This is a genomic window from Streptomyces sp. NPDC126503 (assembly GCF_040302405.1).
GTDB classification, from domain to species: domain Bacteria; phylum Actinomycetota; class Actinomycetes; order Streptomycetales; family Streptomycetaceae; genus Streptomyces; species Streptomyces gulbargensis.
The window spans coordinates 172,058-286,936 of sequence record NZ_JBEORS010000007.1 but is presented as its reverse complement, the minus strand read 5'-3'; the positions used below and the strand labels follow the sequence as shown (position 1 = coordinate 286,936).

92 protein-coding genes and 5 pseudogenes (1 of these 97 running past the window's edge) are annotated in these 114,879 nt (G+C 73.1%); 52 read left to right on the top strand and 45 right to left on the bottom strand.

The genetic code is table 11. The features are described from left to right. Positions 1 to 274: pseudogene (locus ABTY40_RS12750) on the bottom strand (hypothetical protein); the annotation flags it as partial. Between the two features lie 716 nt (positions 275 to 990). On the opposite strand from ABTY40_RS12750, the gene ABTY40_RS12745 reads away from it, so the two are divergent. Together ABTY40_RS12745 and ABTY40_RS12740 are read left to right on the top strand one after the other, a co-directional pair. Then, complete coding sequence (locus ABTY40_RS12745; protein ID WP_352059542.1) at positions 991 to 1,803, top strand: SAM-dependent methyltransferase; 813 nt, start codon at positions 991 to 993, stop codon at positions 1,801 to 1,803. After that, complete coding sequence (locus ABTY40_RS12740; RefSeq protein ID WP_352059541.1) at positions 1,800 to 3,965, top strand: putative bifunctional diguanylate cyclase/phosphodiesterase; 2,166 nt, start codon at positions 1,800 to 1,802, stop codon at positions 3,963 to 3,965. The genes ABTY40_RS12745 and ABTY40_RS12740 overlap by 4 nt, the downstream gene beginning before the upstream one ends. Positions 3,966 to 4,001: 36 nt before the next feature. Here ABTY40_RS12740 and ABTY40_RS12735 read toward each other — a convergent pair whose 3' ends face one another. After that, complete coding sequence (locus ABTY40_RS12735; protein WP_345277349.1) at positions 4,002 to 4,880, bottom strand: LysR family transcriptional regulator; 879 nt, start codon at positions 4,878 to 4,880, stop codon at positions 4,002 to 4,004. 290 nt (positions 4,881 to 5,170) lie between these two features. On the opposite strand from ABTY40_RS12735, the gene ABTY40_RS12730 reads away from it, so the two are divergent. Genes ABTY40_RS12730 through ABTY40_RS12720 form a run of 3 tightly spaced genes read left to right on the top strand, consistent with a single transcriptional unit; the run spans position 5,171 to position 8,594 of the window. Then, the gene (locus ABTY40_RS12730) at positions 5,171 to 5,896 is read left to right on the top strand and encodes a succinate dehydrogenase (protein WP_502990557.1); all 726 of its coding nucleotides are present in this window, start codon (positions 5,171 to 5,173) and stop codon (positions 5,894 to 5,896) included. Positions 5,897 to 5,898: 2 nt separating this feature from the next. Then, complete coding sequence (locus ABTY40_RS12725) at positions 5,899 to 7,842, top strand: fumarate reductase/succinate dehydrogenase flavoprotein subunit (RefSeq protein ID WP_352059540.1); 1,944 nt, start codon at positions 5,899 to 5,901, stop codon at positions 7,840 to 7,842. Next, a complete protein-coding gene (locus tag ABTY40_RS12720) occupies positions 7,839 to 8,594 on the top strand; it encodes a succinate dehydrogenase/fumarate reductase iron-sulfur subunit (RefSeq protein WP_352059539.1) in 756 nt (251 codons plus the stop codon). The genes ABTY40_RS12725 and ABTY40_RS12720 overlap by 4 nt, the downstream gene beginning before the upstream one ends. Positions 8,595 to 8,603: 9 nt before the next feature. Here ABTY40_RS12720 and ABTY40_RS12715 read toward each other — a convergent pair whose 3' ends face one another. Both ABTY40_RS12715 and ABTY40_RS12710 read right to left on the bottom strand, forming a co-directional pair. Then, positions 8,604 to 10,976, bottom strand: a complete 2,373-nt coding sequence (locus tag ABTY40_RS12715; protein ID WP_352059538.1) for an ATP-binding cassette domain-containing protein — start codon at positions 10,974 to 10,976, stop codon at positions 8,604 to 8,606. Positions 10,977 to 10,985: 9 nt separating this feature from the next. Next, positions 10,986 to 12,050, bottom strand: coding sequence for an MsnO8 family LLM class oxidoreductase (locus ABTY40_RS12710; protein ID WP_352059537.1), 1,065 nt, complete (start codon positions 12,048 to 12,050; stop codon positions 10,986 to 10,988). A gap of 83 nt (positions 12,051 to 12,133) precedes the next feature. Between ABTY40_RS12710 and ABTY40_RS12705 the strand changes: the two genes are divergently transcribed. Next, entirely contained in the window at positions 12,134 to 12,622 is a 489-nt protein-coding gene (locus tag ABTY40_RS12705) for a phosphatase domain-containing protein (RefSeq protein ID WP_345277360.1), read from the top strand. Between the two features lie 124 nt (positions 12,623 to 12,746). On the opposite strand, the gene ABTY40_RS12700 is transcribed toward ABTY40_RS12705, so the two are convergent. Then, on the bottom strand, positions 12,747 to 12,962 hold the full coding sequence (locus tag ABTY40_RS12700) for a dodecin (protein ID WP_345277362.1): 216 nt from the start codon (positions 12,960 to 12,962) through the stop codon (positions 12,747 to 12,749). 389 nt (positions 12,963 to 13,351) lie between these two features. Here ABTY40_RS12700 and ABTY40_RS12695 point away from each other — a divergent pair, with 389 nt between their 5' ends. The 3 genes from ABTY40_RS12695 (at position 13,352) to ABTY40_RS12685 (ending at position 16,581) form a co-directional block, all read left to right on the top strand. Further along, a complete protein-coding gene (locus ABTY40_RS12695; RefSeq protein WP_352059536.1) occupies positions 13,352 to 14,602 on the top strand; it encodes an extracellular solute-binding protein in 1,251 nt (416 codons plus the stop codon). A 144-nt stretch (positions 14,603 to 14,746) separates the two neighbouring features. Further along, positions 14,747 to 15,682 carry a GNAT family N-acetyltransferase gene (locus tag ABTY40_RS12690; protein ID WP_352059535.1) on the top strand — a complete coding sequence of 312 codons (936 nt, stop codon included), beginning with the start codon at positions 14,747 to 14,749 and terminating at the stop codon, positions 15,680 to 15,682. After that, complete coding sequence (locus ABTY40_RS12685) at positions 15,679 to 16,581, top strand: lysophospholipid acyltransferase family protein (RefSeq protein ID WP_352059534.1); 903 nt, start codon at positions 15,679 to 15,681, stop codon at positions 16,579 to 16,581. Before ABTY40_RS12690 ends, ABTY40_RS12685 begins: the two co-directional genes overlap by 4 nt. On the opposite strand, the gene egtD is transcribed toward ABTY40_RS12685, so the two are convergent. From egtD to egtA, 4 genes are read right to left on the bottom strand one after another with little or no spacing between them, the layout of a single operon-like run. After that, entirely contained in the window at positions 16,476 to 17,441 is a 966-nt protein-coding gene (egtD, locus tag ABTY40_RS12680; protein WP_345277371.1) for an L-histidine N(alpha)-methyltransferase, read from the bottom strand. The genes ABTY40_RS12685 and egtD overlap by 106 nt on opposite strands. Then, the gene (gene egtC / locus ABTY40_RS12675; RefSeq protein ID WP_352059533.1) at positions 17,438 to 18,190 is read right to left on the bottom strand and encodes an ergothioneine biosynthesis protein EgtC; all 753 of its coding nucleotides are present in this window, start codon (positions 18,188 to 18,190) and stop codon (positions 17,438 to 17,440) included. The genes egtD and egtC overlap by 4 nt, the downstream gene beginning before the upstream one ends. After that, positions 18,190 to 19,584, bottom strand: a complete 1,395-nt coding sequence (egtB, locus tag ABTY40_RS12670; protein ID WP_352059532.1) for an ergothioneine biosynthesis protein EgtB — start codon at positions 19,582 to 19,584, stop codon at positions 18,190 to 18,192. The genes egtC and egtB overlap by 1 nt, the downstream gene beginning before the upstream one ends. After that, on the bottom strand, positions 19,581 to 20,840 hold the full coding sequence (egtA, locus tag ABTY40_RS12665; protein ID WP_352059531.1) for an ergothioneine biosynthesis glutamate--cysteine ligase EgtA: 1,260 nt from the start codon (positions 20,838 to 20,840) through the stop codon (positions 19,581 to 19,583). Before egtA ends, egtB begins: the two co-directional genes overlap by 4 nt. 320 nt (positions 20,841 to 21,160) lie before the next feature. Between egtA and ABTY40_RS12660 the strand changes: the two genes are divergently transcribed. From ABTY40_RS12660 to ABTY40_RS12645, 4 genes are all read left to right on the top strand, one after another. Continuing rightward, on the top strand, positions 21,161 to 21,997 hold the full coding sequence (locus tag ABTY40_RS12660; protein WP_352059530.1) for a TIGR02452 family protein: 837 nt from the start codon (positions 21,161 to 21,163) through the stop codon (positions 21,995 to 21,997). Positions 21,998 to 22,116: 119 nt separating this feature from the next. Continuing rightward, complete coding sequence (locus ABTY40_RS12655) at positions 22,117 to 22,287, top strand: hypothetical protein (RefSeq protein WP_309054070.1); 171 nt, start codon at positions 22,117 to 22,119, stop codon at positions 22,285 to 22,287. 429 nt (positions 22,288 to 22,716) lie between these two features. Next, entirely contained in the window at positions 22,717 to 22,986 is a 270-nt protein-coding gene (locus ABTY40_RS12650) for a hypothetical protein (protein WP_352059529.1), read from the top strand. A 281-nt stretch (positions 22,987 to 23,267) separates the two neighbouring features. After that, entirely contained in the window at positions 23,268 to 24,455 is a 1,188-nt protein-coding gene (locus tag ABTY40_RS12645) for a thiolase family protein (RefSeq protein WP_352059528.1), read from the top strand. A gap of 154 nt (positions 24,456 to 24,609) precedes the next feature. On the opposite strand, the gene trxA is transcribed toward ABTY40_RS12645, so the two are convergent. Continuing rightward, the gene (trxA, locus tag ABTY40_RS12640; RefSeq protein WP_309055759.1) at positions 24,610 to 24,978 is read right to left on the bottom strand and encodes a thioredoxin; all 369 of its coding nucleotides are present in this window, start codon (positions 24,976 to 24,978) and stop codon (positions 24,610 to 24,612) included. A gap of 113 nt (positions 24,979 to 25,091) precedes the next feature. Between trxA and ABTY40_RS12635 the strand changes: the two genes are divergently transcribed. Further along, on the top strand, positions 25,092 to 26,558 hold the full coding sequence (locus tag ABTY40_RS12635; protein ID WP_352059527.1) for a dihydrolipoyl dehydrogenase family protein: 1,467 nt from the start codon (positions 25,092 to 25,094) through the stop codon (positions 26,556 to 26,558). Between the two features lie 7 nt (positions 26,559 to 26,565). Here ABTY40_RS12635 and ABTY40_RS12630 read toward each other — a convergent pair whose 3' ends face one another. Then, positions 26,566 to 27,168: a TetR/AcrR family transcriptional regulator gene (locus tag ABTY40_RS12630; protein WP_352059526.1), complete on the bottom strand. Its 603-nt coding sequence runs from the start codon at positions 27,166 to 27,168 to the stop codon at positions 26,566 to 26,568. On the opposite strand from ABTY40_RS12630, the gene ABTY40_RS12625 reads away from it, so the two are divergent. From ABTY40_RS12625 to ABTY40_RS12615, 3 genes are all read left to right on the top strand, one after another. Then, complete coding sequence (locus ABTY40_RS12625; RefSeq protein ID WP_352059525.1) at positions 27,152 to 27,412, top strand: hypothetical protein; 261 nt, start codon at positions 27,152 to 27,154, stop codon at positions 27,410 to 27,412. The two genes, ABTY40_RS12630 and ABTY40_RS12625, sit on opposite strands and share 17 nt — an antisense overlap. 117 nt (positions 27,413 to 27,529) lie before the next feature. Further along, a complete protein-coding gene (locus ABTY40_RS12620) occupies positions 27,530 to 28,942 on the top strand; it encodes a purine-cytosine permease family protein (RefSeq protein ID WP_352059524.1) in 1,413 nt (470 codons plus the stop codon). A 123-nt stretch (positions 28,943 to 29,065) separates the two neighbouring features. Further along, complete coding sequence (locus ABTY40_RS12615) at positions 29,066 to 30,748, top strand: amidohydrolase (protein ID WP_352059523.1); 1,683 nt, start codon at positions 29,066 to 29,068, stop codon at positions 30,746 to 30,748. Between the two features lie 83 nt (positions 30,749 to 30,831). On the opposite strand, the gene ABTY40_RS12610 is transcribed toward ABTY40_RS12615, so the two are convergent. The 3 genes from ABTY40_RS12610 to ABTY40_RS12600 form a co-directional block, all read right to left on the bottom strand. After that, entirely contained in the window at positions 30,832 to 31,536 is a 705-nt protein-coding gene (locus ABTY40_RS12610) for a DUF305 domain-containing protein (RefSeq protein ID WP_352059522.1), read from the bottom strand. A 98-nt stretch (positions 31,537 to 31,634) separates the two neighbouring features. Then, a complete protein-coding gene (locus ABTY40_RS12605; RefSeq protein ID WP_352059521.1) occupies positions 31,635 to 32,096 on the bottom strand; it encodes a DUF6153 family protein in 462 nt (153 codons plus the stop codon). Between the two features lie 50 nt (positions 32,097 to 32,146). Continuing rightward, positions 32,147 to 32,491 (bottom strand): tetratricopeptide repeat protein, encoded by a 345-nt coding sequence (locus ABTY40_RS12600; RefSeq protein ID WP_352059520.1) that lies wholly within the window; start codon positions 32,489 to 32,491, stop codon positions 32,147 to 32,149. A gap of 103 nt (positions 32,492 to 32,594) precedes the next feature. Between ABTY40_RS12600 and ABTY40_RS12595 the strand changes: the two genes are divergently transcribed. Further along, positions 32,595 to 33,560 carry a pirin family protein gene (locus ABTY40_RS12595; protein ID WP_352059519.1) on the top strand — a complete coding sequence of 322 codons (966 nt, stop codon included), beginning with the start codon at positions 32,595 to 32,597 and terminating at the stop codon, positions 33,558 to 33,560. Between the two features lie 221 nt (positions 33,561 to 33,781). Here ABTY40_RS12595 and ABTY40_RS12590 read toward each other — a convergent pair whose 3' ends face one another. Both ABTY40_RS12590 and ABTY40_RS12585 read right to left on the bottom strand, forming a co-directional pair. After that, positions 33,782 to 35,062, bottom strand: coding sequence for a glycoside hydrolase family 6 protein (locus ABTY40_RS12590; protein WP_352059518.1), 1,281 nt, complete (start codon positions 35,060 to 35,062; stop codon positions 33,782 to 33,784). Positions 35,063 to 35,144: 82 nt separating this feature from the next. Then, the gene (locus ABTY40_RS12585) at positions 35,145 to 36,110 is read right to left on the bottom strand and encodes a glycoside hydrolase family 6 protein (RefSeq protein WP_352059517.1); all 966 of its coding nucleotides are present in this window, start codon (positions 36,108 to 36,110) and stop codon (positions 35,145 to 35,147) included. A 354-nt stretch (positions 36,111 to 36,464) separates the two neighbouring features. Here ABTY40_RS12585 and ABTY40_RS12580 point away from each other — a divergent pair, with 354 nt between their 5' ends. The 3 genes and pseudogenes from ABTY40_RS12580 to ABTY40_RS12570 all read left to right on the top strand — a co-directional run. After that, the gene (locus ABTY40_RS12580) at positions 36,465 to 37,478 is read left to right on the top strand and encodes a LacI family DNA-binding transcriptional regulator (RefSeq protein WP_352059516.1); all 1,014 of its coding nucleotides are present in this window, start codon (positions 36,465 to 36,467) and stop codon (positions 37,476 to 37,478) included. Positions 37,479 to 37,562: 84 nt separating this feature from the next. Continuing rightward, a pseudogene (locus tag ABTY40_RS12575) lies at positions 37,563 to 38,402 on the top strand (glycoside hydrolase family 1 protein); the annotation flags it as partial. 19 nt (positions 38,403 to 38,421) lie between these two features. Further along, a pseudogene (locus ABTY40_RS12570) lies at positions 38,422 to 38,661 on the top strand (integrase core domain-containing protein); the annotation flags it as partial. Here the strand turns inward: ABTY40_RS12570 and ABTY40_RS12565 are convergent. The 11 genes and pseudogenes from ABTY40_RS12565 to ABTY40_RS12510 form a co-directional block, all read right to left on the bottom strand. After that, positions 38,655 to 39,926 carry a cytochrome P450 gene (locus ABTY40_RS12565; RefSeq protein ID WP_352059515.1) on the bottom strand — a complete coding sequence of 424 codons (1,272 nt, stop codon included), beginning with the start codon at positions 39,924 to 39,926 and terminating at the stop codon, positions 38,655 to 38,657. The pseudogene ABTY40_RS12570 and the gene ABTY40_RS12565 overlap by 7 nt on opposite strands. A gap of 302 nt (positions 39,927 to 40,228) precedes the next feature. Next, on the bottom strand, positions 40,229 to 41,173 hold the full coding sequence (locus tag ABTY40_RS12560) for an endo alpha-1,4 polygalactosaminidase (protein WP_352059514.1): 945 nt from the start codon (positions 41,171 to 41,173) through the stop codon (positions 40,229 to 40,231). Beyond that, positions 41,170 to 41,832 carry a spherulation-specific family 4 protein gene (locus tag ABTY40_RS12555; RefSeq protein WP_352059513.1) on the bottom strand — a complete coding sequence of 221 codons (663 nt, stop codon included), beginning with the start codon at positions 41,830 to 41,832 and terminating at the stop codon, positions 41,170 to 41,172. The genes ABTY40_RS12560 and ABTY40_RS12555 overlap by 4 nt, the downstream gene beginning before the upstream one ends. Beyond that, positions 41,829 to 42,785, bottom strand: coding sequence for an NAD-dependent epimerase/dehydratase family protein (locus ABTY40_RS12550; RefSeq protein ID WP_352059512.1), 957 nt, complete (start codon positions 42,783 to 42,785; stop codon positions 41,829 to 41,831). Before ABTY40_RS12550 ends, ABTY40_RS12555 begins: the two co-directional genes overlap by 4 nt. Before the next feature lie 6 nt (positions 42,786 to 42,791). Continuing rightward, entirely contained in the window at positions 42,792 to 43,505 is a 714-nt protein-coding gene (locus ABTY40_RS12545; RefSeq protein WP_352059511.1) for a nucleotidyltransferase family protein, read from the bottom strand. Positions 43,506 to 43,566: 61 nt separating this feature from the next. After that, entirely contained in the window at positions 43,567 to 44,568 is a 1,002-nt protein-coding gene (locus ABTY40_RS12540; protein WP_345277494.1) for a GDP-mannose 4,6-dehydratase, read from the bottom strand. 59 nt (positions 44,569 to 44,627) lie between these two features. Further along, on the bottom strand, positions 44,628 to 46,037 hold the full coding sequence (locus tag ABTY40_RS12535) for a hypothetical protein (RefSeq protein ID WP_352059510.1): 1,410 nt from the start codon (positions 46,035 to 46,037) through the stop codon (positions 44,628 to 44,630). After that, positions 46,034 to 47,554 (bottom strand): GT4 family glycosyltransferase PelF, encoded by a 1,521-nt coding sequence (gene pelF / locus ABTY40_RS12530; RefSeq protein WP_352059509.1) that lies wholly within the window; start codon positions 47,552 to 47,554, stop codon positions 46,034 to 46,036. Before pelF ends, ABTY40_RS12535 begins: the two co-directional genes overlap by 4 nt. Before the next feature lie 93 nt (positions 47,555 to 47,647). Then, positions 47,648 to 49,786, bottom strand: coding sequence for a hypothetical protein (locus tag ABTY40_RS12525; protein ID WP_352059508.1), 2,139 nt, complete (start codon positions 49,784 to 49,786; stop codon positions 47,648 to 47,650). A 397-nt stretch (positions 49,787 to 50,183) separates the two neighbouring features. Beyond that, positions 50,184 to 50,711, bottom strand: a complete 528-nt coding sequence (locus ABTY40_RS12520) for a hypothetical protein (protein WP_352059507.1) — start codon at positions 50,709 to 50,711, stop codon at positions 50,184 to 50,186. A 370-nt stretch (positions 50,712 to 51,081) separates the two neighbouring features. After that, positions 51,082 to 53,246, bottom strand: a pseudogene (locus ABTY40_RS12510) (glycoside hydrolase family 9 protein). A gap of 773 nt (positions 53,247 to 54,019) precedes the next feature. On the opposite strand from ABTY40_RS12510, the gene ABTY40_RS12505 reads away from it, so the two are divergent. The 5 genes from ABTY40_RS12505 to ABTY40_RS12485 all read left to right on the top strand — a co-directional run bounded on the left by ABTY40_RS12505 (position 54,020) and on the right by ABTY40_RS12485 (position 59,946). Continuing rightward, positions 54,020 to 55,021: an ABC transporter substrate-binding protein gene (locus tag ABTY40_RS12505; protein WP_352059506.1), complete on the top strand. Its 1,002-nt coding sequence runs from the start codon at positions 54,020 to 54,022 to the stop codon at positions 55,019 to 55,021. A 66-nt stretch (positions 55,022 to 55,087) separates the two neighbouring features. After that, positions 55,088 to 56,656, top strand: coding sequence for a sugar ABC transporter ATP-binding protein (locus ABTY40_RS12500; protein ID WP_352059505.1), 1,569 nt, complete (start codon positions 55,088 to 55,090; stop codon positions 56,654 to 56,656). Further along, a complete protein-coding gene (locus ABTY40_RS12495) occupies positions 56,653 to 57,768 on the top strand; it encodes an ABC transporter permease (RefSeq protein WP_352059504.1) in 1,116 nt (371 codons plus the stop codon). Before ABTY40_RS12500 ends, ABTY40_RS12495 begins: the two co-directional genes overlap by 4 nt. Further along, positions 57,765 to 58,772 carry a galactofuranose ABC transporter, permease protein YjfF gene (gene yjfF, locus ABTY40_RS12490; RefSeq protein ID WP_352059503.1) on the top strand — a complete coding sequence of 336 codons (1,008 nt, stop codon included), beginning with the start codon at positions 57,765 to 57,767 and terminating at the stop codon, positions 58,770 to 58,772. The genes ABTY40_RS12495 and yjfF overlap by 4 nt, the downstream gene beginning before the upstream one ends. Positions 58,773 to 58,953: 181 nt before the next feature. After that, positions 58,954 to 59,946, top strand: coding sequence for an aldose epimerase family protein (locus ABTY40_RS12485; protein ID WP_352059502.1), 993 nt, complete (start codon positions 58,954 to 58,956; stop codon positions 59,944 to 59,946). A gap of 77 nt (positions 59,947 to 60,023) precedes the next feature. Here the strand turns inward: ABTY40_RS12485 and mmsB are convergent, their stop codons facing one another. The 3 genes from mmsB to chvE all read right to left on the bottom strand — a co-directional run bounded on the left by mmsB (position 60,024) and on the right by chvE (position 64,008). Continuing rightward, positions 60,024 to 61,268: a multiple monosaccharide ABC transporter permease gene (mmsB, locus tag ABTY40_RS12480; RefSeq protein ID WP_352059501.1), complete on the bottom strand. Its 1,245-nt coding sequence runs from the start codon at positions 61,266 to 61,268 to the stop codon at positions 60,024 to 60,026. Next, complete coding sequence (gene mmsA / locus ABTY40_RS12475) at positions 61,265 to 62,836, bottom strand: multiple monosaccharide ABC transporter ATP-binding protein (protein ID WP_352059549.1); 1,572 nt, start codon at positions 62,834 to 62,836, stop codon at positions 61,265 to 61,267. The genes mmsB and mmsA overlap by 4 nt, the downstream gene beginning before the upstream one ends. Before the next feature lie 62 nt (positions 62,837 to 62,898). Next, positions 62,899 to 64,008: a multiple monosaccharide ABC transporter substrate-binding protein gene (gene chvE, locus ABTY40_RS12470; protein ID WP_352059500.1), complete on the bottom strand. Its 1,110-nt coding sequence runs from the start codon at positions 64,006 to 64,008 to the stop codon at positions 62,899 to 62,901. A 226-nt stretch (positions 64,009 to 64,234) separates the two neighbouring features. Here chvE and ABTY40_RS12465 point away from each other — a divergent pair, with 226 nt between their 5' ends. The 4 genes from ABTY40_RS12465 to araD all read left to right on the top strand — a co-directional run bounded on the left by ABTY40_RS12465 (position 64,235) and on the right by araD (position 70,078). Next, positions 64,235 to 65,281, top strand: coding sequence for a LacI family DNA-binding transcriptional regulator (locus tag ABTY40_RS12465; protein ID WP_352059499.1), 1,047 nt, complete (start codon positions 64,235 to 64,237; stop codon positions 65,279 to 65,281). A gap of 739 nt (positions 65,282 to 66,020) precedes the next feature. Then, a complete protein-coding gene (gene araB, locus ABTY40_RS12460; protein ID WP_352059498.1) occupies positions 66,021 to 67,727 on the top strand; it encodes a ribulokinase in 1,707 nt (568 codons plus the stop codon). A 69-nt stretch (positions 67,728 to 67,796) separates the two neighbouring features. After that, the gene (gene araA / locus ABTY40_RS12455) at positions 67,797 to 69,305 is read left to right on the top strand and encodes an L-arabinose isomerase (protein ID WP_352059497.1); all 1,509 of its coding nucleotides are present in this window, start codon (positions 67,797 to 67,799) and stop codon (positions 69,303 to 69,305) included. Positions 69,306 to 69,364: 59 nt separating this feature from the next. Beyond that, the gene (gene araD / locus ABTY40_RS12450; RefSeq protein ID WP_352059496.1) at positions 69,365 to 70,078 is read left to right on the top strand and encodes an L-ribulose-5-phosphate 4-epimerase AraD; all 714 of its coding nucleotides are present in this window, start codon (positions 69,365 to 69,367) and stop codon (positions 70,076 to 70,078) included. A gap of 71 nt (positions 70,079 to 70,149) precedes the next feature. Here araD and ABTY40_RS12445 read toward each other — a convergent pair whose 3' ends face one another. The 4 genes from ABTY40_RS12445 to ABTY40_RS12430 all read right to left on the bottom strand — a co-directional run bounded on the left by ABTY40_RS12445 (position 70,150) and on the right by ABTY40_RS12430 (position 76,704). Next, a complete protein-coding gene (locus ABTY40_RS12445; RefSeq protein ID WP_352059495.1) occupies positions 70,150 to 71,532 on the bottom strand; it encodes an endo-1,4-beta-xylanase in 1,383 nt (460 codons plus the stop codon). A gap of 478 nt (positions 71,533 to 72,010) precedes the next feature. Beyond that, positions 72,011 to 73,465 (bottom strand): glycoside hydrolase family 43 protein, encoded by a 1,455-nt coding sequence (locus tag ABTY40_RS12440; RefSeq protein WP_352059494.1) that lies wholly within the window; start codon positions 73,463 to 73,465, stop codon positions 72,011 to 72,013. Beyond that, complete coding sequence (locus ABTY40_RS12435; RefSeq protein ID WP_352059493.1) at positions 73,462 to 75,681, bottom strand: beta-glucosidase; 2,220 nt, start codon at positions 75,679 to 75,681, stop codon at positions 73,462 to 73,464. Before ABTY40_RS12435 ends, ABTY40_RS12440 begins: the two co-directional genes overlap by 4 nt. A gap of 9 nt (positions 75,682 to 75,690) precedes the next feature. After that, positions 75,691 to 76,704: a LacI family DNA-binding transcriptional regulator gene (locus tag ABTY40_RS12430; protein WP_352059492.1), complete on the bottom strand. Its 1,014-nt coding sequence runs from the start codon at positions 76,702 to 76,704 to the stop codon at positions 75,691 to 75,693. A 233-nt stretch (positions 76,705 to 76,937) separates the two neighbouring features. Here ABTY40_RS12430 and ABTY40_RS12425 point away from each other — a divergent pair, with 233 nt between their 5' ends. The 9 genes from ABTY40_RS12425 (at position 76,938) to ABTY40_RS12385 (ending at position 86,738) form a co-directional block, all read left to right on the top strand. Continuing rightward, complete coding sequence (locus ABTY40_RS12425; RefSeq protein ID WP_352059491.1) at positions 76,938 to 78,230, top strand: extracellular solute-binding protein; 1,293 nt, start codon at positions 76,938 to 76,940, stop codon at positions 78,228 to 78,230. After that, complete coding sequence (locus tag ABTY40_RS12420; RefSeq protein ID WP_502990555.1) at positions 78,223 to 79,212, top strand: carbohydrate ABC transporter permease; 990 nt, start codon at positions 78,223 to 78,225, stop codon at positions 79,210 to 79,212. Before ABTY40_RS12425 ends, ABTY40_RS12420 begins: the two co-directional genes overlap by 8 nt. Next, entirely contained in the window at positions 79,209 to 80,039 is an 831-nt protein-coding gene (locus ABTY40_RS12415; RefSeq protein WP_352059490.1) for a carbohydrate ABC transporter permease, read from the top strand. The genes ABTY40_RS12420 and ABTY40_RS12415 overlap by 4 nt, the downstream gene beginning before the upstream one ends. A 90-nt stretch (positions 80,040 to 80,129) precedes the next feature. Continuing rightward, positions 80,130 to 81,518 carry a glycoside hydrolase family 30 protein gene (locus tag ABTY40_RS12410; RefSeq protein WP_352059489.1) on the top strand — a complete coding sequence of 463 codons (1,389 nt, stop codon included), beginning with the start codon at positions 80,130 to 80,132 and terminating at the stop codon, positions 81,516 to 81,518. Between the two features lie 25 nt (positions 81,519 to 81,543). Next, a complete protein-coding gene (locus tag ABTY40_RS12405; protein ID WP_352059488.1) occupies positions 81,544 to 82,641 on the top strand; it encodes an endo-1,4-beta-xylanase in 1,098 nt (365 codons plus the stop codon). Further along, positions 82,638 to 83,684: a Gfo/Idh/MocA family protein gene (locus ABTY40_RS12400; RefSeq protein ID WP_352059487.1), complete on the top strand. Its 1,047-nt coding sequence runs from the start codon at positions 82,638 to 82,640 to the stop codon at positions 83,682 to 83,684. The genes ABTY40_RS12405 and ABTY40_RS12400 overlap by 4 nt, the downstream gene beginning before the upstream one ends. Beyond that, positions 83,681 to 84,541: a DUF6807 domain-containing protein gene (locus tag ABTY40_RS12395; RefSeq protein ID WP_352059486.1), complete on the top strand. Its 861-nt coding sequence runs from the start codon at positions 83,681 to 83,683 to the stop codon at positions 84,539 to 84,541. Before ABTY40_RS12400 ends, ABTY40_RS12395 begins: the two co-directional genes overlap by 4 nt. Continuing rightward, positions 84,538 to 85,269 (top strand): cupin domain-containing protein, encoded by a 732-nt coding sequence (locus tag ABTY40_RS12390; RefSeq protein WP_352059547.1) that lies wholly within the window; start codon positions 84,538 to 84,540, stop codon positions 85,267 to 85,269. Before ABTY40_RS12395 ends, ABTY40_RS12390 begins: the two co-directional genes overlap by 4 nt. After that, positions 85,266 to 86,738: a non-reducing end alpha-L-arabinofuranosidase family hydrolase gene (locus ABTY40_RS12385; RefSeq protein WP_352059485.1), complete on the top strand. Its 1,473-nt coding sequence runs from the start codon at positions 85,266 to 85,268 to the stop codon at positions 86,736 to 86,738. Before ABTY40_RS12390 ends, ABTY40_RS12385 begins: the two co-directional genes overlap by 4 nt. 51 nt (positions 86,739 to 86,789) lie before the next feature. On the opposite strand, the gene ABTY40_RS12380 is transcribed toward ABTY40_RS12385, so the two are convergent. The 4 genes and pseudogenes from ABTY40_RS12380 to ABTY40_RS12365 all read right to left on the bottom strand — a co-directional run bounded on the left by ABTY40_RS12380 (position 86,790) and on the right by ABTY40_RS12365 (position 89,903). Further along, on the bottom strand, positions 86,790 to 87,203 hold the full coding sequence (locus tag ABTY40_RS12380; protein ID WP_352059484.1) for a hypothetical protein: 414 nt from the start codon (positions 87,201 to 87,203) through the stop codon (positions 86,790 to 86,792). Positions 87,204 to 87,418: 215 nt separating this feature from the next. Beyond that, positions 87,419 to 87,673 (bottom strand): alpha/beta fold hydrolase, encoded by a 255-nt coding sequence (locus ABTY40_RS12375; RefSeq protein ID WP_352059553.1) that lies wholly within the window; start codon positions 87,671 to 87,673, stop codon positions 87,419 to 87,421. A gap of 53 nt (positions 87,674 to 87,726) precedes the next feature. Beyond that, positions 87,727 to 88,278 (bottom strand): annotated as a pseudogene (locus ABTY40_RS12370) (alpha/beta fold hydrolase); the annotation flags it as partial. A 116-nt stretch (positions 88,279 to 88,394) separates the two neighbouring features. Beyond that, positions 88,395 to 89,903, bottom strand: a complete 1,509-nt coding sequence (locus tag ABTY40_RS12365; RefSeq protein ID WP_352059483.1) for a DUF4246 domain-containing protein — start codon at positions 89,901 to 89,903, stop codon at positions 88,395 to 88,397. A gap of 214 nt (positions 89,904 to 90,117) precedes the next feature. Between ABTY40_RS12365 and ABTY40_RS12360 the strand changes: the two genes are divergently transcribed. From ABTY40_RS12360 to ABTY40_RS12350, 3 genes are all read left to right on the top strand, one after another. Further along, the gene (locus ABTY40_RS12360; RefSeq protein ID WP_352059482.1) at positions 90,118 to 90,408 is read left to right on the top strand and encodes a hypothetical protein; all 291 of its coding nucleotides are present in this window, start codon (positions 90,118 to 90,120) and stop codon (positions 90,406 to 90,408) included. Between the two features lie 355 nt (positions 90,409 to 90,763). After that, positions 90,764 to 91,099, top strand: a complete 336-nt coding sequence (locus ABTY40_RS12355) for an alpha-amylase inhibitor (RefSeq protein ID WP_352059481.1) — start codon at positions 90,764 to 90,766, stop codon at positions 91,097 to 91,099. Positions 91,100 to 91,356: 257 nt separating this feature from the next. After that, entirely contained in the window at positions 91,357 to 93,465 is a 2,109-nt protein-coding gene (locus tag ABTY40_RS12350) for a SpoIIE family protein phosphatase (RefSeq protein WP_352059480.1), read from the top strand. 79 nt (positions 93,466 to 93,544) lie between these two features. Here ABTY40_RS12350 and ABTY40_RS12345 read toward each other — a convergent pair whose 3' ends face one another. Continuing rightward, positions 93,545 to 93,940: a RidA family protein gene (locus tag ABTY40_RS12345; RefSeq protein ID WP_352059479.1), complete on the bottom strand. Its 396-nt coding sequence runs from the start codon at positions 93,938 to 93,940 to the stop codon at positions 93,545 to 93,547. 132 nt (positions 93,941 to 94,072) lie between these two features. Here ABTY40_RS12345 and ABTY40_RS12340 point away from each other — a divergent pair, with 132 nt between their 5' ends. Together ABTY40_RS12340 and ABTY40_RS12335 are read left to right on the top strand one after the other, a co-directional pair. Next, the gene (locus tag ABTY40_RS12340; protein ID WP_352059478.1) at positions 94,073 to 95,116 is read left to right on the top strand and encodes a helix-turn-helix transcriptional regulator; all 1,044 of its coding nucleotides are present in this window, start codon (positions 94,073 to 94,075) and stop codon (positions 95,114 to 95,116) included. 202 nt (positions 95,117 to 95,318) lie between these two features. Beyond that, on the top strand, positions 95,319 to 96,599 hold the full coding sequence (locus ABTY40_RS12335; protein ID WP_352059477.1) for a serine hydrolase domain-containing protein: 1,281 nt from the start codon (positions 95,319 to 95,321) through the stop codon (positions 96,597 to 96,599). A 164-nt stretch (positions 96,600 to 96,763) separates the two neighbouring features. Here the strand turns inward: ABTY40_RS12335 and ABTY40_RS12330 are convergent, their stop codons facing one another. After that, the gene (locus ABTY40_RS12330; RefSeq protein WP_352059476.1) at positions 96,764 to 97,687 is read right to left on the bottom strand and encodes a serine hydrolase; all 924 of its coding nucleotides are present in this window, start codon (positions 97,685 to 97,687) and stop codon (positions 96,764 to 96,766) included. A gap of 509 nt (positions 97,688 to 98,196) precedes the next feature. On the opposite strand from ABTY40_RS12330, the gene uppS reads away from it, so the two are divergent. Further along, entirely contained in the window at positions 98,197 to 98,922 is a 726-nt protein-coding gene (gene uppS, locus ABTY40_RS12325) for a polyprenyl diphosphate synthase (RefSeq protein WP_352059546.1), read from the top strand. Beyond that, positions 98,919 to 100,397, top strand: a complete 1,479-nt coding sequence (locus tag ABTY40_RS12320) for an oxygenase MpaB family protein (protein ID WP_352059475.1) — start codon at positions 98,919 to 98,921, stop codon at positions 100,395 to 100,397. Before uppS ends, ABTY40_RS12320 begins: the two co-directional genes overlap by 4 nt. A 65-nt stretch (positions 100,398 to 100,462) precedes the next feature. On the opposite strand, the gene ABTY40_RS12315 is transcribed toward ABTY40_RS12320, so the two are convergent. Both ABTY40_RS12315 and ABTY40_RS12310 read right to left on the bottom strand, forming a co-directional pair. After that, positions 100,463 to 102,442 (bottom strand): ATP-binding protein, encoded by a 1,980-nt coding sequence (locus tag ABTY40_RS12315; RefSeq protein ID WP_352059474.1) that lies wholly within the window; start codon positions 102,440 to 102,442, stop codon positions 100,463 to 100,465. An 823-nt stretch (positions 102,443 to 103,265) separates the two neighbouring features. Continuing rightward, positions 103,266 to 105,587, bottom strand: coding sequence for an Orn/Lys/Arg family decarboxylase (locus tag ABTY40_RS12310; RefSeq protein ID WP_352059473.1), 2,322 nt, complete (start codon positions 105,585 to 105,587; stop codon positions 103,266 to 103,268). A gap of 419 nt (positions 105,588 to 106,006) precedes the next feature. Here ABTY40_RS12310 and ABTY40_RS12305 point away from each other — a divergent pair, with 419 nt between their 5' ends. Together ABTY40_RS12305 and ABTY40_RS12300 are read left to right on the top strand one after the other, a co-directional pair. Beyond that, positions 106,007 to 106,207, top strand: a complete 201-nt coding sequence (locus ABTY40_RS12305; RefSeq protein ID WP_352059472.1) for a DUF6479 family protein — start codon at positions 106,007 to 106,009, stop codon at positions 106,205 to 106,207. Continuing rightward, on the top strand, positions 106,204 to 106,473 hold the full coding sequence (locus tag ABTY40_RS12300) for a DUF4235 domain-containing protein (protein WP_352059471.1): 270 nt from the start codon (positions 106,204 to 106,206) through the stop codon (positions 106,471 to 106,473). The genes ABTY40_RS12305 and ABTY40_RS12300 overlap by 4 nt, the downstream gene beginning before the upstream one ends. 337 nt (positions 106,474 to 106,810) lie before the next feature. On the opposite strand, the gene ABTY40_RS12295 is transcribed toward ABTY40_RS12300, so the two are convergent. Continuing rightward, complete coding sequence (locus ABTY40_RS12295) at positions 106,811 to 107,083, bottom strand: GlsB/YeaQ/YmgE family stress response membrane protein (protein ID WP_352059470.1); 273 nt, start codon at positions 107,081 to 107,083, stop codon at positions 106,811 to 106,813. Positions 107,084 to 107,277: 194 nt separating this feature from the next. Between ABTY40_RS12295 and ABTY40_RS12290 the strand changes: the two genes are divergently transcribed. From ABTY40_RS12290 to ABTY40_RS12275, 4 genes are all read left to right on the top strand, one after another. Next, entirely contained in the window at positions 107,278 to 108,339 is a 1,062-nt protein-coding gene (locus ABTY40_RS12290) for a hypothetical protein (RefSeq protein WP_352059469.1), read from the top strand. Positions 108,340 to 108,615: 276 nt separating this feature from the next. Further along, a complete protein-coding gene (locus ABTY40_RS12285) occupies positions 108,616 to 110,088 on the top strand; it encodes an aldehyde dehydrogenase family protein (protein WP_352059468.1) in 1,473 nt (490 codons plus the stop codon). A gap of 26 nt (positions 110,089 to 110,114) precedes the next feature. Further along, on the top strand, positions 110,115 to 111,677 hold the full coding sequence (locus ABTY40_RS12280; RefSeq protein ID WP_352059467.1) for an APC family permease: 1,563 nt from the start codon (positions 110,115 to 110,117) through the stop codon (positions 111,675 to 111,677). Next, positions 111,674 to 113,263, top strand: coding sequence for a GMC family oxidoreductase (locus tag ABTY40_RS12275; protein ID WP_352059466.1), 1,590 nt, complete (start codon positions 111,674 to 111,676; stop codon positions 113,261 to 113,263). The genes ABTY40_RS12280 and ABTY40_RS12275 overlap by 4 nt, the downstream gene beginning before the upstream one ends. Positions 113,264 to 113,306: 43 nt before the next feature. On the opposite strand, the gene ABTY40_RS12270 is transcribed toward ABTY40_RS12275, so the two are convergent. Then, the gene (locus tag ABTY40_RS12270) at positions 113,307 to 114,635 is read right to left on the bottom strand and encodes a UDP-glucose dehydrogenase family protein (protein ID WP_352059465.1); all 1,329 of its coding nucleotides are present in this window, start codon (positions 114,633 to 114,635) and stop codon (positions 113,307 to 113,309) included. A 150-nt stretch (positions 114,636 to 114,785) separates the two neighbouring features. Further along, positions 114,786 to 114,879: the 3' end of an EF-hand domain-containing protein gene (locus ABTY40_RS12265; RefSeq protein ID WP_352059463.1), read on the bottom strand. The gene runs 158 nt beyond the window's last position; 94 of the gene's 252 nt are visible here — the last part of the coding sequence; its start codon lies off the right edge, out of view; its stop codon occupies positions 114,786 to 114,788.

Sequence of the window (114,879 nt, the reverse complement as noted above, 5' to 3'; positions counted from 1 at the left end):
CGCGGACGCCCGTGCGGGCGGTACGGGGACGGTGGGCGGCGCCGGCGGGCCGGGCACCGGCGGGGACACCGGACGCGACGCGGGCGGCGGCACGGGACCGGGGACCGGGGTGGGGACCGGTGCCGGCGCGGGGGTCGTCCGTACGGGCGGGGGCGGCGGCGCCGGCGTGGGCCGCGGTGAAGGCGGCGGTTCCGGAGTCGCGGTGGGGGTGGGGGCCGGTGGCACGGTGGTGGCGGGCGGGGAGGGCGGAGGTGCCGGCGGGGTGGGTGAGCACGGCCCCCGGCCGGCGGTCGCCACCGGCGTGTGCGAACCGCCGGGGCCCGTGATGGCGGAGGCGCAGGAGTCGGCGGCGGCCGGCACCGGTGCGGCGAGCAGCCACACCAGGGCGGCGGCCGCCAACGGCCGCGCGAGAAGTGATCCGTACAGAGACACCCGACGAGCTTGATCACGTCCGCCCCCTCGCGGGGGCGGAAACGGTGTGGATTCGCCGGATGGAGGGCATCCTGAGAGGCGCCGCTTTGACGAATCGACGCCCCGGCGGCGGATTTCCGCTCTCCGGCGTCCGACCGGCCATAATGCGGATGGATTCCTTCCGCTTCATGGCCGGCGGATGGCCGACTCCCGCCCTTCGCACCCCTTTCCGGAGAACTGGCCGGTTGTCACCCCGGCGCACGGACCTTCGCCGCGGCCCCGGGGCGTCGGCCGCCCCGGGGCCCATCCGAACATCCGAGCGGAGGAGGGGCCTTGGGGCCGGTGACCGGCGCGACGCCCTTTCGGTACAGCCGACGCACGGTCAGATGCACGTGAAAATGCACGGGATGAAGGCGCGAACTGTCCGCTTACAGAGCACGTGCCAATGGCGTGTGACCAAGAACGGACCGCGAATTTCCGTTTCTACTCGCTCTCCCGGCGGGCGATCAGTAGCCTCACCTCGAACACCGGCCGCGAACACCTGGCCGCGTCCCCCATGGCGACCTGTTGGAGACATTGATGGAGCGTCCCGCCTGGGCCCCGCCCGGTATCGATATCTCGGTGCCGAGCGTGTCCCGCATGTATGACTTCTATCTGGGCGGCTCGCACAATTTCGAGGTCGACCGGGAAGCGGCCCGCAAGGCCATGGAGTTCATGCCGGGCCTGCCCAAGATCATGCAGGCGAACCGCGCGTTCATGCGCCGGGCCGTCCGGTACGCCGTCGACAACGGCGTCACCCAGTTCCTGGACATCGGCTCCGGTATACCCACCTTCGGCAACGTCCACGAGGTCGCCCAGGCCGCCCACCCCGGCGCGCACGTCGTCTACGTCGACCACGACCCGGTCGCCGTGGCCCACAGCCGCGCCGTCCTCGCGGGCGACGAGCGCGCCGCCGTCGTCGCCGCCGACCTGCGCAAGCCGGCCGACATCCTGCACAGCCCCGAGGTGGAGCGGCTCCTCGACCTGGACCGGCCCGTCGCCCTCCTCCTCGTCGCCGTCCTGCACTTCCTCGAGGACGAGGACCGGCCGCGCGAGGCCGTCGCCGAACTGGTCGACGCCCTCGCCCCCGGCAGCCTGGTCGTCCTCACCCACGCCTCCTACGAGGGCATCCCGCTCACCGAGGAGCAGGCGAGCGGCACCGTCGGTGTGTACCGGAACATCCGCAACCCGCTCGTCATGCGGTCCGGCCCCGAGATCGCCCGCTTCTTCGAGGGCACCGAGCTTCTCGAACCCGGCCTGGTCCCGATGCCCCACTGGCGGCCGGACAGCCCGGCCGAGGAGGAGGACCCGTACGCCTTCTCCGGTTTCGCGGGCGTGGGGCGCAAGGCGTGAAGGTGCCGTCGCAGCCGTCCGGCGCCGTCGCCGAAGCCGACGGCCCGGAGGACAGACTCAGGCGGTTCGCCACCATCTGGAGCCGGGCGATCTTCCCCGTGACCGCCACCTCGCTCACCCGCGCCGAGTTCGAGGGGCACCTGCTGCCCCTCGCCCGCGCCCTGTGCGACGCCCTGCACGCCCGGCCCTTCGACACGGCCCCGGCCCAGCGGACCGGCGCGGCCCTCGTGGCGGCCCACTGCACCGACCCCGACGCCCTCGGCCGCAGCCTCGGCGTCGTCGACAGCTATCTGGTGCTCTACTGCGGCGCGGAGTCGGACCTCCCGGCCGAGGAACTGCGGGCCCGCTGCTCCCGGCTCCAGCACGCCATGGCCGCCGGCTACGCCCAGGCCCTGCGCGAGCGGACCCGTACCGAGCAGGAGGCCATCGCCCAGTCCGCCCTCTCCGCCCGCAGCGCCGCCGAACTCGCCCTGCACGCCACCGAGTCCCGCTTCCGGGCCGTCTTCGACGGAGCCGCCGTCGGCATCGGGATCGCCGACCTCGACGGCAACGTCCTGGAGGTGAACGAGACCCTCACCCGCATGTTCGGCGGCATGGAGGGCCAGGTCCGCAGCCGGAACGTCAGCGAGTGGGTCCACCCCGAGGACGGGCCGCACGTCTGGAAGCTCTACGAGGAGCTCGTCCGCGGCGAGCGGGAGCACTACCGGGTCGAGAAGCCGTACTACCGCGGTGACGGAACGGTTCTGTGGACCAATCTCACCGTCTCGCTCCTCCGGGACGCCGAAGGCAACCCCCAGTACCAGCTGGCGCTCCTGGAGGACACCACCGAACGCCGCCTGCTCCACCTGCGGCTGCGGTACGAGGCCACCCACGACGCCCTCACCGGGCTCCCCAACCGGACCCTCTTCTTCGAACGCCTGGAGAAGGCCCTCGCCCCCGGCGAGAACACCCGCTTCGGCCTCTGCTATCTCGACCTCGACGGCTTCAAGGTCATCAACGACAGCCTCGGCCACTCCGCCGGCGACCGCCTCCTCGTGGAGGTCGCCGACCGGCTCCAGAGCTGCGTCACCGGCCCCCACGAGATGGTGGCCCGCCTCGGCGGGGACGAGTTCGTCGCCCTCACCACCGGCGCCGACGGCCGGCGGGACGTCACCGAACTCGCCGACCGCATGCTCGGCGCGCTCGCCGCGCCCCTGCGGATCGAGGGCCGCGAACTGACCGTCCGCGGCAGCGTCGGCGTCGTCGAGGGCCCGGCGGGCGAGCGGACCCCCGCCGAGGTCCTGCGCAGCGCCGACATCACCATGTACCGGGCCAAGTCCGCGGGCGGCAACCGCTTCGAACTCGCCGACCCCGAGGCCGACGCCCGCGCCATCACCCGCCACGGCCTCACCACGGCCCTGCCCGCCGCCCTCGAGCGCGGCGAGTTCTTCATCGAGTACCAGCCCCTCGTCCACCTCGGCGACGGCAGCGTGCACGGTGCCGAGGCGCTCGTCCGGTGGTGCCATCCCCAGCACGGCGTGCTCGGACCCGACCACTTCATCCCCCTCGCGGAGGACACCGGCCTCATCGTGCCCCTCGGCCGGTGGGTCCTCCAGGAAGCGGTGCGCCAGGCCCGCTTCTGGCGGTCCCGGCACGCCGACGGCGGACCCTTGCGCATCAACGTCAACCTGTCGCCGACCCAGCTGCACCACCCCCGGCTCGTCGCCGACACCGTCGACGTCCTGGAGCGCTCCGGCCTCGAACCGGGCGCCCTCTGCCTGGAGGTCACCGAGTCGGCGCTGATCGGCGCCGACGAGGACCTGCTCAAGCCGCTGCGGCAGCTCGCCGAGATGGGCGTCGACATCGCGCTCGACGACTTCGGCACCGGCTACTCCAACCTCGCCAACCTGCGCCGCCTCCCCGTGAGCGTGCTCAAGCTCGACCGGTCCTTCACCCGGGGCATGCAGCAGCACCCGGTGGATCCCGTCGACCTCAAGATCGTGGAGGGCATCGTCTCCCTCGCCCACAGCCTCGAACTCGCGGTCACGGTCGAGGGCGTGGAGACCGGGGCCCAGGCCCGCCGGCTCCGCGACCTCGGCTGCGACACCGCCCAGGGCTGGTACTACGCCCGCCCCGGCGCCCCCGACCGCATCCACACCCTGCTCCTGGCGGACGCCGTCTGAGCCACGCGCCCCGGCCCTCCCGGGCCGGGGCGCGGTTCACCTCCGGTGCAGCAACAGCTTCTGCAGCTCGCGGGCGGCCCGGGGCGGCGCCACGTCACTGCGGTGGGCCAGCGCGATCGTACGGCGCAGACCCGGCCGGGCCAGCGCCGTCACCCGCAGGTCCCGGCCCGCCCGGGAGGCGACCATCGCGGGCACCACGGCCATGCCGAGCCCCGCCCGCACGAACCCGAGCACCGCGTCCAGCTCCCCGCCCTCCACCGTGAACGACGGCTCGAACCCCTCCGCCCGGCAGGCCGACACCGTCAGCTCCCGCAGGTCGTAACCGTGCCGGAACATCACCAGCGGCTGATCGCGCAGATCGGTGATCCGCACCGGCCGGCGCGGCGCCGGAGCCGAGGCCGAGGAGACCACCACCAGATCCTCCCGGAGCAGCTCCACGGTTGTCAGGGCCGGCGACGGCGAGGGCAGCGGCAGCACCACGAGGGCCAGATCGAGCGCGCCGCGCGCCAGCTCCCGTACGAGATCGTGCGAGCCGCCCTCCTCGATCATGATCTTGATGCCGGGGTGCAGGTCGTGGAAGGCGCGCAGCACGTCCGGGAGCAGACCGGTGCAGAGGCTCGGCGTCGCTCCGAGCCGCACCCGGCCCCGCTTGAGCTGGACCAGCTCCTGCACCTCCGTGCGCGCCGTGTCGGTGTCGGCGAGGATCCGGCGGGCGAGCGGGAGCAGCGCCTCACCCGCCTCGGTGAGCGCGATGTTCCCCCGCGCCCGGCTGAACAGCTCCGCGCCCAGCTCCTGCTCCAGCGCCTTGATCTGCTGTGAGAGCGAGGGCTGCGAGACGTGCACCCGTTCCGCGGCCCGGGTGAAGTGCCGGGTCTCGGCCACGGCGACGAAGTAGAGGAGCTGCTGGAACTGCATCACCCCACCCTAGGGCCTTTCTTCCGGATCTTGCCGGGCTCGCGTCGCCTGGCACGCACGCCCTCCCCCGTAGCCCTTCGGGCACGGGAGGTGCCCCCAGCGTTGTCGTCGGTCGCCGATGCTCCGCATGGACTCCCTCCTCCGCCTTGCGCTCGCACGCACCAGACGCCGCTCCCTGATCCGGCCTGATCCGAAAGAAAGACCCTAGGCCACACCCATAGGCGCGTCCTATCGAGATCAGCCGCACCATGTCTTGGACCACTCGGCACCCGGGGCCCTAGCGTCGAACCATGGCTCTGGCACCCCCGAGGGACCGGACGGCCGCCCGTCCGCCGTCCCCCACCCCGTCACGCGGCTTCTGGTCCTCCACCATCGGCAAGAAGACCGTCATGGCCGTCAGCGGACTGGTCATGCTCGGCTACCTCGTCGCCCACGTCGCCGGCAACCTCAAGGTCTTCTTCGGCCCCGAGGAGTTCAACGCCTACGGCCACTGGCTGCGGGTGATGGGCGCGCCCGTCCTGCACCACGAGTGGGGCCTGTGGCTCGTCCGCGTCGCACTCCTCGCCGCGGTCGCCGCCCACGCCGTCTCCGCGTACCAGCTCAGCCGGCGCGACCTGCGGGCCCGGCCCACCGCGTACGTCCACCGGCGCAAGGGCGCCACCTACGCGACCCGCACCATGCGCTGGGGCGGCGTCATCCTCGCCCTCTTCATCGTCTGGCACATCCTCGACCTCACCACCGGCACCGTCCACGCGGGCGGCTTCGAGGCCGGAAAGCCGTACCAGAACGTGGTCGACACCTTCTCCACCTGGTACGGCAACGTCATCTACCTCGTCGCCATGCTCGCCGTCGGCCTCCACGTCCGCCACGGCTTCTGGAGCGCCGCCCAGACCCTCGGCGTCGGCAGCGCCCGCCGCGAACGCCTCCTGAGGGCCCTCGCCGACCTCCTCGCGCTCACCCTGACCGCGGGCTTCGTCTCCGTACCCGTCGCCGTCATGACCGGACTGGTGAACTGACCATGAACCACCCCGCGTACACGCTCGGCGAGCCGATCGCCGACACCAAGGCCCCGGCGGGACCCATCGCCGACCGCTGGGACACCCGCCGCTTCGAGGCGAAGCTGGTCAACCCCGCCAACCGCCGCAAGCACCGGATCATCGTCGTCGGCACCGGCCTCGCCGGCGGCTCCGCCGGCGCCACCCTCGCCGAACAGGGCTACCAGGTCGTCCAGTTCTGCTACCAGGACTCCCCGCGCCGCGCCCACTCCATCGCCGCCCAGGGCGGCATCAACGCGGCGAAGAACTACCGCAACGACGGCGACTCGGTGCACCGCCTCTTCTACGACACCGTCAAGGGCGGCGACTTCCGCGCCCGCGAGTCCAACGTCCACCGCCTCGCCCAGATCTCCGTCGAGATCATCGACCAGTGCGTCGCCCAGGGCGTCCCCTTCGCCCGCGAGTACGGCGGACTCCTCGACACCCGCTCCTTCGGCGGCGTCCAGGTCTCGCGCACCTTCTACGCCCGCGGCCAGACCGGACAGCAGCTCCTCCTCGGCGCCTACCAGGCCCTCTCCCGGCAGATCGCCGCCGGCACCGTCGACATGCACCCGCGCACCGAGATGCTCGACCTGATCGTCGTCGACGGGCGCGCCCGGGGCATCGTCGCCCGCGACCTGATCACCGGCCGGGTCTCCACCCACTACGCCGACGCCGTGGTCCTCGCCACCGGCGGCTACGGCAACGTCTTCCACCTCTCCACCAACGCGATGAACTCCAACGCCACCGCCGTCTGGCGGGCCCACCGGCGCGGGGCCTACTTCGCGAACCCCTGCTTCACCCAGATCCACCCCACCTGCATCCCGCGCACCGGCGACCACCAGTCCAAGCTCACGCTGATGAGCGAGTCCCTGCGCAACGACGGCCGCATCTGGGTCCCCAAGGCCCCGGGCGACCGGCGGCCCCCGGCCGACATCCCCGAGGACGAGCGCGACTACTACCTGGAGCGGATCTACCCCTCCTTCGGCAACCTCGTCCCCCGCGACATCGCCTCCCGCGCCGCCAAGAACGTCTGCGACGAGGGCAGGGGAGTGGGTCCCGGCGGCCAGGGGGTGTACCTCGACTTCGCCGACGCGATCAGGCGGATGGGCCGCGCCAGGGTCGAGGAGAAGTACGGCAACCTCTTCGAGATGTACGAGCGGATCACCGCGGAGAACCCCTACGAGGTGCCGATGCGGATCTACCCCGCCGTGCACTACACCATGGGCGGACTGTGGGTCGACTACGACCTCCAGACCACCGTCCCCGGCCTCTTCGCCATCGGCGAGGCCAACTTCTCCGACCACGGCGCCAACCGCCTCGGCGCCTCCGCCCTCATGCAGGGCCTCGCCGACGGCTACTTCGTCCTGCCCGCCACCATCAACGACTACCTCGCCCGCCACCCGCACGCCGGACCCGTCACCGACGACCACCCGGCCGTCCGCGACGTCCTCGCCGAGACCGAGGACCGGCTGAACCTCCTGCTCGCCGTCGACGGCGACCGCACCCCCGACTCCTTCCACCGCGAACTCGGCGACCTCATGTGGGAGTTCTGCGGCATGTCCCGCACCGGGGAAGGCCTCGAAACCGCGCTGCGCCGCATCCCGGAACTGCGCGAGGAGTTCTGGCGCCGGATCAAGGTCCCCGGCACCGGCGAGGAGTTCAACCAGTCCCTGGAGAAGGCCAACCGCCTCGTCGACCACCTCGAACTCGCCGAACTGATGTGCCTCGACGCCCTCCACCGCACCGAGTCCTGCGGCGGCCACTTCCGCGAGGAGTCACAGACCCCGGACGGCGAAGCGGCCCGCCGCGACGAGGAGTTCGCGTACGTGGCGGCCTGGGAGTTCCGCGACGGAGCCGCCCCCGTCCTCCACAAGGAGGACCTCACCTTCGAGTACGTCCACCCCACCCAGCGGAGCTACGCATGAGGCTCACCCTGCGCGTCTGGCGCCAGAAGAACGCCGACGCCCCCGGCGCCATGTCCACCTACGAGGTGGACGGCATCTCCTCCGACATGTCCTTCCTGGAGATGCTCGACACTCTCAACGAGGACCTCATCCTCCGCGGCGAGGATCCCGTCGCCTTCGACCACGACTGCCGCGAGGGCATCTGCGGCGCCTGCAGCCTCGTCATCAACGGCGACGCCCACGGCCCCGAGCGCACCACCACCTGCCAGCTCCACATGCGGTCCTTCGACGACGGCGACACCATCGACATCGAACCCTGGCGCGCCGCCGCCTTCCCCGTCGTCAAGGACCTGGTGGTCGACCGCTCCGCCTTCGACCGCGTCATCCAGTCCGGCGGCTACATCACCGCCCCCACCGGCGCCGCCCCCGAGGCCCACGCCACGCCCGTCCCCAAGGCCGACGCGGACCTCGCCTTCGAGCACGCCGAATGCATCGGCTGCGGCGCCTGCGTCGCCGCCTGCCCCAACGGTTCCGCCATGCTGTTCACCTCCGCCAAGGTCAACCACCTCAACGTCCTCCCCCAGGGCTCCCCCGAACGCGAGACCCGCGTCCTCGACATGGTGGCCCAGATGGACGCCGAGGGCTTCGGCGGCTGCACCCTCACGGGCGAATGCGCGACCGCCTGCCCGAAGGGCATCCCGCTGCTCTCGATCACCGCGATGAACAAGGAGTGGTTGCGGGCCCGCCGGAAGGTCGGCCGGCAGGGCCGCTGACCGCCCGCGTCAGCGGGCCAGCCGGGCCGCCAGGTACGGCGCGGTGCGGCTCGCCGTCGCGCGGGCCACCTCGGCCGGTGGGCCCGCGGCCACGACGCGGCCGCCCTCGTCACCGCCGCCCGGGCCCAGGTCGACGACCCAGTCCGCGCCCGCGACCACGTCCATGTCGTGCTCGACCACCACCACGGTGTGCCCCGCGTCGACCAGGCCGTTCAGCTGGTGCATCAGGACCTCCACGTCGGCCGGGTGCAGACCCGTGGTCGGCTCGTCCAGGACGTACACGGTGGGTGACCGGCGGGGCCGCTGGAGTTCGGAGGCGAGCTTGATGCGCTGCGCCTCACCGCCCGACAGTTCGGTCGCGGGCTGCCCGAGCCGCAGATGGCCGAGGCCCACGTCCAGCAGCGTGCGCAGACTGCGGGCCGCCGCGGGGGTGTCGGCGAAGAACTCGGAGGCCGCCTCCACGGGCAGGTCGAGCACCTCCGCGACGGTCAGCCCGCGCAACCGCACCCCCAGCGTCTCCGCGTTGTAGCGGGCCCCGCCGCAGTCCGGGCAGGGCGCGTACGTGCTCGGCAGGAACAGCAGCTCCACGGTGACGAAGCCCTCGCCCTGGCAGGTCTCGCACCGGCCGCCGGGCACGTTGAAGGAGAACCGCCCCGCCTTGTAGCCGCGCGCCCGCGCCTCCCCGGTCTCCGCGAACATCTTGCGGACCACGTCGAAGAGGCCCGTGTACGTGGCGAGGTTGGAGCGCGGGGTCCGCCCGATCGGCTTCTGATCGACCGTCACCAGCCGGTCGACACCGGGCACATTCTCGTCCAGAGCGGCCACGAGCGTCGACTTCCCCGACCCCGACACCCCGGTGACGGCCGTGAGCACAGCGACCGGGAACGCCGCCTCCACCGCCCGCAGGTTGTGCCGGGTCACCGGGCCGGTGCGCAGCCACCCCTTGGGCGTGCGCACGGTCCGCGCCGGTCCCGGGTCCCGGTCGAACAGGAACCGCCGGGTCACCGACTCCGTCACCTCCGCGAGGCCGGCGGGCGGCCCGCTGTGCAGGATCCGGCCGCCGTGCTCCCCGGCCCCCGGCCCCACGTCCACCAGCCAGTCCGCGTGCCGGACGACCTCCAGGTGGTGCTCCACGACGAACACCGAGTTGCCGGCCGCCTTCAGCCGGTCGAGCACCACGAGCAGCGTGTCCGTGTCGGCCGGGTGGAGACCGGCGGACGGCTCGTCCAGGACGTACACCACGCCGAAGAGGCCCGACCGCAGCTGGGTGGCGAGCCGCAGCCGCTGCAGCTCCCCGCTGGACAGGGTCGGCGTCGCCCGGTCCGTACTGAGGTGGCCGAGCCCGAGTTCGGTGACGGTCGCGATCCGGGACAGCAGGTCGTCGGTCAGCACCCGCGCCGTCTCGGAGCCCCCGGCCCGGTGCGCGGACAGCAGCGCGGCGAGGGCGGTGAGCGGCAGCGCGGCGAGCTCCGCGACGGTCCGGCCGGCGAAGGTCACGGCGAGCGCCTCCGGCCGCAGCCGGCTCCCGCCGCACACCGGACACGGCGCACTGGTCAGGAACCGCTCCGCCTTGGCGCGCAGCGTCGCGCTCCGCGAGTCCGAGAAGGTCTTCAGGACGTACCGCCGGGCGCTCATGTACGTGCCCTGGTACGGGCGCTGGATCCGCCCCGCCTCGCGCACCGGGTGCACGGTGACGACCGGCTGCTCCTCCGTGAAGAGGATCCACGCGCGGTCCTTCGCGTCGAGCTCCCGCCACGGCCGGTCGACGTCGTACCCGAGGGTGTCCAGGACGTCCCGCAGGTTCTTCCCCTGCCAGGCCCCGGGCCACGCCGCCACCGCGCCCTGACGGATCGACAGGGACGGGTCGGGCACGAGAAGTTCCTCGGTGGTGTCGTGGATCCTGCCGAGGCCGTGGCAGGACGCGCAGGCGCCCGCCGCCGTGTTGGGGGAGAACGCGTCCGAGTCGAGCCGCTCGGCCCCCGGCGGGTAGTCGCCCGCCCGCGAGAACAGCATCCGCAGCGAGTTCGACAGCGCCGTCACCGTGCCCACGGAGGAGCGGGCGTTCGGCGAGGCCCTGCGCTGCTCCAGGGAGACCGCCGGCGGAAGACCGGTGATCTCCCCGACCCGGGGCGCCCCGACCTGGTGGATCAGCCGCCGCGCGTACGGCGCCACCGACTCGAAGTACCGCCGCTGCGCCTCCGCGTACACCGTGCCGAACGCCAGGGACGACTTGCCGGAGCCGGAGACCCCCGTGAAGACGGCGAGCGCGTCGCGCGGAATGTCGACGTCCACCCCCTTCAGATTGTGCTCACGGGCTCCGCGCACACGGACGTACGGGTCGTGGGCCGGGGCGGGAGCCGGGCCGGAGGTGCTGTCACGCATCCGGTCATTTTATCCGGTGGGACCGCTTTGCCCCGGTCGGGCCGGGGGCACGGGCGCCCGCAGGCCGACCGCGCGCGCCAGACGCCGGTACGACTCGCTGAGCGCCGCCCGGTCGTACGTGCTCGTGGTCACCAGCACCTCCTGCGCACCGGTCTCCTTCACCACCCGCTCCAGCTCCTCGGCCACCCGCTCCTCCGTGCCGTACAGGTGCCCCCGCAGCCCGTCCTCGTAGAAGCCCCGCTGCTTCGGCGTCATTTCCAGCGCCTCGATCCGCCCAGCGGGGGCGAGCGGCGGATAGTCGCCGCGGGTGCGCGCGTGCGCCATCGCCCACGCCTCCGGCACGAGCAGCCGCCGCGCCTCCTCCTCGTCCCCGGCCACCGCCACCGTCCCCGCGACCACCACGTACGGCTCGGCCGCCCACGCGGAGGGCCGGAAGGCGGACCGGTACGCCTCCACGGCGGCCAGCAGGCGCGAGCGGCTTCGCAGGTCCCCGATGACCAGCGGGAGGCCCGCCTCCGCGGCGATGGCCGCTCCCTCGCCCATGGCCAGGACGAACGGCGGCACCCGCAGCCCCTCCGCCGGCCGCGCGTGCACCCCCGGATGGGCCGTCTGCCCGCCGGTGAACCAGCCGAGGAGCTCGGCCAGCTGCTCACCGAACCGCCCGGCCTCCTCCTTGTCGTGCCCGAGCGCCCTCCGCACCCCGTCGGTGAAGCCCAGCGAGCGGCCCACACCCATGTCGATCCGCCCCGGGAAGAGGGACTCCAGGACCCCGAACTGCTCGGCCACCACGAACGGCCGGTGGTTGGGCAGCATCACCCCGCCCGTGCCCACCCGCACCGTCGAGGTGGCCGCCGCCACGGCGGCGGCGAGCACCGTCGGCGCCGAACCGGCCACTCCGGGCACGCCGTGGTGCTCCGACACCCAGAACCGGTGGTAGCCGAGGGCCTCCACCTCCTGGGCCAGCCGGACGGTCTCGCGCAGCGCCCGTCCCGGCTCCTCGCCCTCCCGGACACGGGAGCGGTCGAGGACCGAGAGTCGGACGGCGCCGGGGAAGTCACTCGCGAAGCTGCTCACACCATGCTTCAACGCCGGGAGCGGGCCGGGATTCCCGGGGCGGCCGGGCCGTGCGGCGGCACGGCCCGTGGCAGGCTGGGGCGGTGACACGCGACCTCCGGCCGCTGGCCGTCTTCGACCTCGACAACACCCTCGCCGCGACCGCCCACCGCCAGCACTTCCTGGAGCGGCGGCCCCGCGACTGGGACGCCTTCTTCGCGGCGGCGCCCGACGATCCGCCGCTCGACGAGGGCGTGGAGCTCTGCCTCCGTACGGCTCGGGAGTGCGAGATCGTCTACCTCACCGGGCGGCCGGAGCGCTGCCGCCGGGACACCGAGCGGTGGCTCGCCGACCACGGCCTGCCGGAGGGCCGGATCCATATGCGGCGCAACCGTGACTTCCGGCCCGCCCGCGTGACCAAGGTCGAGCTGCTGCGCGGGTTCGCGGAGGGCCGGGAGGTACGGATGCTCGTCGACGACGACGACCTGGTCTGCGACGCGGCCGAGGCGGCGGGCTTCACCGTCGTCCGCGCCCGCTGGGCGACCCCCTCCGCGGAGCTGAAGGACGCCCAGGAGCGGGAGGGCAGGACCTGAGGGGACGTGCGCGTGCGGTGCGGCGGCCTGCGAGAGCCGGGGCGGTGGCGTACGGAGGGGGCGTCCCTTCCCGTACGCGCGGGCCCCGGCCGCCGTCAGGGCCGGGCGCGGCGGCGCACGCGCGTCACTCGCCGTCCTCCAGGCGGAAGCCGACCTTGAGGCCGACCTGGAAGTGCTCGACCGAGCCGTCGACCAGGTGGCCGCGGATCTGCGTCACCTCGAACCAGTCGAGGCCGCGCAGGGTCTGCGAGGCCCGCTCGATGCCGTTGCGGATGGCGTGGTCCAGGCCCTCGGTGGAGGTGCCGACGATCTCGGTGACGCGGTAGGTGTGGTTCGACATGGGGGCCGGGCTCCTCTCGTGCGTTCCCTCCACCGTGCCCCAGGCCGGAGCGGCGCGCGACACGGCGGCGCCGCCCGTGCCGCTCCCGTTTCCGTCTCCGTACGCGTGCCCGCGCGGGCCGCCTCCTCACGCGCGCCGGCGCGGGCCGGGGGAGGGCGGCCGAGACCCGCCGTACGGCTCCGGCGGACGTACCAGGCGTCCCGAGAAGTCCCTACCCGTCGGTAAGACCACGGATCGTCCGGTACGCAACGGTCCAGGACTTGACCACTCCGTTGGTCCAGACCAGAATCCAGGCCACATACCCGCGCGAACGCCCCGTTCGTCCCCCCACGTCGGGTCAGCCCCCATGCCGCACGTCCGCCCGTGCCGGCCCGCAGAAGGTGACCGCCGTGAAGAACCGCCCTCTCGCCTGCCCCCTGGCAGCCCTCACCGCACTCGCCCTCACCGGCTGCGGCATGCTGCCGGGCGGGGGGAGCCAGACCAGGACGGTCGACCTCTGGCTCATGCGGGACAGCGTGAGCGAGGAGTTCCTGAAGAAGTTCACCGAGACGTACGAGGCCGAGCACGACGGCGTCGACATCCGGGTCACCGTCCAGGACTGGACCGGCATCGGCAAGAAGGTCACCGAGGCCATCGAGGGGCCCGGCGGACCGGACGTCATCGAGGTCGGCAACACCCAGGTCGCCCGGTACGCGGACACCGGCCACCTCTTCGACCTGACCCTGGAGTCGATCCGCGACCTCGGCCGGGAGGACTGGCTGCCCGGCCTCGCCGAACCCGGCAGCATCGACGGCTCCCAGTACGGCATCCCCTGGTACGCGGCCAACCGCATCGTCATCTACCACAAGGGCCTGTTCGAGAAGGCCGGCATCGACGGGCCGCCCGCCACCCGCGCCGAGTGGCTCGCCGACACCCGCGAGCTCAACCGCGACGGCGTCCAGGGCATCTACCTGGCCGGACAGGACTGGTACACCCTCGCCGGCTTCGTCTGGGACGAGGGCGGCGAACTCGCCGTCGACAAGGGCGGGTTCTGGACCGGAGCCCTCGACAGCCCGGCGGCCCGGCGCGGCATGGCCGTCTACAAGGAACTCCAGGCCCTCGGCCGCGGCCCCAAGGACGCCGACGAGCAGAACCCGCCGCAGACCGGCGTCTTCGCCCAGGGGAACGTCGCCCAGATCATCGCGACGCCCAACAACGTGCCCGCCATCCTCAAGGCCAACCCGGCCCTGGAGAGCGAGCTCGGCTACTTCCCCATCCCCGGCAAGGAGCCCGGAAAGCCCTGCGCGGTCTTCACCGGCGGCTCCGACCTCATCATTCCGGACAACGCGCCCGACAAGGGACCGGCCCTGGAGGTCGTCAAAGCCCTCGCCGGCGAACGCTGGCAGACCGAACTCGCCCGCGCCATGGGCTACGTGCCCAACAAGAAGTCCCTGGCCGGCGTCGTCTCCGGGCAGGAGGCCACCGCCGTGATGGCCCGCGCGGCGGCCCGGGGCCGCGCCACCCCCAACTCGCCCCAATGGGCCGACGTGGAGGCCGACAATCCCATCAAGCCGTACATGACGGCCGTCCTCCAGGGCGAGGACCCGGTGGCGGCCGCGCGCGAGGCGTCCCGGGCCATCACGGAGACGCTCGCCGAATAGCATTCAGCGTTCGCACATCCGCGATCCTCCGGACGGTCATGTCGAATCCAGCCGGTCACGGAAGAAGTGGGAGTGCGGGGCCGCGCCGCTCACGGCACCGCACCGTACCCCGCCTTTCGTATCCGTACGCCGGAGGAGCCCGACATGCCCGTCCCGCCGTCCGCGCCGGCCGCCCCCACGGCGCCGGCCGTCCCCGCCCAGCCGGCCCCCCTTCCCGCCGTCCCCGCCCAGCCGGCCGCCGTTCCGGCCGCCCCGGCCCGGCCCGTGGCCGTTCCCGCCGTTCCGGTGCCGGCCGGGACGCCGTTCCCCGGGCAGGCCGGGGCCGCCGACGGCCGGGCGCCGGAGCAGGCGCCCCGGTACGTCGTGGAACTCGCCACCCGCCAGGAGGACGTACGCGCCGCCCAGCGGCTGCGGCACCTCGTCTTCGCCGGGGAGATGGGAGCCCGCCTCGACGGACCCGAACCCGGTCTCGACACCGACGCCTTCGACGCCTACTGCGACCACCTGCTGGTCCGCGTCCAGGACACCGGAGAGGTCGTCGGCACCTACCGGATCCTGCCGCCCGAGCGGGCCGCCGTGGCCGGACGCCTCTACTCCGAGAGCGAGTTCGACCTCGGCAGGCTGGCGCCCGTCCGCCCCGACCTCGTGGAGGTCGGCCGCTCCTGCGTCCACCCCGCCCACCGCAACGGCGCCGTCATCGCCCTCATCTGGGCCGGCCTCGCCCGCTACATGACCCGCACCGGCCACAACTGGCTCGCCGGCTGCTGCTCGATCCCGCTCGCCGACGGCGGCGCCCTCGCCGCAGCCACCTGGGACACCGTCAAGGAGAAGCACCTCGCCCCGGAGGAGTACTGGGTCACCCCGCGCAAACTGTGGAGCCCCGAGGGCGTCGCCCGGCCCGGGGGCCGCACCGCACTGCCCCCGCTGCTGCGCGGCTACCTCCGGCTCGGCGCGTGGGTCTGCGGCGCCCCCGCCCACGACCCCGACTTCGGCGTCGCCGACCTCTACGTCCTGCTGTCCCTGCGCCGGACCGACCCGCGCTACCTCCGCCACTTCCTCTCGCTCGCCCCGGCCCGGTGAGCGGCGCCCCGGCCCGCTCGCCGTGGCTCCCCACGGCGCCCTGCACCCCGGGCGACCGCTGCGCCGCCCATCCGGCGGACGGTACGGCGCCGCAGGGCCGCGTCCCCGTGGCGCTGGCCGTGCTCCGGCTCGCGGCGGGGCTCGGCACCGCCCTCCTCGGCATCCTGCTCGCACCGGCGGCGGCCCCGCTCCCGGCGGACGCCCGGCACGCCCTCGTACGCCTCTGGGTCCGCGCGGTGCTCCGCGCCTTCGGCGTCCGGGTCCGCGTCTCGGGGCCGCCCGCCGCCCGGCCCGGCGGGCCGCTCCTCGTCGTCGCCAACCACGTCTCCTGGCTCGACGTCCCGCTCGTCGCCGCCGTCCTGCCCGGCCGCATGGTGGCCAAGCGGGAAGTACGCGGCTGGCCCGTTCTCGGGACGCTCGCCGCGCTCGGCGGCACCCTCTTCATCGACCGCGACCGGCTGCGGAGCCTGCCCGGCACCGTACGGACGATGGCCGGCGTCCTGGCCGGCGGCGGCCGGGTGGTCGTCTTCCCGGAGGGCTCGACCTGGTGCGGCCGGGCGGCGGGGCGGTTCCGCCCCGCCGCCTTCCAGGCCGCCCTGGACGCCGGAGCCGACATCCAGCCCGTACGGCTCGACTACCGCCCGACGCACGCGGCGGCGTACGTCGGGGACGACCCGCTGGGCGCCTCGCTCTGGCGGATCGTGTCCACCCGCCGGCTCACCGCCGGCGTCCGGCTCCTCGATCCGCTGTCCGGCGGACGGTACCCGGACCGTCGGACCCTGGCCGCCGCCGCTCAGCGCGCCGTGGCCAGCGACAGCGCGAACCTGCCCTTCTCGTCCGTCCACCAGCGCGCCAGCTCGAGTCCCGCCGCGGCCAGCTCGTCTCTCACCCCCTCCTGACGGAACTTCGCGGACACCTCCGTCCGCACCTCCTCGCCCTCCTCGAACGGTACGACCAGGTCCAGGTCCCGGATCTTGACGGCGAGCGCGTGCCGGGCGCGCAGCCGCATCTCGATCCACTCCCGCTCCGGGTCCCACACCGCCACGTGCGCGAAGTCGCGTGGGTCCGCGTCCCCGCCCAGCTCACGGTCGATGACCGCCAGCACGTTCTTGTTGAACGCCGCCGTCACCCCGGCCGCGTCGTCGTACGCGGCCACCAGGGTCGCCTCGTCCTTCACCAGGTCCGTGCCGAGCAGCAGCGCGTCCCCGGGCGACAGCATCGCCCGGACCGAGCGGAGGAAGGTCCGCCGCTCGGCGGGGAGCAGGTTGCCGATCGTGCCGCCGAGGAACGCCACGAGCCGGGGTCCCGGAGTGCCCGGCAGCGCGAGCCCCCGGGTGAAGTCCGCGACGAGGGCGTGCACCTGGAGGCCGGGATGTTCGGCGAGCAGCGCCTCGGCCGCCCCGGTCAGCGCCGACTCGCTCACGTCCACCGGCACGTACGCGTCGAGCCCGGGCAGCAGCGCGTCGATGAGGAACCGGGTCTTCTCCGAGGAGCCCGAACCGAGCTCCACCAGGGTCCGCGCCCCCGTCGCGGCGGCGATCTCCGGCGCCCGGGCGGCGAGGATCTCCCGCTCCGCCCGCGTCGGGTAGTACTCCGGAAGCCGGGTGATCTCCTCGAACAGCTCGCTGCCCCGGGCGTCGTAGAACCACTTGGGCGGCAGTTCCTTCGGCGAGCGGGTCAGCCCGTGCAGGACGTCCGCGCGGAGATCGGCGCTCGCGGCGTCGGGGGCGAGGGTACGGGTCAGCTGGAACGGGCTCACGCGGACGGCTCCTTGAGCGGGGTGAGGACGACATCGGTACGGGTCGCGGTGACGAGTGTGTGGTCGGGCACCTCCCGCCACCGCGGATCGTCGTCGTACGGTTCGGAGGCCACGACCACCCGGCCGGGGCCCGTCAGGTACCAGAGGCTGTTCCGCCAGGCCGTCGCCGTGATCGCGGAACCGTCGGTCACAAGCAGGTTCAGCCGGGCGCCGGACGCCGCCCCGGCCACCTCGCGCACGGTGGCGGCCAGGGCGTCCCCCGGCGCGTCCCCGGCCCGCAGCCGGTGCAGCACCAGTGCCCACAGCAGCGCCGAGTCGGTCCGCGCCTCCAGCGCGAGCAGCTCCCCGGCGGGCAGCGTCGCGGCGAGCCCGGTCAGCGCCCCCGGCCAGCCCGGCACGGCACCGTTGTGGCTGAACAGCCACGGGCCCGAGGCGAACGGCGCCGCCGCCGCCTCCCCGTCCGCGCCCGGCAGCGTGGCCCCCCGCACCGCGCCGAGCAGCGCCCCGCTCCGTACCACCCGGCCCAGGTCCGCGAAGGACAGGTCGCCCCAGATGGGCCCGGTCCGCCGGTACCGGGCGGGGACCGGGTCCCCGTCCGCGTACCAGCCCACGCCGAAGCCGTCCGCGTTCACCACGCCGCTGCTCTGCGTCCGGGGCGCCCACGCCTGCCGCAGCAGACCGTGCTTCGGGCGCAGCAGCAGCTCGCCCAGGGCCACCGGCTCGCCCAGATAGGCGAGATGGCGGCACATCAGTCCAGCTCCGCGGAGCGGGCGGTACGGAAGCCGGAGAAGATCTGGCGCCGCACCGGCAGGTCCCAGTTGCGGAAGGTGCCCCGGCACGCCACCGGGTCCACCGCGAACGAGCCGCCCCGCAGCACCTTGTGCCCGGGGCCGAAGAAGACCTCCGAGTACTCCTTGTACGGGAAGGCCCGGAATCCCGGGTACGGCAGGAAGTCACTGGCCGTCCACTCCCACACGTCCCCGATCAGCTGCCGCACCCCCAGTGCCGAGGCGCCCTCCGGATAGCTCCCGGCGGGAGCCGGCCGCAGGTGCCGCTGCCCCAGGTTCGCGTGGCGCGGACCCGGTTCGGCGTCACCCCACGGGTAGCGGCGCGAACGCCCCGACACGGGATCGTGCCGGGCGGCCTTCTCCCACTCCGCCTCGGTCGGCAGCCGCCGGCCGGCCCAGCGCGCGTACGCGTCCGCCTCGTACCAGCTGACGTGCAGCACAGGCTCCTCCTCGGGAACCGGCTCCGTCACCCCGAACCGGCGGCGCAGCCACTGCCCGCCGTCCCGGTGCCAGAACAGCGGCGCGCCGATCCCGTGCTTCCGGATCTGCTCGAAGCCCTCCGGCCGCCACCAGCGCGGGTCCGTGTACCCGCCGTCGGCGATGAAGGCCTGATAGGCGCCGTTGGTGACGGGCACGGTGTCGATGTGGAACGGCGGCACGACCCGGTGGTGCGCCGGACGCTCGTTGTCCAGCGCCCACGGCTCGTCCGAGGTGCCCATGGTGAACGGCCCGCCCGGTACGAGGACTTCGGCCGGCAGCGCCCCCGTCCGGCTGTCCGGCGGCGGGGGAGCCGTCAACGCGGCCGGCCCCGTGCGTAGCTGATGGGTGATCAGCATCGTCTCGTCGTGCTGCTGTTCGTGCTGGGCGATCATCCCGAAGGCGAATCCGTCCGCCACCAGCGGCCGCCCCTCCAGCGCCGTCGCCTCCAGGACGTCCAGCACCCGTGTCCGTACGTCGGCGGCGTAGGCGCGGGCCTCGCGCGGGGGCAGCAGCGGCAGCGACGGCCGGGTGGCCCGCGGATGCTCGAAGGCGTCGTACAGCGTGTCGATCTCGGGCCGCAGCGCCTCCCGCCCGGCGACCGCACGCCACAGCCACTGCTCCTCCTGGTTGCCGATGTGCGCCAGGTCCCACACGAGCGGTGACATCAAGGGGGAGTGCTGAGCGGTGAGTTCACCGTCCTCCACACAGGAGGTCAGCAGTGCGGTCCGCTCCCGGGCCGCCGTGAGGGCGGCCAGGGCCCGCCGCCGCAGGGCCTCGGGACCGGCGTCCGCCGCCACCGACGGGGCGCCGCCGCCGCGAACGGCCCCGGTCTCCGTATCCGTTGCCGTATCGGTGTCGGTGTCGATCTCGGTCATGACGTCACCACCTGGAGTTCGTCGGCCGGGCAGCTCCCCGGGATCACATACCGTTCGTGGAAGGCGGCCACCGCACGGCACACCTCCTCGCTCGCCCCGACCCGGGGCAGCGCCTCGCGCGCCGCGGCGAAGACCGCCAGGGCCGCGCCGTGCAGCTCCGGATCGGCCAGCCCGTCGCGGGCCGCCGCCTCCCACAGCGGATTGCGCGGCGCGGGTCCCGCGCCGGCCCGCCGTGCCAGCGGCCGTACCGCCTCGTACACGGCCTGTGCCGCCCGGGCGTCCTCGAACACGGCCGTCGTCACCGCCACCGGCACCATCCAGCCGTCCCGCCCCGGCTGCGCGTCGATCATCCGCAGCTCCAGATGACCGCGTGGCCGCACCGGCGGGAAGAGGGTGGTGACGTGGTAGCGCAGGTCGTCGGTGACGGGAGGCCGGGGGAGCCCGGTACGCAGCCAGGTACGGAAGGTCAGGTCCTCCGGCACGGCCCACGGCCCGTCCTCGGTCCGCACGCACAGCACCGGGGTGTCCAGGACGTGCGCGGCCCACGCGGCCCGCGGCTCGCCGTCCACCGGCGGGGCGAGCGCCCGCCGCGGGTCGAGGTCCGCCCACAGGGCCTGCCGGGTGGAGCGCCAGCCGGTCGTCCGCCCGCCGTGCCGCGGGGAGTTGGCGAAGACCCCGACGAGCACCGCGCCCAGCAGGTGTGCCAGCTCCCAGCGCCGCCGGTAGCCCAGCGGCCCCGGCCGGTCCAGACCGGCGTCCAGGCAGACCTGCACGGACGCCGAGTCGCACATCATGGCCCGGCCGGCGGGCCCGGTCCGGTCGAGGGCGGCCTCCATCGCGTCGTACCGCGGCTCGTGGAGGACACGGCCCCGCTGGGCGTGCCAGGGGTCCACCCCGTAGCCGCTCAGCCCGAGGCCGAACGGCTCGAGCGCCGCCCGCACCGCGCGCAGGTCGGCGGCCAGCGAGCCGAGGCACTCCATGAGGGATCCGGCCGGGCGCGAGCTGAGCTCCAGCTGCCCGCCGGGTTCGAAGGTCAGGGCCGACACCAGGGGTACGGCCCGTACGGAGTCGAGCGCCGCGGCGAGCCGGTGCGGGCGCACCGGGTGCCGGGGGTCCCGCAGATCGTGGACCAGCCATTCCAGCTCCGCTCCCACCGTCCGGGGCGGGCCGGTCTTGAAACAGATGCCCCGCAGCAGGGCCTCCGCCTCCTCCTCGGTCAGGGGCGGGCCGCCCCGTGCCGTGGCGTTCGACGACATCCGTGCACCTCCTCGTGTCCTCACCGGACCGGTCCCGGCAGTCGTTGCTTCCACCTAAAGCCACCGTCCGGCCGCGTGCAAGGGCGCCCCCACGGACCCGGCGCGCCCCTCGTGCCTCAGGTCGGCCGAAATCCCACGGTCGATCACACGAGCGATCCCGCACCGAACCCACGGCCCGTCCCGCACCGAACCCACGGTCGCCGCCGGTGGGCCGTGGCACGCCCGCCCGGCCCCGGTTCGCCGGGAACACCGCGCGTCACCCGGCGTCGGCGGGGGAAAACCCTTTGTCCCCGACCCACCGAAACGATCATCCTGGGCCCATGAGTGCACGACTGCGCGAGATCGCCCGGCGGACCGAGGAGATCGTCGCCGCCGGGGAGTACCGGACCCCCGACGGCCGGACCGTCTCCCTCGCCGAGGACCTCGCCGCCGCCCTGGCCGGAACCCGGCTCCACGGCCCCGAGCCCGTCCCCGTCACCCCCGACACCGACCGCCGGACGACCCTCGAGGTCACCGCCGAGAGCAGCCTGGCCGCCGCCCGGCGGATGCGCGCCGCCGACCCCGGCCGACCTGTCGCCGTCCTCAACTTCGCCTCCGCCCGCAACCCCGGCGGCGGCTACCTCAACGGCGCCCAGGCCCAGGAGGAGGCGCTCTGCCGCTCCTCCGCCCTGTACGTCACCCTGCTGCGGGTCCCCGCCTACTACGACCACCACCGGACCGAGCGCGACGCCTTCTACACCGACCGCGTCATCCACTCGCCCCGCGTCCCGGTCTTCCGCGACGACCGGGGAGCGCTGCTCCCGGAGCCCTTCACGGCCGGCTTCCTCACCTCGCCCGCCCCCAACGCGGGTGTCGTACGCCGCCGGACCCCGGAGCTGGCCGACCGCATCCCGGCGGCCCTGGCCTCCCGCGCCGAGCGGGTCCTGGAGACGGCGGCCGCCGCCGGTTACCGCAGGCTCGTGCTCGGCGCCTGGGGCTGCGGGGTCTTCCGCAACGACCCGGCCGAGGTCGCCGGCGCCTTCAAGGCCCTGCTCACGGGCGAGGGCCGCTTCGCCGGCCACTTCGACGAGGTCGTCTTCGGCATCCTCGACCGTGCCGCCGGCACCCCGACGCTGGCCGCCTTCCAGCGGGTCCTCGGTACGGCAACGGCCCGCTGAAACCCGGGCCGCTTCCCGGGTCTCCGGCACCGCCCCCGGCGGACGTGCGGCGTCCGTGCGCCCGTGCCAGGCTGAGGGGACGGACACCCCCGTCCGATCCCGTCACGGGAGGCACGACCGTGGGCAAGAAACAGACCCGGGTGAACAAGGGCGCCCGCACCGGCGGCCACGAACACCGCACGGCGGTGGCCGAGAAGGAACGGTCCCGGACCACCCCCACGAGAGAGACCCCGAGGCCCTCCATCGACCAGCCCGCCCACCGCAAGGAGCCGAAGTTCGGCCACAACTGAGACCGCGGGGGCGCGGGGGTGAGCTCGGGCCCGGGGCACCGGTCCCGGTGCCCGGCCGCGTGTGCATCGGGACGGAACCGCGACGCCTCGGTCACACCGTGGTGCCGTTACGGCGGCGTCGGCCCGGACCCGGGCGAGGCGGCCGGCGGCCGGGCCGAGCCGCGGCCGGAGCGGGGTCGGCGACGTGGCCGCCGCACGGCCCCGTGATGTTCTCGGGGCCGCGCCTGGAGGCGCGCGGCGGGCCGCCGACCGGGCGGGCGCCGCCGTCCCCGTACCGCTGCGGTACGAGGAGGATTCGGGGCGGGAGCTCGGCGGCGGAAGCGGAAGCCGGACGATATCCGCGCGCCCCCCGGACCCCCTGACGTCGCGGTCCGCGCCGGCCTCGCCGGTCGTCCGGCGGGACTCCCGCCGAGCGCTTAGCGTCGAGGCATGAGCACAGTCGTGAAGCGTTTCGAGATCCTGCTGGTACCGGAGCACGTCGAGGACCGCGGAGGGGCGTCGGTGGCGGACAGCGCCGTCCGCTCGGCGGTCGTGGAGGCGACCGGGCGACAGGGCGCGTCGGGCTATCCGATCTACGAAGGGCACGGCATCGTCGCCGACATCGACCCGCGGACGGGGACCGTCGAGGCCCTGCTGGTCGACGGCCGGGAACTCGACTACGGCCTGACCGCCCTGGCCCGCCCGGTGGACCCGGCCTGACCCGCGGCCGGACAGGACCGACCCGCCCGGGGCCGCCCTCCGGCCGTCCGCCCCCGGAGCCGTTCCCCTTGCCGGCGCGGCTCGCTCCTTCGGGCCCCTGTCACCCCCCTTCCCGCCGCCTGCCCCGGTCCGTCGCCGCCTCCCGGAGGGCGTTGACAGGGCGGCCCCACGGGCAGAGACTCGGCGCGCGCAGAATCGCGAAAGTTTGTTCACCAGGCGAACGGCGCACGCACCGCACCGAGTCGTTCCGAAGAGCACGCAGGCCACGTGGGAGAGAACCGATGAGCATCCGCGACGTCTACATCGTCGACGCCGTCCGTACCCCGATCGGGAAGTTCGGGGGAGCGCTCGCCGCGGTGCGCCCCGACGACCTCGCCGCGCACGTGGTCAAGGCCCTCGTCGACCGTTCGCCCGCCCTCGACCCGGAGCGGATCGACGACGTGTACTTCGGCGACGCCAACGGCGCCGGTGAGGACAACCGGGACGTGGCCCGCATGGCCGTCCTCCTCGCCGGGCTCCCCGTCTCCGTCCCCGGCGTCACCGTCAACCGGCTCTGCGGCTCCGGTCTGGAGGCCGTGATCCAGGCGGCCCGCGCCATCGCGCTCGGCGACGCCTCCGTCGCCGTCGCCGGCGGCGTGGAGTCCATGTCCCGCGCCCCGTGGGTCCTGCAGAAGCCCGAACGCGCCTTCCCCGCCGGGCACCAGCAGCTGTACTCCACCACGCTCGGCTGGCGCATGACCAACCCGCGGATGCCCGCCGACTGGACGGTGTCGCTCGGCGAGGGCGCCGAGCTGATCGCCGACAAGCACGCCCTCACCCGCGAGCAGCAGGACGCCTTCGCGCTGGCCAGCCACCGCAAAGCGGCCGAGGCCTGGGCCAAGGGCCTGTACGACGGGGAGGTCGTGCCGTACGAGGGCGTGGACCTGGTGCGCGACGAATGCATCCGCGACTCGACCTCCCTGGAGGCGCTCGCCAAGCTGAAGCCCGCCTTCCGGCCCGAGGGCGGCACCGTCACGGCCGGCAACGCCTCCCCCCTCAACGACGGTGCGGCGGCGCTGCTCCTCGTCGACGAGGAAGGACTGCGCGCCACCGGACGCGAGCCGCTCGCGCGGGTGCGGGCGTCCGCCGTCACCGGCATCGAGCCGCAGCTGTTCGGCCTCGGACCGGTGGAGGCGGTCCGGCGCGCCCTCGGGAAGGCCGGACGTTCCTTCGCGGACCTGACGACCTTCGAGCTCAACGAGGCCTTCGCGGCCCAGTCCCTCGGCTGCCTCGCGGAGTGGCCGGAGCTCGACCCGGAGATCGTCAACCCGCGCGGCGGCGCCATCGCCCTCGGGCACCCGCTCGGCGCCTCGGGCGCCCGTCTCGCCGGCGCGGTCGCCCATCAGCTGGCCGCGGCCGGCTCGGGAACGGGCCTTGCCGCGCTGTGCATCGGGGTGGGCCAAGGCCTCGCTCTCGTCCTGGAGCGCTGAGCCGGCCCCCGCACCCCCGCTCGTCACCCGTCACGTCCGCCCGGTTGCGTACACGTGCCTTTCGGCCACGGAACCGGGCGGGAGGAATCAGTGCGAGGAGACGGCGGGAACGAACCGGCGGCGGGAAACGGGCGACGGCGAGCGGCCGTTCAGGTCACTGCTTCTGCTGCTGCGCCGCGATGGACTTGCGCACCTCGTCCATGTCCAGGTTGCGCGCCTGACCGATGACGTCCTCCAGGGCGGCCTCGGGAAGCGCCCCGGGCTGGGCGAAGACGGCCACCTTGTCCCGCACGATCATCAGTGTCGGAATGGAACGGATCTCGAACGCGGCCGCCAGCTCCTGCTGCGCCTCGGTGTCCACCTTCGCGAAGACCAGATCCTGGTGACGCTCCGAGGCGGCCTCGAAGACGGGGCCGAACTGACGGCACGGACCGCACCACGAAGCCCAGAAGTCGATGAGGACGAAGTCGTTCTCGGTGACGACCTCGTCGAAGTTGTCCTTGGTGAGCTCTACGGTGCTCATGCTTCCTGCCTCTCGCGGTCTGCCGGTGGTGTCCTCACGGTCCCCTGGGGACACGCCCCGCACAACGGCGGATCCGGTCGCGCTATTCCGGCGACCTCCACCAGACTGGGCCCATGACACGAACGGTGACGGACACCCCCGGTGACGAACAGCGGCACGAGCACACCTACGACGTGGTGGTCATCGGCGCGGGCCCGGTCGGCGAGAACGTCGTCGACCGGGTGCGGGCCGCGGGCCTGAGCGCGGCGATCGTGGAGAGCGAACTGATCGGCGGCGAGTGCTCCTACTGGGCCTGCATGCCCAGCAAGGCGTTGCTCCGCCCGGCTCTCGCCCGCTCCGACGCCCGGAAGGTCCCGGGTCTGCGCGGCGCCGTCGGCGGGCCGCTCGACGCGCGCGAGGTCCTGGCGCACCGGGACGCCACCGTCGGCCACTGGAAGGACGGCGGCCAGGTGGACTGGCTGGACTCGATCGGCGTCCGCGTCCACCGGGGCCACGGGCGGCTCGACGGCCCCCGCCGGGTCACCCTCGTCCGCCCCGACGGCGGGCGCGAGGTCCTCACCGCCCGCCACGCCGTCGCCGTGTGCACCGGCAGTCGCGCCCTCCTGCCCGAACTGCCGGGCCTGGCGGACGCCCGCCCCTGGACCAGCCGGGAGGCCACCAGCGCGGACGAGGTGCCCGGCCGGCTGATCGTGGTCGGCGGAGGCGTGGTCGGCGTGGAGATGGCCACCGCCTGGCAGGCCCTCGGAGCCCGCGTGACGGTGCTGGTACGGGGCGGGGGACTGCTGCCGCGCATGGAGCCGTTCGTCGGGGAACACGTCGCCGAGGCGCTGGCCGCTCGCGGCGCCGACATCCGCACCGGCGCCTCGGTCTCCGCGGTGGAGCGCGAGGGGGACACCGGTCCCGTGACCGTGGTCCTGGAGGACGGTGCGCGGATCGAGGGCGACGAGGTGCTGTTCGCCACCGGCCGGGCCCCGCGCACCGACGACCTCGGCCTGGAGACCGTCGGCCTCGAACCGGGCTCCTGGCTCGACGTCGACGACAGTTTGCAGGTCTCCGGCAGCGACTGGCTCTACGCCGTCGGCGACGTCAACCGGCGCGCCCTCCTCACCCACCAGGGGAAGTACCAGGCCCGGATCGCGGGCGCGGCCATCGCCGCCCGCGCGAGCGGCAGCACCGACCTCGACACGGGCCGCTGGGGCGCCCACGCCGCCACCGCCGACCACGCGGCGGTTCCCCAGGTGGTGTTCTCGGATCCGGAGGCGGCGGCCGTGGGGCTCACGCTCGCGGAGGCGGAGCGGGCCGGGCACCGCGTCCGGGCCGTGGACCTGGACATGACGCAGGTCGCCGGCGCCGGCCTGTACGCGGACGGCTACCGGGGCCACGCCCGCATGGTCGTCGACCTCGAACGCGAGATCGTGCTCGGCGCCACCTTCGTCGGCCCCGGCATCGGGGAGCTCCTCCACTCGGCCACCGTCGCCGTGACGGCGGAGGTCCCCGTCGCCCGTCTCTGGCACGCCGTCCCGTCCTATCCCACGCTCAGCGAGGCCTGGCTGCGGCTGCTGGAGGCGTACCGCGGCTGATCCCCCGTCACCCGCCCCGCCCGTGCGGTGCCTTGGTGTCGCCCGTCCCGTCCGGGTGGGGCGGCACCAGGGCGCGGGCCGCCGCGCGGGCCGCTTCCAGGGCGGGCCGCGGATCCCGCCCGGACTCCTGGCCGATCACCACACGGGTGCTCAACCCGTCGAGCAGCGCCAGCAGTTCGGAGGCACGGGCCGGAACGTCCAGCGGCGCGAAGCGTTTCCGGGCGACGCCGGCCGCGAGCAGTGACTCCAGGTCCCGCCGCCAGCCCTCGTCCAGCTCGTCCTGGGCCGCGCGCAGCGAGGCGTTGCCCGCCGTACGGGCCCACAGTTCGATCCACAGGGTCCAGCGCGGGTCGCGCGGCCCGCGCGGCAGGTAGAGCCGCAGGAACAGGTCGAGCTTGCGCTCGGCCGTGATCCGCCGGGCCAGCAGGGCCCGTCGTTCCCCGGCGAGGAGCGCCTCGCTCCAGCGCAGCGCGGCCAGCAGCAACAGGTCCTTGCTGCCGAAGTAGTACAGGATGTGCCCGCCGCTGGTGCCGAGCCGTTCGGCGAGGGCGGACATGGTGAGCGAGGCGAGGCCGTCCTCGGCGATCGCCGCCATGGCCTCCTCCAGCATCCGCTCCTGCGTCACGCTCCCGTCGCGCCGTCGTCCGGCCCGCGCGCCGGCGCCCGGCGCGGCCCGCTCCGCTGCCGTCCTGGTGGGCGTTGTGGGCGACGGCTCCGCCCCCGCCCCCGCGGGCGTTCCCTCCGCCCCGGGCGCTCCGGCGGCCGGCTTCGCCGCCGCCGCCCTCGTCCGTCCCATCGCCGCCGCCACCGCCCTTTCGCTCCGTGCCGCCCCGGGGCCCGGGCCGCTCGCGTGACCGACCCTAACGCGCGGCGTCCCCGCTCTTGACGTGGGAGCCACCGTCACCCATCTTGAATGCCATTCAAAGACTTAGAACGCCATTCAAGATGGTGTCGAGCGAGGGAGGTGCGGTGTGCTCGGACACGAGCCGACGCGGGCGGAGCCCGCGACCACGGGCCGGGACGAGGTGTTCCAGGTCGAGAAGCACGGCATCGACCCCATCCCCGACGACGAACGCCACGGCAGCGCCAAGGACGTCTTCTGGCTCTGGTTCGGCTCCAACCTCACCTTCACCTACGTCATCAACGGCGCCCTCGCCGTCGCCTTCGGCCTCTCCTTCTGGCAGGCCACCGCCGTCGTCGTCCTCGGCGGCCTGTCCTTCGCCGTCATCGGCGCGGCCGGCCTCGCCGGCGTCCGCACCGGCACCGCCACCCTCGTCATCTCCCGTGCCGCCTTCGGCGTCCGGGGCAACTGGCCCGCCGGACTCCTCAACTGGGTCGTCAGCATCGGCTACACCATCGTCAACACGGTCGTCGGCACCCTCGCCCTGGAGGCCTTCCTCGCCGACCTCGGCTGGGCCGGCGGACCCCCGGCCCGCGCGCTCGCCCTCGCCGTCACCCTCACGCTGACCTTCGCGGTCGCCCTGTGGGGCCACGCCACCGTGCAGTTCGCCGAACGCTGGACGGCCTACGTCCTGGCCGCCGGTTTCGCCGTCCTCCTCGTGCTCCTGCTGCCCGGCGCGGACACCGCGGCCCCCTCGGCCGCGCCCGGGGCCGCCGGCTGGAGCCTCGCCCTCGTCGTCATGCTCGCCGGCCCCTTCTCGTACCTGCCCATGCCCGCCGACTACACCCGCTACCTGCCCCGGGCCACCTCCCTGCGGGCGGTCACCTGGAGCGGCGCCCTCGGCGGCTTCCTCTCCTCCGTCGCCCTCGGCGTCGCGGGCGTCGCCGCCGCGACGCAGACCGACATGACCGACGCCGTGGCGGGCACCGAGAGCCTGCTCCCCGGTTGGTTCCAGCCCCTCTTCCTCGCCCTGGTCCTCGGCGGCTCGGTCACCAACTCGATCATCACCCTCTACTCCTCCAGCCTGAACCTCCAGGTCCTCGGCATCCCGTGGAGCCGCGCCCGCGCCCTCCTCATCAGCGCCGGCGTCACCGCCGCCGGCTCGCTCGGCGCCCTCTTCCTCACCGACTTCACCACCTCGCTGCTCTCCTTCCTCTCCCTCCTGATCATCGTCTTCGCGCCCTGGGGCGGCGTCTTCCTCGCCGACATGGTGCTGCGCCGCTGCGCCTACGACCCGGCCGCCCTCCACGCGGGCGCGGGCGGCGCCTACTGGTACCGCGCGGGCTGGCATCCGGCCGGGGGCACCGCCCTCCTCGCCGGCATGCTGTTCGCCGCGCTCACCTGCGACTCCGCACTCTGGACCGGCCCTCTGGTCGCCCCGCTGGGCGGCGCCGACCTGACCCTGCTCGGCGCCCCCGTCGCCGCCCTGGTGTACGTCCTCCTCGCCCGCGGCACCGTCGCTCCGGCGCCCCGCGACGCCTGAGCGCGCATCCCCCGGACCCGGATTGCCGCGCCCCGCCTGCGGGAGCCGCACCGGCCTCACCCCGCCCCGGCCCGTCCCTCCTCGCCCTCCGTTCCCCTCCCGTACGACCCGGAGCTCTGCCACGTGAACCGCGCCACCCCCGCCGACCTCGTCCTCACCGGCGCCCGCATCCACACCGTCGACCCCGGCCTGCCCGAGGCGGAGGCCCTCGCCGTCCGCGACGGGCGCATCGTGTGGCTCGGTCCGGCCGCCGACGCGTCCGGGCACACCGGTCCTGCCACGCGGGTCATCGACGCGGACGGCCGACTGGTCCTGCCCGGTTTCATCGACGCCCACAACCACGTCCGTCTCGGCTCCGACGACGCGTGCGTGCAACTCGCGGGCGCCCGGACCCTCGACGCCGTCCGCGCCCGGATCGCCGACTGGCGCGCCGCCCATCCGGACGCCCCCTGGATCGAGGCCGAGGGCTTCGACTACTCCGCCGTGCCCGGCGGGCGCATGCCGACCGCCCCCGACCTCGACCCCGTCACCGGCGGCACCCCCGCGATCGTCCTCAGCTACGACGTGCACACCGCCTGGCTCAACACCGCGGCCCTGCGCCGCCTCGGCGTCACCCGGGACCGTACCGACCTGCCCTTCGGCCGGGCCGTCACCGATCCGCACACCGGTGAACCGACCGGATTCGTGAGGGACTTCGCGGTCAAGGGGCTCTCGCGCGAAGGCCACCGCGCCCTGCGCGACCTCGGCGTCCCCTGGGCCTCGCCCGACCGTCAGTACGGCCGCCTGGCCAAGAGCCTCGACGACGCCATCGGCTACGGCATCACCACCGTCGTCGAACCGCAGAACTCCCTGGACGACCTCGCCCTCTTCCGGCGCGCCCGCGCCGAGGGCCGGCTGCGCTCCCGGATCGTCGCCGCCCTCTTCCATCCGCGCGGCACCACCGACGCCGACCTGGACGCCTTCGAGGAAGCGGCCCGGCGGTACGCGGACGACCGGCTGCGCGTCGGCCCGCTCAAGCTGTACATCGACGACGTGGTGGAACCGCGTACCGCGGCGCTCCTGGAGCCGTACGCGGGCTGCGCCCACCACCGGGGCGACACCTTCTACCCGCCCGAGGAGTTCGCCGGGCTCCTCACCCGCCTCGACGCGCGCGGCTTCCAGTGCTTCGTCCACGCGACCGGCGACCGGGGCATCCGTACCGTCCTCGACGCCGTCGCCCGCGCCCGCGCCGTCAACGGGTCCCGGGACGCCCGCCACCAGATCGTCCACGTGGAGTGCCTCGACCCGGCCGACACCCCGCGCTTCGCCGAACTCGGCGTCGTGGCCTGCATGCAGCCGCGCCACGCCGCACCCGACATCGCGGGACCGGGCCAGGACTGGGCCGAGAACATCGGCCCCGACCGCTGGCACAAGGCCTGGCCGCTGCGCAGCCTGCGCGAGGCCGGCGCCGTCCTCGCCCTCTCCAGCGACTGGAACGTCGCCGAGATGGACCCCATGGTCGGCATCCACGCCGCCGTCACCCGCCGCCCGGTCGGCGGCGGCGAGCCCTGGACGGAGAGCGAGACGATCGACGTCGCCGCCGCCGTCGAGGGCTACACCATGGGCTCCGCCTACGCGAACTTCCTCGAGCGGGACCGCGGCTCGCTGACCGTGGGCAAGCTCGCCGACTTCGTCGTCCTCTCCCGCGACATCCTCCGGATCGCGCCGGAGGAGATCCCGGGCACGGTGGCCGAGACCGTCGTCGTCGGCGGCGAGATCGTCGCGGAGCGGGGACGCCCGCTCGCCGTCCACGCCCCGGGGGAGTGAGACGGGCGGTACGGAGACGGGGGCGGTGCCGGAACGGGGGCGGCCCGCGCCGTCAGGCACGGACCGCCCCTGCGGCGTTTCGGTCAGAGCCGGTCGAGGATCTTCCGCAGTTCGGCGATCTCGGCGGACTGGGTCCGGACGACGTCGTCGGCGAGCCGCTTGGCCGTGGCGTTGCGACCGTCGCGCCGCTCCTGCCGCGCCATGTCGACGGCGCCGTCGTGGTGGGCGATCATCAGCTCGGCGAAGAGGCGGTCGAAAGCCTTGCCCTTCGCGGCGGCGAGCTGCTTCATCTGCTGCTCGGTCATCATGCCGGACATGCCGTGGCCGCTCCCGTGGTCCATGGGGGCGGACTCCGGCTCGCCCCACTCCTTCAGCCAGTCGCGCATCTTCCGGATCTCCGGGTCCTGCGCCCGCTCGATCGCGGCGACCAGCTTCTTGACCCCGGGGCCCTCGGCGCGGCCGTCGGCCAGTCGCGCCATCTCCAGTGCCTGCTGGTGGTGCGGGATCATCATCTGCGCGAACATCACGTCCGCGTCGTTGAAGGGCCCCGGGGCGGCCGTGCCCGAGCTGGTGCCGGTCCCGGCGGTGGGGGCGGCCGTCGCGCTCGGCGTGGCGGTGGACGTCGCCGCCGCGGACGTACCGCCGTGGTGGGTGTCCTTCGCCGCGTCGTCGGTGCCGCAGGCGGCGAGCAACAGCCCGGCCGACAGGACGGCGCCGATCAGCGCGGGCGTCCGCCGGGTGCGGCGGGCGCGAGGGGCCTCGGTGGTGCGAGGGGTCAGGGAACGCATGGTGATACCTCGTGAACTGGGTCGTACGGATCGATGAGGGCGGGCCGGGGCAGCCCACGCGGCGCGGGGCGCGCGTGGAGCGTGCGGGGGTCAACGGCCTAGATCCGCAGGACGGACAGTTCGGCGAGGTCGGGAGGGCGGCGGGGCGGCGCGTGGGGTCCCGCCGCTCGGGTGCGGTGCGCGTGGAGGAGGTGCAGCCAGTCGGTGCGGCGGCGCAGTGCCGCGCGGACGAAGCCCGCGAGCAGCCAGCCGGCGAGGACGGCCACGCAGAGCGTGGTCATGTCCATCCCCGTGCCGGTTCCGTGCCCGGCGTCCGGCGCGCCCGGGTGGTGCCTGTCGGCCGTGTCCTCGGTGTGGAGGTCGGTCGTGGTGCCGCCGTGATGAGCGGCCGTGCCGGGGGAGTGGGCGGCGGCCGCTCCCGGATCCGCTCCCGTCCCGGAGCCCTCGGGGTGCCCGGTGGAATGCATCATGAAGACGCCGAGCGCGAGCAGGCCGACGAGCAGCAGGTGCGCCAGGGCACCTCCCGCTCGTCGCCCGTGCCGGGCCCGGCCTCCCCACATGATCAGGACCTCCGGGACCGACCATACCGCGTGGGGGTATCAGTTCCGTGTCAGGACGGCAGCTCGCCGGCCATGGCGGCGGCCATCCGGAGGTGCGGCGCCGCCTCGTCCGCGCGCCCCTGGCGCTCCAGCGTGCGCCCGAGCATGAGGCGGGCGTACTGCTCGACCGGGTCGCGCTCCAGGATCTCGCGGAGCTCCGCCTCGGCCCGGGAGAGCTGGGCGGAGTGGTAGTAGGCACGGGCGAGGAGGAGCCGCTGCGCCGTCTGGTCCGGGTGCTCGGCCACGAGGCCGCGCAGGATGCAGACGGCGGTTCCGTACTCCTTGGCGTCGAAGAACAGACGGGCCCGGTCCCAGCGCTCCCCGGCCGTTCCGAACTCGTAGTACGTGTCGCTCACTGCTCTCCCCTTCCGGGGTTCCGGATCTGCCACCCTGGCAGGTGGTCGATCGGTTCAACACGAGCCATTGGTTGAACATTCCACTAAGAATGGGTGGAGCGTCATGAGCAATCTTGAGCGTCAGGCCTCGCTGACCGTCTGCGGCGGTCGTGGCTTCGTCGTCGCCGAGCCGGTACGGGAGCTCCTCAGCCCGCGCCACGTCCGCCTCGGCGAGTCGACCGAGGTCCGCCGGCTCCTGCCCAACCTGGGGCGCCGCATGGTCGGCGCCTGGGTCTTCGTCGACCACTACGGCCCCGACGACATCGCGGACGAGCCCGGCATGCAGGTCCCACCCCACCCCCACATGGGACTGCAGACCGTGAGCTGGCTCCACGAGGGCGAGGTCCTGCACCGCGACTCCACCGGCAGCCTCCAGACCATCCGCCCGCGCGAACTGGGCCTCATGACCTCCGGCCGGGCCATCTCCCACTCCGAGGAGAGCCCCCGCCCGCACGCCCGCCACCTGCACGGCGCCCAGCTGTGGGTCGCCCTCCCCGACACCCACCGCCACGTGGAACCCCACTTCCAGCACCACGCCGACCTCCCCCGGGTCACCGCCCCCGGCCTGACGGCCACCGTCCTCCTCGGCTCCCTCGACGGCGCCACCTCCCCGGGCACCACCTACACCCCGCTCGTCGGCGCCGACCTCGCCCTCACGGCGGGCACGGAGACCCGCCTCCCCCTCGACCCCGACTTCGAGTACGCCGTCCTCTCCATGTCCGGCGAGACCGACGTCGACGGCGTCCCCGTCCTCCCCGGCTCCATGCTCTACCTCGGCTGCGGCCGAACCGCCCTCCCCCTCCGGGCCGCCTCGGACGCCGGCCTGATGCTCCTCGGCGGCGAACCCTTCGCGGAGGAGATCGTCATGTGGTGGAACTTCGTCGGCCGCACGGACGAGGAGATCCGGAAAGCGAGGGAGGACTGGATGACGTCCGACCGCTTCGGCGAGGTGAAGGGGTACGACGGGGGCCGGCTGAACGCGCCGGAGGTCCCGGCGAACCGGCTGAAGGCGCGGGGTAGGGTGCGCTGACCTGGGGTTTTCTCTGTCGAGTCGATGCAGGGGCGGGGGCTGCTCGGCCCCTGGCCGTGGCCTTACCTCACCGAGGCCGTGTGGTCGGGGATCTGGAGCGGAGATGAGTGACGCCCGCCGTCCACCCTCAGCGGTCGTGACGGCGGCGGTGCGCACGCGGCCTCACCTGCTCCGGTCCCGGGCGGGAGCCCGCCCGGGACCGGGCGCGGGAGGAGCGGGCATCAGCGGTTGAAGGTCAACCGCGGGGCCGCGTTGCGGGCCAGGGTGTGGGCCTGGTCGGGCCACCAGGTGCCGGCCGGCGGGTCGACGATGCCGTACTCGGGGTCGATCGTGCCGCCGGTGTTGCGCGTGCAGCTGCCGTCGGACTCGCCGGGGATCTTGATCCACAGGTAGGCGTCGACGAGCGGGACACCGGTGTCGGCGGTCGGGCGCGGGCCGAGGCCGCGGCCGGGCGCGTTGCACCAGATTTCCGGGTCGCCGGTGTACTTGCCGGGCTCCGGGGTCCAGGCGCCCAGACCGTTGCGGCTGGTGTCGATGACGAAGTGCTCCAGCGCGTCCGCGGGCGGGGTGCCCATGGCCTGGTCGTACCAGGCGTCGGTCCAGCGCCAGGTGGCGGGGTCGGCGGAGTCGACCGCGTTGCCCGGGGCGCCGTCGTTGGGCGCGGCGGCCGAGTAGTACTGGGTGGCGCACCAGTCGGTGTGGCCGCGGGCGTGCTCGGGCCCCTCGGTGGCGTACCACATGCACTTGGCGATCCAGGTGCCGTAGCGCGCGTTGTGGTCGGTGGGGTGGGTGTTGGAGACGTTGAGGGCGAAGCCGTCGCTGTCCCGGACCCCGGCGTCGAGCAGCCGCCGGGCCATCTCGCCGACGGGTCGCCACAGGACGTTGCCCGCGTCGAGGTAGACCGCGGTGCGGGCCTTGGACTTGAGGGTCCTGACCGCGTAGGCGAGGTCGGCGACGCGGGTCGCCGTGAGCTCGCCGGTCGGGTCGACGTCCGGCCCGCAGTCGTTCGGGAGGAGCGCCAGGCCGTCGGGTTCGACCACGACAACGGCCTTGCTGTCGCCGATGCCGGCGGCGAAGGCGTCGATCCACTGCCGGTAGGCGGCGGAGGACGCGGCGCCGCCGCTGGAGTACTGGGAGCAGTCGCGGCCCGGGACGTTGTACGCGACCAGGACGGGGGTGCGGTTCACCACCCGGGCCTCGCGGACGAGGCCCCTCACCTTGGCCCGGACCTCGTCGGGCGTGCCCTCGGTGAACCACTCGGCCTGCGGCCAGCTCGCGAGCCGGGCCATGTTCACGGCGTTCGTGAGGTCGCCGTTCCGGAGGTCGGTGAGCGCCTGCTTGGCGGCCTTGCTCTCCGGGTCCACGTAGAAGCGGGTGGCAGGGGTGAGCGGGTCCGTGGTGGGTGCGGCCTGCGCCTGCCCCTGCGTCGCGGTGAGGGCGGCGCAGGCCGCGAGTGCCGCGAGGGCGGCGGTCGCACGGCGCCGTAGGGTGCGTGGCTTCATGGGGGCTCCTGGTCGGAGGGACGGGGGTGATACCTGTGGCCCGGTCGCGGGGCGGCGGAGTCCGGGCCACAGGAGTCGGATGTCAGTAGCCGTAGATCATCTTGTAGGCGACCTCCGGGAGGAACTGGCCGGCCGTGGAGCCGGTCCCGACGCCGCAGTTGCCGTCGGATTCGCCGGGCGCCTTGATCCACAGCAGCATCTCGGCGCCGCCGCCGAGCCGGGTGGGCGTGCCGATGCGGCGGCCGGCGGCGTTGCACCACTCGCCGTTCGAGCCGTTGCCGTTGCGGCTGGTGTCGACGACGAACGGTTTGGTGTAGCCGTAACGGGCGGCCAGTTCGCCGTTGACGGCGTTGCCGTAGGCGGTGTTCTGAGTGGTGGTGTAGTGGTTCGAGATGTTGAGGGAGAAGCCGTGTGCCTGCCGGAGTCCGGCGTCGTGGAGGCGCTGGGCCATCGTCGCCGCGCTGATCCAGCCGGGGTTGCCGGCGTCGAGGTAGACCCAGGTGTTCGGTGCCTGGCGGTTGAACTCGGCGACGGCGCCGCTGATCATGCCCTGGCGTTCGCGGACCTGGGTCGGGGTCAGGCAGCCGTAGTCCGCGAGGGAGTCGGGTTCGAGGAGGACGACGGCCGGGCGGCCCGCGACCCCGCCGGCGAACTGGGCGATCCAGGACGCGTAGGCGGAGGGCGACGAGGCGCCGCCGCCGGAGTGCCCGCCGCACGAGTCGCGGAGGTGGATGTTGTACGCGACCAGGATGGGCAGCTTGTCCTGCTGGTCCGCCGCGCCGACGTACGCGCCGGTCGCGGTGCCTATGGTGCCGCTCCAGGAGCCGAACCAGCGGGCCATGGGCGTGTTGGCGAGGGACGTGTTGATCGCGGGGGTGCGTCCGTCGCCGGGGTTGGCGGCGACCCACTTCTTCGCACTGGAGTTGGGGTCCACGTAGAACCCGCTGGTCATGGTGGTGGGGTCCGCCGCGTGGGCGGTCGGGGCGATGACGAGCACCAACGGCAGCGCGGAGAGGGCTGCGACGAGGGCGCGGATTCGGCGGCGCATGGCTGTACCTCGGTTTCCTGACGGCGGACGCGTCGCACCGCTCTCGTCCCGAGCGGTGCGGCGCACTGAGGAAGTGCGGTGGTACGAGGTCCCCGGTGAGGCCGTGGCTCCGACCTCGGGGACACCAGCGCGCCTCGGACGTACGAGACCCTTGGGAGCGCTCCCATTGGAAGCGGTTCCAGTCCTGCGGTCGGTAGGTCCGGGGCGTGGCCGTATCGTGTGTTCCGCTGATCGTCACTGTCAAGTGGCCTCGCGTAACCGACACTTCACATGACGGTGATCACCCTTTACAGTTCTGGAACTGGAAGCGCTTCCAGCCTTCCAGGCGTTCAGGCCACGACAGGAAGGCGGATCATGGCCGGAGATATGCCGCGCCGGCAGTCGACCCTCGAGGAGGTGGCCGAACTGGCCGGAGTCTCAAGGTCGGTGGCCTCGCGTGTGCTCAACAACGCCCCGCACGTCAGCCCCGCCAAACGCGAGGCGGTCGAACGGGCCGTCCACCGACTCGGCTACGTACCGAACCCGACCGCCCGGGCGCTCGCGACCCGGCAGACCGGCGCGGCCGCCCTGATCGTCTCGGGGGAGGATCCGTCGATTTTCGCGGATCCGTTCTTCGCCCAGGTGATCGTGGGGGCCTCGGCGGCCCTGGAGGACGCCGACCTGCACTTGATGCTGTGTCTGGCCGCCTCCGACCGGGGGCGCAGGCGCGTGGAGCAGCTGCTCCGGTCCAAGGGCGCGGACGGCGTGATGCTCATGGCGCTGCGCGAGGACGATCCACTGGCCCGCATGGCGCAGGAGGCGGAGATGCCGGTCGTGTTCGGCGGGCGCCCCGTCGGTTTAGACCCCCGGTGGTACGTGGACGTCGACAACGCCGGCGGGGCGCGCGCGGCGACCGAGCGCCTGATCTCGCTCGGCCGGACCCGCGTCGCCACGATCTGCGGACGCCTGGACACCGAGGTGGGGCGAGCCCGTCACCGCGGCTACCGGGACGCGATGCTGGCGGCGGGCCTGGAACCGTATCCTCCGCAGGCCGGAGACTTCACCGAGCCGAGCGGAGCGGAGGGCATGGCCGCGCTGCTGGAGCGCCACCCCGACCTGGACGGGGTGTTCGCCGCCAGCGACAACATGGGTGTGGGGGCGCTGCGCGCCCTGCGCGGGGCCGGCCGCCGCGTCCCGGACGACGTCGCCGTGATCGGGTTCGACGACCTGGCCGTGGCCCGCATCGCCGATCCGCCGCTGACCACGGTGCACCAGCCCATAGAGGGTCTCGGCCGTGAGATGGCGCGCATGCTCGTCGCGCTCCTCGACGGACAGGCCCCCACCCCGCTGATCCTCCCCACCCGCCTGGTCGTCCGCGTCAGCGCCTGACTGGCCGTGTCGCGGGCGGGTCGCCGGCCCCCGCCCGCGGCGAATCAAGCTCCGCCGTGTGCTCGCGTCCGTCTGCTCGTCCATGCCCTGCACGCGGCCCACCACCTCAACCTCGGCCATGGCCGCGCCACCGCGGCCCTGCGCGCGTCCCTGCCCGCCCACGCCCGGGTCGCGGTCTCCCTCAACCTCCACCAGGTCCGGCCGCTCACCACGGACCCCGCCGACCTCGACGCGGCCCGCCGCATCGACGCCGTCGCCAACCGCATCTTCACCGGCCCGATGCTCTCCGGCGGATACCCGGACGACCTCCTCGCCGACACCGCCCACGTCGTCGACTGGGACGCCCTCGTCAGGCCCGGCGACGAGGCCGCCATCGGCACCCCCATCGACCTCCTGGGCGTCAACTACTACACGCCCGCCATCGTCTCCGGCCCCGGGTCCGGACCGCCCGCGACCGACCACGCCCACGGCGAGAGCGACCACTCGCCGTGGCCCGGCTCCGAGCACGTCCTGTTCCACCGCCCGCCCGGCGAGACCACCGACATGGGCTGGGCCATCGACCCCACCGGGCTCTACGACCTCCTGACGGCCGTCTCCCACGCCCACCCCGGCCTCCCGCTGGCAGTCACCGAGAACGGCGCCGCCTTCCCCGACGTCCCCGCGGCGGACGGCCGGATCAACGACCACGACCGGATCGACTACCTCCACCAGCACCTCGCGGCCGTCCACCGGGCCATCGCCGACGGCGCGGACGTCCGCGGCTACTTCCTCTGGTCGCTGCTCGACAACTTGGAGTGGGCCTACGGATACGAGAAGCGCTTCGGCGCCGTCCACGTCGACTACGCCACCCAACTGCGGACCCCGAAGCGCAGCGCCCGATGGTACGCCAGGGCCATCGCCGCGAACGCGATCCCGGGTCTCTGAGCCGCCAGGTGTATTGCTCACGAGCGTTGTTCACGCTGGTTGGGTCTTGATCATGGCGAAGACCTCCGGTGTGGTGGAGGTGTCCAGGCTGCACCGCACCCTGCTCGACGAGTGGGCCTACCTGCGGCCCTCCACCTCACACCACGAGCGGACAGCGGCTCGGTCAGACTTCCTCCACACCTACAACGACCACCGCTGCCACACCGCACTCAACGGACACCCGCCCATCACCCGCGTCAGCAACGCCGCGGATCAATACAGCTGGGCGGTCACCCGGACTCGTAGAGGAGCGCGGAAGGACAGCAGGCCGAGGATCGGCGGTCGCCCGTCCGCCGGGGCGATACGGGCGTCGGGGAGGCGGCGGGCCGCGACGCGGAGGGCGACGGCGGCTTCCGTCCGGGCCAACGAGGCGCCCGGGCAGCGGTGCCGCCCCACGCCGAAGGACAGGTGGTGGCGGGCGTTGGCACGGTGCGGGCACATCTGGTCCGGGGCGTCGAACATCTCCGGGTCCGAGCCGCTGCCCATGAGCATCAGCAACAGCTGTGCCCCGGCGGGGACGTGCACACCGCCGAGCGTCACGGGCTCGGCGGCCACCCGCCGCCAGGTGGTCACCGGTGGTTCGCGCCGTAGTACCTCCTCCACCCACGCCTCGGCCAGGCCCTGTTCGTCGGCCGCGCGCGACCACAGGCCCGGCTCGGACAGGGCCCGGTGCAGCGTGGTGGAGATGAGCTGCCCGGTGGTGGACTGGCCGGCGATGAAGACGAAGAAGCACGCGCCGACCGCGGTCCCGACGTCCACCGGTCGGCCGTCCGGCAGGCGGTGGCGGCTCAGCGCCTCGACGAAGCTGCCGGGCCGCGCCGGAGCGTCGCTCACGGTCGCGGTGAGCCACTGGTGGAACTCGCCGACGAGAGCCGCCAGTTCCAGCTGCCGCTCGGGTGTGGGCCTGCCCCAGAACAGTTCCAGTGAGGCGTCGCTCCAGCGGATCAGGGTGGCGGGGTCGACGCCGTCGATGCCGAGGAGCTCCATCAGCACCCGGCAGGGCAGGATCTGGGCGTAGGACTCGAACAGGTCGCAGTGGCCGGCCGAGGCGAGGCGCCGCTGCGCGGCGTCGAGGAGCTCGTCGGCGACGCGCTCGATGACGGGAACGGCCGCGGCGACGCGCTGGGCGTTGAAGAACCGGGTGACCACGCGCCGCAGACCATGGTGGCTGTCCGTGCCGTTGTTGGCGAGCGCGGGCGCAAGCCTGAAGCCGGCCCGGGCCAGTACCCGCAGCACGCCGACGGGCAGCGGGGTGACGGCGTCCTGCGCGTTGTCGGGGTGGAACACCGCCGGGTCCAGCAGGACGCGCCGGATGTCGTCGTACCGGCTGACCAGCCACAGCCCGGTGCCCGGGTCCTGGTGCACGGGGGCGTCGCCCCGCAACGCGTCCAGCCAGGGGTAGGGGTCGCGGACGAACTCGTCTCCGAACAGGTCGAGCCGGGACATCGCGGCAGGCGAGGGCAGGTCGAGGTCCTGGGGAGTCACGGCCGGACGCTAACACGCACGGGATTCGGCGTTCCCCAGGTGTGTCCGGCGTCACGGGGGCGGGCGCTGTCGGGGCCTGTGGGGTGCAGGCCCAGGGTGTGAGGGCCCGCGTGGTGCCGCACAGATCTGGAGGGCACGGTCGATCACCGGGAAGATCCCTGCTCGACGGCCAGGTGCGGCCTGGCCTCCCTGCTCAAGGAGTACGACTCCGACGACGGCACGGACCACGTCCAGGCCACCCGCACCGTCGGTGCCTCAGGCGAACCCGCCAACGGCACGTGGACGCTGCTCGCCTCCCGAAGTCAGCAGGGGCGGCGCCAGACGCCGAGTTCGGGGTGCTTCAGCATGGACGACAGTCGCAGGGCCCGGGCCTCGGGGCAGAAGCGGTGGGCCGGCTGGGTGTATTCCACGTGGAAGACGGCCTTCCCGGCGGCGACGAACGGTTCGAGCAGGGCGCACTCCCCGAACTCCGCGCACTCCTCGTTGACCGCGAAGTCGAAGTCGTCGACGAGTACGGGGATCTGGGCCAGGTTGTTCTTCAGGCCCACCGCCAGACCCCGCTCGTGGGCGATGGCGGCGATCATACGGTTGTAGCGGAGCTGGTCCCGGGCCGTCAGCGGGAAGCCGGTGTCGTCCGCGTACCCCTCGACCAGGTCCGGCTCCACCGCGTCGAACCCCTTGTCGCGGCACATGTCGAAGCGCCGCTCCATGAGCGGGCGCAGCACCGCCAGGCGGCGGATGTCGAGCCAGCGCTCCCCGTCCCAGCCGTTGGGGCGGCCCAGGACGGACCGGGGGAAGGCGTCGCGGTCGGGGCGGAAGTCCTCCCAGGCGCCGACGTTCACGTAACAGATGACCTTCCGTCCGGCCCGGTGCAGCCGGGCCACGTCGGCGGCACTGTTCTCGAACCCGTCGATGTCGTACACCGCCACGTCGACCGAGGGGTCCACCCGGCCGTCGAGCTGCCACTGCCAGCTCAGACCGGGCCGCGGCTGCCACCTCCGCCCGGTCGCCGGAGTGCCCCCCGGCCGGACCGTACCGTCCGGCGAGGCCGTTCCGTCCGGGGCGGGGCTCCGGTCGGGGGAGCCCGTACGGTCGGGCGGAGCCGTACGGGCGGGCGGAGCCGTACGGGCGGGAGCCGTCGAGCCCGCCCCCGCACCCGGCTCCGTACCCGCCCCGGCGCACCCCGCGAGCGCGGTCAGCAGGAGCAGGACCGCCACGACGGCCGCCGCGGCGCCCCGGCGGTTCACCGCTCCGCCTCCGTCAGCGCGGGGGTCAGCCCCGCCCACGGGTTGGGAAGTTCCCCCGTCACCGGGCCGCAGACCTCGGCTCCCCGCTCCCGCGCCGTCCGCACGGCGAGCGGCACCAGCGGCCGCGGCACCCCGTACACGAGGTGGCACAGCCGGCCCGAGGACGGCCGCGCCGCCCACCCCGGCCGGCTGAACCCGGACACGTACGTGGACCACGGCCCCTCGAAGGTGACGGTCAGGTCGGCCAGCCGGGCGTAGCCGGGGGCCGGGTGGACCCCGGGGTTGAGGACGACGGTCGTGGCCCCGGCCCGGCGCAGCCCGCGCACCAGGCGCCGGCACTCCGCCAGTCCCTCCCGCCGGGCGGTCGTCCGGTCCAGGAAGCAGCCGTCCACCCCGTACCACTCCCGGTGTCGCCGCCAGTCGGCGACGACGCGCTCCGTCCCGCGCATCCCGTAGTCGGTGTCCACGTAGCCGAGGAGCCGTGCCCCGGTCGCGCTCAGGGCCCGGGCCGCCGCGGTGAAGGCCGGATCCGGCGCGTCACCCGGACCGCTCGCCGGGTTGATCACCACCCCGTAGGTCCGCTCGGTCGCCGTGATCAGCCGCCGCCACGCCTCCGGGTCCTCGGCGGGGTGGACGTACAGCGGGATCAGCAGGTTCACGGCGCGGCCACCTCCTCGGGGGCGCGGGCCGGTGACCGTGCCGCCCACAGCGCGGCGGCCGAGTCACCGAGGGAGTGCACGGGCCGCCAGTCGAGCGACTCGCGGGCGGCGGTGACGGAGGAGCACTGCCAGGAGACCCGCGCGGACCGGTCGGAACCGCCGCCGTCCCCCTCGTCGATCCGGCCGGTGAACCCGGCCGCGTCCGCCAGCTTCCGCACCAGCTCCCGTACGGGCACGGCCTCGCCGCCCGAGACGTTCAGGACGGGTGGTACGGGACCGGCGGCGGTGACCGCCAGCTCCACCGCCCGCGCCACGTCCCGTACGTCGACGAAGTCGCGGTACGCCGACAGGTCGCCCAACCGCAGCACCCGCTCCGCCTCCGTCCCGGGCCCGGCCCCCCTTACGGGCCCGGCACCGGCCAGGCCTGCCAGGAGGTCCGCGACCCGGCCCGGCAGTCCGGTCTCCGGGGCCCCGGCCCCCACCGGATTGCCGACCCGGAGCACCACGGCGTCCAGGCCGGACGCCGTCACCGCCACCGTGCCGGCCAGCTTGGTCGCCCCGTACGGCCCGGCGGGGGCGCAGGGGTCGGACTCCGCCGCCGGACGGCCGGGGGCGCCCGGACCGTACTCGGCGGCGGAGCCCAGGTGGACCAGCCGGGCGCCGGGCGCGGCCTCCCGCAGCGCCGCGCACAGCGCGGCCGGGCCGCGCGCGTTGACCTCCGCGAGATGGACGGCGTCACCACCGGTCGCGCCGGCGCAGTTGACGACGGCGTCGGGCGCCGCCGCCGTGAGCACCCGGGCCAGGGCACGGGGACGGTCGGCGGCGAGGTCCACGGGCACGTCGGCCGCCGGGGAGCGGCCCCCGGTGAGCACCGTGGTGCCGGGGCGCGCCCGCAGCCGCTCGGCCACATGGCCGCCCAGGTACCCGCCGGCGCCGAGGAGGAGGATGCGCATCGGTACTCAGGCTCCCTTGAGCAGCAGGGACTTGCGACTGGTGAACTCGGCGTTCGCCCGGTCGTAGTCGTCGGGGCGGCCGATGTCCAGCCAGTAGCCGTCGAAATCGTAGGCGTGCGGCGGGGTGTGCGCGGCGAGCAGGTCGAGCACCAGCTCGTCGAAACCGAGCGGCAGCCCGGGGGTGTAGGCGTCGAGGGTGGAGAGGGAGACGCCGTAGACGCCCATCGACACCCGGTAGTCGATGCTGGGCTTCTCGGTGAAGGCGACCACGCGGCTGTCGGCCGTGGTGAGGACCCCGAAGTCGATGTGCACCTTGCGGGCGTAGGTGGCGATGGTGAGCGGCGCCGCCGAACGCCGGTGCTGCCGCAGGACGTCCGCGTAGTCGAGATCGGTGAGGACGTCCCCGTTCATGACCAGGAAGTGTTCCGGCAGCCGGTCCCGCAGGTTGAGCAGCGGGCCCATCGTGCCGAGCGGGCTCTCCTCCGTGGCGTAGTCGATGCTCAGGCCCCACTGCGAGCCGTCGCCGACGTAGGCGCGGATGATCTCGCCGAGGTGGCCGATGGCGAGGGTGCAGTGGGTGAAGCCGGCCGTGGACAGCTGCCGCAGCACGATCTCCAGGATGGCGTGCTCGTCACCGATCGGGACGAGCGGCTTGGGAAGGGCGGTGGTGTACGGCCGCAGCCGCACGCCCTTTCCTCCGGCCAGGATCACAGCGTGCATGGCATTCCTCCTGCGGGGTGCGTGCCGGTGGAGCGGATGGCGAGGCGGTGGTGACGGGACGTCAGATGTTGTAGATGCCGGTCTTGTAACGGGCCAGATGGGCCGGGTCGGTGAACCACTCGGCGGTCCGGGCCAGGCCCTCCTCCAGGGAGTGGCCCGGCCGCCAGCCGGTGGCCTCGGTCAGCCGGGTCGCGTCCGCGACCAGCCGCATCACCTCGGAGGCGGCGGGCCGCAGCCGCGCGGGGTCCTCGCGGACGTCCAGCGGCGCGTCCATCACCTTGCCGATGAGCGCGACCAGGTCGCCCACGGAGATCTCGCCGCCCGTCCCGGCGTTGAAGGTGCGGCCCACGACCCGCTCCGCGGCGGCCGTGCCCACGGCGAGGAACGCCCGGGCGGTGTCCTCGACGAAGGTGAAGTCCCGGGTCGGGCGCAGGTCTCCGAGGGTCAGGGTGCGCTCCCCGGCGGCGATCTGTCCGATGACGGTGGGGATCACCGCCCGCATCGACTGGCGCGGCCCGAAGGTGTTGAACGGACGCAGGGTGACCACCGGCGTGCCGAAGCTGGCGTGGTAGCTGTCGGCGAGCCGGTCGCCGCCCGCCTTCGAAGCGGCGTACGGAGACTGGGTGTTGATCGGATGGTCCTCGGTGATGGGAACCGTCCGCGCCGTGCCGTAGGTCTCGCTGGTCGAGGTGTGCACCAGCCGGGGGGTGCCGAGGGCGCGCACCGCCTCCAGGACGTTGAGCGTGCCCGTGACGTTGGTGTCCACGTAGCTGTGCGGCGCCTGGTACGAGTACGGGATCGCGATCAGCGCGGCCAGGTGGTAGGCGCAGTCGGCGCCTTCGAGCAGGCCGCGCACGGAGCCGGGGTCGCGGACGTCGCCCAGGACGATCTCCACCTGGTCCAGGACGTCGGGGGCGAGGGTCTCCAGCCAGCCGTAGGAGGAGAAGGAGTTGTACTGGGCCATGGCCCGCACCCGGTGACCCGAGGCGACGAGCGCCTCGGTGAGGTGCGAGCCGATGAAGCCCTCGGCTCCGGTGACGGCGGCGAGCGGGGCGGAGGTCATGGGCGGGGTCCTTTCGGGACGGGGACGGCGGAAGGGGGCGGCCGGGCGGCCGGAGCGGGTCAGACGTGCGGGGACGGCCGGCCCAGGACGGTGACGGTGAGGGCGACGAGGCAGACCGTGGCCGGACCGCAGACCGCCGGCAGGAGCGCGGCCGGGCCGGGCGGCCCCGTCGTCCAGGCGACCGCCCCGGCGACCGAGGCGGCGGCGAGGCAGACGAGCGCCGGCGGCCACGCCACGCCGAACGCCTGGAGCAGGAGCGCCGTCCACAGCACCGCCGCCAGGGCCGCCAGGGCCACCGGATCCGAGCCGGTCAGCAGCGCCGCCGGCAGCAGCGGCAGCAGGTAGCCGCCGAGGCAGACGGCGAGGACGCCGGAGGAGCGGAGCAGGAACGCGCCGGGCGAGGCGGTGGCGCGAAGGGCGCCCACGGACCAGCCCCGGTAGCGGTGGAGCAGCCACTCCGCCGGGCCCATGCTGAGCGTCAGCAGGACGACCGCGTACGGCTCCTGGCGGCCAAGCAGCATCGTGAGCACGGCCGCGGCGAGACCGAAGAGGCCGTACGGCACCGAGGCCCGCAGCCGGGGCCGGGGGCCGCCACCGGGTGCGGCGGGCGCGGCGAGGCAGCCGGAGAGGACCCTCGCCGCCGCCGCGAGCGTCAGCAGGAGCGCCAGCAGCGGCAGGACCAGCCGGATCAGGGCGCCCGGCTCCCACCAGGGGAGCACGGCGGCCCCGCCGATCAGCGGCGTGAGGGCGAGGAGCAGCAACCGCTCCCGGCCGAGGACCAGCAGCACTCCGGCGCCCGCCAGGTAGAGCGACTGGGCCGCCGCCACGGCCGTGACCGGGCCGCCTCCGGCGGGCACGGCGGCCAGCCCGGTCGCCACGGCCGCGCCGAGCGCGGAGCCGGCCAGCAGGGTGCGCCCGGCCTCGCGCCGCCCGGCGACGAGCCGGAGGTGGGCTCGGTGGCCGAGCCCCTGCCCCCACGCCCAGGAGACGGCGCCCGCCACCATGAGGACGGGGGCGTGCCCGCCCACGCTCCACAGCGGAGCGGTCAGGAGGTAGGCGAGGGCGGGCAGGGCGAACAGCAGCCCGCGCAGCAGGCACCGCAGGGTGTCGGGGCGCCAGGGGTCGGGCCCGGCGGGCGGTTCGGGGAAGGTCCGGGGCACGCGCGCGTGGAGCGCGGCCGCCAGGGAGAACAACGACGGGTGGCCGTACCGCTCTTTGATCACGGTGGCGGAGAGGCCGTCCGCCTCCAGGAGCGCGGCGACCTCGTAGGGGTGGACGGCCGGGCCGATCCGGTCGGCGAGTTCGGCGGCGAGCGCGCTGACCGCCTCCTCGTCGGGACCCCCTCCGGGCAGGCGGATCGTCAGGGTGGGGGAGTCGGGCAGACGCCGGCGAGGGCGGGGCGCGGCGAGCCGGATGGCCAGCGTGTCCTGCTCGGTGCCGCCGGGTTCCAGGGACATCGGACCGCTCATCCGGCGAGGCTCCCGGTGCCGGTGACCGCGGGGGCGGACAGGACGACACGGGCGGGGAGGGCCTCCGCCGAGCTCCGTCCGTCGGCGAGTTCGTGGTAGATGGCGCGGAAGGTGTCGATGGTCTGCCGGAGGGTGAACTGCTCGATCACCCGCAGGCGGGCGGCCTCCCCCATGGCCTTGCGGCGTCCGGCGTCGGCGAGTAGTTCGAGCGCGGCCGCCGCCATCGCCTCGGGGTCGCGCGGCGGGACCACGAGACCGGTGTCCCCGACGGCCTCCCGGACCCCTCCGACGTCCGTGGAGACGGTCGCCCGACCGCAGGACATCGCCTCGATCAGGGTGAACGGGAAGCCTTCGCTGATGCTGGACAGCATCACCACGTTGCCGGCCGCGTAGGCGTCGCGGATGTCGTCGACCCGGCCCTCGAAGGTCACGGCCTCCGCGTGGCCGAGCGAGGCGGCGAGCGCCTCGCAGCGCTCCCGGTAGGACTCCCCGCCGCGCGGGGTGCCGCCGAAGAGGCGCAGGCGGGCGGTGGGCAGCCGGTCGCGGACGAGGGCGAAGGCGCGGATGAGCGTCTCCAGGTCCTTGATGGGGTCCACCCGGCCGGCCCAGCTGAGGGTGAGGGCGTCCGGCTCGGGACCGGCGGGCGGGAAGGCCGCCGGGTCGACGCCGTTGTAGACGGTGCGGATGGCCGCCGGGTCGGCGCCGCCCTCCTCCTCCCACAGCCGGTTGTAGCGGTTGCCGGGGGTGATGAGGGCCGCCCGCCGGTAGCTCTCCTGCGCGAGCAGCCGGAAGAAGCCGAGGATCACGGCCTTGACGGGCCAGCGGTAGGGGGCCGTGCGGTAGCCGAGGTAGCGCTCGCGCAGGTAGACCCCGTGCTCCGTCAGGAGCAGCGGGACGCCGTGGCGTTCGAGCGCGGCGAGCCCGGGCAGCACGGCGACGCCGCCGCTGACGGCGTGCGCGACCCCCTCGGTCGGCGGCGGGGCGGCCAGCGGGCGCAGGGCGTGCTCCAGGAGGCCGGTGGCGGTGAGGGCGTCGTGCACGGTCGGCCCTGCCTCGCGGACGGCGAGCCCGGGCCGCCGCCAGACGGAGGTGAGGACGGATATCGCCGTGTCGCCGCGGAGGAAGGGACCGAGCAGCCCGTCGGCGGCGGCCCGCGCCAGGCCGTGCAGGGCCGGGCCGAAGTGGTGCTCGGCGGCCGGGTCGAGCAGCGCCTCCAGGAACGTCTCGTACGTGGCGGCGAGCCGCTTGCGGGACCGGCCGCGCGGCGCGTGGCCCGCCGGGGGCTCGCCCCACATCGGGACGGACAGGACGTCGCCGACGTTCCGGGGCAGCTCCCACGCCAGGGGCTCCCGGCCGGTGCCGGTCACGGCGACGACGTCGAACCGGATGTCCGGCATCCCGGTGACGAGCTGGTCGCACCAGACGCTCACCCCGCCGTGGCTGTGCGGGTACGTGCCTTCGGTGAGGAGGGTGACGCGCGGGGCGCCGGCGCGCCGGGCGCCCTGGGGTATGTGCATGGGTGTGTGCTCCACGGCCGTGGTGGGGGTGGTGGCGCCGGTCCCGGCCGGCTCGCGGTGCGCCGTGGCCGGCCGGGACGTGGGGTGGTGCGGTCAGCCGCCGGCGCCGGGCGGGACCGGGGCGGTGACGCCCTCGGGGACCCGCGCGGGGGGCGCGGGGGCCGGGACGGGGGCCGGGGCGGTGACGTCCGGGCCGTTGTCCGGGGCCGCCGCGGTCGCGGGGAGCGCCAGGCCGAGCGGGACCGTGCCGAGGGCGGTCCAGCCGGAGCGGGTGCCCGCGTACGCCTCGCCGAAGGCGGCGCCGGCCCGCAGCGTGCCCTCCGGCATGGTGGCTGGGACGTCCAGGCCGGCGGGGCCCTCGACGGTGACCGTGGTACCGACGCGGTAGGCGGTGACCCGCCCGTCCCGGACGGCCGTCCGCCAGGCCTCGCGCCGCTGGAGCTCCCGCCCGATGTCCCGCATCCGCAGGTTGACGACGGGGGCCGCCGGGGTGAACAGGGCTTCGTAGGAGTCGAGCACGCCGTCGAGGACGGGGTAGGCGATGCGGTCCTCGGCGAGGTTCGACTGGTGGATGAAGTGCGGCTTCGGGTCGTTGGCGAGGACGTGTCCGAGCGCGATCCGCCGCTCCACCGGCACGATGTGGCCGGCGTACCCGGTGGCCGGGTCGAGCGGGGCCGGCAGGCAGGTGGTGGTGGCCGGGTTGTCCTCGCAGATGCCGCTGCCGCCCTGGGCGCGGCTGGTGTAGATCCAGTTGTACTCGTCGACCTGCTCGGCCGCCCGGCCCGCGTTGTAGAAGACGTTCATCGGGTAACGCGGGACGGTGGTGGCCGGACCGACCCGCCGCTGGCCGCCGCTCTCCCGGGAGTTGTCCGAGGCGAGCCAGACGACACGGTTGTCGGCCAGGGCGGGGCCCAGGTAAGGGTTGTCGGCGGGCTGCTGCGGCAGGACGCGCAGCCCGGAGTGCTCACCGGTGACGAGTTCGCCGTTGTCCAGGGGGAGCCCGGCGACCTGGCCCCAGACGCGGTTGATCGCGATCTCGTCGGAGACGTCCGTGCGGCTCACCCACTTCACGGAGCCGTCCGGGTTCGTGGCGCACCGCCAGGGCACGACGCTGGTGTCCTGCTCGCAGCCGAGGAAGGCGTGCGTGTAGGTGTGGTTGATCCAGCGGAACTCGTCGCGCCGGGCGAGGAACCGGTCGGCGAGCGGGTCGGCCCCGCCGTTGTCCTCACGGTGGTCGACGCTGCCCGCGCCGTTGTACGCCATGTCGAGGGTGAAGCCGCGCGCGGCCTGCCAGTCGGCCGCGTGGTCGACGTCGGCCGGCGTCATCCGGATCGGGTCCGGGGTCGCGTTCGGGTCGGTGCAGTCGACGTCGCCGGGGGTGCAGTTGAGCGCCGCGTTCCAGCGGTCGTCGGCGGCGAAGACGTCGTCGACGTGCACGGCGAAGTAGTTGCGGGAGGCGCCCAGGTGCACGCCGCCGGTCATCCACTCCACGATGCCGCGGGCCAGCAGCCGGTACTGCTGCTGGTAGCGGTTGTAGACGAAGGTGACGACGAGCTCACGCCGGCCGTCGTGGCGGTACTCGCCGACCAGCGAACCCCGCCTGGTGGTGCCGGGGATCGTCGCCTGGACGTACGGGGTGAAGTCCGCCCCGGTGACCGGGGACGACAGGTAGGCGTAACTCTCGCCGACGGTGGGCGAATTGTCCTCGAAGGGCACCGCCCCGTCCAGATAGCCGAAGGGGCCGGCGCGGCCCGCGGCGGTGACCTGGGCGGTCGCCCCGTCGAGGCTGCCGGAGTAGCCGCCGTACACCGGATACTGGAGTCCCGCCTCGGGCCGGGCGTAGGTGTAGGCGTCCACCTGGGGAATGCCGTAGGTCCGCTCGTACGAGGCGAGCGCCGCCATCTCGGGCGAGTTCGCCGGGAACGGGTTGTCGTTCGGCAGGACGACCGCCTGGAACCTGGCCCGCGGCCGCCCGTCGGTGGTGTCCGCGAGGTAGCCGGCGTCGATCACCGGGCGATCGGCGCGGGTGAGGTCGATCTCCGTGTACGGCGTGCCGGCGACGTCCAGTTCGGCGGCGATGGCCTCGGTGGCGGGGCCGCCGTCGGTGACGACCAGGACCCGCAGGTCCACGCGCCGTTCCGGTGCGGCCGCGCGGGCCGCCGTCCCCGGCAGGACGAGGCCGGCCAGTAACGCCCCCGTGGCGAGCAAGGTGGTGCCTGATATCCGCTTCATGCGGTGGGTGTCCCCTCCTGGAGCACAGGGGTGGGCATGGCTCCGCGGAGCGGACGCACCCCCTCGTGCGACGCCGGCATCCCCCTCGAAGGCCGGTCGTGCACGCGTCCGTCGCGTCAAATGGTGAGGTATCTGTGGAGCTTTCGTGGTCGTGCTGCTCAACCTGGCGGAAAATCGCGGTCCGGCCCTGGCGTCCGCACGCCATCCGGGCCGGCCTTGACGGGGTCCCGGATGCGCCAGGAGCCGGCCGTCCGGGGTCCTCCCGGCCAGGCGGAGCGGGAAAGAGTTCCACCGGCGGGCCCGGGGGGCCGCCGGTGGAACAGTCAGAGGTCCAGACCGGTCGGACGAACGGTCCTTGGCCGGATTACGGACCCGTACCGGCCCGGAGCCGGCGCCGTCAGGCGCAGAGGACGCGGGTTTCCGGGGTGTAGACCGGGCCGCCGCTGACGTTCGAGGTGTCGCTGAACTCGGCGTAGAAGTACGAGTAGAAGCCGATGTTGCCGTTGCAGCCGGAGTCGGCGGCGACCTGGAGGGTCAGGGTGACGGTGCGGCTCTGGCCGGGCGGGATGGTGGCCCCGTAGTTGGCGCCCAGGTCGGCCGGTCCGGTGCCGGAGCAGGAGCTGCTGCCGCTCGGGCCGGTCAGGGTACAGCCGGTGAACGCGTACTTGAGGTCCGGGCGCTGGTTGGTGAGCCAGGTCGGGTCGATGGTCTGGTAGACGAACCAGATGTCGTAGGTCTTGTTGTTGGTGAGCGTCATCGACAGCTCCACGGAGCCGCCCGGGGTGGTCGTGGGGGCGCTGGTGCTGAACGTCAGCTGGGCGGGGGCCGGGGTGGCCGCGCTCGCGGACGGGGCCAGACCGAACAGGGTCAGGCAGAGGGCGAGGACGGCGGTGAGCCCGAGGCGCCGCGTGAGGAGTGATCGCATGGCCCGGGAGGCTAGGCAGCGCGGCGACCCGCCGTCTTCCCCGCCGGGAGCCCTCCGAGAGAACGACGGCCGAAAGTGCGTATCCGGTGAAGGGTGCGCGGAGGAATCGTGAAGCCCCGGCCCGGGGCGGTGTTCCCGCACGCCACGGGCCCCGGGCCGCCCCCACCGCCGGCCGGATGCGGCGGGGCGGGCCGGGAGTTCCCCCGCGCGCGCTATTGGCCTGTACGCATCGGACCACGTCGGGGCGGCAGCCCGCCACACCCCCTGCCCATCGGCGCCTCCCGGCCACCCCGGCGCGATTCCGCCCGCGAGCGGCCCGCGCCGGCCGGGCCCGGGCGGAGTCCTCCGCCCGGGCCCGGCACGGCGGCGGTCAGGCGCAGGCGTTTCCGTTGAGGGTGAAGGCCGTGGGAGAGGGGTTCGTGCCGCTGGAGGTCCCCTGTACCCCGAAACTCGCGGTCGCTCCGGGGGCGAGGGTCCGGTTCCAGTCCGTGTTGCGGGCGCTGACGGAGCTGCCGTTCTGGGTGACGGTCGCGTTCCAGGAGCTTGTGACGCGCTGGCCGCCCGGGTACGTCCAGGCCAGCTGCCACCCCTCCACGGCCGTCGTGCCGGTGTTCCTGACGGTGACTCCGGCGGTGAAGCCGGTGTTCCAGACGTTCTCCACCCGGTAGGTCACCGCGCAGGAGGCGGCCGGCGGTTCACCGCCGGAGGAGGTCCGCTCGGCGGCGTAGGCGGCGAGCCAGGCCAGCGGGGCGTTCCAGTTGATCGCCACTTCGTTGGTCGAGTACGAGTCGACGTGGTCGATGTAGCAGGCCGCGGGGGCGCAGCCGGCGAGCTTCTCCAGGGCCACCGGGTCCTGGAGCCCGCTGTTGGGACCGCCCGCGAGCGAACCGGCCGGCGGCCGGGGCAGCGACGGGTCCAGCTGGTGCGCCCAGAAGCGGTGGTGCTGGTTCTGCGAGGACGCCTCGCCGTGGCCCGTGACGTAGGACAGCCCCAGGGCGTTGCGGCCCAGCAGGTAGTCCATGCTTTCCAGGGCGCCGGCGCGGTAGCGCGCGTCGCCCGTCAGCTCCCCGGCGACGGCCATGACGATCGCGTCGTTGGCGACCTCACCGTTCGAGCCCAGAAATACCCGTCCGCGGGGACGGGGACGGCGTACCCCTGGGCGGCCATCCTGGACAGGTAGCCGTCGGCCGCGGCGGTCACCGAGGAGCGGATCCGGGCGACGTCGGCCGCGGGCAGCCCGGTCGGCACGGTGGCCAGCACGAGCCGGCCGAGCGCGGCGGTGTCGGCCCAGCCGAATCCGTAGGGACTGAAGGCGTCGGCGGAGGTGTGCCAGGGCGAGGAGGTGACCGCGTCCCGGTAGACGCCCTCGCCGGTCGCCGCGTACAGCTCGGCGGCGGCCCAGTAGAACTCGTCGGTGACCCGCGTGTCCCCGTAGGCCCCGCCGCCCGTGCTGTCGGAATCCGGCGCGTACACCGCGGGGTTGGCCCTCGCGGCGCTCCACGCCTGGCGGGCGGCCGACAGGCAGCGGTCGGCGTAGGCGGAGTCGTACGGCCGGAAGACCCGGGCGCACTGCGCGGCGGCCGCCGCGAGGTTGAGGGTCGCCGCCGTGGACGGGCGGTGCAGTTCACGCGGCTGGGGATCCTGTTCGGGACGCATCGGCATGCCGGTCCAGGCCGCGTCGTGGATCTTGTGGAACGCCATGCCCGCGTACGGCTTGCCCTCGGGCACCTGCATCCGCATCAGGAAGTCGAGCTCCCACCGCGCCTCGTCGAGGACGTCGGGCACGCCGTTCCCGCGCTCGGGGACGCGGAGGGTGGAGTCGCCCAGCGCCGCCTCCTTGCCGGCCCGGTCGGCCCGCTCGAAGGAGTTGACGACCAGCCAGGCGGACAGGCCGCCGTTGACCACGTACTTGCCGTGGTCGCCGGCGTCGTACCAGCCGCCCCTGACGTCCCGGGTGTAGTCGCACACGCCTGCCTGGCAGGGGACGGAGGTGTCGCCCTTGTTGGGGGCGACACCGAGGTGTCCGGCCGGGCGCGCGTGGGCGGAACCCACGAGGGAGGCGTCGATCGCGATGCCGCTGCGCTGGTGGTGGAAGAACGCCATCGAGTCGGAGCGCAGCGTGTCGTAGAGGTTCGCCCGGATGTCGAAGGGAACGCTGCTGCTGCCGTCCACGGTCAGGACGTATCCGGTGCCCGTCTCCCGGTGGGAGGAGAAGTCGGCCACCTGGAGGGCCTGCCCGGACGGGGCGTCCGCGCCGCGCGGGACGGTCGGACCGGAGGCGACCACCGTCCCGGCCGCGTTCCGCAACTGCCAGCCGAGCGCCTGCGTCGCCGTGGTGACGACGGTGGCGCGCTTGGGCCCGTCGGGCAGGTAGCCGACCTGGTTGACGCGTACGGCCGTGGTCGCCGCCACCGCCGCGGACGTGCCCGCGGTGGCGGGCGCGGTCGTGAGACCGCCGAGGACGAGCGCGCCGGTCAGGAGCGCGGCGGAGAGGCGGAGGGGGCGGCGGAGTAACGGGGGCGCGGTGGGGGACATGTGCGGCTCCTTCGGGAGGGGGGAGTGGCCCGGTCTCGCGGGTCCTGTGCCGGGGAGACGCGGGTCCCACCGGCGGTCGGTCCCCGCCCGGGTGCACGGGGCGGAAGAGGCGCGGATCGCCGCTCCCGGCCCGGGGGTTGGCGGAGCGGACGGGCACGCCGTCGCCGGGGCCCGGCGAGGACGCGCCGGACGGCGCTCCTGGCCGCCGGTGCCCCGGAGCGGACGCTGTGGGAGCGCTCCCAAGGAGGGGAGCGTGGAACGGGGGTCGGGGATCCGGAGCGCAGAGTAGTGACGCCCCGCCGCCACCGTCAACGGCCCGCGCGACGGCGGAAAGGGGGGGCGAATCCGCCGGTGCGGCGTCCGGCCCGGCGCAAGTGTTAACGCTCACAACAATCGGTTCGATCTTTCCTGTTCGGCTTACCGCGCCGCAGGAGCGGGCCGTGTCGTGGCCCCGCATCGACGAGGGCCACCACCTCCCTTCAGGAGGTCAAGGCGCCCCCGCTGCCCGCATGGTCACCGGACTTCAGAGGTCTTGCCCACCCCGGCGCGCACCCACTCCCGCGCATCAAGAACCGGTAAGGGCCGTCCCAGCCCTTGAGTTACGACTCTGTTAGCGCTCACAATGTCTCGCGTTCGCCGGATCACCGGTCACCCGGGGGCCGACGCCTCGCCGTCTCCGCCCGGTCCCACCCCGCCGCGCAGCCACGCCTTCACCGGGCCCGTCTCTTCAGGGCTCCGCCTGGTACGACGCACGTCCCGAGAGGAACCACGACATGGCCCACAGAGCCCTCCGCGTCATCGCCGCCGCCGTCCTGGCCGGCGGTGTGCTCACCGCCTGCACCACCGAGCCCGCCGCCACCGGCACCACCGGCGGTACCGGCAAGGGCTCCTCCGACGGCAAGCTGGTGCTCGGGTTCGCTCAGGTCGGAGCCGAGAGCGGCTGGCGCACCGCCAACACCACCTCCGTACGGGAGGCGGCCGGCAAGGCCGGCATCACGCTGAAGTTCTCCGACGCGCAGCAGAAGCAGGAGAACCAGATCAAGGCGATCCGGACCTTCATCCAGCAGAAGGTGGACGTCATCGCCTTCTCCCCGGTGGTGGAGTCCGGCTGGGACACCGTCCTGAAGGAGGCCAGGAACGCCGGCATCCCGGTGATCCTCACCGACCGCGCGGTCGACTCGCAGGACACCTCCCTCTACCGGACCTTCCTCGGCTCCGACTTCGTCAAGGAGGGGCAGGAGGCCGGGAAGTGGCTCCTGAAGGAGTACGAGGGGACCTCCGGGCCGGTCAACATCGTCGAGCTCCAGGGCACCACCGGCTCCGCCCCCGCCAACGACCGCAGGGCCGGCTTCGCCGACGTCGTCAAGGGCGACCCCAAGTTCAAGGTCGTCGCCTCCCAGACCGGGGACTTCACCCGCGCCAAGGGCAAGGAGGTCATGCAGGCCTTCCTCAAGTCCCACCAGGACATCGACGTCCTCTACGCCCACAACGACGACATGGCCCTGGGCGCCATCCAGGCCATCGAGGAGGCCGGCAAGAAGCCCGGCACCGACATCAAGGTGATCTCCGTCGACGGCATCAAGGACGCCTTCGTCGCCATGCGGGACAAGAAGATCAACGTGGTGGTCGAGTGCAACCCGCTCCTCGGGGACCAGCTGATGGAACTCGTCAAGAAGGTCGCGGCGGGGGAGACCGTCCCGCGGCGGGTCGAGGTCGAGGAGGGCGTCTTCACCCAGGACCAGGCCGCGGCCGCCCTCCCCGGCCGCCAGTACTGACCCCCCGCCCGCACCGGACCGGCGGCGGCCCCCGCGCCGCCCCGGTCCCCCAGGAGAGGAGGGCGGATGGCAGCCCCACCCACCCCTCGCACCTCACCCACCCCGACCGAGCGGCCCGTCCTCGAAGCCCGCGGCATCCGCAAGGTCTTCCCCGGAGTCCTCGCCCTCGACGGCGTGGACCTCCGCCTCTTCCCCGGCGAGGTCCACGCCCTGATGGGCGAGAACGGCGCCGGCAAGTCGACCCTCATCAAGGTGCTCACGGGGGTCCACCCGCCCGACGCCGGAACGGTCCGCGTCGACGGCGGCCGCCAGCGGTTCACCGAACCACTGGAGGCCCAGCACGCCGGCATCAGCACGGTCTACCAGGAGGTGAACCTGTGCCCCAACCTCTCGGTCGCCGAGAACATCCTCATCGGCCGTGAGCCCCGGCGCCTGGGCCTCGTCCACTGGTCGGCCCTGCACCGGCGCGCGGCACAGCTCGTCACCGAGCTGGACCTCGACCTCGACGTCCGCCTGCCGCTGAGCGCGTACTCCCTCGCCGTCCAGCAACTCGTCGCGATCGTACGGGCGGTGGACATCCGGGCGAAGGTCCTCGTCCTGGACGAGCCGACCTCAAGCCTCGACCGGGACGAAGTCGCCCAGCTGTTCGCGCTGGTGCGCCGCCTCCGCGACCGGGGCGTCGCGATCCTCTTCGTCACCCACTTCCTCGACCAGGTCTTCGACCTGTGCGACCGGGTGACCGTGCTGCGCAACGGGCGCCTGGAGGGTGAGTACCGCATCGACGAGCTGACCCCGGTGACCCTGGTGCACCGCATGGTCGGCAGCGAGCTGCGCACCCTCGACGAACTGGCCGAGACGTCCCACACCACCACCGCGGCCGGCCGCGAACCCGCCGCGGACACCCCCTTCCTGAGCGCCCGCGGGCTCGCCCGGACCGGATCCGTCCAGCCGTACGACCTGGACATCCACCGCGGTGAGGTCATCGGCCTCGCCGGGCTCCTCGGATCCGGACGCACCGAGGCGGCCCGGCTGCTCTTCGGCGCCGACCACGCCGACGGGGGCGAGCTGCGGATCGACGGCGAACCCGCCGTCCTGCGCTCGCCGCGCGCCGCGATCGCCCGCAAGATCGCCTTCTGCTCGGAGAACCGCAAGGCGGAGGGCCTGATCGGCGAACTGACGGTGCGCGAGAACATCGTGCTCGCCCTCCAGGCCGCACGGGGCTGGACCCGGCCCCTCTCCCGCGCCCGGCAGGACGAGATCGCCGCCCGGTGGATCGAGGTCCTGGACATCCGCCCGGCCGCCCCCGAGGCGCAGGTCCGCAACCTCAGCGGGGGCAACCAGCAGAAGGTCCTGCTCGCCCGGTGGCTGCTCACCGACCCCCGGCTGCTGATCCTGGACGAACCCACCCGGGGCATCGACATCGGCGCCAAGACGGAGATCCAGAAACTCGTCACCCGGCTGGCCGCGGAGGGCACCGCGGTCCTCTTCATCTCCGCCGAACTCGAGGAAGTGCTGCGGCTGAGCCACCGGATCGGCGTCCTGCGCGACCACCGGCTCGTCGCGACCCTCCCCAACGACACGACCCTGACGCCCGACCGCATCCTGGGCGCCATCGCCACCGGAGCCACCTCATGACACCACCCGACGACACCGGCGCCGGGGTGCGTCCGGCCCGGGCGCCCGGCGCCCGGCGGCTCACCGAGCACCGCCTGTTCTGGCCCGCCGCCGTCCTGGCCGCCCTGCTCCTGGGGAACGTCGCGCTCACCCACGACTTCCTCGCCGTCCGTGTCCAGAACGGGCACCTGTACGGCAGCCTGATCGACATCCTCCAGTTCGGCGCCCCACTGATCCTCGTGTCGCTCGGCATGACGCTCGTCATCGCCACCCGGGGCATCGACCTCTCCGTCGGCTCGACGGTCGCCATCGCCGGCGCCCTGGCGTGCGAGCACATCGCCACCGCTCAGGACCCCGGAAGCCTGTCCACCGTGATCACGGCGATCGCGGTGGCGGTCGGCGTGGCCGCCGCCATCGGACTGCTGAACGGCTTCCTCGTCGCCCGGCTCGGCGTCCAGCCCATCGTCGCCACACTGGTCCTCATGGTCGCCGGACGCGGCGTGGCCCAGCTGATCACCGACGGCCAGATCATCAGCGTGTCCAGCGGCGCCTACAAGATGATCGGCGGCGGCTACTGGCTCACCCTGCCCTTCGCCGTCCTCCTCGCCGCCGTCCTCGTCGCCGTCACCTCCCTCGTCACCCGGCGGACCGCGCTCGGCATGCTCATCGAATCGGTGGGCGGCAACCCGGTCGCCAGCCGGCTCGTCGGCATCCGGGCGACCGGGCTCCTGGTCATGGTCTACGTCGTCAGCGCCGTGTGCGCCGCGGTGGCCGGACTGATGATCAGCTCCAACGTGTCCAGCGCCGACGGCAACAACGCGGGCCTGTGGATCGAGCTGGACGCGATTCTCGCCGTGGTCATCGGCGGCACCGCCCTCACGGGCGGCCGTTTCTCCCTCGGCGGGACGGTCCTGGGAGCACTGATCATCCAGACCCTCTCGACCACGATCTACACCCTCGGCGTCCCTCCGGAGACCACGCTCGTCTTCAAGGCCCTGGTGGTCGTCGTCGTCTGTCTCGTCCAGTCGCCCACGTTCCGCGCGCGGCTGTCGCGCCGTCGCCGCCCGGCCGCCCCCGACCCGGTCCCCGCGGCCGGCGACAGCGCGGCCCGCCGGCAGGAGGTCCACCCGTGAGTACCACCCTCAGCTCCCTCACCGATCCCCTCCACCGGTTCTCGGTACGGCACGCCTCCCGCCTGCCGCTGATGGTGACGGCCACCCTGCTGGTCGCCATGTTCTCGATCGGCTCCCTGCGGTACGAGGGCTTCTTCTCCGCGCAGGTCCTGCTCAACGTCCTGATCGACAACGGCTTCCTGCTCGTCGTGGCGATCGGCATGACCTTTGTCGTCCTCACCGGCGGGATCGACCTGTCCGTCGGCTCCATGGTGGCCCTGTCCACCATGCTGACGGCCTGGCTCGTCGAACAGAACGGCCTGCCGCTCGCCCTGGCGGTGCCCGTGGTCCTGCTGGTGGGCGCGGGAGGCGGCGCCCTCATGGGCTGGGTGATCCACGCCTTCGAGATCCAGCCCTTCATCGTCACCCTCGCGGGCATGTTCCTCGCCCGCGGCCTCTGCTACATGATCAGCACCGAGTCCCTCTCGATCACCGACCCGACGACCACCCGGATCGCCCAGACCCGGGTGCTCCTGCCCGGGGGCCTGTTCGTCTCACCCGCCGTGGTCATCGCCCTGGTCGTGCTGGTGCTCGCCTTCGTCGTCCTGCACCACACCCGCTTCGGCCGCACCGTCTACGCCCTGGGCGGCAACGAGTCCTCGGCCCGTCTCATGGGCCTGCCCGTGGGACGTACCAAGGTGGCGGTGTACGCCGTGAGCGGTCTGTGCTCCGCCCTCGGCGGCCTGCTCCTGACCTTCTACATGCTGTCCGGCTACGCCCTGCACGCCGTCGGCCTGGAGCTCGACGCCATCGCGGCCGCCGTCATCGGAGGCACGCTGCTGACCGGGGGCTCCGGCTTCGTCCTGGGCACCGCGCTGGGCGTGACGGTCCTCGGCCTGATCCAGACCGTCATCAGCTTCCAGGGCACGCTCAGCTCGTGGTGGACCCGCATCGTCATCGGCGGCCTGCTGTTCGTCTTCATCCTCCTCCAGCGGCTCTTCGGCGGATCACGCGCGGCGCGCTGACCCCCGGCCAGGCGCGGCCCCCGGGCCGTCCCCTCCTCACGACCACGCCGGCGGAAGGGGGTGCGGGAGCACCGCCCCTTCCGCCGGCGCCCTGCGGACAAGGAACCCCCATGCACCCGTCCCCACCCCCCTTCACCGGAGGTCCACCGGTCCGCCACCCCGGCGGGGACTCCGGGGACCGATGGATCTTCGGCTTTCCGGTGGCCTCACGGCCGAGGTCCACACCCGCGGCGCCCGCCTCCACGGGCTGTGGGTGCCGGACCGGTACGGCACCCCGGCGGACGTCGTCCTCGCCCCCCGCGACCCCGCCCTGACGGCCACGGACGCCCGGTACTTCGGCGCCACCGTCGGCCGCTACGCCAACCGCATCGCGCGAGGCCGGTTCTCCCTGGACGGGAGGCCGTACCGGCTGACCACCCAGGAGGACGGCCACTGCCTGCACGGCGGCACCGACGGCTTCGACACCCGGCTCTGGGAAGCCGAGAGCGTGCACACCCCGGAGCGGACCGGCGTGCTCCTGCGCCTCCGCAGCCCGGACGGTGACCAGGGGTTCCCCGGAAATCTGGACGTCACCGTCGCCATGCTCATCGGCCGCCACGACGAACTCGCCTTCTCCTACACGGCGTCCACCGACGCGCCCACCCTGGTCAACCTGACCAACCACGCCTACTTCAACCTCGACGGCGAGGGCGCCGGCGACGTCCTCGGGCACGCACTCGCCGTCGACGCCTCCCTCTACACACCCGTCGACGGCGAGCTCATTCCCCGCGGGGACCACCGCCCCGTCTCCGGCACCCCGTTCGACCTCCGCCGGCCGGTCCGGCTCGCCGAGGCCCTGGCCCGCGTGCCCGGCGGATACGACCACAACTTCGTCCTGCGCCCGCACGGCGGCGGGACACCGCGCCGGGCCGCGGTCCTCCACGCGCCGGCCACCGGCCGCCGCATGGAGGTGCTGACCACGGAGCCCGGCCTCCAGGTCTACACGGCGGGGCAGTTCGGCGGAACGGTCCTCGGCAAGAGCGGTACGCCCTACCGGACGGGCGCCGGCATCGCCCTGGAGACCCAGCACTTCCCCGACTCCCCGAACCGCCCCGGCGACCCCTCCCCGGTGCTGCGCCCCGGCGAGGAGTACCGGTCGAGGACGGTCCTGCGGTTCACCACCCGCGACGGCTGACCGCGTACGCGCACCCGGACACGGCCGTGCCCGCCGGCGGAGGAACCGGCGGGCACAGCCACATCTGCGCGGTGGCGTCAGACGCCCGCCCTTCGCTTGTTCCACACGTCGAAGCCGACCGCCGCGAGCAGCACGAGGCCCTTGATGACCTGCTGCCAGTCGGTGCCCACCCCGACGAGGTTCATGCCGTTGTTGAGCACCCCCAGGACCAGCCCGCCGATGATGGCCCCCAGGACCGTCCCGACGCCGCCGCTCATGGACGCCCCGCCGATGAACGCGGCGGCGATGGCCTCGAGTTCGAAGTTCACACCGGCCTTCGGCGAGGCCGCGTTGAAGCGGGCGGCGAAGACGAGTCCGGCGAGCGCCGCCAGCATGCCCATGTTGAGGAAGACCGCGAAGGTGACCTTCCTGTCCTTGACCCCGGACAGCTTCGCGGCGGGCAGGTTCCCGCCGATCGCGTACACGTGGCGGCCGATCACCGCGTTGCGCATCACGTAGCCGAAGCCGACCAGCAGCACGGCCAGGATCAGGAGGACGACGGGGGCGCCCTTGTAGCTGGCGAGCAGCAGGGTGGTGACGAGGACGGCCGCGACCAGCGCCGTCACCTTGAGCGCGAACAGACCCGTGGGAAGCGTCTCCAGGGCGAACTCCCGCTGGCGGCGGCGGTCCCGCACCTCCTGGAAGACCACGTACGCGATCAGTCCCAGGCCGAGGAGCAGGGTCAGGTTGTGGTAGTTGGTCTCCGGCCCCACCTCCGGCAGGAAGCCGTTGGCGATCTTCTGCAGCCCCTCGGGGAAGGGCCCGAGCGTCTGCCCCTTGAGGAAGATCTCCGTGAGCCCCCGGAAGAGCAGCATGCCGGCGAGGGTCACGATGAACGACGGTATGCCGACGTACGCGATGAAGAACCCCTGGAGCGCGCCGGCGACCGCTCCGAGGAGCAGGGTGACGAGCACCGCGACGGGCCAGGAGACCTGGTGCTCGACCATGAGCACCGCCCCGATGCCGCCCACCAGGGCCATCAGCGAGCCCACCGACAGATCGATGTGGCCGGAGATGATGACGATCATCATGCCGATGGCCAGGATGAGGATGTAGCTGTTCTGCAGCACCAGGTTGGAGACGTTGCGCGGCAGCAGGAGGTCGCCGCCCGTCCAGATCTGGAACAGGAGCACGATCAGGCCGAGCGCGAAGAGCATCCCGTACTGGCGCATGTTCCGCCGGACGCCGTCCAGGAGCACCCGGACGACCGGTGTCCCGGTGGACGGGGACCCGCTGCCCGGGGGCGCCGGGGTGATCGTGTTCGTGTCGGCTTCGGTGCTCATGCCTGGTGTCCTTCGCTGGGAACGGAGTCGGCGGTGACCGCCGGTGACGCGGGGGAGTCCTGTGTCATGTGCCGCATCAGCACCTCCTGGGTGGCGTCCTCGCGGGGGACCTCGCCGGTCAGCCGTCCGGCGGCCATGGTGTAGATGCGGTCGCACATGCCGAGCAGTTCGGGCAGCTCGGAGGAGATGAGGAGGATCGCCTTGCCCTCGGCGGCGAGCCGGTCGATCACGGTGTAGATCTCGAACTTGGCGCCGACGTCGACCCCGCGCGTGGGTTCGTCCAGGACCAGGACGTCCGGCCCGGCGAGGATCCACTTGCTGAGGACGACCTTCTGCTGGTTGCCGCCGGAGAGGCGACCGACCGGTTCGAGGACGTTCGGCGCCTTGATGTTCATGGTGCGCCGGAACCGCTCGGCCACCTTGCGCTCCTCGTGCCCGTTCACGATGCCGCGGCGGGCGAGGGTGCCGAGGGAGGCGAGCGAGATGTTCCGGCTCACGGAGTCCCCGAGGTCGAGCCCGTAGTGCTTGCGGTCCTCGGTGACGTACGCGATGCCGTGGGCGACCGCCTCGGGGACCGTACGGGTCCGGATCTCACGGCCCTCCTTGAGCACGGTGCCCCGCTCGTAGCGGCCGTACGATCGGCCGAAGACGCTCATGGCGAGCTCGGTCCGGCCGGCCCCCATGAGCCCCGCGACGCCGACGATCTCCCCGCGGCGGACCCGGAGCGACACCCCGTCGACGACCTTGCGGCCCCGGTCGAGCGGGTGACGCACCGTCCAGTCCCGGATCTCCAGGACCGGGGCGGCGTCGGCCGGGCCGTCGTACGGCGTGCGGTCGGGGAAACGACTGTCGAGGTCCCGGCCCACCATGCCCCGGATGATGCGCTCCTCGGTGGTGGCCGGATCCCGGACGTCGAGGGTCTCGATGGAGCGCCCGTCGCGCAGGATGGTGACGGAATCGGCGATCCCGGCGATCTCGTTCAGCTTGTGCGAGATGATGATCGACGTGATGCCCTGGCCCTTCAGCTCCCGCATCAGCCGCAGCAGCTTCGCGCTGTCCTCGTCGTTGAGCGCCGCGGTGGGCTCGTCGAGGATCAGCAGCCGGACGTCCTTCGCCAGCGCCTTCGCGATCTCCACGAGCTGCTGCTTGCCGACGCCGATGTCGGCGACCCGGGTCTCGGGGTGTTCGTCGAGACCGACGCGCCGGAGCAGCGCGGAGGCCCGGCGCAGCGCCTCGCGCCACTCGATGATCCCCCGGCGGGACGGTTCGTTGCCGAGGAAGATGTTCTCCGCGATCGACAGGTGGGGGACGAGCGCGAGCTCCTGGTGGATGATGACGATGCCGTGCTGCTCACTGGCCCTGATGTCCTTGAAACGGCACGGCTCGCCGTCGAAGAGGATCTCGCCCTCGTAGGTCCCGTGCGGGTGGACGCCGGAGAGGACCTTCATGAGCGTCGACTTCCCCGCTCCGTTCTCCCCGCACAGGGCGTGCACCTCGCCGCGACGCACGGAGAGGGTCACGTCGGAGAGCGCCCTGACGCCGGGGAAGGTCTTGACGATGGACCGCATCTCGAGGACGGGTCCGTCCGGGGACGGGACGGGGGCGGCCGGGGCGGGGGGTGCCACGGGGGTCACCGCAGCTCGCCGGCGTCGATGTAGCCGGAGTCGACCAGGACCTTGCGGTAGTTCGACCTGTCGACGCTGACCGGGTCGAGCAGGAAGGCCGGGACCACCTTCTCGCCGTTGTGGTAGGTGGAGTCGTCGTTGATCTCGGGCTTCTTGCCGGAGAGCACGGCGCTCACCATGTCGGCGGCGACCTGCGCGAGGGCCCGGGTGTCCTTGTACACGGTCTGCGTCTGCTGGCCCGCGATGATCGACTTCACGGACGCGACCTCGGCGTCCTGGCCGGTGACGACCGGCAGCGGCTTGGCGGCGCTCCCGTAGTCGTCGGACTTCAGGGCGGACAGGATGCCGATGGAGATGCCGTCGTAGGGGGAGAGCACCGCGTCGACCCGGGCCGTCGCGTAGGCGGAGGTCAGCAGGTCGTCCATGCGCTTCTGCGCCGTCCCGCCGTCCCAGCGCAGCGTGGTGACCTGGTTGAGCTGGGTCTGCCGGGAACGCACGACCAGCTGCTTCTTGTCGAGGTAGGGCTTCAGCACCTTCATGGCGCCGTTGAAGAAGTACTTGGTGTTGTTGTCGTCGTTGGACCCGGCGAACAGTTCGATGTTGAAGGGGCCCTTCTTGGCGCCGGTCTTCAGCCCCAGCTTCTCGACGATGTACGTGGCCTGGAGCTCGCCGACCTTCTCGTTGTCGAAGGAGGCGTAGTAGTCGACGTGGGGGGAGCCCAGGATGAGCCGGTCGTAGGAGATCACCGGAATGTCGGCGTCCGCCGCCTGCTGCAGGACGTTGGACAGCGCCTCGCCGTTGATGGCGGCCACGACGAGGGCGTCGACGCCCTGGGTGATCATGTTCTCGATCTGGGCGACCTGCTGGTCGGGGTCGTCCTCGCCGTACTGCAGGGTCGTGGAGAAACCGGCCTTCTCCAGGCTCGCGGTCATGTTCCGGCCGTCGGCGATCCACCTCTCGGAGGACTTGGTGGGCATGGCGATGCCGATGGTGAGGTCCTTCTTCTCCTTCGACTCCTGGCTGCCGCCCTCGCTGTTCTGTCCGCAGGCGGTCAGGAGCAGGGCGCAGCCGGTGGTCACGGCCAGGAGGGCGGATGCGGATCGGAACTTCTTCATGGGCGTTACCTGGCAATCCCGTCGTCGAGGGCGGCTCCGGCCGGGGCGGGCTCGACGGCAGCGCGGGTCCTCGCACCACCGGGACGGCACCGTTCCGGCTGGGTGGCCAGGGTGTCGGCACCCTGGTCGAGCTAGATTGTTAGCGCTCACAACAGCGTGATACAAGAGGCGCTAAGGTTTTTCTCGCATCGATACACAGCCGTGAGCGCGGAGAAGGGAGGCGAACGTGGCGCATCCTGCGGAAGACGTCCGCCCGCCGACGATGGCCGACGTCGCCCGGGAGGCGGGGGTCTCCCACCAGACCGTCTCCCGGGTGCTGAGCGGTCACCCCAACGTGCGCGCGGCCACCCGGGAGCAGGTCACCCTCGCCATCGAGCGGCTCGGCTACCGCCGCAACTCCGCCGCCCGCGCCCTGGTGACCCGCCGTACGAGGACACTGGGCGTCATCGCCGTCAACACCGCCCTGTACGGCCCCGCCAGCACGCTGACCGGCCTGGAGGAGGCAGCACGGGAGGAGGGCTACCTCGTCTCGACCGTGAGCCTGCGCACCGGAGAGGGGCAGGGCCTCAAGGACGCCATCGACCACCTCGCGGCCTGGGGGGTGGAGGGCGTCGTCGCCATCACCCCGCAGCGCTCGCACGTGCAGGCGCTCGCCGAACTGGACGCGCCCTTCCCCGTGGTCACCGTGGAAGGCGGTCACCAGCTCGACCTGCCCGGCGTCTCCCTCGACCAGGAACTCGGCGCCCGCATGGTCACCGAGCACCTCCTCGCCGCCGGGCACAGCAACGTGTGGCACGTGTCGGGCCCCGACGACTGGCTGGAGAGTGAGGCCCGGACCGCGGGATGGCGCGCCGTCCTGGAGGAGAGCGGCATCCGGCCGCCGCGCGTACTGACGGGCGACTGGAGCCCGCTGTCGGGGTACCGGGCGGGGCAGGAACTCGCGGGACTCGCCCTGGCCCGCCGCGGCGCGACCCCGGTCACGGCCGTCTTCGTCGCCAACGACCAGATGGCGCTCGGCGTCCTGCGGGCGCTGCGGGAGGGCGGGATCCGGACGCCCGGGCAGGTGGCCGTCGCCGGCTTCGACGACATCCCGGAGGCCGAGTACTTCCCTCCGCCGCTGACGACGGTCCGCCAGGACTTCGCCGCCATCGGCCGCCGGAGCATCGGGCTCCTCGTGGACCACATCGAGGGCCGCGCCCGGAAGGCCGAGCACCTCCTGGTGGAACCGCAGCTCATCATGCGCGCCAGTACGCGGCCACCGCACGAGTCCTGACCCGGCGGGCGTCTCCCGCCGCCGGCGCCCGTCGTCAAGCGCCCGCCGCTTGCCGTGCGGCGCCTCCGCTCCGGCGTCGGCTGCTTGTCGTCCGGTGCCTCCGCTCCGGCGTCGGCTGCTTCTCGTCCGGCGGTCGGCACGTGTCGTCCGGTGCCTTCGCTCCGGCGTCGGCCGCTTGCCGTACGGCGCCCGGCGGCCGGGACCGCCTTCTGCCCTCGGCCCCTGTCCTCCCGACGTCCCGCAGCTGTCGTCGGCGCTCGGTGCCGAGCGCCCGCCGCTTGCCGTCCGGGCGGCCGGCACCTGCCGTACGGCGTCCGGCGATCGGAACCGCCGCCTGGCCTCCGGAACCTGCCGTCCGGCGCCCCGGGACCGGCACCTGTCCTTCGGCGCCCGCTGCTGTCGCGCGGCGCCCGGCGACCGGGACCGGCTCCCCCCCGCCGCCCGCCCGCTGCCCGGCGGCGTCCGCGCGTCCGTCCACTCGGCGCCCCGGCGGGACCCGCGCCGCCGCCCGTTCCGCCCCGCCGACCGCTCCGGCCTCCCCGACCGTACCCGCACCGGGCCGGCCGGGGCGCGGGGTCCGCCCTCGGGCACCCGCGTGAGCGCTCACTTCGCCGCCCCACCGCACCCCGCCTGATGTTGGACAGAAGTGCCTCCAGCTCTTGTCCAAGTGAATTGTGAGCGTTAACAATCAGAGGGCTCCTCCGACCCGCCCCCTGCTCATGACGAGAGAGACGGCATCGTGACCCCACACGCCCTTTCCGGCCCCGCAGCCCCTCACCACCCCGAGGCCTGCACCATCGGCGTCGACTTCGGCACCCTCTCCGGGCGGGCCGTCGTGGTCAGGGTCCGGGACGGCGCCGAGCTCGGTTCGGCGGTCCACGCGTACCGCCACGCCGTCATCGAGGACACCCTTCCCACCACCGGGGCCCCGCTGCCCCCCGACTGGGCCCTGCAGCATCCCGAGGACTGGCGCGACGTCCTGCGCACCGCCGTTCCGGCGGCGCTCGCCGACGCCGGGGTCGACCCGGCCCGGGTCGTCGGCATCGCCACCGACTTCACGGCCTGCACGGTCCTGCCGACCACCCCGGACGGCACCCCGCTCGCCCTGACGCCCGAGTGGGCCGACCGCCCGCACGCCTGGCCCAAACTGTGGAAGCACCACGCCGCCCAGGAGCAGGCCGACCGGATCAACGCCCTCGCGCACGCCCACGGCGAGAAGTGGATCGGCCGGTACGGCGGGAAGATCTCCTCCGAGTGGCAGTACGCCAAGGCGCTGCAGGTCCTGGAGGAGGATCCCGCCGTCTACGCAGCCTGCGCCCGCTGGATCGAGGCGGCCGACTGGATCGTCTGGCAGCTCACCGGCACCGAGTCCCGCAACACCTGCACCGCCGGTTACAAGGGCATCCACCAGGACGGCTCCTACCCGTCGCCCGGATTCCTCGCCCGCCTCCACCCGGAGTTCGCCGACTTCCCCGCCACGCGCCTGGAGCACCCGCTGTCCCCCCTGGGCTCCCGGGCCGGCGGACTGAGCGGCCGGGCCGCGCGCTGGACCGGTCTTCCCGAAGGCATCGCCGTCGCCGTCGGCAACGTCGACGCCCACGTGGCCGCGCCCGCGGCGGGCGCCGTCGAGAACGGCCGGATGCTCGCCATCATGGGCACCTCCACCTGCCACATCCTCAACGGGGCCGTCCTCGCCGAGATCCCCGGCATCTGCGGGGTCGTCGACGGCGGCATCGTCGAGGGCGCCTACGGCTACGAGGCCGGCCAGAGCGCGGTCGGCGACATCTTCGCCTGGTGGCTCCGCCAGGGAGTCCCGGACCACTACCGCGCCGAGGCGGAGGCGGCGGGCGAGGACCTGCACTCGCTCCTGACCCGCAAGGCCGCCGCCCAGCGGGTCGGCGCACACGGCCTGGTCGCCCTGGACTGGATGAACGGCAACCGCTCCCCCCTGGTCGACCACCACCTCTCCGGGGTCGTCGCCGGACTCACCCTCGACACCCGGCCCGAAGACGTCTACCGGGCCCTGCTCGAATCCACCGCCTACGGCACCCGGTTGATCGTCGAGGCCTTCGAGGCCGGCGGAATCCCCGTCGAGGAGTTCATCGTGACCGGCGGACTGAAGAAGAACGCGCTGCTCATGCAGATCTACGCCGACGTGCTCCGCCGACCCGTCTCCGTCGGCACGTCCGAACAGGGGCCGGCGCTCGGCTCGGCCATCCACGCCGCCGTCGCCGCGGGCGCCTACCCCGACGTCCGCTCCGCCGCCTCGGTCATGGGCGGCGTCCGGCGCCACGCGTACGTGCCCGACCCCGCACGGGCGGACACCTACGACGCGCTGTTCGGCGAGTACCGCACCCTGCACGAGCACTTCGGCACCGGCCCCGACCTCCTCCTGCACCGCCTGCGTCGGATCCGCAACACCGCACGCGTCACCACCGGCGGCTGACCGGGGCACTGCGCCCCGCCCCGCACCGGCCCGACCCCTTCGCCCCAGCACCTCCGAGGAGCACCCGACATGACGCTCGCCCCGCCCGACCGCGAGATCTGGTTTCTCACCGGCAGCCAGGCCCTCTACGGCGACGACACCCTCGCCCAGGTCGCCGACCAGTCCCGCGCCCTCTGCGACACCCTCGCCGGCCAGGCCCGGCTGACCGTCCGCCTCGTGTGGAAGCCGGTCCTCACCGACGCGGCCGCCATCCGCGCGGTCTGCCTGGAAGCATCCGCCGACGACCGCTGCGTCGGCCTGATCGCCTGGATGCACACCTTCTCCCCGGCCAAGATGTGGATCGCCGGCCTGGACGCCCTGAGCAAGCCGCTGCTGCACCTGCACACCCAGGCCAACCGCCAACTGCCGTGGTCCACCATCGACATGGACTTCATGAACCTGAACCAGGCCGCCCACGGCGACCGCGAGTTCGGCTTCGTCCAGACCCGCCTCGGTGTCCCGCGCAAGACCGTGGCCGGTCACGTCTCCGACCCCGTCGTCGTCGAGCGCATCGCCGGATGGGCCCGCGCCGCCGTCGGCCGGTCCGAGCTGACCACCCTCAAACTCGCCCGCTTCGGCGACAACATGCGCGACGTCGCCGTCACCGAGGGCGACAAGGTCGAGGCGCAGCTGCGGTTCGGGGTCTCGGTCAACACCTACGGCGTCAACGACCTCGTCGCCGCCGTCGACGCCGCCCCCGAGGACACCGTCTCCTCCCTCGTCAAGGAGTACGAGGAGCTCTACGCCCTCGCGCCCGAGCTGCGGCCCGGCGGTGAACGCCACGACTCCCTGCGGTACGCGGCCCGCATCGAAGCCGGACTGCGGACCTTCCTCACGAAAGGCGGTTTCCGCGCCTTCACCACCAACTTCGAGGACCTCGGGGGCCTGCGCCAGCTGCCCGGGCTCGCCGTGCAGCGCCTGATGGCGGACGGCTACGGTTTCGGCGGCGAAGGTGACTGGAAGACCGCGACCCTGCTGCGCACCCTGAAGGCGATGGCCCACGGCCTGCCGGGCGGCACCTCCTTCATGGAGGACTACACCTACGACCTCACACCCGGTCAGGAGCTGATCCTGGGCGCCCACATGCTCGAGGTTTGCCCCTCCCTCACGACGGGGACGCCGTCCTGCGAGATCCATCCGCTCGGCATCGGCGGACGTGAGGACCCGGTCCGCCTCGTCTTCGACGCGGACCCCGGGCCGGCCGTCGTCGTCGGCCTCGCCGACATGGGCGAGCGGTTCCGCCTCGTGGCCAACCGCATCGACGTCGTCGCCCCGCCCGAGCCGCTGCCCCGGCTCCCCGTCGCCCGAGCCGTCTGGCGCCCCCGCCCCGACCTGCGCACCTCGACCGAGGCGTGGCTCACGGCCGGAGCACCGCACCACACCGTGCTGACCACCGCCCTCGGCGGTGAGGAACTCGACGACCTCGCCGAGATGCTGCGCACCGAACTCGCCGTGATCGACGAGGACACCACCATCCGGCGCTTCACGCGCGAGCTGCGCTGGAACCAGGCGTACCACCGTCTGGCCCAGAGCCTGTGAACACCCCCGCCGCTGCCGCCCCCATCGCCGCGTCCACCCCCACCAGGAGGGAGCCCTCCGTGAGCACCGCCGTGTCCGACGAACTGCGCCGAGAGGTCCTGGAGGCCAACCTCCGCATCCCCCGCGCCGGCCTGGCCACCCTCACCTGGGGCAACGTGAGCGGTGTGGACCGGCAGGCCGGCGTCTTCGTCATCAAGCCCTCGGGCGTGGCCTACGACGTCCTGCGCGAGGAGGACCTGGTCGTGGTCTCGCTGTCCGACGGCAGCGTGGTGGAAGGCCATCTGCGGCCGTCCACCGACACGGAGACGCACCGGAGCCTCTATCTGGCCTTCCCCTCCATCGGAGGCGTGACCCACACGCACTCCACCCACGCCGTCGCGTTCGCCCAGGCCCGGCGCCCCATACCGGTGCTCGGCACGACCCACGCGGACACCTTCAACGGTCCCGTCCCCGTCACCGAGGCGCTGACCCCCGAGCAGTGCGCCACGGATTACGAGTACCACACCGGTCAGGTCATCGTGGACCTGCTGGACGGTGACGACGCCCGGGCCAGGGAAGTGCCCGGCGCGCTCGTCGCCCACCACGGCCCCTTCACCTGGGGCGCGGACGCCACCGCGTCCCTGGAGCACGCGATCATCTGCGAGGCGGTGGCCGAGATGGCCCTCCACACCATCGCCCTGGGGACGGTCGAACCTCCGCGGCACGTCCTGGACCGCCACTACACACGCAAGCACGGGCCGGACGCCTACTACGGCAACCCCCGCTCCACATGACCCGCTCCGGGCGCGACCGCACCCGCCGCTCCGGGGGGAGCGACGGGTGCGGTCCCGGGTGCGGAGCGGGGTCAGGAACGGGTCCAGCGCTGGTTGGTGCCGTTCCAGCAGGAGTAGAGCTGGATCAGGGTGCCGTTGGCGGTCCCGTTGGCGGCGGCGTCGAGGCAGAGGCCCGACTGGACACCGACGATGGATCCGTCGGAGTTGAGGCGCCACTTCTGGTTGTCGCCGCCCCAGCAGCTGTAGATCTGCACCTTGGCGCCGTTGGCGGTGCCGGCGGCGTCCAGGCACTTGTCGCCGTAGACCCGGAGTTCACCCGCGGCGGTGTAGGTCCACTGCTGGTTGGTACGGCTGTTGCAGTCCCACAGCTGGATCTGCGTGCCGTCGGCCGTACCGGCTCCGGGCACGTCCAGACAGCGGCCCGAGGCGACGCCCCTGATCGGTCCGGAGCCGGGGGAGGGGGTCGGAGGCGGTGTGGGGGAGACGGCGTTGAGCGCGCTGAGGACGGAGGCGTACGCGGGCTTCTTGCTGCCGTCGCCGTTGAACAGCAGCGGCGTGTGCTCCGCCCGCCACGAGTCGGTGTCGCGCACGCCCCAGACGGTGATGCCGACGCAGCGCGGGACGGCCAGGCAGTCGTTGACCACGTTGGCGTACGTGGTCGGCGAGGCGCCCTGGATGTCGAGTTCGGTGACGGCCACGTCGACGCCGAGGGCGGCGAAGTTCTGCAGCGTGGTGCGGAAGTTGCTGTGGTAGGGGCTGTCGTTGTTGAAGTGGGACTGGAAGCCGACGCAGTCGATGGGTACACCGCGCTGCTTGAAGTCGCGCACCATGGCGTACATGGCCTGCGTCTTGGCCCAGGTCCAGTTCTCGACGTTGTAGTCGTTGTAGCAGAGCTTGGCGGCCGGGTCGGCGGCGCGCGCGGTACGGAAGGCGACCTCGATCCAGTCGTTGCCGGTGCGCTGCAGGTTGGAGTCGCGCCGGGCGCCCGAGGTGCCGTCGACGAAGGCCTCGTTCACGACGTCCCACTGGGTGATCTTGCCCTTGTAGTGGGCCATCACGCCGTTGATGTGGTTGATCATGGCCTGGCGCAGCGCGCCGCCGCTGAGGTTCTGCATCCAGCCGGGCTGCTGGGAGTGCCAGGCCAGCGTGTGGCCCCGCACCTGCTTGCCGTTCTGGACCGCCCAGTTGTAGACACGGTCGCCGGCGGTGAAGTTGAACTGCCCCTGCTGGGGCTCGGTGGCGTCGATCTTCATCTCGTTCTCGGCGGTCACCGAGTTGAACTCGCGGTTCGCGATCGAGGTGTACGTCGTGTCGTTGAGCCGCCCCGAGGCGATGGCGGTGCCGAAGTACCGGCCGCTCTGCGCCGCCGCGCGGCCGAGCGTGTCCTCGGCGGCGTACGAGGCCGGCGGTGCCACCAGCACGGTGGCGGAGCCCAGGAAGCCGACGCCGCGCACAGGCTGCCGATTCTGCGGCGGACGGTGGGCGGGGAAAGGGTGGGTGAACGCATGAAGGAACCTCCAGGACGGAAATCACGCGGCGAGGGGAATGCGGCGGAGAAAATCCGCTTCCGCGGCGTCCGCGTCCAGGGAAAAAGGACGCGTGCCGCCAGGGCGCGGCCCGGTCGAGGCCGGGCGCCGTGGGGCAGACAAAAGGTCTGGCACCGCTTCGGAATTCAGTCTGGAAATACCGCAGGGGCATGTCAACGGTTTCGGAGAATTTCGAGGACGGGATCCTCCTGAGGCGGCCTTCGGGGGATTTCCTTTGCTCGCATCTCCTCGAAAATATTTCGACGGGGAGCGCCGCTGAGCTGGATTTTCGCGCGCAGGGGGCGACGGCGTAACTGCCGGCGCATGCGTCGCCGGACGCACCGAAGGCCTCGCGGAGGAACATTTCCCCGGGGCGAGGAATCCTCCCCGGAGGGCACCGCCACGGTCAGGACGATTCCCGCCGGTCGGGATACGTGAGGTCGAACCACGGGAAATGGGCGTGGCCGGTGGACGGGCGGCCGTGCGACGTGGCGTACACGCCGAGCTGGACCCCGGTGAACAGCGGGGTGAGGAAGGTGGCGTCGACGGTGGCCAGGTCCTGCCAGGCGCCGCCGTGCGCCGCGTAGGCGAAGGTGTGGCGGAAGCCGCGGATGCGTACCCCCAGACGGACGGGGCCCGGGGGGACGGGAACGCCGGCCAGGACGTCGGGCCCCCGTCGGAGGGCGAGTCCCCCGGCGGTCCGAAGGAGGAGCAGGTGGGTGTCGTCGTCGCGGACGACGGCGAGGCCCGCCTGTTCGTCCGGTGCGGCGGGGGTGAAGCGCAGTTCGGTGGAGACGTCGCAGTCGGGCTGCTCCTGGGGACGGACCAGGAGGGACGGGGTCGCGCGCTCACCGAGGCGCTCGGGGCGGAGCCGGAGGCGCAGCCCGTCGCCGGTGGTCCAGAACCGCGTGCGGGGGGTGCCCAGGGTGTTCCAGTCCGCGGAGAGGGAGGCGAAGTCGTCGTGGACGGGGCGGCGGAGGCCGGTGTGGACGACGGGGGAGAAGACCGGCCGGCCGTCGCTCCAGGTGACCCGGGCGAGGAACGTCTCGCGGCCGACGGCGGAGCCCGGCCGGACGCCGAGCAGGACGGCTCGCCAGTCGCCGTACGGGGTGCGGACGAGGTCGGCGTGCCCGGTGCGGGTGACCGGGCCCTCCGCGACGGGAGGCAGCACCGGGTTGCCGGGAACACCCCGGTAGGGGCCGGTCACACGCTCGGAGCGGGCGGCGACCACGCTGTGCTCCGCCTCGGTGCCGCCCTCGGCGGTGAGCAGCAGGTAGGTGCCGCCGATCCGGTAGAGGTGCGGGGCCTCCGACCAGCGGGCGCCCGGGCGGCTTCCCCGCCACAGGACGTACTCGGGCCCCGTGAGCCGCCGTTCGCGGGGAAGGTAGGCACGCATCCAGATCTCGGTGCGGCCCGCCGCCTCGTCCAGGACGCGGGCGGCGGTGAACCACGCCCGGCCGTCACCGTCCGGCCCGTCGTCGAAGAACAGCGACGGGTCGAAGCCCTCGCCCTCCAGCCAGTGCGGCCGTGACCACGGCCCCGCCGGGTCGGTCGCCGTGACGACGAAATGGCCGGGGCCGTCCATCAGCGTGCAGACGAGGTGGAAGAGTCCGTCATGGTGCCGGATCGTCGGGGCGAACAGGCCCCGCGAGGGTCCGCGTCCGGTGAGGTCGAGCTGGGACGGCCGGTCGAGCGCGGAACCGAGGCGCCGCCAGTTCACGAGGTCGCGGCTGTGGAACACGGGAAGGCCCGGGAACCATTCGAAGCTGGACGTCACCAGGTAGTAGTCCGCCCCCACCCGGCAGACGGACGGGTCGGGGCGGAACCCGGGCAGCACGGGATCGCCCGAGAACGCGCTCATGGCAGCGGGACGATCTCGACCGGCACGGACAGCACCCGGTCGGCCCCCGGGTGCCGTACGGGGCCCCGCAGAGTGAAGGAGCCCTGGAGCGGCAGGTCACCGCTGGACCGTCCCACGGCCACGCCGATCTCCCCGGGTTCCACTCTTCTGCGCAGGTCCACCCCGGTGAACGAGGTCCGGTCGGCATGGACGGAGAAGGTGACCCGGGCGGCCGCGCCCGGTTGCAGCTCCACCCTGCCGAAGCCGGCCAGCCACCGCTGCGGCCGGACGACGGACGCCTCGGGGTCCGAGAGGTACAGCTGGACCACCTCCGTGCCGGCGACCTCGCCGACGTTGCGCACGGTGACCGCGACACAGACGGTTCCGTCCGTCGCCGCGACGGGATCCACCGCGAGGTCCGCGTAGTCGAAGCGGGTCCAGCTGAGCCCGTGGCCGAACGGGAACAGCGGAGTCGGGTCCACCGAGCTCCAGTCGGTGGGTCCGGCGAGCCGCGAACGCAGGTAGGTGCCGGGCTGGCCGCCGGCCCGGCGGGGGAGGGAGACGGGCAGCCGCCCGGACGGCTCCGCCGCCCCGCTGATGATCCGGGCCAGCGCCGTCCCGCCCTCCTCACCGGGGAAGAAGGCCTGGATCACGGCCGACGCCCGCTCGGCCAGGGAGCCGAGCGCGTAGGGCCGCCCGGAGACGAGGACCAGGACGGTCGGTACCCCGGAGTCGAGCACGGCGGAGGCGAAGGCGGCCTGGTCGCCGGGCAGATCGAGGGTCTCGGCGTCGCAGCCCTCTCCCGAGGTCCCCCGGCCGAACATGCCGGCCCGGTCACCGAGCATCAGCACGTTCACCTCCGGATCGTCCGCGGTGACCGTGAACCCGGCGGCGGACAGCGCCTCCCCCAGCGTCGGGATCTCCACGCCGGGGTCACCGGGCAGCGCGACGTGGTTGGGGAAGGAGTAGCAGCCGAGGAAGGACTGCGGATCGTCGGCGTACGGCCCGAGGACCGCGACCCGGCACGGCCGCAGCGGCAGGACGCCGTCGTTGGCGAGCAGCACGGTGGACCGTTCGGCCAGCAGCCTGGCCAGCGCCCGGTTCTCCGGCGGGTCGAGGTCGACCGGCGCGGGCTCGACGGGCTCCCAGCCGGGGTCGAGCAGGCCCAGTTCGGCCTTCTGCAGCAGGACGCGTTCCGCGGCCCGGTCGACGAGCTCCTCGGACACGCTCCCCGCCCGCACGAGCGCGGTCAGCGGCTCGCCGTAACAGCGGGCCGTGGGCAGTTCCACGTCGATTCCGGCGGTCAGCGCCAGCGCGCCGGCCGCGCCGCGCGAACCGGTGACGCCGTGCCGGGTCTCCAGGAAGGAGACGGAGTAGTAGTCGGCGACCACGACCCCGCCGAATCCCAGCTCGCCCCTGAGCAGATCGGTCAGCAGCCGCTCGTCGGCGGCCACCGGGACGCCGTCCACGTCGGTGTAGCTGTTCATCACCGACCGGGCGCCGCCCTCGCGCAGCGCCCGTACGAAGGGCTCCACCAGCACGTCGGCGAACTCGCGGGGTCCCGAGGAGACCGGGGCCATGTTCCGGCCGCCGCGCGAGGCCGAGTACCCGGCGAAGTGCTTGAGCGTCGCCACGACGCCGGCGCCTTCCAGGCCCTGGACGTACGCCGTGCCGATCGCCCCCACCAGACAGGGGTCCTCGCCGATGCACTCCTCGGTCCTGCCCCACCGGTAGTCGCGGACCACGTCGAGCACCGGCGCCAGCCCCTGGTGGACGCCGACCCGCCGCATCCCGGCGCCGATCGCCGCGGCCATCCGGCGTACGAGTCCGGGATCGAAGGAGGCTCCCCAGGCGAGCGGCCCGGGGAACACCGTCGCGCCGAACGTCATGAACCCGGTCAGGCACTCCTCGTGCGCGACCGCCGGAATGCCGAACCGGCCGGACCCGGTCACCTGCCGCTGGAGCGAGGCGAGCCGCTCCATGCCGGCTTCCGCGGTGACCGGGGCGGTGCCGAACACCCGGGTGAGCTGACCGAGCCCATGGGCCACGATGTCGTCCAGGCCGGGCGCGGACTCGCCGGAGTCGTCCTCCATCGGCGCGACGGGCGCTCCCGGATCCGAGGGCAGCGCCCAGAAACCGGCGAGCTGCCCCATCTTCTCCTCCAGCGTCATCCGTCCCAGCAGATCGGCGACGCGCACCGGCGCGGGCAGGAGGGGGTCACGCCAGGGCTCGTTCAAGGGGTTCTCCTAGGGACGAGGCGGGGCGGTGGAGAGCCGGACCTTCAGTTCGGTCGAGAGCTCCATCCGCGGGCTGACCAGGGGCTGGCCCTCCAGGAGCTGGAAGAGGGTGCGGGCGGCGACCCGGCCCATCTCCTCCAGCGGCTGGCGCACCGTGGTCAGCGGCGGTGACAGCCATTGGCACATCGGCAGGTCGTCGAAGCCGACGACGCTGAGGTCCTGAGGAATGCTCAGTCCGCCCTGCCGGGCCGCCTCGTAGACGCCCATCGCCTGCTGGTCGCTGCCGGCGAAGACGGCGGTCGGCGGCTCGGAAAGGGCCAAGAGCTCCTGGGCGCGCCGGAATCCGCCTTCGTGCTGGAAGTCGCCGAACCGGATCAGGTCGCGGTCGACCTCGATCCCGGCCCGCTCCAGGGCGGCCCGGTACCCGTCGATGCGGGCCTGGCTGCAGAGCATCTCCTTGCGTCCGCCGATCGCGGCGATCCGGCGGTGCCCGAGTTCCAGCAGGTGCTCGGTGGCGGCGAGACCGCCGGCCCAGTTGGTCGCTCCCACGCTCGGCACGGCGTTGCCGGGCAGGTCGATCGGGTCGATGACGACCAGCGCCACCCCGGCCCGCTCGACCTGGGCGCGCTGGGCGCGGGTGACCGAGGCGGTGACCAGGATGACGCCGTCGCTGTGGTGCAGGACCGGCAGGGCGGTCCAACTGGACGGCGTCGCCTCGCCCGGCGGGACGAGCGACACGACGGTGCCGACGCTCCGCTGGGCGCACTCGGCCTCGACGCCGCGCAGGATCTCCACCGCCCACGCGCTGTCCAGCCCGCCGATGATCAGATCGACGAGACCCGACCTGCGGGCCCTGCCCTGCCGGCCCGGCGGAAGGTAGTTGTGCGCGTGCAACAGACCCTCGATCCGTTCGCGGGTCGAGGGTGCGACGTCGGAGCGGCCGTTGATCACCTTGGACACGGTGGCCTGGGACACCCCCGCTTCCGCGGCGATGACGGCCAGGGTCGGACGCTGTTCGCTCAACTTCTCTCCTCTGCGCGGTGCCTTCGGCCGGCGACAGGTATCGCAAACTTTCGATGAGTTTCCGGGCGGCCCGACCTGCTTGTCAACCCTGCGAACACCCGGGCTCCCAGAGATAATTCGGTGCGAGGCCTTGACCGCTCAGCCACACGTTCCTAGTTTGTGGCAGCACGCAATTCGAGAGTATTTCGAAACATTTTCGGGCACGAAACGGCATTCCCCACCCCGGAGGTCCCATGGCCAGCACCCTCCCGAGCCGACGAAGCTTCCTGGCGCTCTCGGGCCTGTCCGCCCTGTCCGTCTCCCTCACCGCGGCCTGCGGAACCGGCGGCTCCGGTGGCGGGCCGGCGGCCGACGGCACGGTGTCCCTCGCGTGGTGGAACATCGCGACGACGGAACCGGGCAAGTCCCTCTTCCCGCAGATCTCCACGGCGTTCACGGCCGCGCACCCGAACATCGTGATCAAGACGACCTCGTTGGAGAACGAGGCGTTCAAGTCCAAGCTGACCGCCACCACTTCCTCGGGAAAACTTCCCGACGTCTTCCAGACCTGGGGCGGCGGCGTGCTGCGGCAGCAGGCCGAGGCGGGACTGGTCGAGGACCTCACCGACCTCCTCGACTGGTCGTCCGAACTCACCCCGGTCTCTCTGGAGGCGTACCAGTTCGACGGCCGGACCTACGCGGTGCCCTACGACATCGGCATGGTGGGCTTCTGGTACAACAAGAAACTCTTCGCCAAGGCCGGGATCACCGCGCCACCGGCCACCTGGGCCGAACTCCTCGAAGACGTCAGGAAGCTCAAGGCGGCCGGCGTCACGCCGATCGCCCTCGCGGGCAAGGAGAAGTGGCCGGGCCACTACTACTGGGCCTACCTCGCGATGCGCGTGGCCGGTCTCCCCGCCCTGCAACAGGCCGCCACCACCAAGGACTTCACCGGAGCCGGATTCGTCCGGGCGGGCGCCCACCTCAAGGAGCTGGTGGACCTCCAGCCGTTCCAGCCGGCCTTCCTCGGCGCCGGCTACGCCACGCCCGGCGGGCAGGCCGCGACCATGGGCAACGGCAAGGCAGCCATGGAGCTGATGGGGCAGTGGGGTCCTTCGGTGCAGAAGGACGCGGGCGCCGACCTCGGGGCGGACCTGGGCTTCTTCCCCTTCCCGACCGTGGACGGCGGCGCGGGCCGGGCCACCGAGGTGTTCGGCGGCGGCGGGGGCTTCGCGCTGCGCAAGGGCGCCCCGAAGGAGGCGCTGGACTTCCTGAAGTTCTTCGTCCTGGAGAACGAGCCGAAGCTGCTGGCCTCCAACGGCTACCTGCCGGTGGTCAAGGGCGCGGAGAGCCTCCTCACCGACGCCAACAAGAAGGTGGTGGCCGCCAGCCTGGCCAAGGCGACGGGCTTCCAGCTCTTCCTGGACCAGGCCTACCCGCCGGCGGTCGGCCAGGAGGTCAACGACAGCGTCGCCGACCTCATCGCGGGCAGGAAGACGCCCGAGCAGGTCACCGCGTCGATCACCGAGGCTGCGCAGGGTGCCTAGCTCCGAGACCACCCTCACGAAGGAGCGGACGGTGACGACCGCGCCGCCGCACCCGCCCGCACCGGTCCGGTCACTTCCGCGCGCGTGGGGGGACTGGGCCTCGGTCGCGTGGTTCCTCGCCCCGGCTCTGGTCCTCTTCCTCGTCTTCGTCCTCGCCCCGATCGTCGTCGCCGTCTACACCGGCTTCTTCAAGTGGGGCGGGATCGGCCCCCTGGACGACTTCGTCGGCTTCGCCAATTACACCAAACTCTTCGACGACCAGGTCTTCCTCGGCGATCTGGGGCGCGGCCTGTACCTGATCGTCCTGTCCGTCACGGTCCAGTTGCCGTTCGCCCTGTTCACCGCGGTCCTGCTCAACCAGAGGCTGCGCGGCCGGGCCGTCTACCGGATGCTGTTCTTCGCGCCGTACATCCTCTCCGAAGTGGTCACGGCGGTCCTCTTCACGATGATCTTCCTGCCCGGTGCCGGCATGGCCGACCACCTGGTGGGGCTCGTGGGCCTGGAGGGGCTGCAGGGCAGGTGGCTCGCCGATCCCTCGACGGTCATGCCGACCCTGTTCGTGGTCATGATCTGGAAGTACTTCGGCTTCCACATGATGCTCTTCCTCGCCGGACTGCAGAGCATCCCGTCCGAGATCCTCGAGGCCGCGGCCATCGACGGCGCCGGCGCCTGGCAGCGCTTCCGGCACGTGACGCTGCCGCTGCTCGGCCCGACGATCCGGATCAGCGTCTTCCTTTCGATCATCGGCTCCATCCAGCTGTTCGACCTCGTCTGGGTCATGACCGCGGGCGGGCCCAACCATTCCTCCGAGACGATGGCGATCGCGATGTTCCAGTTCGGGTTCAAGCGGTACCAGGTCGGTTATGCCAGTGCGATCAGCGTGGCGCTGTTCATGATCAGCCTGGTCTTCTCCCTCTTCTACCAGCGTTACGTGCTCCGCCGTGACCTGAGCGGGGCCGTCACCGTGGGAGGCGGCCGATGAACGCCCGCAGGGCGGCACGCGGACTGTCGCTGCACGCCGTGGTCTGGTTGATCGCCGCGTTCGTCGCCGTACCGCTGATCTACGCGGTGATCTCCGGGTTCAAGAGCACCGGCGAGCTCACGACGAACCCCTTCGGACTCCCGGAGCGGTGGCGGGTCGGCAACTACACGGGCATTCTCGGCGACGGGATGTTCTGGCGGCAGATCGCCAACAGCGCGGGCATCGCGATCGGCACGGCGTTCTGCACGGTCGCGGCCTCCGCGATGGCGGCCTTCGTGCTCGCCCGCTACACCTTCCGGGGCAGGGAGCTGTTCTACACGCTGTTCACGATCGGGCTGATGTTCCCGTTCGCCGTGGCCGTCCTGCCGCTCTTCCTCATGCTGCGCACCTTCGGCCTGCTCGACCATCCGCTCGGGGTGATCCTCCCGCAGGCGGCCTTCGGACTCCCGATGACGATCGTCATCCTGCGCGGCTTCTTCCGGACGATCCCGGCGGAGATCGAGGAGGCGGCCATCGTGGACGGCTGCGGCAAGTTCCGCTTCTTCTGGAAGATCCTGCTGCCGATGGCGCGCCCGGCGCTCGGCACGGTCTCGGTGCTGGCGATCGTCGCGAGCTGGAACAACTTCTTCCTGCCGCTGCTGGTGTTCAACGATCCGAAATGGCAGACGATCCCGGTCGGCGTCCAGCAGTTCCAGGGCCAGTACTCGACCGACTACGCCCTCGTCCTCGCCTACATCGTGCTCGCCATGGTCCCCGCGCTCGCGTTCTACGCCGTCGCCGAACGCCAGTTGATCGGCGGCCTCACGGCGGGCGCCACCAAGGGCTGACCCGCCCCGTACGACCTCCACCTCCAGGAGATCCGTACGACCGCCACCCCCCGAGGAGACCCGCGTGCCCTCCACCCCCGAGGAGACTCCGTGAAACGACTGACCGCGCTGACCGCCGGCGTTTTGTTAGCGCTAACATCACCGTCGGCCGCCACCCCCGCGGCGGACCCCCCGCGCCCCGTCGTCGACTTCCGCGCCGCACTCCAGCCCATCGACGGATTCGGCTTCTCCATGGCCTTCCAGCGGGCCGACCTGCTCGCCGGCGCGCGCGGCCTCAGCCCCGCCAAGCGGCGCGAGGTCCTCGACCTGCTGCTCAGCAAGGAGAAGGGCGCCGGCCTGTCGATCCTGCGCCTGGGCATCGGGTCGTCGACCGACCGGGTCTACGACCACATGCCGACGATCCTCCCCACCGACCCGGGCGGGCCGGACGCCACGCCGAAGTACGTCTGGGACGGCTGGGACGGCGGCCAGGTCTGGCTCGCCAAGGAGGCCAAGGCGTACGGCGTCAAGCGGTTCTTCGCCGACGCCTGGAGCGCCCCCGCCTTCATGAAGACGAACAAGAACGAGAACGACGGCGGCGAGCTGTTGCCCGAATGGCGGCAGGCCTACGCGAACTACCTCGTCCAGTACGCCAAGTTCTACAAGAGGGAAGGCATCGACATCACCGACCTCGGGTTCACCAACGAACCCGACTGGACGGCGACGTACGCCTCGATGCGCTTCACCCCGCAAGCGGCCGTCGACTTCCTCAAGGTGCTCGGTCCGACCGTCCGCGCCTCCGGCCTCAGGACCGGCATCGTCTGCTGCGACGCCGCGGGCTGGGACCGGCAGGTCGCCTTCACCGAGGCCATCGAGGCGGACCCGGAGGCCGACAAGGCCGTACGGACCATCACCGGCCACCGCTACAGCGGCCCGACCACGGTCCCGCAGCCCACCGACAAGCGCGTCTGGATGTCCGAATGGTCGCCGGACGGCACCACCTGGAACGAGAACTGGGACGACGGCAGCGGCTACGACGGCCTCACCGTCGCCGCCGACATCCAGAACACCCTGACCGTCGGCAACGCCAACGCCTACGTCTACTGGACCGGCGCCTCCCTCGGCACCACCCGGGGGCTCATCCAGCTCGCCAACCCCGGCGACGACTACCGCGTGTCCAAGCGGTACTGGGCCCTGGCCGCCTTCAGCCGGTTCATCCGCCCCGGCGCCGTCCGCGTACCGGTCACGCACACCGACCCGGCCCTGAGCGTCACCGCCTTCCGCAACACCGACGGCAGCCGCGTCATCGAGATCCTCAACACCGCGACCACCGAGAAGACCGCCGACTTCACCCTCCGCGGCGGACACGACCGGCACCCCGAGGGCTACGTCACCGACGAGACCCGCTCGATCACCCCGGCCGAAGTCGCCACCACGCGCGGCACCACCCTCACGGCCAAGCTCGCCCCCCGCGCGCTCACCACGATCGTTCTCGACTGATCCGCCACCACCCGAGGAGCCATCCATGTCCATGTCCCGGTCCATGTCCCGGCATCTCGTCGCCCTGTCCGCGGCCGTCTGCGTGGCGGCCGGCCTCGCCGCCACGCCCGCGACCGCGGAACCCGCGAGCAAGGAATCCGCGACCGCGCAGTCCGCGGCCGCCAAGCCCCGCCCCAAGACGCTCGGCGAACTGGCCAGGAAGCACCACAAGTACTTCGGCTCCGCCACCGACAACCCCGAGTTCACCGACGCCGCCTACCTGAAGCTCCTCGGCAGCGAGTTCGGCCAGACCACCCCGGGCAACGCCATGAAGTGGTACGCCACCGAACCCGAGCCCGGCGTCTTCGACTTCACCGCCGCCGACGAGGTCATGGCCTTCGCCAAGGCCCACCACCAGAAGGTCCGCGGCCACACCCTCGTCTGGCACAGCCAGCTCCCCGCCTGGCTCACCGACCGCGCCTGGACCGCCGAGGAGCTGCGCCCCGTCCTCAAGAACCACATCCAGACGGTGGCACGCCACTACAAGGGCAAGGTGATCCACTGGGACGTCGTCAACGAGGCCTTCAACGAGGACGGCACCTACCGCGAGTCGGTCTTCTACAAGACGCTCGGCCCCGGCTACATCGCCGACGCCCTGCGCTGGGCCCACGAGGCCGACCCGCACGCCAAGCTCTACCTCAACGACTACAACGTCGACGGCATCAACGCCAAGAGCGACGCCTACTACCGCCTCGTCAAACAGCTGAAGGCCGACGGCGTCCCGATCGAGGGCTTCGGCCTCCAGGGCCACCTGGCCCTCCAGTACGGCTACCCCGCCGGCATCAAGGAGAACATCCAGCGCTTCGCCGACCTCGGGGTCGACGTCGCGATCACCGAACTCGACATCCGCATGGAGCTCCCGGCGACCCCCGAGAAGCTCGCCACCCAGGCCACCTGGTACGCCGACTACGTACGGGCCTGCCTGGCGGTCAGGAAGTGCGTCGGCATCACCCTCTGGGACTACACGGACAAGTACTCGTGGATCCCCGCCGTCTTCCCCGGGGAGGGCGCCGCACTGCCCTACGACGAGGACCTGAGGCCCAAGCCCGCCTACCACGCCATCAGGAAGGTGCTGGGCGGATGATACGTACGGCGATCGTCGGTACCGGCGGGATCGCGGGCATCTGCCACGTGCCCGCGCTGCGGACGCAGGCCCACCGGGCCGTGCTCGTAGCGGCCGTCGACGTGGACGCGACGCGTGCCGAAGCCTTCGCGGCCGAGCACGGCATCCCCGCGGTCTACACCGACCTGCGCACGATGCTCCAGGAGCAGAACCCGGACCTCGTGCACCTGTGCACCCCGCCCTACCTGCACGCCGAACAGGCCGTCACCTGCCTGGAGTCGGGGGCATGGGTGTGGTGCGAGAAGCCGGTGGCCCTGTCGCTGGCCGAGCTCGACCGGATCCACGCCGCCGAGGGTCCCGCCGCCGCGGGCGCGGTGTTCCAGCACCGGTACGGCCCGGGGGCCCGCCACCTCCGCGACCGGATCGCGGCCGGGGCCCTGGGCCGCCCACTGGTGGCGCAGTGCGTCACGGCGTGGTACCGCGACGACGCCTACTACGGCGTGCCCTGGCGCGGCACCTGGCGGAGCGAGGGCGGTGGTCCGACGCTGGGCCACGGCATCCACCAGATGGACCTGATGCTCCACACGCTCGGCGCCTGGGCCGAGGTGCGCGCGATGGCCGGCCGCCTCGACCGCGACGTCCAGACCGAGGACGTGTCCGCGGCCCTGGTCCGGTTCGAGAACGGAGCCATCGCCACCGTCGTCAACAGCGTCCTCTCCCCGCGCGAGGAGAGCTACCTGCGGTTCGACCTCACCGACGGCACGGTCGAGCTGCGCCATCTGTACGGCTACGCGCCGACGGACTGGACCTTCACCGCCCGGTCGCCCGGCGTGACGTGGGAACCGCCGGACGGCCCGCCCAGTTCGCACGCCGCCCAGCTCGCGGACCTCCTGGACGGTTACGAGGCCGGGATCCGGCCCGACCTCGGCAGGCCCACGATGGAACTGGTCACCGCCCTCTACAAGGCCGCGATCACCGGCCGGCCCGTCCGGCGCGGCGAGATCGACGCGGCCGACCCGTTCTACGCCTCGCTCAACGGCGGCCGCCCGGAGGTGTTCCGATGACGTTCACCCTCCGGGGAGCCGAGGACTCCCTGACCGTCCGGGCGCGCGGGGTCGACCTCTTCCGCTACGTCCACCGGCCGGTCATGGACCCCTTCGAGGCGCCGAAACCCTACCTGCATCCGGTGCGCACGCTCGCCGGTGACGTGGTCACCGGCTACCGGCCGCACGACCACCGGTGGCACAAGGGCATCCAGATGACGGCCTCATGGGTGTCCGGTCAGAACTTCTGGGGCGGCGGCACCTATCTGCGCGGACAGGGCTACGTCGACCTGCCGAACCTCGGCACGATGCGCAGCCTCGCCCTGTCCGCCGAGTCGGGCCACGGGCGCGCCGTGATCACCGAGGACCTGGCCTGGCACACGAGCGCGGGGGAGCACTGGATCGACGAGCGCCGCACCCTGACCGCACGCGACGCCGAGACCGACTGCTGGACCCTGGAGGTGACCACCGCGCTGACCAACGTCCACGGCGCCACCCTGACCTTCGGCAGCCCGGGTACCCAGGGCAGAGAACTCGCCGGATACTCCGGACTCTTCTGGCGGGGCCCACGGGACTTCACCGGCGGCGAGGTGATCGGGCCCGCGATGGGCGAGAAGGGCGACTGGCTGGCCTTCACCGGCAGCCACGACGAGGTCGACCGCTCCTCCACGCTCCTGTTCCTGGACGATCCGGACACCCCCGGCCGCTGGTTCGTCCGCAGTGAACCCATCCCCGCCGTCAACCCGTCCCTGGCGTTCGACGAGGAGCTGACCCTGGCCCCGGGCGCCACCCTGGCCCGCCGCTACCGGATCGTCGTGGCCGACGGCGCGTGGACCCGCGCGCGCCTGGCCCGCCACGTCGAGGAACACCCGTGGTGACCCCGCTCCCCGGCGGCGTCGGGCTCTCCGGGCTGACCGTGTACGACTGGGAGGCCGCCGACGGGCTGCGCGGCGGCACGCCCCACATGCACCTCGTCTGCTCCGAGGCCTATGTCGTCACCGGCGGCGAGGGCAGCGTCCAGACCCTCACCGCCACCGGCTTCGCCTCGACCCCGCTGCGCCCCGGCGACGTCGTCCGGTTCACCCCCGGAACGATCCACCGCCTCGTCAACGCCGGGGGCTTGCGCCTGGTCGTGCTCATGCAGAACGGCGGCCTCCCCGAGGCGGGCGACGCCGTCCTCACCTTCCCCGCCCCGGTACTGGCCGATCCCGAGGCCTACCGGGCGGCGGCCACCCTGACCGGTGACCACGCGGCGGCGGCGCGCCGGCGCCGCGATCTGGCGATCGAGGGATTCCTGGCCCTGCGCGAGGGAGGGCTGCGGGAGTTCCACACCGCGGCCCACCGCCTGAAGAGGGACCTCCTGGACGACTGGCGGACCCGCTGGCGGGCCGGCTCCCTGGCAGCGGCCGCCGAGACCGGCCGTCAGCTGGAGCGCCTGCGGGCCGGGGACCTCTCCCACCTCGATCACGGCGAAGTGGCGCGGCTGAAGCGCCCCGAGGAACCGGTCTTCGGCATGTGCGGCCTCCTCCGACCCTGTTCCGTCCCCGTCCCCGTCGACGTCTCCGACCCCACCCACCCCCCTCACCCGAAGGAGCTCTCCCGATGAGATTTCGCCATCCACCCCTGGTCCTGAGTCTGGTCCTGGCGGTCCTGTCGTCCCTGCTGCTCGGGGCGTCTCTCCTCACCGCCCCGCCCGCCGCCGCCGCGACGGTCGACACCAACGCCTGGTACGTGCTCGTCAACCGCACCAGCGGCAAGGCCCTGGACGTCTACAACCTGGCCACCAACGACGGGGCCCGCATCACCCAGTGGACCAGGAACGACCAGAACCAGCAGCAGTGGCAGTTCGTCCCCTCCGGCGACGGCTACTACCGCGTCAAGTCCCGCCACTCCGGCAAGGTCCTGGACGTCCAGAACGGTTCCACCGCCAACGGCGGCGCGATCGTCCAGTGGACCGACCTGAACCGAACCAACCAGCAGTGGCGGCTCGCCGACAGCGCGGACGGTCACGTACGGCTCGTCGCACGCCACAGCGGCAAGGCACTCGAAGTCCAGGGCGGCTCCACCGCCGACGGCGCGAACGTCGTCCAGTACGACGACTGGGGCGGCGCCAACCAGCAGTGGAAACTCGTCATGGTCGGCGGCGGCACCCCCGGCACCTGTGCCCTTCCCTCGACGTACCGCTGGTCGTCGACGGGCCCGCTGGCGCAGCCCAAGCCGGGATGGGCCTCGCTCAAGGACTTCACCGTCGCCCCCCACAACGGCAAGCACCTCGTCTACGCGACCACGCACGGCGCCGCGGGAACGGGAGCGGGCTGGGGCTCGATGAACTTCACCCCGTTCACCGACTGGTCGCAGATGGCCTCGACCGGCCAGAACGCGATGTCGACGTCCGTCGTCGCGCCCACGCTGTTCTACTTCGCACCGAAGAACATCTGGGTGCTCGCCTACCAGTGGGGCAGGTCCGCCTTCTCCTACCGGACGTCGACCGACCCCACGAACCCGAACGGCTGGTCGGCGGAGCAGGAACTCTTCTCCGGCAGCATCACCGGCTCGGACACGGGCCCCATCGACCAGACGCTCATCGCCGACGGGACGAACATGTACCTGTTCTTCGCCGGTGACAACGGCAAGATCTACCGGGCGAGCATGCCGATCGGGAACTTTCCGGGCAGCTTCGGCTCGTCGTACACAACGATCATGAGCGACACGAAGAACAACCTGTTCGAAGCCCCGCAGGTCTACAAGCTCCAGGGCCAGGACCGCTACCTCATGATCGTCGAGGCGATCGGTGCGCAGGGCCGCTACTTCCGCTCGTTCACGGCCACCAGTCTGAACGGCTCGTGGACGCCCCAGGCCGCGACCGAGGGCAACCCCTTCGCCGGCAAGGCCAACAGCGGCGCCACCTGGACCAACGACATCAGCCACGGCGAGCTGATCCGCACGAGCGCCGACCAGACCTTCACGGTCGACCCCTGCAACCTGCGGTTCCTCTACCAGGGCCGCGACCCCAACTCCGGTGGCGACTACGGCCAGTGGCCCTACCGGCCGGGCCTGCTGACCCTGCAGCGCTGACGGTGTGACAACGGCCCGCCTCTCCGCCCGGAGGGGCGGGCCGCTCGCTCCTCAGGCCGCGATGCGGAGCAGTACGGCGGCCAGCTGCCGCACCGCCCCCTCTGCCTCGGCGAACTGACCGGGTGTCGGGTGCGTGGTGTCGAAGTTCCGTCCGCCTCCCGACGGCAGGGCCCGCCAGTGGAGGACCGGCGAGAGTGCCTCGATGCAGGCGGCGAGGAACCACGCGAGACGACCGTGGGTGCGGGCCAGCGTGATCGCCAGCGCTGCCAGGACCTCGCGCAGGTGCGCCAGGCGTTCCAGGTCGGACAGCACCTCCTGGACACCGGCGGGGCCGACCGCCTCGTGGAGGCCGGTCGCCGCGGCGAACGCCAGATCCCGGTCGCCGCGCGTGAGGTCCCACACCTGCTCGCGGAGCTGCTGCTCCACCTCTTCGATCAGCGCTCCGACCGCCGCCTGTACTCCCATGCCCTCACGATATCGCCACAACCCGCGCCACAACTCCCCCTCGTCTTCACACGTGAGCGGTACGACCGCCGCGGCCGGACCCCTTCGGCGTACGGTCCGACGCGGAGGTCCCGCGGCGTGCCCGGTCCGTCGGCCGGGACCGCCTCGACGAGGCCCCGGTCTCGGCCTCGCGGCGGGGAAGAAACGCCACGGCCCCCGCCGCGAGGCCCTCACCGTCACGGGAAGCGCTTCGCGATCGCCGCCGCGATCGCGTGCGGCGCGTGCTCCTGGATGAAGTGCCGGGCGTGCGGCAGTTCGACGACCTCCAGGTCGGGGAAGGCGGCCCGCATCCGCGGGACGCAGGCGTTCGGACGGAACACCATGTCCCGCATCCCCCAGACCAGCAGCGCCGGCTTGCCGCCGAGCCGGGCGGGCACCTCCCGGGCGAGCCGCTCCAGGAGCGGGCGCGCGGCGCGGATCTCCTTGGGCATTCTGGCCAGCCCCGCCGGGCCTCGGGGGTCGGCTGCACCGCGCGGTAATGGCCGGCCTCGGCCGGGGTGAGCGTGCGCCCCAGTTCCGCGAGCAGCACGCGCTCCACGAGGACGTTCCGTTCGACGATCCGCCGTTGCAGAGGACGGCTCCCCATGATCGCGCCGAAGGCCCGGTTCGCCAGCGCGTCGACCGGCCAGAACACGGTGTTGCCGAGCACGATCCCCCTGACCCGGTCCGCGCGCCCGACGACCGCGCCCAGACCGATGGGGCCGCCCCAGTCGTGTCCCATCAGAACGACCTCGTCGAGCCGCAGGTGGTCGATCAGCTCCCCGAGGACCGCGGTGTGCTCCGCGACGGTGTAACCGAAGCCCGCGGGACGCTCGGACAGTCCGAAACCGAGGTGGTCGACGGCGACGCACCGGTACCGGTCGCGCAGGTCCTTCACGATGTGGCGGTAGAGGAAGCTCCACGCCGGAGCGCCGTGACAGAACAGGAGCGTCGGCCCGGTCCCCTCGTCGATGTAGTGGACCCTCCCGGCGGACGAGTCGAACCACCGTGACCGGAAAGGGTACAGACGCGCGTCCGGTACGAAGTCGATCAGCATGGGGCCCCCTCGCCTACCGGGCTCCAGGGTGTCCCGGTCCCGGCGCGCACGGCAACGACCGGCGTCAACCGTTCACAACCGGAACCCGGGACGACCGGAGCTCGGGACGGAGGGGGTCAGTGCTCGCAGAGGGAGAACTCCCGCTCGTAGAGCTGCTCGTTGTGTTCGTCCACGAAGAACTTGCGTTCCCGCATGAGCTGTTCGCGGAAGTCCTCGGCCTGTTCGAGCGTCATGGTCGAGGTGTCGGCCCAGGGCTGCTGGGGAGGCACGTCGGAGGTCGAGACGATCGTCTCCGACGGGTCGACCAGGAAGAACGCCAGGATCTTGCGGTGTCCCGGGCGGCCGGGATCCGCCAGGCGGAAGGAGCCGACCCGGTGCTGCAGGACGTTCGGGAAGGCCAGGCAGCGCCCCGCCGGGGTCGCGACCGATCCCAGCACCTGGTTCAGCGTGTCCTCGTTCTCCAGCCCGTAGACCTCGCGCACGCCGTTGTCGTCGTTCTGCTCGTACTCCGGGTCGTCGAGCGCCGCCCGGAATCCGAGGCGGCTCTCGGTGATGTTCTCGCTGTCCCAGTAGAAGATGCCGGTCGAGACGATCCGCTCGTTCAGCATCCCCTCGACGTGCCAGGAGCCGCCGGCGTACTCCGGCTTCTCGGGGGTGAGGTGCACGGTGGCGAGCTTCACGATGACCTGGAGGCGGCGGCCGCGCAGGTCGACGCGGGCCGAGGCACCGGGCGGCTCGGGCGCGGTGAAGGCGGGGGCGTCCGGGACCACCGGGCTGCGGTTCTCCCACCAGTCGTCCATGGCCGTTTCCCAGGCCCGGACGGCGTCCCGGTAGGCCGTGTCGTCGCCGTAGGCGGAGGCGTCCGGGCGCTCCGGCTCGGAGTCGTACCACCCGTAGGGGTCGGCCTCGATGCGCGGGGGCCGTGGGTGGCGCAGATCGGTGAGGACGTTCTCCAGGAGCGGCCGGAAACGCGCGAACACGTCCGGCAGGACGGAGAGCAGCGCGCGGTGCTTCTCGGGATGGACGTTGTTGACGTAAGAACGGAAGGTGGCCTCGCCGTCCTCACTGATGTCGACGTCGGTGGGCAGCCACTGGAACCTCTCCGAGAACTCGTACTTCGAGTAGTGGTTCGTCGGGTTCCGCCATGCCCGCTCGGGCTCGCCGCTCACCCCTCTGACGAGGCAGAACAGGGACGGGTGCACCAGATCCAGGACCTGCCCGCCGGATCCGGGATGCCAGTCCTTCTCCGCGTCGGGGACCTCTTCCAGCACCCTGACCGCCTCGCGCAGCCGCGACCTGAGCCCGTCGTCGACCAGGGTGTCCGACTGCCACACGCCGTCGACGCCGGACACCTCTATGCCGGTCCGCTCGTCCCGCAGCGCGGCGTAGTGCGCGAGTTCGGCGAGCACGTAACGGACCTGCGCCTCGGTGAGGCCCTGGTCGAGCGCCTCCCGCGTCCACCGGGCGACGATCCCGGCATCGTTGATCTTGTCGAACCACCCGGGCTTCTCCCGGATGTGCGCGCTGCACTGCGTCATCTGGCGCTCCCGCACCGTTCGGGGTGTCGCGAACGGCAGGGTGCGGGACGTGTGGAAGGGCAGCGGGAAGGCGGGCAGGCCAGACAACTCTCTTGGTCCTCCGAGTCGGTGTGCGGTGGCCGGAAGGATACGTGAGCGCGCCGACACCGACGCCGTGGCCCCGCGGCCGCCGGGCCCGGACACCGGACGCCCGGCACGGTCCGGTGACCGGATGCGGGCGGTTTCGTACGGCCACGGTTGACGGCCGCCCGGGCGGGCAGCCGGTCTGTGAGACACGTACGGAACCGAACGAGGAGCCCTGATGCAGAGCGCACCCGAGCCGGAACTGCCCGATCCCGTACCGGCCGACCCCGACGCGGTGACGCCGGACCTGCCCGCCCCGGGGCCGGAGGCACCCGACATACGGATCGCCCGGCGCGACCGGCCCCGGACCGAGGACGCCGAGGGGGACGCCGCCGAGGGTGACGACTCCGGGGACACGGCCGAGGAGGCGCCCGGGCACGACCAGGGACGGGAGGGGGCGGAGCGGCGCGACGACGGCAGGGCGGTCGCCGGCCCGGGCACCCCGGCGCCCCAGGAGCAGACCGGCTGACACGGGGTTCCCGGCCCGGCCCGGGCGGACGGAGTACGGGCCGGGCCGGAGCGGCGCGCGGTTGCGAACCGGTGAGACCCGGCCCCCGGGCCCCCTGTCCCCGCCCCTGGCCGGGGCCGTGCCCCGGACCTGCCCATGGCCGACGGAACTCGGCCATGGTGGAAGCGGTGGTCGACACCGATCGGGGGCTGGGAGATACCGGACATTCTCGGGCCTGTGGCACGTGTAGGCCCTGCATCTTCTTTCAGTGGGAAAAATGCCCGTTGACCTGCGGGTTACGCGGGCGGCACAGCAAGTGTCTGAAAATATTTGCAGCAACTTGCGGAAATTTCTTCCGGGCGCGGAGGATCAGGGCATGACGAACCGCATGAAGCACGGAGCGCGCCCCACAGCCCTCGCCGCCACCGTCGCGGCGGGCCTCCTGACGGCCCTGGCCACCGCCTCTCCGGCGACGGCCGCCGAGTCCGCCGCACCCGAGTGCGTGCAGTACCACCAGAGCTGGCGCTACACCGACGTGCACAACGGATGCGCCGAGACCGTCGCCGTCACGGTCGCGTACACGAACGGCCAGTGGGCGCCGTGCCGGGTCGTCGGGCCCGGCCAGTGGGCGACCTTCGCCGGATACGGCACCGACGGCAACTACGTGACCGGGCTGCGGACCTGCGACCCCGCCGCGACGAGCGGCACCTGATCCGGCCGGCTCCGCGTCCCGTTACGCCCCGTGCCTCCCTGAGCCGGCCTGATCCGAAAGAAAGACCCTGGCCGTCCGGCCTGATGCCGGGCCCTCCGCCCGCCCCGCGCGACGCGGCGGCGGGAAGCCCTCCCGTACGGCGGATCCGGGATCGCGGGTCTCCGGGATGGTCACCGTGCGGCCGGGGGCGCAGCATGGAGGGAGTTCAGCCGGTGGCGCCCTCCACGCCGCCGGGCCGCGGGCGAAGGGAGCAGGCCATGAGCGACGGCGCGCCGCCCGGGCCGGACGCGTCCGGCGCTCCGGAAGCCGGTGCCGACCGGCCGGCACCGGGGCGGGGCCTGCTCGACTTCCTGAACGTCGCGGCGGTCGTCCTGGACGCGAACGGCCGGATCGTCTTCTGGAGTCCGCAGGCCACCGACACGTTCGGCTACACCTCGCAGGAGGCGCTCGGCCGGTACGCCGCGCGGCTGCTGGTGGGGGAGGAGAACCGTGACCGGGCGGTGGAGCTGTTCGGCGGCGTCATGGGCACCGGACAGCCCTGGTCGGGAGTCTTTCCCGTCCGGCACCGCGACGGTGCGACGCGACCGGTGGAGTTCCGCTCCATGCGCCTGCTGGACGACCTCGGGGACGTGTACGCCCTGGGGATCGCCGTCGACCAGGCCGCCCTGCACGACGTCGAGAGCCGGCTGGCGCTCTCCGAACAGCTGGTGTCCCAGGCGCCCGTCGGCTTCGCCCTCCTGGACACCGATCTGCGCTACCGGCTGGTCAACCGGGCACTGGAACGGATCAACGGCGTGCCGGCCGCCGAGCACATCGGCCGGCACCCCCGGGACATCCATCCCGACTCCAAGGTGGAGACCGTCGAGAAGGCGCTGCGGCACGTGCTGACGAGCGGCGAGCCGCTCATCGACCAGCACTTCGTCGGACGCACCCGGGCCGATCCCGCGCACGACCACGCCTGGTCCGTGTCCCACTACCGGATCCACGACCCGGCCGGAGAGGTGATCGGCGTCGCCACGTCCGTGGTCGACATCACCGAGCGCCACCGGGCCGCGGCCGAGGCCGAGCAGGCCCGGCGGCGGCTCGCCCTGATCGCGGACGCCTCCACCCGGATCGGGACGACGCTCGGCGTCGAGCAGACCGCCCGGGAGCTCGCCGAGGTCGCGGCCGGAGACCTCGCGGACCTGGCCGCGGTCGACGTCCTGGACGGCGTGCTGTCCTGCCGCACCGCCGCACCGCGCGCGGACGGCCCGGAACTGTTCCGGGCCCTCGCCGTCGCCTCCGCCTTCCCCACGCACCTCACCGCCGTCGCGGACCCGGTCGGCGAGGTCGCCGCCTACGGCCCCGAGCGGCTGATCACCCGGTGCGTACGCACCGGACAGCCCGTCCTCGTGGCCCACTGCGACGAGCAGGACCTCCGGCGCATCGCCCGCAGTCCGCAGGCCGCCGCGACCCTCGCCAGGAGCGGGGTGCACTCCTACCTCGCCGTTCCGCTGATCGCCCGCGACGAGGTCCTCGGCGCCCTCGACCTCCTGCGCGTCCGCAACCCGGCGCCCTTCGACGCGGACGACGTGCTCCTCGCCCGCGAGCTCGCCGCCCGGGCCGCGGTCGCCATCGACAACGCCCGCTGGCACCAGAACGTCCGCACCGCCGCCGAGACCCTCCAGCGCAGCCTGCTGCCGCCCGCCCCGCCCCAGCGCCCCGGCCTGCGGATCGCCTCCCTCTACCGGCCGGCCCAGGCCGCCAACGAGGTCGGCGGGGACTGGTACGACGTGATCTCCCTGACCGGCGACAGGACCGCCCTCGTCATCGGTGACGTCATGGGGAACGGCATCGACGCGGCGGCCACCATGGGCCGGCTGTGCACCGTCGTCCGCGCCTACGCCGCGCTCGACCTGCCGCCCGACGAGATCCTCCACCACCTGGACGACCTCACCGACGGGCTGGAGCACTACATCGCCACCTGCCTCTACGCCACGTACGACCCGCACACCGGCCAGTGCCGCATCGCCAACGCCGGACACCTCCCGCCGGTCCTGACCCGCCCGGGCCACCGCCCCCAGCTGCTGCACCTTCCCAGCGGCGCGCCGCTCGGCGTCGGCGGGGTCGTCTTCGACACCACCACCGTCCATCTGCACCCGGGAGACCAGCTCCTGCTCTACACCGACGGCCTCGTCGAAACCCGTGACGACCCCATCGACGAGCGGCTCACCACCCTGCTGGCCGCCCTCGGCCCGGCGGGCCGCGACTTCGACTCGCTGTGCGGGCGGCTGGTCGACGCCATGCGGCAGCCCGAGGACCCCGACGACGTCGCTCTCCTCCTGGTCGAGGCAGGGCACCACACGGGCCGGCCGGGAAACCGCTGAGGGCCGGCTCCCGGGCCGGGCCCGCGTACCGGCGCCCGGACCGGCCGCTCCGATCGGCCGGGGCACCGGCGAGGCCGTCTCACGCGACGGCGGTGCCCTCCAGTTCGACCAGCTGTCCGGGGACCGCCAGCCGTGTCACCCCGAGCATCGTGGTGGCCGGGGCCACCCCGGCGGCGGCCAGCCGTGACACCAGCACGCCGTAGTGCGGGAAGAGCAGGTCGACGTCCGTGGTGTACACGTTGAGCCGGACGAGATGCGCCAGGGTCATGCCCGCCCCGGCGAGCACGGCCTCGACGTTGTCCAGGCTCAGGGCCAACTGCGCGGCCATGTCACCCTCGTGACGGGGCCTTCCGTCACCGTCCATCGCGGTCTGTCCCGAGAGGTAGAGGGTCCGCGTGTGCCCGGAGACCATCTCTCCCTGGTGGAAACCCATGTCGACCGACCAGGTCACCGGGTTGATCGCCGTACGCTCCACTGTCCATCAGCTCCGTTCGCAGTCAAGGGTTCGCCGGCCGGGGGCGCGCGGGGCGCCACCGCCGACGTCGTGCACACGAGCCTCTCCGCGAATCACGACACCCTCCGTCATGTATCTCCGTAGAGTTCGCCCATGCGCGCGGACCGGCTCGTCTCCCTGGTGCTGTTGCTCCGCCGTCACGGCAGGCTGACGGCGGACGCGCTCGCCCGTGAACTGGAGGTCTCGACCCGGACCGTGCTGCGTGACATCGAGGCGCTGTCCGCGGCCGGCGTCCCCGTCTACTCCGAACGCGGCCGGCACGGCGGGTTCGCGCTGTTGCCGGGTTTCCGCACCGAACTCACCGGTCTGAACCACGAGGAGGCCCTCGCCCTGCTGACCGCCGGATCCGGGCCCGGCCGGCGGGCGTTCGGGCTCGGGCCGGCGCTCGCCTCGGCGATGCGGAAGGTGGTCGACGCACTGCCGGAGGGCCACCGGTCCGCCGCGAGCGACGCGGCGCGCCGTCTCCTCGTGGAACCGGAGACCGATCTGCTCTCCCGCCCCCTCGTCACCGAGGAGGTGCCCGGCACCACGATGAACGAGGTCCGGCGCGCGGTACTCACCGGGCACAAGCTGCGCATCCGGTACGCGGCCACGGGCCAGGCACCTCGGTGGCGGACGGTGGACCCGATCGGCCTGGTCACCGCCCGCGACCGGGTCTACCTGCTGGCGACGCGATCGGGCGAGGACCGCACGTACCTGCTGTCGCGGGTCTCGGTCGCCGAGGAACTCCCCGAGGCGTCACAGCGTCCGGACAGGATCGATCTGGACCGGATCTGGCGCGAGCGCTGTGCGCGGTTCCTGTCCGACGGTCACATCGCCGTGCTGATACGGGTCGACCCGGCGCGCCGCGAGGACGTGCTGAACACCGCGGTGGCCGTCCGCGCGGAGGATCCGGAGGCGGACGGCCGGCTGCGCCTGGAGGTGACGTACCAGGATCTGCGGCACGCCGAGTGGGCGCTGTGGCAGCTCGGCCCGGACGCGGAGGCCCTGACACCGCCGGAGCTGCGGACCGCGCTGCGCGAGCGCGCCGTCGCCATGGCCGGCCGCTACGGAGAACAGGGCCCTTCTCGCGGTCGGGCCGGGCCAGGAAGCGGCGGCCGGCGGACCCGTGGCACCCCCCGCCGCACGATGCCGTGACGAACCGGTACGTCCGCCCCGGCCCGGGGAGACTCCCCGGTCCCGTCCGGATCCACCGCCCGCGCGGGGAACCTTTTCCGGACAGCTGCCCTCATGGTCAGTGGGCGGAGGGAGGCACGCGCACCGCGACGCGTTCCCCGCCCCGTGGTCGCACGGATCTCGTGTGCCACGCAAACCCGTGCAGAAGAAGCCGAGGAACCCTGTGCCTCTGTCGCCGCGCCGACGTCTGACCGTGAACGCCACCGTGATCGCCGCCCTCGCGGCGGGACTCGCCCCCACCACCAGCGCCTTCGCCACCGACGCCTCCGCCGCGCGTCCGGCGCCCCCTGCCGCGGCGGCGCCCGCGGCCCCCGCCGCGGACATGGAGGGTGTCGCCGCCGCGCTCAACTCGGCCTTGGCCAACGGCGCTCCGGGGGCGATGGCCCGGTTCTCCGGTCCCGAGGGCGTGGAGAGCCGCACCGCCGGTGTGCGGAACCGCGTGTCGGGCAGCCCCATGGACATCGACGCGCGCTTCCGCGTCGGCAGCGTCAGCAAGACGTTCTCCACGGTCGTGCTCCTCCAGCTCGTGCAGGAGGGGAAGCTGGAGCTCGACACGTCCGTCAACCAGTACCTGCCCGGCCTGCTCCCCGACGACCGCATCACGGTCCGTCATCTGCTCACCCACCGCAGCGGCCTGGCCGACTACACCAACGCGATGTTCGCCGACACCGTGCCGGGCTTCGAAGCCGTGCGGAACCGGGTCTTCAGCCACCAGGAGCTCGTCGACCTCTCCCTGAGCGAGCCCCGCACCACCGAGCCCGGCGTGGCGTACAAGTACTCCAACGCGAACTTCGTGGTCGTCGGCATGCTCATCGAGAAGCTCACGGGTCGCCCGTTGGCCGACGCCTACGAGCGCCGGATCTTCAAGCCGCTCAAGCTGCGCAAGACCTCGTACGTCCACCCCGACACCCGGATCAAGGGCCTGCACGTCCGGGGCTACCTGCACCCGGACGCGGCCGGCGAGCCGCTCGTGGACTCCACGGAGCAGACGGTGTCCTGGGCGCAGGCCGCCGGGGCCGTCATCTCCAGCCCCGCCGACCTGAACACCTTCACCAGCGCGCTCATGCGCGGGCGGCTGCTGTCCCCGGCCATGATGGAGGCCATGACGACCGTCACCCCGACGGACGCGACCAACACCCGTTTCTACGGACTGGGTCTGCGCCGCTACGACCTGTCCTGCGGCGTCCAGGTGTACGGCCACACCGGCACGGTGCAGGGCTTCTACACGTACGCCTTCTCGACCCGCGACGGGCGACGCAGTCTGTCGGCCGTGGCGAACACCTCGAACCACGGCATCGCCAACACGGCCCTCGGCGGCACGCTGGAGCCCGCCTTCTGCGGCAAGAAGCCGGCGGCGGCGCCGTCCGCGCGCTCCGCCGCCCCGGCCACGGCCGGTGACACCGCCCTGCGGCCCGCGGAGCGGGACCTGCCCGAGCGCCACTGAGGCGCCTCGCCGGGAGGTCCGACCCTCGCGCCCTCCCGGCGCCCCCGCCCTCTCCCGGGCTGCCCGGGCGAGGCGGTGACGCGGCAGAGGGGAGCGGGAGACGCCGCGGAGGGTCTTCCGCTCGGCCCCCCGCTCGCCTTCTTCGCCTGCGACCGGTGCGCGCGTCAGCCCTGGGGCACCGCGACGTACGCCTCCTGGGGCGTGCTGGTCGGTGTGTAGCGGGACGCGGTGGGCGCGGTCGGAACCAGATCCCGGTGGATCACCTTGGACACGGCCTGGATCGTGGTCACGCCGTGGTTCATCGTGCTGTTGCCGTCGGTGAGCACGGTGATCGTGTAGTCGTGGCCGGCGCCCTTGAACGCGCCGATGCTGTGCACGCGCCAGCCGCGCGTGGCGCGCTGCAGCCAGCCGTTCTTGACGTGCACGGACACGGAAGAGGGCGCGCCGGCCGGGGTACCCCACCTCTGCGAGGTGACGACGTTCCCCATGAGCCGGAGGATGTAGGCGCGGGAGTTGTCACTCAGGACGGAGTTCCGGGCGGTGATCAGCGAGAGCAGCCGCTGCTCGTCGGTCACGTTGATCCGGGTGAGCCCCCAGTAGCCGCCCGACCCGGGCACCGTCCGCGTCATGCCGGCAGCCGCCAGGAAGCCCTTCACCTTGGTGATGCCGAGCTGGTTCCACAGGGCGGTGGTGGCCGCGTTGTCGGACTTGGTGATCATGGCGGTCGCGAGGTTCGTCTCGCGCGCGGTCAGGTACCGGTTGGTCTTCTTGGCGTCCCAGAGCAGCGTGGCGAGGACGGTGACCTTCACGACGCTGGCCGAGTCGTACGCCTGCGTGGCGCGCAGCGTGCAGGTGGTCTTCGTGGTGCGGTCGTGCAGGCCGACCGCGACGGTTCCGGAGCGCGTGGCGAGGGCGGCGGTGATGTCCCTCTGGAGCTTGGCGGCGAGCCCGGCCTTGCCGGACGTGCAGCTGACCTGGGGCGTGGTGGCGGCGGACGCGGGCGCCGCGCCCGCCGCGACGGGTACGAGTATCCCGGCGGCGGCCACGAGCGGAAGCGCGCGGGCGCGCAAGGTTATGTGGTGAGTCATGTGATGTCCCCTGGAAACGAAAAAACGAACACGCCTACGGCGTGCTCGCCTTACATGACTCGGGAGCGTGCGGATGGTTGTACGAATCCCGGGGCTTTTCTCCGGTGCGCCGAGGCCCCCGTCGGGCGCGCGCTCGCGGAGGAGGCCGCGCCCGGGTCGGCGGCCCACGACGCCCCGGGCGACGCGCCGACGCGGCGGCCGATCGTGGCCATGGGGCGGATCACGGAGAATCGATCACATGAGCCAAGGATGACGGCACACCGTTCCGCGGGCCGCGTCCCCTTCCTGCCGTCAGACTCCTGGGAGCAACCCCTCGGGTGGGGCGGGCGTACGGGCGATACGGGGTGGGTGTGACCAAGCGCGGTGGCGACGACCGTGCCGTTCCGGGCAGGCCGGGGCCGGGCGAGCCGGGGCCGGGTGCGGCGCACCACGGCGCCCCCGGCGCGGGCACGGCGACGGAGAACCGCCCGCGCGGACGGCAGCAGGGCGACGCGCGTCGGCGCGACGACGTGCCGGGCCGTGCGGTGCCCCGGCACGTGGCCTGCGTGATGGACGGCAACGGCCGCTGGGCGCAGCGGCGTTCACTGCCCCGGACGGCGGGGCACCGGGCCGCGGAGACCTCGGTCATCGACGTCATCGAAGCGGCCCGGGCGGCCGGAGTCGAGTGGCTCAGCCTGTACGCCTTCTCCACCGAGAACTGGAACCGTCCCGGCACCGAGGTCGACGACCTGATGCGCCTGGTCCGACGGGTCGTGCGCAAGCACGCGACGCTGCTCCTCGCCCGCGGCATCCGCTGCCGCTTCCTGGGGGTCGCGGACCCCCGGATCCCCCGGGAACTGGCCCAGGACTTCGACGATCTGGCCACACTGACGGCCGACAACCGGAGGATGACGCTGACCGTCGCCTTCGACCACGGCGGACGCCGCGACATCGTCGAGGCCGCCAGGTCCCTGATCCGCAGCGGAACACCCGCCGACGCGGTGACCGAACGGCTCTTCGCGGACCACCTGCCCTTCCCCGACACCCCCGACGTCGACCTCGTCATCCGCACCTCCGGCGAGCAGCGCATCTCCAACTTCATGCTCTGGCAGGTCGCCTACGCCGAGTGGGTCTTCCCCGAGGTCCTCTGGCCCGACTTCCGGGCCCCCGACTTCCTCGCCTGCCTGCGCGCCTACCACCGCCGCGACCGCCGCTTCGGCGGCGTGCCGCCCCAGAAGAACGGAGACCCGTCATGACGACCGGAACCACGGGAACGGCCGACGAGCCACCCCTGTTCGGCACGGAATCACGGTTCCACGCCTTCTTCGACGATCCGCGCTGGGCGCTGGCCATGATCCGCGCCACCGTCCTGGAGGCCGCGCACCCGCAGATCGGCGCCGCCCTCGCCGACAACTCCACCTTCGTGGCCCACCCCTGGCGCCGGCTGCGCAACACCTTCCTCAGCATGCGGCGCATGTTCGACGCCGACCCGGCGGTGCGCGAGCGGGAAGCCGCCCGGCTCAACAGACTGCACGCCCGCATGAGCGGCACCGACTCCCGCGGCCGCGCCTACGACGCCCTGGACCGCCCGACCCGCGCCTGGGTGGTCGCCACCCTCTTCGAGAGCGCCGTCACCATGTACCGGCTCAGCGGCCAGCCGCTCGACCAGGACACCATGGAGCGCATGTACGCCGAGTACCGCACGTTCCTCGCGGCGCTCGACGGCGACGCCCGGGAGCTCCCCGAGGACCTGCACGACTTCTGGCGGTACTTCGACGGGGTCGTCGAGGACGAGCTGGAGAACACCGAGGCGGCCCGCGTCATCCTCTACCGGCTCTTCGACCACCTGCCCGCCCCGGCACTCCTCGACGGAGCGCCGACACTGTGGGCGGCCGGCCGGGCCGTCGTCGGCCCGCTCCTGGGCGCGATCACCGTCGCCTCGCTCCCCGAGCCGTACCGGCGCAGGGCCGGGCTGCCCGAGATGCCCGGCGTGCCGACCCTGATGCAGGGCGCCTACCTCGCCGCCGGGCTCACCCGCTTCCTGCCCGAGGGCTGGATCAACGCCGAGACCGTCATCGAGACCCTCTCCCTCTCGCCCGACAGCGACGACCCCCGCGCCCGGACCGCGGCCGCGCTGCGCGCCCGCGTGAAGCGGGCGTCGGCCCTGGTCCGCCTCCTCACACCCCTGGGCGGCGACACCGGCTCCGACCCCTTCCCGGCCGCCCGGGCAGCCTCGGCGGCGACGGAAGAGGGGCGGCGCTCGGCGGAGGAGTTCTTCCGCCAGGTGCTGGACCAGACCGGCGACGGCCACCTCGACTGGCCCGACCTCGCCGCCATGGCACGTGAACTGGCCACCCGCCTCGACCTGGACGAACCCGAGGAGACCCGGCTCTACGACGCCTTCGCCGCCTGGTGGCGCGAGCTCCAGGCCGCCCTCGACACCGACGGCGACGGCCGCGTCAGCGCCGCCGAGTACGCCGCCGCCGTACCCTCCCTCGCCGGCCCCGCGCTCATCCGCGTCGCCGAGGTGCTCTTCGACGCCACCGACAAGGACGGCAGCGGAACCATCGACGCCGACGAGTACCGGGCACTCTTCCGCACCGCCTTCCACCGGGACCTCGCCACCACCGGCGCCACCTACGGCCGCAGCGCCTTCGTGGGCGATTTCGTCTCCTTCATGTCCGGCCGCCGCACGAACACGCCGTACGACCCGCTGCTCGCCGACGCCTAGGGGGCGTCTCACCCGGCGCCCCCACCGTGCCGCGTACGAGCGGGGAAGGGCCGTACGCGTGTCCTTCACCGGGCCGGCCGGCCCGTCGGCGTCCGGGGCTCCGCCCGGGGGCCGGGGAGGCGCGGCCGGCCGGGCGGGAAGGGGGAGGAGCCGCGCTCCAGGCGGTCGAGCAGGCGGCTCAGGGCGGAGTGGGCCTGCGGGGCGTCGAGACGGGCGGCGAGCTGGGAGAGGGCGCGGCGGGCGCGGTGGCGGGCGCGGGCGGTGCGGCCCGTCCGGTGGTCGGTGAGGGCGCGGGCGTACTGGGCGAGGGCGACGGCCCAGGTGTCGTGGCAGGCGGACGGCTGGGCGAGGGCCCGCCGCGCGGTCCGGGAGGCGTGCGCGGGCGCGAAGTGGCTCTGGACGACCGCCAGGGCGGCCAGGCTGACCATCCGGGTGGGACCGCCCGGGGCGTGGTCCGGGACGGTGTCGGCGGCGTGCCGGTAGTGCCCGGCGGCGGCGAGGAGGTCACCGCGCCGCCAGGCGAGCGTGCCGTGCGCGTGCGCCACGCGGCCGACGAGGGCGTCGTCGCCGGTGAGGACGGCGGTGGTCCAGGCCCGGTCCAGCAGCGCGCGCGCCGTGACCGGGTCGGCCCCGGCGGTGAGCCAGCCCGCCAGCCACTGGCCCCGGGCGGCCTGATGACTGTCGGCCGGGAGGAGGGGCAGCAGCGCCAGGAGATGACCGGCGCCCTCCCGGGCACGCTGCTGGGTCACCCACCAGAACCACAGGTGGAGCGCCGTCTCCAGGGCGATGTCGGCCCGGTCGGGACGGCGGGCGGCCCGGCCCAGCAGGCCCTCCAGGTCCGGGAGTTCGTCGTGGACCAGCCGGACGGCCTGCTGCTGCAGGCCCGTGTTCCACAGCGTCTCCGCCACCGCGGCCACGCTCCGGCAGTGACGGGCGTGCCGCTCCTCCAGCGCGGGCGCCTCACCCGCCGCGGCCAGGCGTTCGGTCCCGAAGTCGCGGGCGGACCGGGTCAGCCGGTAGCGCGGTTCGCACACCGCGCCGTGCTCCCCGCGCCGGTCGAGCACCCCGTTCGCGGTCAGTTCGGCGAGCGCCCGCGGCACGTCCTCGGCGGCGAGGCCGGCGCTCTCGCACACGAACGACGCGGCCTGCTCGGTGAAGGAGCCCGCGAACACGCTGAGACCGCGCCAGACGGCCCGTACGGCCGGGGCGCACAAGGCGTGCACGGCGCCCAGGGACGCCCTCACCGAGCGGTGCCGCCGCACGGCCGTGCCGGGGCCGGGAGCGGTGAGCCAGCACTGCCCGTGCGCCAGGCGGGCGGCGAGCCCGCTCACGCTGGTGTGCTCCAGCTGGGCCGCGGCCAGTTCCAGAGCCAGCGGGACGCCCTCCACCAACGCGCACACCCGGTCCACCGCGTGCCGGTCCCCGGGGGCGATCCGCCCGTGCCGGAGCGCCCGGGCGTGGAACAGCGCGGCGGCGGGGGAAAGGCCCGCCGCCGGCGGATCGGTGGGCAGCGGGCCGAGGCGCAGGACGTGCTCCGCGCCGAGACCGAGGGGGCGGCGCGCCGTGACGAGCACCCGCAGGTCCGGCAGGCTCATCAGGAGGGACTGGGTCAGCCGGGTGCAGTCGGCGTGCACCGGGTCGACGTCGTCCAGGACGAGGAGCAGTTCGCCGCCGATGACGGACCGCACCGCGGTGGCGAGGTCGGGGGAGGCGGTCCGGCCCGGCGCCTCGGTCGCGGCGTCCAGGGCCCGGGCGATCCGCGCCGCGAAGGCCCAGGGGCCGGCCGGAACGCCGTCGTGCCACCGGACCCGGATCACCGCCTGCCAGGGACCGGCCTCCGGCACGGCCACGGCCGCCAGGGCGAGCCGGCTCTTGCCGACGCCGGCCGCGCCCGTCATGGTGACCAGCCGGTGCGCGGCCAGGGCCGCTCGCAGCGCCGACGTCTCGGCCTCCCGCCCCACCAGGCCGGGGCTGCTCCCGCCGGGGTGGTCCGTGGTCCGGACGTCGTATCCGTGGCCCGCACGAGGCACGTTCGCCACTCCCATGATCAGTTCGTCCTCCCGTTCGTGACGCCCCGACGACGGCAAACGATTCCCGAAGTCCGCAGGTCCCGGTTGCAGAACCGTCACTGCAGAAGCGTCACTGCACCCCAACGTCTCCCCGGCACGGGAAGTAGCGCCGACGCCGCCCGCATCACCCGTCACGGTGAAAAGCGGGGCGCGCGGGAGCTGAGGGGCCGGACCGTTTCCGGGTGGGGGATGCCGTCGGCGGGCTTCACTCGAATGCCGCGTTCCCTGTCTCGGGAAGGGTCGTTGTGCGGGGTGCGACAACGGAAACCGAATTTGTTTCGAATGTGACGACTCTTAAGAGCAGGAACGTTCCGGCTCGTCGCGGTGGACGGAGGCGGACGGCTACCGCCCCCTCGGCCTGGAGGCCATCTGGAACACTCCGCGACACTCCTCCGCCGAACGGGCCTCTGAGTGGGCCGGCGAGCGGCGGCAACCGGCCGCCGCGTACCGGACGTGTGCGCAGGAGGAGGACGAGACCCCGGAAGAAACGTTCGTCCGCTCGCGGTGAGGGCGGATGCCTCCCCTGCCCACGCCGGGGCGGAAGCGCATGCCCGGGGAGCGGCTGCGAGGAGGGGCTCACGCGCCGAGCCCTCCCCCTACCCGCCCGGTTGAGTCCCCGTGGCCGCTCTCCTCGCCCTCCTGTCCCTGCTGTTCCTGCTGTTCCTGTGGTCCCTCGTTTCCGAGCGGCTGACCCGCCCGAGCGTCACGGCGCCCCTCGCGTCCGCGGCGGTCGAAGCCGTGCCGACGGGCGGCGACCGGCCGGCGGTCTCGTTCTCCAGGGATACGCGGCGCGGGCGGCTCAGGCGGGGGAGCGGCGAACGCATTCGATCAGATAGTCGCCGGACTCCGGATCGACCGTCACCCCGTGCGCCTCGCTGTGGAAGCCGGGGAACTCCCGGTCGAACGCCTCCAGCGCCCCCAGATACCGCAGCAGCGGGCCGTCGGGCGTGCCCGTGGACTCGCCGGGCATGAGGACCGGGATGCCGGGCGGAGTCACCGTCACCATCGCGGCGGCGACCCGGCCCGCGGCCTCCGCCAGACGCAGCCGCTCCGTGCCGCCCCGGATGAGGCGCTGGTAGCAGCGCTGGGGCGGCTCGACCGGCTCGGGCAGCTGCTGGAACGCGGCGTCCAGGGACGCGATCAGCTCCCCGCTCGCGAGGTGCTCGTGCATGTCCTGGCAGAGTCCGCGCAGCGTTCCGCCGCCGTAGCGCAGCGGGTACTGCTCCACCAGGCCGGGCAGCACCTCCTCCAGCGGAGCGTCGGCGTCGTACAGGGACTTGAAGTCCATCAGGGCGTCCATGAGCGTGCCCCACTTGCCCTTGGTGATGCCCATGGAGAACAGGATCAGGGTGGTGTAGCTGTCGGTCTTCTCCACCACGATGCCCCGGTCCGCCAGGTACGCGGTGAGGACGCGGGCCGGGATGCCCCAGGGCGAGGTCTCCCCGGAGGCGGTGACCCCCGGGCACGTCAGCGTGACCTTGATGGGGTCCAGCATGCAGTAGCCCTCGGTGAGCCCCTCGAAGCCGTGCCATGCGGCCCCCGGCTCCAGTTGCCAGCAGGACGGCTCGGAGCGCAGCAGCGCGGCGGGCGCGTCGGCGAAGGCGACCGGGGTGCCGGTGGCCGGGTCGGTGACGGTGTCCGGCTGCCACACGCCGAAGAACCACTCCGGGCGGTCGCCCGCCTCGGCGACCCGGCGGCCGGTGCGGACGACGGCCTGCCGGAAGCGGATCGCCTCGGTCACCGCCTCGTCGATCAGCCACTCGCCCTGGGGGCCGTCCATCATGGCGGCCGCCACGTCCAGGGAGGCGATCGCCGGGTAGAGCGGGGACGTCGTCCCGTGCATCATGTACGCCTCGTTGAAGCGCTCGTGCTCGACGGGTGCCCGGGGTGACGACCGGACGTGCACCATCGCGCCCTGCGACAGCGCCGCCAGCAGCTTGTGGGTCGACTGGGTGGAGAACACCGTGGGCCGCTCCGGGCCGGGGAGCGTGTCGGGCCCGACGGCCATGCCGTACCGCCCGGCGTACAGCGGATGGAAGCGGGCGTACGCGAACCAGGCCTCGTCGAAGTGGAGGCGCGGCGTGCTCGGGGCGAACGCGCGGGCCGTCGCCACCGTGTCGTAACACAGCCCGTCGTACGTCGAGTTGGTCACCACCGCGTACTGTGCCTCCGGCGCGACGGCGCCGGCCGCCAGGGGGTTCTCCGCGACCCGGGCCGCGACCGCCCCGGGCGCGATCGCGTGCGGGGGGAGCGGGCCTGCGAGGCCGTACCCGTTGCGGGTCGGCACCAGGTAGACGGGGCGGGCGCCCGAGATCACCAGGCCGTGCAGGACCGATTTGTGACAGTTCCGGTCGACCAGGGCGATCTCGTCGGCGGTCACGCTGTAGTGGCCCACCATCCGGTCGGCGGTGGAGTTGCCGTGCAGGACGAAGTACGTCCGGTCGGCCCCGAAGACCCGGGCGGCGTTGCGCTCCGCGTCGCCGATGGGCCCGTTGTGCTCGAAGAGGGAACCGAGCGCGCCGACGGAGATCGACAGGTCGCTGCGGAACAGGCGCTCGCCGAAGTACTCGAAGAAGGCGCGGCCGGTCGCGGACTTGAGGAAGGCGACACCGCCCGAGTGCGCCGGAGTGTGCCACGAGTACTCGTGGGCGTCGTCGAAGCGCCGCAGCGCCTTGAAGAACGGCGGCAGGATGTCCTGGTGGTAGGCCTGGGCCGCCGCCACGATGCGCCCGGCGATGAAGGTCGCGGTGTCCTCCAGCGGCCAGACGTAGCCGATCACCGCCTCCGAGACCCACAGCGGCAGCCGTTCGAGGTCGTGGTCGGAGTCGTCGTTCATCAGCAGGAAGACCGGCAGCCGCTTCCAGCGGCGCTGGATCCGGCGGAGTACGTCCGCGCCGCCGCCCTCCCCGTCGGTGCCGCCGGGCAGGTCCCAGGCGATCACGGCGGCCGAGAGCCCGGCCTCGGTCCGCAGGGTGGCCCCCGCCTCCTCGGCGCTGACGGCCCAGCGCGGCTCCAGGCCCCGGTTGTCCAGCTCCTTGCCGATGCGGCGCACCTGCTCGGTGCTGACACCGCCGGCCAGGGGGTTCTCGCGCAGTGCCAGCAGCACGCTGTTCCGTGTCATGTGTACGCCTCCGGTGGGGGGTGTGCCGATCCGCCGTGTTTGTCGGCTGCGGCACAGTGTGGGGGGCGCGGGAGGGGCGCGAATCGATCTTTCCCGCCGCTTTCACTCGCAGGTGGTAGCACTCGGGCGGAGGCGACGGCCGGTTGCGGCGAGGAGGCGGGCCGGTCCGGCCGGCCCGCCGCGCCCACCGTGTCCCGCTCGGTACGCATCCGGCCCCGCGGACCCCGTGCCCTCGTTCGGGCGGCGGGGACGCCGGAAACGGCCCCGCTCGGAGCCGTCGCCGCTCCCGCCGCCCGCGCATGGGGGCGCTCCGCCGGGGTACTCGGCACGCGATCACCTTCGCCGCCGCGCGGGGGCCGGCGCGAGAACGCGCGCCCGCCCCCGTACCGGCGCGGACCACCGTCGATGGGAGAGATGCCATGATCGCCACCAGCCCTCCAGCCGTCCCGCTCGCAGCCTCCGGTTCGTCCTCGATGCTGATGCCGCTCGTCGGGATCGTGGTGGTCCTGGTGCTCATCGCGGCGTTCTGGTGGGGGAGCAGGCGGGTCGCCCGCAGGCGCCGTTCCGTGGGATCGGTCCAGCCGCCGGCCTCCACGCGGCGGGGGGAGGGGACGCGATGAAGAAGACGGCGATCCTCTACAAGCCCGTCTCCCTGACCGTGGGCACGGCGGGCGGTCTGCTGGCCGGAGCGGCCTTCAAGCGGGTGTGGCGGCTCCTCGGCCACGACGACACCGACGCGCCCAACGCCACCGACGAGGACCGGCGGTGGGGCGAGGTGCTGCTGGCGGCGGCGATCCAGGGTGCGATCTTCGCCCTGGTGAAGGCCGCCGTCGACCGGGGCGGGGCCACCGCCGTGCGTCGGCTCACCGGCGCCTGGCCCACCTGACCGCGCGCCCTCACACCGTACGAGCCCCTGGACGCGCGCCGTCCGGGGGCTTTTCGGCTGCCCGGACACCGTGACGTCCTCGGCGGGGCCACAACGTACCCCTCGCCCCGCCGCCCAGGGGCCCACGGTGGGGAGTGCGGTCACCGCAGCGGGGACCGCCCCCCGGACGCCACCTCCCGTACGCCACCCCCCGGACACGGCTTCGCCCCGCACACGCTTCCGTGTGCGGGGCGAAGGGTGCCCGGGAGCCGGAGGGCGTCCGGCCCCCGTCCTGGGCGTGCGGCCCTGTCGTGCCGGGCCGCGCGGTGAGGGGCCGCGGTGCGGCCCCTCACGAGTGTCAGGCGTGGTGGGTGCGACGACCCGCGACGGCGCGGTAGATCAGCAGCAGGATGATCGACCCGATGATGGCGGCCACCCATGTCGAGAGCTCGAAGAACCCGTCCACGGCCTCGACGCCGAAGATCACCTTGCCCAGCCAGCCTCCGAGCAGGCCGCCCGCCACGCCGATGAGGGTCGTGACGACCAGCCCGCCAGGATCCCGGCCGGGCGTGAGTGCCTTCGCGATGAGCCCGGCCAGCAGCCCGATGATGACCCAGGCGATGATTCCCATGATGTGCCTCGTCTCCTTCGAGTTCTGCGTTGTGCCTCCCTCTTCGGGTGGACACGAACACCGTTTCTAAACCTTCCGGCCTCGCGGGAGACGCCGCGTTCGGCGGGCGAGAGACCCGGAGCGTGGCATTCCGGGCCGAGTACGATGCGCGCGAAGATCGTCGTACGCATGAACGAAAGGGCGTCCGCGCCACCATGTCCGGCTCCCCGAGCTCCGCGCCCCTCCCGCCCTCCTCCGCACCGCTGCCCTGGTGGCGGACGAGCACCGCACGGGTGGCGGCGATCGCCGCCGTGCCGCTGCTCGGGCTGATCAACGACCGCCTGGGCGGCGTGATGCTGCTGATCGCCCTGGTGCTGCTGTGGTGGCGCAGCTCCTGGCCCAAGCGGGGCCGTGTCGTCGCCTCGGTGGTGGCCGCGGCCCTCCTCGGAGCCGTCCTGCCCGATCAGCCGGCGCCCGCTCCGGACCGCGCCGCCGGGGCAGCCGCCCGCGCCGACGCGAAGCCCGTGGCCTCCCCGACCCGCTTCCCCGGCTTCCCGCGCCCCTCGCGGACGACGCCCGAGCCCACCATGCCCACGGTCCCGGACTTCACGGGCGACTCCCTCGACATCGCCTTCCCCCGCTCGCGGCGGCTCGGACTCACCGTGACCTACCACGACGCCTCCGACCAGAAGCGGCGGGTGGAGGGGCGCTCGCTGTGGAAGGTGTGCTTCCAGAAGACCTCCGGCACCCCCGGCGACCCGGCCGTCGACTTCGCCGTCGTCCGCGACGAGGAACCCTGCCCGCCGGCGGAGGGCCGCCCGGTGCCCTGGCCGAGGATGCCCGAAGTGGTCGGGACGGCCTGGCGCGCCGCCGTCGCCGAGGTGGTGGGAGCGGGCGTGCCCGAGGACCGGCTGTACGCCGAGGCGGCGTACCTCAACGACGTGCTGCCCGCCGAGGGCGCGTACGAGGAGTGGCGGGTGTGCCGGCAGGACCCCGCCGAGGGCGAACCGGTCACGGACGAGGTCCGGACGGTGACGCTCTCCCTGACCGCGCCCGGCACCGGCTGCCCTGACCCCGACCGGGGCCGGGACGCCCGGCTGCCGGACCGCGACGGCGACGGGGATCCCGACCGCGTCGACCCGTACCCCGGCGACCGCGACCGCACCCGCCTCCACCCCGACGGGCGGCCGAGCGGCTCCGACTCCTGGGGCGGCTCCGGCGGTTCGGGCGGATCCGGCGGCGGCTGGAGCCCCTGCCGGCACACGCGGTGGTGCTGACCGCCCTCCGGTGACCCGGGCGGCCCCGGCCACCCGCCCACCGCCTCGGCGCCCTTCTCTCCCTTCCGGCAGTGCCGCTGCCAACCCGTCGGACAAGCCGCCCGTTTCACGACATGACGCCGGCCCTTTCTCCCTCCGGGCACCGCCCGCGCGGCCCGGCGACCTCCTCCTCACGCGCGTGTGGAACCTCACATTCGGCATGGAACGCGAACGCCGGGTGAGGCACCCGTCCGCAAGGACGCGCCGCAAGGGCGCTGACCAGGAGGAACGAGAAGCATGCCCGAACTCTTCATCGGCGGAGCCTGGCGGTCCGCGCTCGACGGCCGGACCCGGGAGATCCGGTGCCCCGCCGACGGAAGCCTCGTCGCGGTCGTCGACGAGGCCGGCGGCAAGGACACCGTCGAGGCCGTCGCGGCCGCCCGCCGCGCCTTCGACGAGGGACCGTGGCCCACCACCCCGGCCGCCGAGCGGGGCGACCTGCTGCTGCGCGTCGCCGGTCTGCTGGAGCGCGACAAGGACGCACTGGCCCGCGCCGAGTCCCTCGACACCGGCAAGCGCCTGGTGGAGAGCGCGTACGACATCGACGACGTCATCGCCTGCTTCCGCTACTTCGGGCGGCTCGCCGGCACCGAGACGGGCCGGGTCGTGGAGACCGGCACCCCCACGGCGGAGAGCACCGTGGTGTACGAGCCGGTCGGCGTCTGCGCGCTGATCACCCCCTGGAACTACCCCCTGCTCCAGACGGCCTGGAAGGTGGCCCCGGCCCTCGCCGCCGGCAACACCTTCGTCCTCAAGCCCAGTGAACTCACCCCGCACACCGCCCTCCACCTCATGCGCCTGCTCGCCGAGGCGGGGCTCCCCGACGGCGTCGCCAACCTGGTGCTCGGCGCGGGCCCCGAGGCGGGCGCGCCGCTGGCCGAACACCCCGACGTCGACCTGCTCTCCTTCACCGGCGGGGTGCGGACCGGCCGCCGGCTGATGGCGGCCGCCGCCGCCACCGTGAAGAAGGTCGCCCTCGAACTGGGCGGCAAGAACCCGAACATCGTCTTCGCGGACGCCGACTTCGACGCCGCCGTCGACATGGCGCTCACCGCGGTCTTCCTCCACTCAGGGCAGGTCTGCTCGGCCGGGGCCCGCCTCCTCGTGGAGGACCGGATCCACGACCGGTTCGTGGACGAACTCGTGCGCAGGGCGGGCGACATCCGCCTCGGCGGCCCCTTCGACGAGGCCGCCAGGACCGGGCCGCTCATCTCCGCCGAACACCGCGCCAAGGTCGAGGCGTACGTCGAGAAGGGCATCGCCGAGGGCGCGGTACTGCGCTGCGGCGGCGCCCGTCCCCAGGGCGCGGACTTCGAGCGGGGCTTCTACTACCTGCCGACCGTGCTGGACGAGTGCCGGGCAGGCATGGAGGTCGTCCGCGAGGAGTCCTTCGGCCCCGTCCTCACCGTCGAACGGTTCCGCGACGGTGACGAGGACCACGCGGTCGAGCTGGCCAACGACACCATCTACGGCCTCGCCGGCGCCGTCTGGACCGGCGACGAGGCCCGCGCCCGCCGGATGGCCCGGCGGCTGCGCCTCGGCACGGTCTGGATCAACGACTACCACCCGTACGTGCCGCAGGCCGAGTGGGGCGGCTTCAAGCAGTCCGGCACGGGCCGGGAGCTGGGCCCGGCGGGCCTGGCGGAGTACCGCGAGGCGAAGCACATCTGGCGCAACACCGCGCCGGCCGCGCAGCGCTGGTTCGAGTAGTCCGCCCCACCGTCGAGGAGTCACCCATGACCGCAGCACCGCCCGGGCCCGCCGTGGCCCGTGACGACGACGAGCTCGCCGAGTTCGGCTACCGGCCGGAGCTCAAGAGAACACTCGGCACCTTCCACACCTTCGCCGCCGGCATCTCGTACATCTCCATCCTCACCGGCACCTTCCAGCTGTTCTACTTCGGGTTCGCCAGCGGCGGACCCGCCTACTGGTGGTCCTGGCCGATGGTCTTCGCCGGCCAGTTCATGGTGGCGCTCTGCTTCGCCGAGCTGGCCGCCCGCTACCCGGTGGCGGGCTCCATCTACAACTGGTCCAAGAAGGTGGGCAATCCGCACATCGGCTGGCTCGCCGGCTGGATGATGCTCCTCGCCTCGGTGGTGTCGATCGCCGCCGTCGCCCTCGCCTACCAGCTGACCCTCCCTCAGATCTCTTCGGCCTTCCAGATCGTCGGGGACGGGACGGGGCCCTACGACACGGCGACCAACGCGGTCCTCCTCGCCGCCGTGCTGATCCTCTTCACCACGCTCGTCAACGCCTTCGGCGTGAAGCTGATGGCACGGATCAACACCGCCGGCGTCTTCCTCGAACTGATCGCCACCGTCGTCCTCATCGTCCTCCTCGCCGTCAACGTCGTGCGCGGCCCCGAGGTCGTGACCGACACCGCCGGCACCGGCACGGGCCAGCCCTTCGGCTACCTCGGCGCGTTCCTCGTCGCCTCCCTCGCCTCGGCGTACGTGATGTACGGCTTCGACACGGCCGCCTCGCTCGGCGAGGAGTCCCTCGACCCCTCGCGCAACGCGCCGCGCGCCATCCTCCGCGCGATCGTCGCCTCCTTCGTCCTGGGCGGCCTCATCCTCATCCTCGCCCTCATGAGCGTCTCCAGCCTCAGGGGCGGGAAGATCTCCACCGACGGCCTCCAGTACGTCGTCCTCGACGTGCTCGGCCCGACGGCCGGCAAGGCGATGCTCTGGTGCGTCCTCATCGCCGTCACCGTCTGCGCGCTCGCCGTCCACACCGCCGCCGTCCGCCTCGCCTTCGCGATGGCCCGGGACAACAACCTGCCCGGCGCGTCCCGGCTGTCGAAGGTCAGCCCCCGCTTCGGCACCCCCGTCCTGCCGACCGTGATCATCGGCGTCCTGGCGCTGGCCATCCTGCTGGTCAACATCCGTCAGCCGCAGATCTTCACCGTCGTCACCAGCATCGGCATCATCATGATCTACCTCGCCTACCTGCTGGTCACGGGACCCATGCTGGTCGCCCGGCTGCGCGGCCGCTGGAAGCCCGCCGAGGGCAAGTTCTCCCTCGGCCGCTGGGGCCTGCCCGTCAACATCCTCGCCGTGCTGTGGGGCGCGGGCATGACCCTCAACCTCATCTGGCCGCGCGCCGCCGTCTACAACGCCACCGCCCCCCACCACTGGTACCTGCGCTGGGGTGCCGTCCTCTTCGTCGGCGCCATCGCGCTCGGCGGATTCACCTACTACTGGTTCGTGCAGCGGCACCGCACCGGAGTCCTCGCCGAACACGCCGCCCCGGCGGCCCCCGAACAGCCCGCCGCACCGAAGGAAGCCGTCGCCCGATGACCGACACCACCCGCACCCCCGAGACCCACGGCACCCACGAGACGTTCGACTACGTGGTGGTCGGCGGCGGCACGGCGGGCAACGTCGTCGCCGCCCGGCTGAGCGAGGACCCGTCCGTGTCGGTCTGCGTCCTGGAGGCCGGCCCCAGCGACGTCGGCGACGACAACGTCCTGAAGCTGGAACGCTGGATGGGCCTCCTCGAATCCGGCTACGACTGGGACTACCCCGTCGAACCCCAGGCCAGCGGCAACAGCTTCATGCGCCACGCCCGCGCCAAGGTCCTCGGCGGCTGCTCCTCCCACAACTCGTGCATCGCCTTCTGGGCCCCCGCCGAGGACCTGGACGACTGGGCCGCGGCCGGCTGCACCGGCTGGAGCGCGGCGGACCTCTTCCCGCTCTACCGGCGCCTGGAGAACAACGACGCGCCCGGCGATCACCACGGCCGCACCGGCCCCGTGAAACTGCGCACCCTCAAGGGCGGCGACCCCTGCGGCACCGCCCTGCTGGAGGCCTGCGCACAGGCGGGCATCCCCACCACCCCCTTCAACACCGGCCGGACCGTGGTGCGGGGCGCGAACTGGTTCCAGATCAACTCCGACGAGAACAACATCCGCCAGTCGTCGTCGGTCGCCTACCTGCACCCCGTCATGGGCAAGCGCCCCAACCTGGAGGTACGCACCGGGGTCCGGGCCAAGCGGCTCCTCTTCGACGGGGACCGCTGCACCGGAGCCGAGTACCTCGACCCGGACATGATCCACAGCCGCACGGTCCGCGCCCGCCGCGAGGTCGTCGTCTCCTGCGGCTCCATCGACACCCCGAAGCTCCTGATGCTCTCCGGCATCGGCCCGGCGGAGCACCTGCGCGAGGTCGGCGTCGACGTCCGCGTCGACGCGCTCGGAGTCGGCGAGAACCTCCAGGACCACCCGGAGGGCGTGATCATGTGGGAGGCGAAGCAGCCCATGACCACCACCTCCAGCCAGTGGTGGGAGGCCGGCATCTTCTACGACACCGAGCCGGGACTCGACCGCCCCGACCTGATGTTCCACTACGGCTCCGTGCCCTTCGACATGAACACCGCCCGGCACGGTTACCCCACCTCCGAGAACGCCTTCTGCCTGACCCCCAACGTCACCCGCGCCAAGTCGCGCGGCACCGTCCGGCTCCGCACCCGCGACTACCGCGACAAGCCGAAGGTCGACCCCCGCTACTTCACCCACGAGCACGACGTCCGGGTGATGACCTACGGCCTCAAGCTGGCGCGCCGCATCGCCGCACAGCCCGCGCTCGCCGGCTGGGCGGGCGCCGAGCTCGCCCCCGGGCCCGAGGTCCGTACCGACGACGAGCTGCTCGACTACATCCACAAGACGCACAACACCGTCTACCACCCGGCCTGCACGGTGAAGATGGGCGCGGACGACGACCCGACGGCGCCGCTCGACGCCCGCCTGCGCGTCAAGGGCGTCCGCGGCCTGCGCGTCGCGGACGGCTCCGTGATGCCGGACCTCGTGACCGTCAACCCGTGCATCACCACGATGATGATCGGCGAGAAGTGCGCGGACCTGCTCCGCGAGGACGCCCGGGCCTGACGGGAGCGTCACCGTACGGGGCCCGTAGCCCCCGCGCCCCCGCTCAGGCGGCGGGTTCGGGGGCCGGGTCCTGCCGCGACGGGCGGCGGTTGCCGACGCTCCGGTAGAGCGCGGGCGTGCGGTGCAGGACCGGGGCGGGCAGGCAGTTCTTGGCGTCGAGGACGATCCGCGGCTCCGCCATCCGGGGCACCAGCTCCTCCCAGTCGGCGCCCGTCAGCTCCGGCCACGCGGTCAGCACGAGCACCGCGTGCGCGCCGGTCACCGCCGACACCAGGGAGGGGTGCGCCACCCCGCGCGGCGCGGCGCGGCGCAGGTCCTCGGCCGTCATCGCCGGGTCCCAGACCCGTACCACCGCGTCGTGCTCGTGCAGCAGCGGGATCACCGCCCGGCTCGGCGCGGCCCGCAGGTCGTCGCTCCACGGCTCGTACCGCAGCCCGAGCACGGCCACGTGCAGACCGTTCAGACGACCCCCGGCGCTCTCCAGGAGCGTCCGCACGAGCAGCCCCGGCCGGCGGACGTTGGTCTCGATCGTGGCGTCCAGGAGCGGGGTGTCGATGTTCCGCTCCCGGGCCCAGTGCGCGAGCGCGACGGTGTCCTTCGGCAGGCAGGAGTCACCGAATCCCGTCCCGGGCGTGAGCAGGGCGGGACCGATCCGGGGGTCCAGGCCGACCCCGAGGATCACGTCGTCGATGTCGAGGTCCCCGTCGGCGCAGAGCCCGGCCACCTCGTTGGCGAAGCTGATCTTCGCCGCCAGGAAGGCGTTGCTCGCGTACTTGATCATCTCCGCGCTCGCCGGGGTCGTCGTCACCCACGGGCAGCTCACCCACGCGTAGAGCTCACGGCACCGCGCGAGCGCCGCGGGAGCGTGCGTGCCCACGACGGTACGGGCCGGGGCCTGCCAGTCGTCCAGGGCCCGGCCCTGGTTGAGGAACTCGGGGTTGTACACGAACCGCTCGCGCAGGTGAGGGTGCTCCGCCAGGAGTGCGTCGCTCGTGCCGGGCGGCACCGTCGACTTGAGCACCACCAGCGGCGACCCCTCCAGCAGGGCGGCCTGCCGCACCGCCTCGCGGACGTGGGAGAGGTTGGCCGTGCCGTCGGGCGCGGGCGGCGTCCCCACGCTCAGCAGCACCGCGTCCACCGGATCGGCGGCCGTCGTCTCCTCCAGGCACCCCACGAAATCCAGCCGTCCCGTCCGCAGGACCGACGCCAGATGCTCCGCGAGCCCCGGCTCGTACACCGCCGGCTCCCCGGCCCGCAGCCGCGAGAGCCGCTCCCCGTCCTGCTCCACACCGACCACCCGGTGCCCGTGCCGCGCGAGCGCCACCGCGCCCGTCAGGCCGACGTACCCCTGCCCGATGACCGCTACCCGCATGGCACTCCTCGACGCTCGTGGGTCCCCGTCTCCCACCGAAACACAGAACGTGAGGGAGTGCCCTGTTCTGGTCACCCTCCGCCGCGCCGGGCGCCGTGGACGCGGGCGCTGCCCGCCCCGCGTCACCGGGCCCGCCTCACCGGGCCTTCGTCACCAGCCGAACCGGCGGTCCGCCCAGGTCGCGAACTCCTCGAAGGTCAGCACGCAGTCGCCGTTCTGGTCGGCCGCGTCGAAGAGGGCGGCC

Bases quoted from the DNA above. Each gene is read 5' to 3' on its own strand.
- ABTY40_RS12745 (WP_352059542.1), top strand. From the start codon at position 991: ATGGAGCGTCCCGCCTGGGCCCCGCCCGGTATCGATATCTCGGTGCCG.
- ABTY40_RS12735 (WP_345277349.1), bottom strand. From the start codon at position 4,880: ATGCAGTTCCAGCAGCTCCTCTACTTCGTCGCCGTGGCCGAGACCCGG.
- ABTY40_RS12730 (WP_502990557.1), top strand. From the start codon at position 5,171: ATGGCTCTGGCACCCCCGAGGGACCGGACGGCCGCCCGTCCGCCGTCC.
- ABTY40_RS12725 (WP_352059540.1), top strand. From the start codon at position 5,899: ATGAACCACCCCGCGTACACGCTCGGCGAGCCGATCGCCGACACCAAG.
- ABTY40_RS12720 (WP_352059539.1), top strand. From the start codon at position 7,839: ATGAGGCTCACCCTGCGCGTCTGGCGCCAGAAGAACGCCGACGCCCCC.
- ABTY40_RS12715 (WP_352059538.1), bottom strand. From the start codon at position 10,976: ATGCGTGACAGCACCTCCGGCCCGGCTCCCGCCCCGGCCCACGACCCG.
- ABTY40_RS12700 (WP_345277362.1), bottom strand. From the start codon at position 12,962: ATGTCGAACCACACCTACCGCGTCACCGAGATCGTCGGCACCTCCACC.
- ABTY40_RS12690 (WP_352059535.1), top strand. From the start codon at position 14,747: ATGCCCGTCCCGCCGTCCGCGCCGGCCGCCCCCACGGCGCCGGCCGTC.
- egtC (WP_352059533.1), bottom strand. From the start codon at position 18,190: ATGTGCCGCCATCTCGCCTATCTGGGCGAGCCGGTGGCCCTGGGCGAG.
- egtB (WP_352059532.1), bottom strand. From the start codon at position 19,584: ATGACCGAGATCGACACCGACACCGATACGGCAACGGATACGGAGACC.
- egtA (WP_352059531.1), bottom strand. From the start codon at position 20,840: ATGTCGTCGAACGCCACGGCACGGGGCGGCCCGCCCCTGACCGAGGAG.
- ABTY40_RS12660 (WP_352059530.1), top strand. From the start codon at position 21,161: ATGAGTGCACGACTGCGCGAGATCGCCCGGCGGACCGAGGAGATCGTC.
- ABTY40_RS12650 (WP_352059529.1), top strand. From the start codon at position 22,717: ATGAGCACAGTCGTGAAGCGTTTCGAGATCCTGCTGGTACCGGAGCAC.
- ABTY40_RS12645 (WP_352059528.1), top strand. From the start codon at position 23,268: ATGAGCATCCGCGACGTCTACATCGTCGACGCCGTCCGTACCCCGATC.
- trxA (WP_309055759.1), bottom strand. From the start codon at position 24,978: ATGAGCACCGTAGAGCTCACCAAGGACAACTTCGACGAGGTCGTCACC.
- ABTY40_RS12635 (WP_352059527.1), top strand. From the start codon at position 25,092: ATGACACGAACGGTGACGGACACCCCCGGTGACGAACAGCGGCACGAG.
- ABTY40_RS12625 (WP_352059525.1), top strand. From the start codon at position 27,152: ATGGCCTCCTCCAGCATCCGCTCCTGCGTCACGCTCCCGTCGCGCCGT.
- ABTY40_RS12630 (WP_352059526.1), bottom strand. From the start codon at position 27,168: ATGCTGGAGGAGGCCATGGCGGCGATCGCCGAGGACGGCCTCGCCTCG.
- ABTY40_RS12610 (WP_352059522.1), bottom strand. From the start codon at position 31,536: ATGCGTTCCCTGACCCCTCGCACCACCGAGGCCCCTCGCGCCCGCCGC.
- ABTY40_RS12605 (WP_352059521.1), bottom strand. From the start codon at position 32,096: ATGTGGGGAGGCCGGGCCCGGCACGGGCGACGAGCGGGAGGTGCCCTG.
- ABTY40_RS12595 (WP_352059519.1), top strand. From the start codon at position 32,595: ATGAGCAATCTTGAGCGTCAGGCCTCGCTGACCGTCTGCGGCGGTCGT.
- ABTY40_RS12590 (WP_352059518.1), bottom strand. From the start codon at position 35,062: ATGAAGCCACGCACCCTACGGCGCCGTGCGACCGCCGCCCTCGCGGCA.
- ABTY40_RS12585 (WP_352059517.1), bottom strand. From the start codon at position 36,110: ATGCGCCGCCGAATCCGCGCCCTCGTCGCAGCCCTCTCCGCGCTGCCG.
- ABTY40_RS12580 (WP_352059516.1), top strand. From the start codon at position 36,465: ATGGCCGGAGATATGCCGCGCCGGCAGTCGACCCTCGAGGAGGTGGCC.
- ABTY40_RS12550 (WP_352059512.1), bottom strand. From the start codon at position 42,785: ATGCGCATCCTCCTCCTCGGCGCCGGCGGGTACCTGGGCGGCCATGTG.
- ABTY40_RS12545 (WP_352059511.1), bottom strand. From the start codon at position 43,505: ATGCACGCTGTGATCCTGGCCGGAGGAAAGGGCGTGCGGCTGCGGCCG.
- ABTY40_RS12540 (WP_345277494.1), bottom strand. From the start codon at position 44,568: ATGACCTCCGCCCCGCTCGCCGCCGTCACCGGAGCCGAGGGCTTCATC.
- ABTY40_RS12535 (WP_352059510.1), bottom strand. From the start codon at position 46,037: ATGAGCGGTCCGATGTCCCTGGAACCCGGCGGCACCGAGCAGGACACG.
- pelF (WP_352059509.1), bottom strand. From the start codon at position 47,554: ATGCACATACCCCAGGGCGCCCGGCGCGCCGGCGCCCCGCGCGTCACC.
- ABTY40_RS12525 (WP_352059508.1), bottom strand. From the start codon at position 49,786: ATGAAGCGGATATCAGGCACCACCTTGCTCGCCACGGGGGCGTTACTG.
- ABTY40_RS12520 (WP_352059507.1), bottom strand. From the start codon at position 50,711: ATGCGATCACTCCTCACGCGGCGCCTCGGGCTCACCGCCGTCCTCGCC.
- ABTY40_RS12505 (WP_352059506.1), top strand. From the start codon at position 54,020: ATGGCCCACAGAGCCCTCCGCGTCATCGCCGCCGCCGTCCTGGCCGGC.
- ABTY40_RS12500 (WP_352059505.1), top strand. From the start codon at position 55,088: ATGGCAGCCCCACCCACCCCTCGCACCTCACCCACCCCGACCGAGCGG.
- ABTY40_RS12495 (WP_352059504.1), top strand. From the start codon at position 56,653: ATGACACCACCCGACGACACCGGCGCCGGGGTGCGTCCGGCCCGGGCG.
- ABTY40_RS12485 (WP_352059502.1), top strand. From the start codon at position 58,954: ATGGATCTTCGGCTTTCCGGTGGCCTCACGGCCGAGGTCCACACCCGC.
- mmsB (WP_352059501.1), bottom strand. From the start codon at position 61,268: ATGAGCACCGAAGCCGACACGAACACGATCACCCCGGCGCCCCCGGGC.
- mmsA (WP_352059549.1), bottom strand. From the start codon at position 62,836: ATGCGGTCCATCGTCAAGACCTTCCCCGGCGTCAGGGCGCTCTCCGAC.
- chvE (WP_352059500.1), bottom strand. From the start codon at position 64,008: ATGAAGAAGTTCCGATCCGCATCCGCCCTCCTGGCCGTGACCACCGGC.
- araA (WP_352059497.1), top strand. From the start codon at position 67,797: ATGACGCTCGCCCCGCCCGACCGCGAGATCTGGTTTCTCACCGGCAGC.
- ABTY40_RS12440 (WP_352059494.1), bottom strand. From the start codon at position 73,465: ATGAGCGCGTTCTCGGGCGATCCCGTGCTGCCCGGGTTCCGCCCCGAC.
- ABTY40_RS12425 (WP_352059491.1), top strand. From the start codon at position 76,938: ATGGCCAGCACCCTCCCGAGCCGACGAAGCTTCCTGGCGCTCTCGGGC.
- ABTY40_RS12415 (WP_352059490.1), top strand. From the start codon at position 79,209: ATGAACGCCCGCAGGGCGGCACGCGGACTGTCGCTGCACGCCGTGGTC.
- ABTY40_RS12405 (WP_352059488.1), top strand. From the start codon at position 81,544: ATGTCCATGTCCCGGTCCATGTCCCGGCATCTCGTCGCCCTGTCCGCG.
- ABTY40_RS12400 (WP_352059487.1), top strand. From the start codon at position 82,638: ATGATACGTACGGCGATCGTCGGTACCGGCGGGATCGCGGGCATCTGC.
- ABTY40_RS12395 (WP_352059486.1), top strand. From the start codon at position 83,681: ATGACGTTCACCCTCCGGGGAGCCGAGGACTCCCTGACCGTCCGGGCG.
- ABTY40_RS12385 (WP_352059485.1), top strand. From the start codon at position 85,266: ATGAGATTTCGCCATCCACCCCTGGTCCTGAGTCTGGTCCTGGCGGTC.
- ABTY40_RS12380 (WP_352059484.1), bottom strand. From the start codon at position 87,203: ATGGGAGTACAGGCGGCGGTCGGAGCGCTGATCGAAGAGGTGGAGCAG.
- ABTY40_RS12375 (WP_352059553.1), bottom strand. From the start codon at position 87,673: ATGCCCAAGGAGATCCGCGCCGCGCGCCCGCTCCTGGAGCGGCTCGCC.
- ABTY40_RS12360 (WP_352059482.1), top strand. From the start codon at position 90,118: ATGCAGAGCGCACCCGAGCCGGAACTGCCCGATCCCGTACCGGCCGAC.
- ABTY40_RS12355 (WP_352059481.1), top strand. From the start codon at position 90,764: ATGACGAACCGCATGAAGCACGGAGCGCGCCCCACAGCCCTCGCCGCC.
- ABTY40_RS12350 (WP_352059480.1), top strand. From the start codon at position 91,357: ATGAGCGACGGCGCGCCGCCCGGGCCGGACGCGTCCGGCGCTCCGGAA.
- ABTY40_RS12340 (WP_352059478.1), top strand. From the start codon at position 94,073: ATGCGCGCGGACCGGCTCGTCTCCCTGGTGCTGTTGCTCCGCCGTCAC.
- ABTY40_RS12330 (WP_352059476.1), bottom strand. From the start codon at position 97,687: ATGACTCACCACATAACCTTGCGCGCCCGCGCGCTTCCGCTCGTGGCC.
- ABTY40_RS12320 (WP_352059475.1), top strand. From the start codon at position 98,919: ATGACGACCGGAACCACGGGAACGGCCGACGAGCCACCCCTGTTCGGC.
- ABTY40_RS12315 (WP_352059474.1), bottom strand. From the start codon at position 102,442: ATGGGAGTGGCGAACGTGCCTCGTGCGGGCCACGGATACGACGTCCGG.
- ABTY40_RS12310 (WP_352059473.1), bottom strand. From the start codon at position 105,587: ATGACACGGAACAGCGTGCTGCTGGCACTGCGCGAGAACCCCCTGGCC.
- ABTY40_RS12305 (WP_352059472.1), top strand. From the start codon at position 106,007: ATGATCGCCACCAGCCCTCCAGCCGTCCCGCTCGCAGCCTCCGGTTCG.
- ABTY40_RS12300 (WP_352059471.1), top strand. From the start codon at position 106,204: ATGAAGAAGACGGCGATCCTCTACAAGCCCGTCTCCCTGACCGTGGGC.
- ABTY40_RS12295 (WP_352059470.1), bottom strand. From the start codon at position 107,083: ATGGGAATCATCGCCTGGGTCATCATCGGGCTGCTGGCCGGGCTCATC.
- ABTY40_RS12290 (WP_352059469.1), top strand. From the start codon at position 107,278: ATGTCCGGCTCCCCGAGCTCCGCGCCCCTCCCGCCCTCCTCCGCACCG.
- ABTY40_RS12285 (WP_352059468.1), top strand. From the start codon at position 108,616: ATGCCCGAACTCTTCATCGGCGGAGCCTGGCGGTCCGCGCTCGACGGC.
- ABTY40_RS12280 (WP_352059467.1), top strand. From the start codon at position 110,115: ATGACCGCAGCACCGCCCGGGCCCGCCGTGGCCCGTGACGACGACGAG.
- ABTY40_RS12275 (WP_352059466.1), top strand. From the start codon at position 111,674: ATGACCGACACCACCCGCACCCCCGAGACCCACGGCACCCACGAGACG.
- ABTY40_RS12270 (WP_352059465.1), bottom strand. From the start codon at position 114,635: ATGCGGGTAGCGGTCATCGGGCAGGGGTACGTCGGCCTGACGGGCGCG.